Annotated in this window: 92 protein-coding genes and 8 pseudogenes (2 of these 100 cut by a window edge); 14 read left to right on the top strand and 86 right to left on the bottom strand. The window is 43.4% G+C overall.

Features of this window, described 5'->3' with window-relative positions:
* The 5 genes from serC to tmk form a co-directional block, all read right to left on the bottom strand.
* Positions 1–702, bottom strand: the 5' portion of a protein-coding gene (serC, locus tag ACVC7T_RS01045) for a 3-phosphoserine/phosphohydroxythreonine transaminase (RefSeq protein ID WP_172062587.1). The gene continues 390 nt to the left of window position 1, outside the view; only the first 702 of its 1,092 coding nucleotides appear in the window; its start codon is at positions 700–702; the stop codon falls past the left edge of the window.
* Positions 703–886: 184 nt separating this feature from the next.
* Positions 887–1,750: a 16S rRNA (cytidine(1402)-2'-O)-methyltransferase gene (gene rsmI / locus ACVC7T_RS01040; RefSeq protein ID WP_447262309.1), complete on the bottom strand. Its 864-nt coding sequence runs from the start codon at positions 1,748–1,750 to the stop codon at positions 887–889.
* Position 1,751: 1 nt separating this feature from the next.
* Positions 1,752–2,069 carry a DNA replication initiation control protein YabA gene (yabA, locus tag ACVC7T_RS01035; protein WP_105111418.1) on the bottom strand — a complete coding sequence of 106 codons (318 nt, stop codon included), beginning with the start codon at positions 2,067–2,069 and terminating at the stop codon, positions 1,752–1,754.
* Positions 2,070–2,084: 15 nt separating this feature from the next.
* A complete protein-coding gene (locus ACVC7T_RS01030; RefSeq protein ID WP_105111417.1) occupies positions 2,085–2,969 on the bottom strand; it encodes a DNA polymerase III subunit delta' in 885 nt (294 codons plus the stop codon).
* Positions 2,959–3,603 carry a dTMP kinase gene (gene tmk / locus ACVC7T_RS01025; protein ID WP_447262330.1) on the bottom strand — a complete coding sequence of 215 codons (645 nt, stop codon included), beginning with the start codon at positions 3,601–3,603 and terminating at the stop codon, positions 2,959–2,961. The genes ACVC7T_RS01030 and tmk overlap by 11 nt, the downstream gene beginning before the upstream one ends.
* Positions 3,604–3,756: 153 nt before the next feature.
* Between tmk and ACVC7T_RS01020 the strand changes: the two genes are divergently transcribed.
* The gene (locus ACVC7T_RS01020; RefSeq protein ID WP_105122164.1) at positions 3,757–4,623 is read left to right on the top strand and encodes a YitT family protein; all 867 of its coding nucleotides are present in this window, start codon (positions 3,757–3,759) and stop codon (positions 4,621–4,623) included.
* 92 nt (positions 4,624–4,715) lie between these two features.
* Here the strand turns inward: ACVC7T_RS01020 and ACVC7T_RS01015 are convergent, their stop codons facing one another.
* The 3 genes from ACVC7T_RS01015 to ACVC7T_RS01005 form a co-directional block, all read right to left on the bottom strand.
* Positions 4,716–5,483, bottom strand: coding sequence for a ribonuclease HII (locus ACVC7T_RS01015; protein WP_447262308.1), 768 nt, complete (start codon positions 5,481–5,483; stop codon positions 4,716–4,718).
* Positions 5,470–6,321 carry a ribosome biogenesis GTPase YlqF gene (gene ylqF / locus ACVC7T_RS01010; protein ID WP_447262307.1) on the bottom strand — a complete coding sequence of 284 codons (852 nt, stop codon included), beginning with the start codon at positions 6,319–6,321 and terminating at the stop codon, positions 5,470–5,472. The genes ACVC7T_RS01015 and ylqF overlap by 14 nt, the downstream gene beginning before the upstream one ends.
* A gap of 142 nt (positions 6,322–6,463) precedes the next feature.
* The gene (locus ACVC7T_RS01005; protein ID WP_172067882.1) at positions 6,464–6,685 is read right to left on the bottom strand and encodes a DNA-binding protein; all 222 of its coding nucleotides are present in this window, start codon (positions 6,683–6,685) and stop codon (positions 6,464–6,466) included.
* A 739-nt stretch (positions 6,686–7,424) separates the two neighbouring features.
* Between ACVC7T_RS01005 and ACVC7T_RS01000 the strand changes: the two are divergent.
* Positions 7,425–7,589: pseudogene (locus ACVC7T_RS01000) on the top strand (ISL3 family transposase); the annotation flags it as partial.
* A 174-nt stretch (positions 7,590–7,763) separates the two neighbouring features.
* Here the strand turns inward: ACVC7T_RS01000 and ACVC7T_RS00995 are convergent.
* The 10 genes and pseudogenes from ACVC7T_RS00995 to ACVC7T_RS00950 all read right to left on the bottom strand — a co-directional run.
* Positions 7,764–7,931: a hypothetical protein gene (locus ACVC7T_RS00995; protein ID WP_172095958.1), complete on the bottom strand. Its 168-nt coding sequence runs from the start codon at positions 7,929–7,931 to the stop codon at positions 7,764–7,766.
* Positions 7,932–9,257, bottom strand: a complete 1,326-nt coding sequence (gtfB, locus tag ACVC7T_RS00990) for an accessory Sec system glycosylation chaperone GtfB (RefSeq protein WP_447262306.1) — start codon at positions 9,255–9,257, stop codon at positions 7,932–7,934.
* Position 9,258: 1 nt separating this feature from the next.
* Positions 9,259–10,758, bottom strand: a complete 1,500-nt coding sequence (gene gtfA / locus ACVC7T_RS00985; protein WP_394732035.1) for an accessory Sec system glycosyltransferase GtfA — start codon at positions 10,756–10,758, stop codon at positions 9,259–9,261.
* 15 nt (positions 10,759–10,773) lie between these two features.
* Positions 10,774–13,152 (bottom strand): accessory Sec system translocase SecA2, encoded by a 2,379-nt coding sequence (secA2, locus tag ACVC7T_RS00980; protein WP_394732033.1) that lies wholly within the window; start codon positions 13,150–13,152, stop codon positions 10,774–10,776.
* A 13-nt stretch (positions 13,153–13,165) separates the two neighbouring features.
* Positions 13,166–13,708 carry an accessory Sec system protein Asp3 gene (gene asp3 / locus ACVC7T_RS00975; RefSeq protein ID WP_447262305.1) on the bottom strand — a complete coding sequence of 181 codons (543 nt, stop codon included), beginning with the start codon at positions 13,706–13,708 and terminating at the stop codon, positions 13,166–13,168.
* Positions 13,708–15,282, bottom strand: coding sequence for an accessory Sec system protein Asp2 (gene asp2 / locus ACVC7T_RS00970; RefSeq protein WP_447262304.1), 1,575 nt, complete (start codon positions 15,280–15,282; stop codon positions 13,708–13,710). Before asp2 ends, asp3 begins: the two co-directional genes overlap by 1 nt.
* 4 nt (positions 15,283–15,286) lie before the next feature.
* Complete coding sequence (gene asp1, locus ACVC7T_RS00965; protein WP_172067874.1) at positions 15,287–16,858, bottom strand: accessory Sec system protein Asp1; 1,572 nt, start codon at positions 16,856–16,858, stop codon at positions 15,287–15,289.
* A gap of 10 nt (positions 16,859–16,868) precedes the next feature.
* A complete protein-coding gene (gene secY2, locus ACVC7T_RS00960; RefSeq protein WP_447262303.1) occupies positions 16,869–18,122 on the bottom strand; it encodes an accessory Sec system protein translocase subunit SecY2 in 1,254 nt (417 codons plus the stop codon).
* Positions 18,123–18,685: 563 nt separating this feature from the next.
* Positions 18,686–18,991: an LPXTG cell wall anchor domain-containing protein gene (locus ACVC7T_RS00955; RefSeq protein ID WP_447262329.1), complete on the bottom strand. Its 306-nt coding sequence runs from the start codon at positions 18,989–18,991 to the stop codon at positions 18,686–18,688.
* Positions 18,992–19,642: 651 nt separating this feature from the next.
* Positions 19,643–22,801: pseudogene (locus ACVC7T_RS00950) on the bottom strand (DUF445 family protein); the annotation flags it as partial.
* A gap of 748 nt (positions 22,802–23,549) precedes the next feature.
* Between ACVC7T_RS00950 and ACVC7T_RS00945 the strand changes: the two are divergent.
* Positions 23,550–24,053, top strand: coding sequence for a hypothetical protein (locus ACVC7T_RS00945; protein ID WP_447262302.1), 504 nt, complete (start codon positions 23,550–23,552; stop codon positions 24,051–24,053).
* A gap of 41 nt (positions 24,054–24,094) precedes the next feature.
* Here ACVC7T_RS00945 and ACVC7T_RS00940 read toward each other — a convergent pair.
* Positions 24,095–24,223, bottom strand: a pseudogene (locus ACVC7T_RS00940) (KxYKxGKxW signal peptide domain-containing protein); the annotation flags it as partial.
* Positions 24,224–24,658: 435 nt separating this feature from the next.
* On the bottom strand, positions 24,659–27,205 hold the full coding sequence (locus ACVC7T_RS00935) for a DUF445 family protein (RefSeq protein WP_447262328.1): 2,547 nt from the start codon (positions 27,203–27,205) through the stop codon (positions 24,659–24,661).
* 4,387 nt (positions 27,206–31,592) lie between these two features.
* On the opposite strand from ACVC7T_RS00935, the gene ACVC7T_RS00930 reads away from it, so the two are divergent.
* Positions 31,593–31,820, top strand: coding sequence for a hypothetical protein (locus ACVC7T_RS00930; protein ID WP_447262332.1), 228 nt, complete (start codon positions 31,593–31,595; stop codon positions 31,818–31,820).
* A gap of 740 nt (positions 31,821–32,560) precedes the next feature.
* On the opposite strand, the pseudogene ACVC7T_RS00925 reads toward ACVC7T_RS00930, so the two are convergent.
* The 13 genes and pseudogenes from ACVC7T_RS00925 to parE all read right to left on the bottom strand — a co-directional run.
* Positions 32,561–32,689: pseudogene (locus ACVC7T_RS00925) on the bottom strand (KxYKxGKxW signal peptide domain-containing protein); the annotation flags it as partial.
* A 469-nt stretch (positions 32,690–33,158) separates the two neighbouring features.
* Positions 33,159–34,037 (bottom strand): glycosyltransferase family 2 protein, encoded by an 879-nt coding sequence (locus ACVC7T_RS00920; RefSeq protein ID WP_447262301.1) that lies wholly within the window; start codon positions 34,035–34,037, stop codon positions 33,159–33,161.
* A gap of 1 nt (position 34,038) precedes the next feature.
* Positions 34,039–35,796 carry an SP_1767 family glycosyltransferase gene (locus ACVC7T_RS00915; protein ID WP_447262300.1) on the bottom strand — a complete coding sequence of 586 codons (1,758 nt, stop codon included), beginning with the start codon at positions 35,794–35,796 and terminating at the stop codon, positions 34,039–34,041.
* Positions 35,793–36,797 carry a sugar transferase gene (locus tag ACVC7T_RS00910; RefSeq protein WP_172023025.1) on the bottom strand — a complete coding sequence of 335 codons (1,005 nt, stop codon included), beginning with the start codon at positions 36,795–36,797 and terminating at the stop codon, positions 35,793–35,795. Before ACVC7T_RS00910 ends, ACVC7T_RS00915 begins: the two co-directional genes overlap by 4 nt.
* Positions 36,798–37,667, bottom strand: a complete 870-nt coding sequence (locus tag ACVC7T_RS00905; protein WP_447262299.1) for a glycosyltransferase family 2 protein — start codon at positions 37,665–37,667, stop codon at positions 36,798–36,800. It lies immediately after the preceding gene.
* 121 nt (positions 37,668–37,788) lie between these two features.
* Positions 37,789–38,748 (bottom strand): polysaccharide pyruvyl transferase family protein, encoded by a 960-nt coding sequence (locus ACVC7T_RS00900; protein ID WP_447262298.1) that lies wholly within the window; start codon positions 38,746–38,748, stop codon positions 37,789–37,791.
* 66 nt (positions 38,749–38,814) lie between these two features.
* Complete coding sequence (locus ACVC7T_RS00895) at positions 38,815–39,264, bottom strand: pyridoxamine 5'-phosphate oxidase family protein (protein ID WP_105122846.1); 450 nt, start codon at positions 39,262–39,264, stop codon at positions 38,815–38,817.
* 146 nt (positions 39,265–39,410) lie between these two features.
* A complete protein-coding gene (locus tag ACVC7T_RS00890; RefSeq protein WP_447262297.1) occupies positions 39,411–40,088 on the bottom strand; it encodes a LexA family transcriptional regulator in 678 nt (225 codons plus the stop codon).
* A 392-nt stretch (positions 40,089–40,480) separates the two neighbouring features.
* Positions 40,481–42,934, bottom strand: a complete 2,454-nt coding sequence (gene parC, locus ACVC7T_RS00885; RefSeq protein ID WP_447262296.1) for a DNA topoisomerase IV subunit A — start codon at positions 42,932–42,934, stop codon at positions 40,481–40,483.
* A gap of 175 nt (positions 42,935–43,109) precedes the next feature.
* Entirely contained in the window at positions 43,110–43,670 is a 561-nt protein-coding gene (locus ACVC7T_RS00880; RefSeq protein WP_447262295.1) for a GTP pyrophosphokinase, read from the bottom strand.
* A gap of 26 nt (positions 43,671–43,696) precedes the next feature.
* Positions 43,697–44,200 carry a YkvA family protein gene (locus tag ACVC7T_RS00875; protein WP_447262294.1) on the bottom strand — a complete coding sequence of 168 codons (504 nt, stop codon included), beginning with the start codon at positions 44,198–44,200 and terminating at the stop codon, positions 43,697–43,699.
* Between the two features lie 32 nt (positions 44,201–44,232).
* Positions 44,233–44,835 carry a protein adenylyltransferase Fic gene (gene fic / locus ACVC7T_RS00870; RefSeq protein ID WP_248054257.1) on the bottom strand — a complete coding sequence of 201 codons (603 nt, stop codon included), beginning with the start codon at positions 44,833–44,835 and terminating at the stop codon, positions 44,233–44,235.
* Between the two features lie 23 nt (positions 44,836–44,858).
* The gene (parE, locus tag ACVC7T_RS00865; protein ID WP_447262293.1) at positions 44,859–46,808 is read right to left on the bottom strand and encodes a DNA topoisomerase IV subunit B; all 1,950 of its coding nucleotides are present in this window, start codon (positions 46,806–46,808) and stop codon (positions 44,859–44,861) included.
* A gap of 139 nt (positions 46,809–46,947) precedes the next feature.
* Between parE and plsY the strand changes: the two genes are divergently transcribed.
* Positions 46,948–47,589 carry a glycerol-3-phosphate 1-O-acyltransferase PlsY gene (plsY, locus tag ACVC7T_RS00860; RefSeq protein WP_105122842.1) on the top strand — a complete coding sequence of 214 codons (642 nt, stop codon included), beginning with the start codon at positions 46,948–46,950 and terminating at the stop codon, positions 47,587–47,589.
* Between the two features lie 137 nt (positions 47,590–47,726).
* On the opposite strand, the gene ACVC7T_RS00855 is transcribed toward plsY, so the two are convergent.
* The 17 genes from ACVC7T_RS00855 to ACVC7T_RS00775 form a co-directional block, all read right to left on the bottom strand.
* Positions 47,727–48,995 carry a dihydroorotase gene (locus ACVC7T_RS00855; protein WP_447262292.1) on the bottom strand — a complete coding sequence of 423 codons (1,269 nt, stop codon included), beginning with the start codon at positions 48,993–48,995 and terminating at the stop codon, positions 47,727–47,729.
* 18 nt (positions 48,996–49,013) lie between these two features.
* Positions 49,014–49,676 (bottom strand): hypothetical protein, encoded by a 663-nt coding sequence (locus tag ACVC7T_RS00850; RefSeq protein ID WP_447262291.1) that lies wholly within the window; start codon positions 49,674–49,676, stop codon positions 49,014–49,016.
* A complete protein-coding gene (locus tag ACVC7T_RS00845) occupies positions 49,673–50,326 on the bottom strand; it encodes a uracil-DNA glycosylase (RefSeq protein ID WP_105122839.1) in 654 nt (217 codons plus the stop codon). The genes ACVC7T_RS00850 and ACVC7T_RS00845 overlap by 4 nt, the downstream gene beginning before the upstream one ends.
* 12 nt (positions 50,327–50,338) lie before the next feature.
* A complete protein-coding gene (locus tag ACVC7T_RS00840; protein ID WP_105160240.1) occupies positions 50,339–51,259 on the bottom strand; it encodes a glycosyltransferase family 2 protein in 921 nt (306 codons plus the stop codon).
* A gap of 90 nt (positions 51,260–51,349) precedes the next feature.
* Complete coding sequence (gene pyrE / locus ACVC7T_RS00835; RefSeq protein ID WP_447262290.1) at positions 51,350–51,982, bottom strand: orotate phosphoribosyltransferase; 633 nt, start codon at positions 51,980–51,982, stop codon at positions 51,350–51,352.
* A 34-nt stretch (positions 51,983–52,016) separates the two neighbouring features.
* Positions 52,017–52,709, bottom strand: a complete 693-nt coding sequence (pyrF, locus tag ACVC7T_RS00830) for an orotidine-5'-phosphate decarboxylase (RefSeq protein WP_172062625.1) — start codon at positions 52,707–52,709, stop codon at positions 52,017–52,019.
* 485 nt (positions 52,710–53,194) lie between these two features.
* Positions 53,195–53,905: an ABC transporter ATP-binding protein gene (locus ACVC7T_RS00825; protein ID WP_105122835.1), complete on the bottom strand. Its 711-nt coding sequence runs from the start codon at positions 53,903–53,905 to the stop codon at positions 53,195–53,197.
* On the bottom strand, positions 53,905–54,669 hold the full coding sequence (locus ACVC7T_RS00820; protein ID WP_170238788.1) for an ATP-binding cassette domain-containing protein: 765 nt from the start codon (positions 54,667–54,669) through the stop codon (positions 53,905–53,907). The genes ACVC7T_RS00825 and ACVC7T_RS00820 overlap by 1 nt, the downstream gene beginning before the upstream one ends.
* Positions 54,650–55,621, bottom strand: coding sequence for a branched-chain amino acid ABC transporter permease (locus ACVC7T_RS00815; RefSeq protein ID WP_447262289.1), 972 nt, complete (start codon positions 55,619–55,621; stop codon positions 54,650–54,652). Before ACVC7T_RS00815 ends, ACVC7T_RS00820 begins: the two co-directional genes overlap by 20 nt.
* 4 nt (positions 55,622–55,625) lie before the next feature.
* Positions 55,626–56,495: an ABC transporter permease subunit gene (locus ACVC7T_RS00810; RefSeq protein WP_105137216.1), complete on the bottom strand. Its 870-nt coding sequence runs from the start codon at positions 56,493–56,495 to the stop codon at positions 55,626–55,628.
* 73 nt (positions 56,496–56,568) lie between these two features.
* Positions 56,569–57,744: an ABC transporter substrate-binding protein gene (locus ACVC7T_RS00805; protein WP_447262288.1), complete on the bottom strand. Its 1,176-nt coding sequence runs from the start codon at positions 57,742–57,744 to the stop codon at positions 56,569–56,571.
* Positions 57,745–57,896: 152 nt separating this feature from the next.
* Positions 57,897–58,169, bottom strand: a complete 273-nt coding sequence (locus tag ACVC7T_RS00800) for a DUF2129 domain-containing protein (RefSeq protein WP_105110523.1) — start codon at positions 58,167–58,169, stop codon at positions 57,897–57,899.
* Between the two features lie 84 nt (positions 58,170–58,253).
* On the bottom strand, positions 58,254–58,844 hold the full coding sequence (locus ACVC7T_RS00795) for an ATP-dependent Clp protease proteolytic subunit (protein ID WP_105110524.1): 591 nt from the start codon (positions 58,842–58,844) through the stop codon (positions 58,254–58,256).
* A gap of 110 nt (positions 58,845–58,954) precedes the next feature.
* Positions 58,955–59,584 (bottom strand): uracil phosphoribosyltransferase, encoded by a 630-nt coding sequence (gene upp, locus ACVC7T_RS00790; RefSeq protein WP_394732611.1) that lies wholly within the window; start codon positions 59,582–59,584, stop codon positions 58,955–58,957.
* A gap of 165 nt (positions 59,585–59,749) precedes the next feature.
* On the bottom strand, positions 59,750–60,283 hold the full coding sequence (locus tag ACVC7T_RS00785) for a sugar O-acetyltransferase (protein WP_447262327.1): 534 nt from the start codon (positions 60,281–60,283) through the stop codon (positions 59,750–59,752).
* A gap of 35 nt (positions 60,284–60,318) precedes the next feature.
* A complete protein-coding gene (locus tag ACVC7T_RS00780; protein WP_447262287.1) occupies positions 60,319–61,497 on the bottom strand; it encodes a MalY/PatB family protein in 1,179 nt (392 codons plus the stop codon).
* Positions 61,490–62,590 carry a cystathionine gamma-synthase gene (locus ACVC7T_RS00775; protein ID WP_172058921.1) on the bottom strand — a complete coding sequence of 367 codons (1,101 nt, stop codon included), beginning with the start codon at positions 62,588–62,590 and terminating at the stop codon, positions 61,490–61,492. Before ACVC7T_RS00775 ends, ACVC7T_RS00780 begins: the two co-directional genes overlap by 8 nt.
* A gap of 206 nt (positions 62,591–62,796) precedes the next feature.
* Here ACVC7T_RS00775 and ACVC7T_RS00770 point away from each other — a divergent pair, with 206 nt between their 5' ends.
* From ACVC7T_RS00770 to ACVC7T_RS00760, 3 genes are all read left to right on the top strand, one after another.
* Positions 62,797–63,060: a hypothetical protein gene (locus ACVC7T_RS00770; RefSeq protein WP_105122821.1), complete on the top strand. Its 264-nt coding sequence runs from the start codon at positions 62,797–62,799 to the stop codon at positions 63,058–63,060.
* Position 63,061: 1 nt separating this feature from the next.
* Complete coding sequence (locus ACVC7T_RS00765; RefSeq protein WP_105122820.1) at positions 63,062–63,313, top strand: hypothetical protein; 252 nt, start codon at positions 63,062–63,064, stop codon at positions 63,311–63,313.
* Between the two features lie 81 nt (positions 63,314–63,394).
* Complete coding sequence (locus ACVC7T_RS00760; RefSeq protein WP_447262286.1) at positions 63,395–64,840, top strand: UDP-N-acetylmuramoyl-L-alanyl-D-glutamate--L-lysine ligase; 1,446 nt, start codon at positions 63,395–63,397, stop codon at positions 64,838–64,840.
* A 22-nt stretch (positions 64,841–64,862) separates the two neighbouring features.
* Here ACVC7T_RS00760 and ACVC7T_RS00755 read toward each other — a convergent pair whose 3' ends face one another.
* Both ACVC7T_RS00755 and ACVC7T_RS00750 read right to left on the bottom strand, forming a co-directional pair.
* Positions 64,863–65,348, bottom strand: a complete 486-nt coding sequence (locus tag ACVC7T_RS00755) for a glutathione peroxidase (RefSeq protein WP_447262285.1) — start codon at positions 65,346–65,348, stop codon at positions 64,863–64,865.
* A 10-nt stretch (positions 65,349–65,358) separates the two neighbouring features.
* Complete coding sequence (locus ACVC7T_RS00750; protein ID WP_447262284.1) at positions 65,359–66,075, bottom strand: pseudouridine synthase; 717 nt, start codon at positions 66,073–66,075, stop codon at positions 65,359–65,361.
* A 538-nt stretch (positions 66,076–66,613) separates the two neighbouring features.
* Here ACVC7T_RS00750 and ACVC7T_RS00745 point away from each other — a divergent pair.
* Positions 66,614–67,570 (top strand): glutathione S-transferase family protein, encoded by a 957-nt coding sequence (locus tag ACVC7T_RS00745; RefSeq protein WP_447262283.1) that lies wholly within the window; start codon positions 66,614–66,616, stop codon positions 67,568–67,570.
* A gap of 43 nt (positions 67,571–67,613) precedes the next feature.
* Here ACVC7T_RS00745 and argF (ACVC7T_RS00740) read toward each other — a convergent pair whose 3' ends face one another.
* From argF (ACVC7T_RS00740) to ACVC7T_RS00715, 6 genes are all read right to left on the bottom strand, one after another.
* Positions 67,614–68,627, bottom strand: a complete 1,014-nt coding sequence (argF, locus tag ACVC7T_RS00740; protein WP_447262282.1) for an ornithine carbamoyltransferase — start codon at positions 68,625–68,627, stop codon at positions 67,614–67,616.
* A 17-nt stretch (positions 68,628–68,644) separates the two neighbouring features.
* Entirely contained in the window at positions 68,645–69,781 is a 1,137-nt protein-coding gene (locus ACVC7T_RS00735; RefSeq protein ID WP_447262281.1) for an acetylornithine transaminase, read from the bottom strand.
* Positions 69,782–69,792: 11 nt separating this feature from the next.
* Complete coding sequence (gene argB, locus ACVC7T_RS00730) at positions 69,793–70,527, bottom strand: acetylglutamate kinase (protein WP_447262280.1); 735 nt, start codon at positions 70,525–70,527, stop codon at positions 69,793–69,795.
* A 9-nt stretch (positions 70,528–70,536) separates the two neighbouring features.
* Entirely contained in the window at positions 70,537–71,730 is a 1,194-nt protein-coding gene (gene argJ / locus ACVC7T_RS00725) for a bifunctional glutamate N-acetyltransferase/amino-acid acetyltransferase ArgJ (protein ID WP_447262279.1), read from the bottom strand.
* Between the two features lie 12 nt (positions 71,731–71,742).
* Positions 71,743–72,765 carry an N-acetyl-gamma-glutamyl-phosphate reductase gene (gene argC / locus ACVC7T_RS00720; RefSeq protein ID WP_447262278.1) on the bottom strand — a complete coding sequence of 341 codons (1,023 nt, stop codon included), beginning with the start codon at positions 72,763–72,765 and terminating at the stop codon, positions 71,743–71,745.
* A 196-nt stretch (positions 72,766–72,961) separates the two neighbouring features.
* A complete protein-coding gene (locus tag ACVC7T_RS00715) occupies positions 72,962–73,666 on the bottom strand; it encodes a glucosamine-6-phosphate deaminase (RefSeq protein ID WP_447262277.1) in 705 nt (234 codons plus the stop codon).
* A 131-nt stretch (positions 73,667–73,797) separates the two neighbouring features.
* Between ACVC7T_RS00715 and ACVC7T_RS00710 the strand changes: the two genes are divergently transcribed.
* The 3 genes and pseudogenes from ACVC7T_RS00710 to ACVC7T_RS00700 all read left to right on the top strand — a co-directional run bounded on the left by ACVC7T_RS00710 (position 73,798) and on the right by ACVC7T_RS00700 (position 75,504).
* Positions 73,798–73,968: a hypothetical protein gene (locus ACVC7T_RS00710; RefSeq protein WP_162840655.1), complete on the top strand. Its 171-nt coding sequence runs from the start codon at positions 73,798–73,800 to the stop codon at positions 73,966–73,968.
* Positions 73,969–73,977: 9 nt separating this feature from the next.
* Positions 73,978–75,006: a tRNA preQ1(34) S-adenosylmethionine ribosyltransferase-isomerase QueA gene (gene queA / locus ACVC7T_RS00705; protein WP_105110544.1), complete on the top strand. Its 1,029-nt coding sequence runs from the start codon at positions 73,978–73,980 to the stop codon at positions 75,004–75,006.
* Positions 75,007–75,033: 27 nt separating this feature from the next.
* A pseudogene (locus ACVC7T_RS00700) lies at positions 75,034–75,504 on the top strand (arginine repressor).
* A gap of 79 nt (positions 75,505–75,583) precedes the next feature.
* Here the strand turns inward: ACVC7T_RS00700 and ACVC7T_RS00695 are convergent.
* From ACVC7T_RS00695 to sodA, 13 genes and pseudogenes are all read right to left on the bottom strand, one after another.
* On the bottom strand, positions 75,584–77,200 hold the full coding sequence (locus ACVC7T_RS00695) for a C69 family dipeptidase (protein WP_447262276.1): 1,617 nt from the start codon (positions 77,198–77,200) through the stop codon (positions 75,584–75,586).
* A gap of 134 nt (positions 77,201–77,334) precedes the next feature.
* Complete coding sequence (locus ACVC7T_RS00690) at positions 77,335–78,681, bottom strand: dipeptidase (protein WP_447262275.1); 1,347 nt, start codon at positions 78,679–78,681, stop codon at positions 77,335–77,337.
* A gap of 65 nt (positions 78,682–78,746) precedes the next feature.
* Complete coding sequence (locus ACVC7T_RS00685; protein ID WP_447262274.1) at positions 78,747–80,249, bottom strand: YfcC family protein; 1,503 nt, start codon at positions 80,247–80,249, stop codon at positions 78,747–78,749.
* 315 nt (positions 80,250–80,564) lie between these two features.
* Positions 80,565–81,686 carry an aminotransferase gene (locus ACVC7T_RS00680; RefSeq protein WP_105160446.1) on the bottom strand — a complete coding sequence of 374 codons (1,122 nt, stop codon included), beginning with the start codon at positions 81,684–81,686 and terminating at the stop codon, positions 80,565–80,567.
* 139 nt (positions 81,687–81,825) lie between these two features.
* On the bottom strand, positions 81,826–82,773 hold the full coding sequence (gene arcC, locus ACVC7T_RS00675) for a carbamate kinase (RefSeq protein WP_447262273.1): 948 nt from the start codon (positions 82,771–82,773) through the stop codon (positions 81,826–81,828).
* A 171-nt stretch (positions 82,774–82,944) separates the two neighbouring features.
* The gene (argF, locus tag ACVC7T_RS00670) at positions 82,945–83,958 is read right to left on the bottom strand and encodes an ornithine carbamoyltransferase (protein WP_105137029.1); all 1,014 of its coding nucleotides are present in this window, start codon (positions 83,956–83,958) and stop codon (positions 82,945–82,947) included.
* 125 nt (positions 83,959–84,083) lie between these two features.
* A pseudogene (locus ACVC7T_RS00665) lies at positions 84,084–84,531 on the bottom strand (GNAT family N-acetyltransferase).
* Between the two features lies 1 nt (position 84,532).
* Positions 84,533–85,762, bottom strand: coding sequence for an arginine deiminase (gene arcA, locus ACVC7T_RS00660; RefSeq protein WP_105110553.1), 1,230 nt, complete (start codon positions 85,760–85,762; stop codon positions 84,533–84,535).
* Between the two features lie 427 nt (positions 85,763–86,189).
* Positions 86,190–86,624 carry an LPXTG cell wall anchor domain-containing protein gene (locus tag ACVC7T_RS00655; RefSeq protein WP_105110601.1) on the bottom strand — a complete coding sequence of 145 codons (435 nt, stop codon included), beginning with the start codon at positions 86,622–86,624 and terminating at the stop codon, positions 86,190–86,192.
* 3 nt (positions 86,625–86,627) lie between these two features.
* A pseudogene (locus ACVC7T_RS00650) lies at positions 86,628–86,918 on the bottom strand (helix-turn-helix domain-containing protein); the annotation flags it as partial.
* 155 nt (positions 86,919–87,073) lie between these two features.
* A pseudogene (locus ACVC7T_RS00645) lies at positions 87,074–87,760 on the bottom strand (Crp/Fnr family transcriptional regulator).
* Between the two features lie 177 nt (positions 87,761–87,937).
* Positions 87,938–90,007 (bottom strand): surface-anchored 5'-nucleotidase, encoded by a 2,070-nt coding sequence (locus tag ACVC7T_RS00640; RefSeq protein ID WP_447262326.1) that lies wholly within the window; start codon positions 90,005–90,007, stop codon positions 87,938–87,940.
* Between the two features lie 247 nt (positions 90,008–90,254).
* Positions 90,255–90,860 (bottom strand): superoxide dismutase SodA, encoded by a 606-nt coding sequence (gene sodA / locus ACVC7T_RS00635; protein WP_105160439.1) that lies wholly within the window; start codon positions 90,858–90,860, stop codon positions 90,255–90,257.
* Between the two features lie 273 nt (positions 90,861–91,133).
* Between sodA and ACVC7T_RS00630 the strand changes: the two genes are divergently transcribed.
* Positions 91,134–91,241 carry a putative holin-like toxin gene (locus ACVC7T_RS00630; protein WP_209306925.1) on the top strand — a complete coding sequence of 36 codons (108 nt, stop codon included), beginning with the start codon at positions 91,134–91,136 and terminating at the stop codon, positions 91,239–91,241.
* A gap of 108 nt (positions 91,242–91,349) precedes the next feature.
* Here the strand turns inward: ACVC7T_RS00630 and holA are convergent, their stop codons facing one another.
* The 12 genes from holA to ACVC7T_RS00570 form a co-directional block, all read right to left on the bottom strand.
* Positions 91,350–92,381, bottom strand: coding sequence for a DNA polymerase III subunit delta (holA, locus tag ACVC7T_RS00625; protein WP_105160438.1), 1,032 nt, complete (start codon positions 92,379–92,381; stop codon positions 91,350–91,352).
* A gap of 62 nt (positions 92,382–92,443) precedes the next feature.
* Positions 92,444–93,757 (bottom strand): serine hydrolase, encoded by a 1,314-nt coding sequence (locus ACVC7T_RS00620; protein WP_447262272.1) that lies wholly within the window; start codon positions 93,755–93,757, stop codon positions 92,444–92,446.
* A 124-nt stretch (positions 93,758–93,881) separates the two neighbouring features.
* Positions 93,882–96,662 carry an LD-carboxypeptidase LdcB/DacB gene (gene ldcB / locus ACVC7T_RS00615; protein ID WP_447262271.1) on the bottom strand — a complete coding sequence of 927 codons (2,781 nt, stop codon included), beginning with the start codon at positions 96,660–96,662 and terminating at the stop codon, positions 93,882–93,884.
* A 240-nt stretch (positions 96,663–96,902) separates the two neighbouring features.
* Positions 96,903–97,286: a PH domain-containing protein gene (locus ACVC7T_RS00610; protein ID WP_024397275.1), complete on the bottom strand. Its 384-nt coding sequence runs from the start codon at positions 97,284–97,286 to the stop codon at positions 96,903–96,905.
* Between the two features lie 121 nt (positions 97,287–97,407).
* Positions 97,408–97,677 carry a nucleoside-diphosphate kinase gene (locus ACVC7T_RS00605; RefSeq protein WP_447262270.1) on the bottom strand — a complete coding sequence of 90 codons (270 nt, stop codon included), beginning with the start codon at positions 97,675–97,677 and terminating at the stop codon, positions 97,408–97,410.
* A gap of 23 nt (positions 97,678–97,700) precedes the next feature.
* Entirely contained in the window at positions 97,701–101,312 is a 3,612-nt protein-coding gene (gene addA, locus ACVC7T_RS00600) for a helicase-exonuclease AddAB subunit AddA (RefSeq protein ID WP_447262269.1), read from the bottom strand.
* Positions 101,309–104,581: an ATP-dependent nuclease subunit B gene (rexB, locus tag ACVC7T_RS00595; RefSeq protein WP_447262268.1), complete on the bottom strand. Its 3,273-nt coding sequence runs from the start codon at positions 104,579–104,581 to the stop codon at positions 101,309–101,311. Before rexB ends, addA begins: the two co-directional genes overlap by 4 nt.
* Positions 104,582–105,149: 568 nt before the next feature.
* Positions 105,150–105,437 (bottom strand): DUF1905 domain-containing protein, encoded by a 288-nt coding sequence (locus ACVC7T_RS00590; protein ID WP_105160431.1) that lies wholly within the window; start codon positions 105,435–105,437, stop codon positions 105,150–105,152.
* 8 nt (positions 105,438–105,445) lie between these two features.
* A complete protein-coding gene (locus tag ACVC7T_RS00585) occupies positions 105,446–106,099 on the bottom strand; it encodes a DNA alkylation repair protein (protein WP_447262267.1) in 654 nt (217 codons plus the stop codon).
* Positions 106,089–106,598 (bottom strand): N-acetyltransferase family protein, encoded by a 510-nt coding sequence (locus ACVC7T_RS00580; protein WP_447262266.1) that lies wholly within the window; start codon positions 106,596–106,598, stop codon positions 106,089–106,091. Before ACVC7T_RS00580 ends, ACVC7T_RS00585 begins: the two co-directional genes overlap by 11 nt.
* Positions 106,599–107,216 (bottom strand): DUF5052 family protein, encoded by a 618-nt coding sequence (locus ACVC7T_RS00575; RefSeq protein WP_172022739.1) that lies wholly within the window; start codon positions 107,214–107,216, stop codon positions 106,599–106,601.
* Between the two features lie 57 nt (positions 107,217–107,273).
* Positions 107,274–108,305: a Fic family protein gene (locus ACVC7T_RS00570; protein ID WP_447262265.1), complete on the bottom strand. Its 1,032-nt coding sequence runs from the start codon at positions 108,303–108,305 to the stop codon at positions 107,274–107,276.
* Positions 108,306–108,711: 406 nt separating this feature from the next.
* On the opposite strand from ACVC7T_RS00570, the gene ACVC7T_RS00565 reads away from it, so the two are divergent.
* The gene (locus ACVC7T_RS00565; RefSeq protein WP_447262264.1) at positions 108,712–109,488 is read left to right on the top strand and encodes a DUF6261 family protein; all 777 of its coding nucleotides are present in this window, start codon (positions 108,712–108,714) and stop codon (positions 109,486–109,488) included.
* Positions 109,489–109,555: 67 nt separating this feature from the next.
* Here ACVC7T_RS00565 and ACVC7T_RS00560 read toward each other — a convergent pair whose 3' ends face one another.
* The 3 genes in view from ACVC7T_RS00560 to ACVC7T_RS00550 are tightly spaced (at most 4 nt apart) and all read right to left on the bottom strand, a layout consistent with a single transcriptional unit that may run on beyond the window.
* Positions 109,556–110,746 carry a restriction endonuclease subunit S gene (locus ACVC7T_RS00560; RefSeq protein WP_105137537.1) on the bottom strand — a complete coding sequence of 397 codons (1,191 nt, stop codon included), beginning with the start codon at positions 110,744–110,746 and terminating at the stop codon, positions 109,556–109,558.
* Positions 110,739–112,352, bottom strand: a complete 1,614-nt coding sequence (locus ACVC7T_RS00555) for an N-6 DNA methylase (RefSeq protein ID WP_447262263.1) — start codon at positions 112,350–112,352, stop codon at positions 110,739–110,741. The genes ACVC7T_RS00560 and ACVC7T_RS00555 overlap by 8 nt, the downstream gene beginning before the upstream one ends.
* A gap of 4 nt (positions 112,353–112,356) precedes the next feature.
* Positions 112,357–115,343 carry the 3' portion of a type I restriction endonuclease gene (locus ACVC7T_RS00550; protein ID WP_447262262.1) on the bottom strand. The gene runs 61 nt beyond the window's last position, so the window shows 2,987 of its 3,048 coding nt (coding positions 62–3,048); its start codon lies beyond the right edge, outside the window; the stop codon is at positions 112,357–112,359.

The following is a 115,343-nucleotide window of genomic DNA, read 5'->3' as shown; positions in this document are numbered from 1 at the left end:
ATTGTCTGCTTGGATACGGTAGTCCAGCATGCTTGAAAGTACTGGCTCGTCGTTGAGGAAATCTTCACGGACGATAACCACTGTCACACCTGCAGGGCCTATATTTTTCTGAGCACCTGCATAAATCATGGCAAAATCTTCCACATTATAGCGAGCTGCCAAGATGTTTGACGACATGTCACCAATCACAGGCACACCGTTGGTATCTGGAATATCATAAACTGCTGTTCCTTCAATTGTATTGTTGGTCGTCAAATGCACATAGGCTGCATTTGGGTCGATGTCATTTTTGTTAAATGTAGGCAATTCTGCATAGGTAATTTCCTCAGAAGAACCCAGCAAAATTGGCTCAAAGTCAATAGTTTTAGACAGCTTGACAGCCTCAGTATAGGCTTTTTTCCCCCATGAACCACCAGCCAAATAGTAGGCTTTCTTGCCCTTGGCAAAATTGAGCGGAATCATGGTAAATTCAAGGGATGCACCACCCTGCAAGAAAATAACCTTATAGTTATCTGGAATAGCCATCAGCTCGCGCAGGGTCGCCTCAGCACCTTTAATAATATCGTCGAAATCCTTGGAGCGATGGGACATCTCCAACACACTCATTCCCGAACCATTGTAATCCAAAAATTCAGCTTGTGCCTTTTCCAGCACTGGTTTTGGCAAGACTGCAGGACCTGCAGAAAAGTTGTAGATTGTCATAAAAACCCTCCAAATTAAGATGAGCCTATTATACCACATGAAAATGAAATTTCACCATTATTTTCCATTTTTAGTGACTAAATATTCGGTTTATCATCAAATTTTTCCGAAAAATTTCATATATTATTCTGAAATAAACTTGTTTTTATACATTTTTCTAAAATTATATTATAAAAAGACCAGCCTAAGCCAGTCCATGATAGAGGTCATATACTTCTTGTTTTTTTAGTTGATAGCGTTTGGCAACTTCTTTAATAGCTTGATTTGGTTTGCGACCTACTGCGATTTCTGCCTCAACTTCCGCTACCAAATCGACCTGGTCTACGGAAGGAATGTCCTCATCACTAGCTCCAGCTACAATAATCAAGCATTCGCCTTTGAGGGGATTATCTGCTAGAAAATCCAATAATTCTGAAATGGTCCCACGTTGGTATTCTTCGTAAAGCTTGGTCAATTCACGAACGACCGTCACCTGACGATCTCCGTAGACAGCGAGCATATTTTCCAAGGTATCAGCCACACGATAGGGAGATTCGTAGAAAATCTGTGTTTCTGGATACTGTAGCTTTTGCTGGAAAAATTCCTTTTGCTGACCTGATTTTCGCGGTAAGAAGCCATAAAAAATATGAGGCTGTGGAGCTATTCCTGATCCAATTAAAGCTGTGATCCCAGCCGAGGCACCAGGCAGGGCAATGACTGGAATATCCTCTGCAATGGCAGCCTTAACCAAATCATGACCCGGGTCTGAAATAGACGGTAGGCCTGCATCCGAAACCTGGGCCAAGGATTGACCTGATTTAAGCAAGTTTATCAGCCCAGGAATTTTTTCATAGGCATTATACTCGTGAAAGGACGTCTGCTTGGTTTCAATTTCGAACTGCTTTAGGAGAAGTCCTGTATTGCGCGTGTCCTCAGCTGCAATCAGATCAACATTTTTCAGCGTGTCAATAGCCCGCAAGGTCATATCTTGCAGGTTACCAATCGGTGTCGGTACCAGGTAAAGACTGCCGTAAGCTGTTTGTCCCTTAAATGATTTTTGTAGTTTCATCTTACTCTCGATTCAATATGACATCACAGAACATACATGGTTCATCATTGTCCCGACGTTGACCGTAGAAGTCATTGCAAATATGGAAACCATCCAAATATATAGCCTCCAGATTGCCTAGACTTGAATGCGTCGCCCTATTTTCAGTAGCAATCTCTTTCTTCAAACGTTCACGAATCTTGGCATTTTCCAATCGCAAAGCTGTATTTTCATCAATCACAGCCTGGAGATTTTTCTTAATTGATTCTACCTCAGCAAGAGTCTCAAATAAATTCTGCGAGAACCCATCCAAGGCATGAAAAATATCTTTTTTATCCATCTTATACTTTCTATTCTAACTAAGAGTGAGGTATTCTAGGCAATTTTGCAGACTAACATTAGACTGCCACATTTTCTTCACCGTCAGCAATGTATCCAGCCTATCACGCGCATCCGCTTTGTCCAGATTCTCCGCCAAAAGGATAGTCAGTAAATCCAGCAATTGACCCTGCTCCACTTTTTCAGGCACAAGCCCCACCAGGGTTCCCGCCTGTAAATAAGCCAGATTGGGCTGCTCCTGCAGGAGGTCAATAAACTTTCTCGCCTGGACCAAGGCCTCCAAAAAGGACTTGTTTTTAGCTAGCTTTTGAGCTTCATCTTGACTGGAAACCAGCTGAGCCAATAAACTAGCCTGGGTCTTTAGCAAACCAGATTCTTCTAAGCTGCGTTCCAAAAGCGCCAGATTCTTGGGAAATTGGACAATCTGTGTCCGACTTTTGATGGTTGGCAACACTGCTTCCAATTGATTGGTCAACAGAAAAATGTAGATTTCTGACTGGGGTTCTTCTATGACCTTCAAGAGCGAATTGGCTGCATTGACGTGCATCTTCTCCGCATCCTTGATAATAAAGACCTGTTTCGATGATTCAAAACCAGATTGAGAAAAATTCTTCACGATTTCGCGGACCGCATCCGTCTTTATGGTATTGCCCTGGGGTGATAATATGGTCACGTCCGAAAATTCCTGGCTCTCAATCAAACGGCAGGTCCGACACATTTCGCAGGGAAGGGAGTCTGTCTTTTCCGTACAGAAAATAGCCTTGGCTAAAAACAGGGCCATTTCAAAATTCCCAAAATCACCAGAAAACAGATAGGCGTGTGCCAGATGGCTCCCTTGTAGAATATGAACGAAATCTTCAATCAGTTTCGGCTGCAAGTTGCTTAAATTCTTATAATTCATTTGCTTTCAATAGTCGCTCTTGGATGATACCGAGCGCGTCCTGGACAACAGCCTCTAGGGGCTGGCTGGCATCAATTTTGACAAACCGCTCTGGTTCTTTTTCTAAAATGGCCAAATAGCCTTGTCGGACCCGTCTGTGCATGTCCGCTTTTTCCATATCCAACCGGTCCACATCGCGTTCAGCATTGCGGGCGATTCTTGCCAGCCCTTCTTCGGCATCTATGTCAAAATAGAGGGTCAAATCGGGCTTGAGCCCATCCGTCGCATAGTGATTGAGCCAGTCAATATCGGCAATATCTAGACCACGACCATGTCCCTGATAGGCCACTGAAGAGTCAATAAAGCGGTCAATAATGACCATCTTCCCTTCTTGGAGTGGTGGCAAGACTTTCTCAATCAAATGCTGTCTCCTAGCAGCAATGAACAGCAGGAGTTCCGTTTTATGATCCATGGCTGTATTGGCCGGATCAAGAATGATTTTCCGGATGTCTTCTGCGATGGCAACTCCACCCGGTTCTCTAGTAGTAATCACTTCCAGACCAAGTACCTGTAATTTAGGCAAGAGCTCTTGCAAGACCGTTGTCTTTCCAGCCCCATCTGGTCCCTCAAATGTAATAAAATGACCTTTTTCCATGATTACCACCTTTTTCATTGTTCTCATTATTGTAACAAATTTCAGCAGAAAAAGCACTTACAAATTGACTTGTATTTCAATAATAAATGACGTACAATATTAGTATATATAAACTCACATAGCTGAAAATCTTGTCGTGCCTAAGGAGAGACTATGCTACGTATTCGAAATATTTTGACCATCATGATTGGCAGTGCCTTGTTTGCCTTTTCTTTGAACTATCTGGTCATGCCCAATCACCTATTTGAAGGCGGAGTGACTGGACTGACACTCATTCTCTACTACTTGTTCAACATCCAGCCCTGGTTGATGAACATTCTCGTTAATATTCCACTATTCGTCATCGGCTGGAAATTGCTAGGCAAAAAAGTTCTTTATTTAAGTATTCTGGGAACCTTTAGCGTTACGCTTTGGCTGGCAATTTTTGAAAAATTCCCCTTGGCTATCAATCTGGAACATGACTTATTTTTGGTCAGCACCTTTAGCGGAATTTTGATGGGAATTGGACTGGGTTTGATTTTTAAAGCTGGGGGAACTACTGGCGGTAGTGATATTATCGCCCGTATCGGTCATAAGTATCTGCCCTATTCAATCGGTCAAATCATTTTAGCTGTCGATATCATCATCCTGACCTTTATCGTCCTTGTTTTTAAAGACTTGAGACTGGTCCTCTATACCCTGATGATGGTGGCCATTGCTACTCGTGTCATTGATTTCATTTCAGATGGTGGCTATGGCAGCAAGGGCCTGATGATTATTTCCCAGAAATCGCAGGAAATTGCTACTGCTATTGATGCGGAGATAGAGCGCGGTGTTACCTTTATCAAGGCCGAAGGATTTTACAGTAAAACGCCAGTAAATATGGTTTATTCGGTCATTTATAAGAGCCAACTCCAGGAAACCAAGGAACTGATTCACCGCATCGACCCTCATGCCTTCATCACCATTACCGACGCCCACGAGGTCTTAGGGGAAGGTTTTACACTGGACAAAAATAAACAACCGCTTGAAAAACATTGAACCCTGGCCTCCTATACTCGGTCCATATAAAAAGTCCTTGTTGAAACTTGTAAGGACTTTTTTATCTTTTTTATCTTGTTTTCCAAGCTATTCTACTTCAATATCATAGACTTGATAGGCTCAAATGTCCGACGGTGAATGGGTGTCACGCCATGTTTTGCTAGGCCTTGTAAATGCTCTACAGTACCATAACCAACATTTTTGGCAAAGCCATAACCCGGAAATTGACGGTCGTAGTCTGCCATCATCTGGTCCCGCGTCACCTTGGCAACAATAGAAGCTGCTGCGATGGACAAACTGTTGGCATCACCCTTGATGACGGAAGTCTGCGGGATGGGAGTGTCTAATGTCATGGCGTCAATCAAAAGGTGCTGCGGTTGCTGGTCCAGCTTTCCCAAGGCCTCCAACATGGCTAATTTAGTCGCCTCGTAGATATTGACTCGGTCGATGATGTGATTATCCATCACACCAATTCTCACAGCTACTGCCCGCTCCATAACCTCCTCATATATGGCCTGGTGCTTGGCTTTGGGGATTTTCTTGGAATCGTTGAGGTGACGAATTTTGCAGCCCTTGGGCAAGATAACAGCTGCTGCCACCACGGGACCTGCTAGAGGGCCACGCCCGACCTCGTCAATCCCAGCCACAAATTCAAGTCCAATCTCATACAGAGCCTTCTCGTAGACCAGCATGGTCTCCAAGCGTTCATCTTCTTGGATTTCTTTAAGAATGGCAGAGCGACGCTGCTTGATAGCAGTCTGGACACCCGCTCGCTCATCCGCCTCAAATTCTGCCCAGCGAGGATCTGTCAAATCGGTAAATTGGGCCAACTGCGCCTTGATGTCTTTAATCGTTGCCATCGAAATCACTCACCTTGTCCAATGTGTAGACGCCCAACTTGCCATCACGCACTTCCTTGACAAAGAGATTGTAGAAGCGGTCATAGTCGTCGCGGAAACCGAGTTTGCGGGTCCAGTCTATGATGAGGTCAGCCGTTTCCTGCTCCAAATCCATGCCCTTGAACCGCTCTTGTAGACGTTCTGGGTAGTTGGCTTTGAAGTAGTCCAAACCAAAAATAGTCACCTCATCCATGGGCAAGAGCTGATCCTTAATGGCACCAGTCAGAGCCAACTTGAGACCGACTTCCTGGTCTTCAAACTTAGGCCAGAGAATACCTGGTGTATCTAGGATTTCAAGGTCCTTGTTGGACTTGAGCCACTGTTGGCCTTTGGTCACACCTGGTTTGTTACCGACAACGGCGATTTTCTTCCCTGCCAGACGGTTCATGAGGGTAGATTTTCCTGCATTTGGAATACCGATAATCATGGTCCGCAAGGTTTCTTTTTGAATACCTCTCTCGCGGAGGCGTTCAATCTTCTCTTTCATCAAGCTTTTGGCTGCGTCGGTCACCTTTTTCACCGTCGCTTGCTCTTTTGAGTTGATGGCAAGGGCACGAATTCCCTGACCTTCAAAGTAGCTCTGCCATTCTTTTGTACGGACAGGGTCTGCCAAATCAACCTTGTTGAGAATCATGAGCTTGGGCTTGTCTCCGACAATCTTGGTCAGCATGGGGTTTTGGCTGGATAGGGGCAAGCGGGCATCGACCAAAATGGTCACGAAATCCACGTGCTTAATATTTTCCTGAACCTGACGGCGCGCCTTGGACATGTGCCCCGGAAACCATTGAATAATTGCCATGGGATTAAAACTCCTTTACTTTGGGCTTTTGTGAGCCTAACTTGATATTATTTATAAGAAATGGGCAGTTATTGGGCAAAATCAAGCTTTTTAATATAGATAGCTAACTCATCTATTCTACCATTTTTTTTTATTTTCGTCTTCATTGTTTTATTTTCTTTTTGTCCTTATATCTCAGAAATTCTTCAAATCGGTCAATTTGAACAAAAAATGTTTTATGTGATGGATTAATAACTGCATCTCGAAATTTTTTACTCTTCTTCATTTCACGTAGCCATCTGTCCAAAGTGTGTATAGACAACCCAGACCAAATTTTTAAAATGGTTTTCTTATTACCCCAGCCACTTTCGATACCAAAATTCATATCCGATACTTACTATTTTTTGAATTCATAAATTGATCCACTTTCTTAACTCAAAAATAGTATGCCACAATTGCAGTGAAATTTAGACAAAAAATAACAGTAAGTCTTTTTCTGATGAAAAAAAGTTACATAGAAGTGATTAAATAAAGATTGTTCAACGAAGAATAAGTTGATAACAACAATAGGCGAGGGTACTTCTCATGATTCGTTGTTACTACATCTTATTGACGACCATGAGACCTCACGGGATAAGTCGTACATTTTTCCTCGTTTACACAAGATATGAGGACCTTAGTCCGAGTTCAATTACACTCGTGAATTACGCATTTAGGTTACGACTACCTTTTTGTATTTTAGTTTTCTGAGCCACCTTGTACGCTATATACGCCTTCGTATCACGTTTCTGTTGGTAGTTCCACAATTTCGCTATCCCTTCCTCTGACGATCTTGGTTTCTAGCGTCAGAATTAAAACGGTCTCTCCCCTGACCGTTTTAATCCGCTACCTCACGATAGTCAGGCTTGGGAGTCGCTATTGGGTTCACCTGTAGCGGGTGCCAACGGAGGACTTCCACCTCAGATGTACGACATGCCCGTCGTACACAGAAAAAGACAAACAGGCTCTATGAGACTGTAGTGGGTAAATCCACTGTAGAGATTATCGAGCCTTTTAGAGTGTAGAAAAAAGCCCCATATGACCTATAATGAAAAGCGAAAAAACTATCATTTAGAGAGACTCATATGGAACAATTCAATTTTATCACACAACTACTCGGAATTAAAGACCCTAATATCATTATTTTGGAGATTGTGGATGCCAGGAGCCGCAAAGTGGTCATAGCTAAGCTGGATTGCCCTGCTCCCATACGCCAACATTACCAAGGGCAGATGGCCAAGTACGACTTCTAAAAACCATCCAAAATACCCTAAAACCGGGACCAATTGGTCAGCAAGAGCAGCCGCTCGGTCATTCAAGAGTATATCATCTCGCATGGCTCTTCCCCCACATTCTTATTTGACATATTTTCTCACATTTTCATGCAATTTTCAAGATTTCAATTGGCTTGTAGGCAAGAATTTCTATAAGTAACGAAGGAGGGAGAAAATAACTGCCAAGGTCACAAGGAAAATGATGGTCAGGTAAAAATAATTCCGTCTCTGCTTGTTTTTCTTAGGCTCAACATAGCGAGCTTCCTTGATTTGTTTCTCAATCGCTTCATCCAATAAAGGATTGCGTTTCTCTGTCATTTAGCGCTCCTCCTTCCCAAGTAACTGTTGGTATCCAGTAACAGATTCATTGCTTGTTTCTTCACGCTGCAAGGCCACCATCTGTGGATAAGATGATGCAAAGCCTGCCAAGGCCATCACCATGTCAGTTGGCTGGCTGGCATCAAAGCGGTGGGAAGCTGGAATCAGATCACGGTTATGAATGGTTTGCTCAAAGGCCAAAATCACCATATTTTGCTCAAAGGCCTTGCGAACCGCATCCATTACTTCTCCACTATGATTGATATCGAGGTAGATATCGCATTCTTGGAACAACTGTTGCAGTTGTTTCTGTGAAATATTTGGATAGAGGGTAATATTTGACTTCGCTTCAAAAGCCATCAATCGTTGAGACATTTCTGTCAATGCGCCGATATGGAAGTGGAAGTCTGGTAGTGCTTGAGTTAGCTCCTCTAATTTCTCAATCTGATCCGAGTTGGTTAGGATAAGGATTTCCTTTCGTCCAGCATTCTCACGCAAGCTTGGATAGATATAACCTAGGTAAGCAATCTTGGCCTTTTGTTCTTCCGGCAAGATATCCATCATCTTCTGATAAACCTGACGCTGCTGTACCAATACACGTTGTGTACGAACGTGGGAAGAATTCAACATGACCTTCATGTTTCCTGGGATGTCCTCCTGGATACCTTCCTGCCAAAATAGGACATCTTGACCTGCTTCTGGACTGTTGTAGGAGAGGAAAAAAGGAGTCGATAAAGAGTTGTACCAAATCTCTGACAATTCCCAGCCCATTTCCGCAAAATAATGGCGGAACAATTCCACACGATTGTCAAAGAAATACACTTTTCCCTGCCAGTTTAACTGAATGTCACCCGTCATGAAATTCTCAACCAAGACCTCTTGTTTTGCCTGATTGAAATAAATACGGCTAGTCACCTTCTGCTCGGCATTAAAATAGGTTCGTGCAAACAACCAACCAAAGCGATTGTAGTGGTCTGTAAAACGTACCTTTTCATTTGGTCCAAACCAGTCAACATTTTTGATGCGACGGAGGTGCTTGGGTTCGGCATAAAAAATCTTTGCCTTCCGTTGGCTGTAATCCCAGACTTCCCCTTCACCATTGGTCCCTGTAATTTCCCAAAAAGGAGGGACTTGGAGTTGGTTGAAATAAAGCGAGCACCCCTGACCTGTCTCCATTTGGCAATAGTATGAATAGGCAGAGGTCACACCTTTTGGTAGAAAACCATCATCATTAATGACAACGACAGGACCTTGGAAACCTGCCTGAGTCAGTGAATAATACAGATCCTTACTAGCCTGATGGAAGCTATCATATAATTGAATCATTTTAAACCTCCTCAATAAAGCGCAACCACGCTTTTTCCAATTCGACCGTCAGAAATTCCTTGGCACGGTCATAGGATGCCGCCTGCCAGTCTTCCAGCTGACCTGATTGGAATAGGTCCAGCAGTTTTTCGGCAAAGAGTCGGCCATAGACAGTCGGATCATCAATGTCCAAACGACTGATCAAGCTACCATTTTGCCCATCCCGCACAAAGGTTTGGTTGCCATAAGGAACATCCAAGCCAATAATCGGCAGCCCAGAACCAATGGCTTCCATCAAGGTCAAACCAAAACCTTCTGAGGTCGAACCTGCCAAGTAGGCTTGGTAGTGTTTATAAACCTCTGTTAAATCATGGTGCCCCATCAAGCGAATAAAAGAGGACGCATCGTGTTCTTTGATCATAGCTTCCAAGCGGCTACGTTGCCCACCCTCACCATAAATATCAAACTGAAGATCTGGCAAGTGTTTTTGGGCCTGAATCACCGCATCCACCAACCAATCAATGTGTTTTTCACTAGCCAGTCGCGAACAGGTCACCAAAGAGAAAGGACGACGATCCCCTTCGGGCTGGCGCAATTCATCCAAACTACCAACTGGTAAAGTAAAAATTTTCGGGCGGAAAGGCGTATAGGTCTCAAATTGGGCCGCCAGCGTTTCCGCTTGCGCCTTGGTTGAGGTAATAAAGGCATCAATCTTATCCGCATTCGAAAACTGATATTCGTAATAGTTATTCCAAAGAATGGTTTCTTCCGTCACAGAATTCATATTGTAATGCTCTGCATGAATCACGACCGCCACACGGGCCTCCCCTCGGTGGCGCAGAATCGCCTGACCTGTCCCAGTAGCACGATCAATCAAGATAATGTCCTCTTTTGTCAGAGCCAATCGGTCCAACATGCGACCAATCAACTCCTCTTTTGTACAAAGGATAGCATCAGGAAAACGGAAGATACTCTGGTCACCAGAACAGTTTTCTTCATAGGCGATAGAACCATCTTCGTTGAAAAATACCCGCACATTTAAAACAGGTGCATTATCCACTGGAGCATAGTATTCCGAAAACATCTTGGTATAGCTATAGTAGTCCTTGCGAATCAGCTTCCCTTTGGAAAGAAACTCTACCTTTTGCACATAGTCTGGATGATTTTTCCGTGTAAACACCAAGATGACCAAGTCCTTGTCTTTATGCTGGTATTTGACAGATTCGGGGCTCTGTGAAACCTTGACAAAATCAGAATCTAGACTGGCTTCAAACTCCATCAAAGGATAGGTTGTCGCTGCAATCTTGACATCGGTAAAAAAGCCATAGAGCCAGATAATTTCCTGGTCTTCAAAGCCAATATTGGCTGTAAAATGAGCCAGGTTTTCTCCTTGAAACATATCTGTAAAAATAAATTTACTATCTTGGCCAATCTTTCTAAAAATGCTGGCCCGATAGGCTTGGGCATACTCTACTCCGCTGCTGGCCCAACCAATTCCACGGTTGACATTATAAATGGTCATCTTCTGTTCCTTTTCTTATACAAAATAAATAGAATGTTTTCCATCTTTCGATTGCTCTATGGTACTGAGCATAACATTTCGAGCGATTTTCTGTTTGACAAAATCAGACATCTGTTTGTAGGAACGCAGGGATTCTTGGTAGTATTCGGACATCCCATCCCTCTGGGCTGTAGATCGTGTTGTGACAACCCCCTTCAATTGTTGGAGACTGTCAACTTCTTCGACCCAGCACTCATCAATTGCCTTCAAAACAGACAGACGATAGAACTCTGACAAAGCTTCTTCTGACTGCAAAAGCATCCCTTTTTTAGCCACTTCTTCTTCCACCAATTTTAACAAATAGTTCTTAACGTCCTGGTCATCGTCCAAGTCTAAAGCTCTTGGGAAATACCTGAAAGCATAGCTATAGTTGTCCAAGATATAGCGGCGTAGCTGATGGCGTGTTCGCTCCTTGTTCTCGGTCAAATAAGAATCGATCACTTCTTCCATGATCTGGCGGACATTTTCCGCCAAGTTCGCATCATCGAGAATCAAGCGGTCCCGCAAGCCATAAATCTTCTGGCGCTGGACTCGCAAGCTTTCATCAAAGCGAATAGTTGATTGACGAGCACTGACAGCATTATCCTCACTCTTTTCTTGAGCTTGATGAATAGCCGCATGGAAGCGACGACCTGTCAAAGCTCGACCATAATTTCTACGATCTTCACGATTATGCTTTTTAAAGTATTTTTTGACCCATTCCGGACCATAGTTGGTCAACAATTCATCTTCCAAGGAGACAAAGAACTGAGACATGCCTGGTTCACCTTGACGGCCTGCTCGACCGCGCAACTGCCAGTCCATCCGACTATTGGCCATCCTCTCGGTTCCAACAACTGCCAAACCACCCAATTGTTCCACACCTGGTCCCAACTTAATATCAGTCCCACGGCCGGCCATAATAGTCGCACAAGTCACCGTCCCCAACTGACCAGCCTCTTTGATAATCAAGGCTTCTTTTGCCACATTATTAGCTGTCAATGTTGAATGGGCAATGCCTTCTTGCAAGAGCAGTTGCGAATAAATTTGGGTGATTTCCACAGTTCCAGAAATCAACAGCACAGGTTGTCCCTTGGCATGCAGCTCCTTAACTAGCTCCATCGTTGCATACAATTTTTCTGGAAGAGTGGTATAAATTTTATCTGGATAATCGATTCGTTGAATCGGCACATTGGTCGGAATGGAGATAACTGGAACCTTATAAGTCGAAATCAACTCATCCTCTGCCTGGTGTCCTGTACCTGTCATTCCTGCAAGTTTAGGGAACATGTTGAAGAGGCTTTGATAGGTAACTGAGCCCATGGCACGACTTTCTTTGGTTTTCTTCACATTTTCCTTGGTTTCCAAGGCTTGGTGAATACCAGATTGTAGACGGGTGCCTTCTAACACGCGTCCTGTTCGATTGTCCAAGAGTTTGACCTCATCATCCTGTACCACATAATCATAATTTTTCTTGTAGAGATAGTGGGCCCGTAAGGCTAGGTTGATATGGCGATTGAGCTCCCAGTTGTCTGCATTGTAAATGCTCTCTTCTGCGAAATAGTGTTCCGCATAGTCATTTCCCTTGTTCGTCAAATAGACTTCTTTTTTATCTGGGTCAAAGTAAAACTCCTCTTCTCCCAAAGTTAGTACAAACTGATCGCAGATATCGTACATATTGGATTGAACTCGAGGGGTCCCTGAGATGATGAGAGGAGTTTGGGCGCTATCTAGCAAGACCGCATCCGCCTCATCAACAATAACATAGTTAAAGTCACGTAGGAACTTCTCGCTCTTTGAAGAAGCAAGGTTATCAGACAGGTAATCAAAACCCAGACCAGCACCTGTTACATAGGTGATATCGGCTCCATAGACCATTCGTTTAGTCTCTGCATCTCCTTCTTGGTCATCATCATAGACACCAAGACCAACAGTTAGGCCGAGAAACTCATAGACCTGCCCCATTTCCAGAGCATCCCGCTTGGCCAGATACTCATTGGTGGTGACCAAAATCGCGCCTTTTCCTGATAAGGCATTGAGGTATAGGGGCATTGTCGCCGTCAGGGTTTTTCCCTCACCAGTCTTCATCTCCGCAATGGTCCCTTGATGGAGGGCAATTCCCCCCATCACCTGTACATCATATGGAAATTGACCTAGGACACGGTAACAGGCTTCCCTACAAACCGCAAACGCTTCTACCAGTATATCGTCTAGGTCCTCTCCTGCTTCCAAGCGCGCCTTAAAGAGACTTGTTTGATTCGCCAAGTCTTGATCGGTCATCCCTTCATAGGTATCGGACAGAGCATTAATCTGTCTGGTTAATTTTTTAATCTTTCTCAACCGAATCTGATTCAGCAAAGAAGTCTTGTATTGCATGGTTGCTATTCCTTTATCCTTTTTGGTGAATCAAGCGGCTCACCAATCTTAGTTCCTCAGGTTCCTGATCTGATGTGTAGCTACTGACCTGATTTCTTTCTATCAAAGGTTTGGCGCTATTTTCAGGTCCATAAATCGCAATATGGAAGAATTCCACCTGCTGACAACCTGCACTCATAAGGGAAATCTGATAAGTGAAGGCCTCTTTGGGCAAGGTAAATTCTTCCTGACCATTTCTGAGAATATCCCGTTGGATTTCTTCATTCTGGCGATTGAAATATTGAATTTGAAAATAGGCGGTCTGTTCAGGCACAATGGTGAGCTTTTGCTCTAGGCGATAGGTAACTCCTGGATAGAGCAACGGGAGTTCCGGACAGGAACGATTGACCTGATAATTGGTCCGAGACCGCCAAGTTTTGATGGCTTTACCTGGTGAAAAATGAAGGTTCTCAAAGAAAATCGAGTCTTCCTGTATCTGGATCATTGAACCGTACAGGTAGTTCACACCTGGGGCTACTCCTGTCCAGAGTAATTTTTGCACTAACACTTCTGCCATTACACGTCCCTTCCAAAATCATTTTGTAGAATCTTATGGTATTGAGCCTTAAACCAACGGTTGATGGCACGACTATTGTCATTGTGACGCCCTTCATACCCCTTACAGAAGATATGGACGTCTTTATCTGCCAAATAATCAATCAAGCGTTCCATGGCATAGCCATCATAGTCATCCTGCTCCATATAGGCAATCGCAAATTGAGTCGTATGAAAATCCGATTCGCCAAATTTATCCCAGAATCGTTGGTTAAAGGCTTCAACTGAGGCAGGGTCAGCTCCACCGACAACATTACGAATCATGTCACCACTGGTTTCAAACTCACCTGGACGCTTCAACTTCAAATTAGAAACAGTCTCACCTAAGTTTGTAAATGGTTTACCGACAATAACCGCGTGGGGATTAAAATGAGATGCATAATACAGGCTACCAAATGCTCCCATTGATAGACCAGAAAGAATAAGCTGGTTCGAATCAAATCCCAAGTAATCCAAAGCCTCTTGGATTGCAGACTGCAAGTGCCCTTCTAATTCATCTGTTCCAGAATAAAAGCATCCACCCTCCAAACGCGGATCGGCTACGAGTAGAAAGGGAGCTCCCAAGCGTTTCATCATGAAGAAACCTTCAAATCCTTCCGCTCCCCGAAAACCAGAGAAATAAACATTCAAAGGAGGTTTCATATCACCTGGGTTAAAGTAATGAAAAATTTCTTGGCGTTTGGCATCCGAATGGCGCTTCCCTCCTAAGACAAAACGACCAAGTCCAGAACGCGAATAACGCCAATGGAGTACACCTGTCTTGATAGATCCTGTCCCTCTGGCAGAAACAGACACACTATAGAAACCAACCTCTGGATGTCGTGCTAGAACATAAGGTTCTTTCATTTCTTCTTCACTCAAAATCTGTTTCTCAAATACATCCGCTAAAGAACCCTTACGGATCAGATCCAACTCCAGACGAAGTTCACAGTCACCATTTTTTATGTATTCCAACCAGATTTCAAGAGACATTGGAAAAGTACTCAGATTGTAGCGAAAGGTCAGCAAGGGTTGGAAATCCTCCCCGAAATCACCTGTAAACGTAACACCGACATTGCCCTCATAATCAACTTGACCCGTAAAGTTGGGATTGACATCAATCTCAGGGATCTTTAACTTAGCCCCATATTGTCCTGAAAAAAGGTTCATATGGAGAAAAGCGATCAACTCTTCCTGGTTTCCCTGTATAGGTAGGTAAGACATCACCTTTCTGCGGTAAAAACCAGTCGGAGCTATATCAAAGACCTCCACATTTTCTGTCATAAAGACAGCGTAAGCTTCGATGTTATTCATCAAAGGTTCAAGTTGCTTTTCCGACAAAGAGTCAGTCACTAGGATTCCTGTAAAGTAAAGTGGTACCTTGGGATTTTCTCCCATTTCTGCTAATTTTTCAGCAGGAATTTTTGCCAAAGCTGCATCGTTTAACTCTTGGAGAAGGTCTGTAATGCCTTCTGCACTCGTATAAAGCCATTCCAGGTCTTCTGGAAGCTCCTTTCCTTTCGACCAATCTTGGCTTCCTATCTGTAAAATTTTCATTCTGTTAGCCTTTATTTTCTAATAATTCTTTCCATTGATCAATAATGCGACCGCTAGTGTAATCCCCCATTTTTTGAACAGTTGAAACAAGGGACCTATTCCAGTTTGTCAGACCATCAAAGTAATAAGCGACTGCTTCTGTCAGGTCTTTAATTCCCGTCACAATCCAACCATTTTCCCCATGCGTTACATACTCTGAAGCTTGGCGATTGACTTGTGGGATTCCGGCGCTAATACTAGCAATCTGAGTATAAAGATGCGGAACCTGTCCCAAATCCAATACCAATCGAGTCGTATCTAATTGGCGAATAATCTGATTTTCATTGGTAAAGGTATGGAAGCGAATGCTGGACAAGGTCATCTCTTGATCCTCTTCCAATTGGTTTTCACCAGCCTCTTCCGATACTTTCATGAACCGAGCAAGTGTGTATTTTTCCTGCAGAAGAGCAATCAATTCACTTTCCAAAGCCTTCATATTGCGTGCACGTTCATAGCTGACAATATCCAATTCAATCAAGGGATTTTCTTCCATTAACTGCAATAAAACATGCAGGGTTTGTAAATAGTCTTCACGGCTTGCGCCGTCCATCTGCCAGTAAATAATCAATTCCTTGACCGTCTGACTGCGTCCTAAACGCAAACGTGTATCAAACGGCGTCACCTTGCTGACATGGTGAGCAGGGGTTCCCAGCTGGGCCAAACTGTACTCAAGGGCCAGCTTGTTTTTCTCCGAATCCACTACCAGGACATCACCTTCTTGAGCAAGACGCTTTAAGTCACTGCCCTCTTGGAGACTGTAGCGGTCACCACTAAAGGACAACACTTTTTTCTGTTGTTCAAAAGCATCTAACAAGAGGCGATTGTGTTGCTCATGGACTGCAATAACCAAGTAGTCTTGTTCTGTCATACGCAGACGTTTGAAGAAGAATAACTTCTCTAAAATCAAATCATCCCAGCTCTCATAAGCCAGCTGGAAGAATTCCTGATCTGCACGTGGGTTGATGGTAATGAGATTGGAAGCTTTTGTCAAGTGCTCACGAACCTGCCAGACTCCTTTTTCATTCAGATAATCCTGATGGCTAGGCTTCCCATCTGAAAAATAAAGGATACTCGATAAAAATCCACGATCGTCGAACAGGTAGTGGTAGGTGACTTCATTCTCCTTAAAGTATTCCACTTTCAAGAGATTGCCGCTTTCAGCAAAATGTACTTCCGCAATCCGTTCATCCCCAATTTTGACCAACAAGGCAAAGGGAGTATAGACAAAACGTGCCCCCTGTGGCCAAGTCAAATCAGTTACCTGGAGCACCTTGGTATTTTTACTTTGGATATTTTGAATCTCGTCAAAGAAGGACCAGTAAGGGGTTGAAAGAATATCTTGACGGTGCAAAAAATAGCGCAAATGAGGTTGGTACCCCAACAAGAGCATCATCGTTTCTTCGCCCGCAGCCTGGAAGGTCTTCAATTGATTCACTGCATCGTCAAAGGTCATATTTTCAATGGCACGAAACCATAATGGGGCTTCCATATACCACTTACGATTTCCTTGATACCAGGATGGGACAAAATAAAACATAGTAACTCCTTTAAATAATCTCGTCGTATTCTCTCCATGAACGAAGAATACGAACCTGTTCCACTATGCCCAACAAAAGGGTAGTGACAATATAAATATTGTTGATCAACAGTGCGATACTGATTTGCCCTTGCTGGCTCCACACCAGGATCAAGGGCACACCTCCCATCAAGCAGGTATAGATCGCACCAACCAAGGTTAAACGATTTAGATAGAAGGAAATGTACTTCCGAGTTGCCTCTCCTGGACGAACATTCTCGATATAGTCCCCACTTTTCTGCATATTTTCCGCGACTTCAGTCGGGTCTATATTGAAGTAGGCAAAACCAATTGCTAAGATGAAGAGCAAGAAGATATACACCAGAATCCCGAGTAATTCTGAAATACTCACCTTCCCAACCAGCTCCTTCAATATAGGATTTTCTGGAAAAATCTGCAACATAGCTGAAATCAGAATTGGTGGCAAGGACATCAGCGTCATCGCATACATGAAAGGCATCCCTCCTGCCGGCGTCACCCGAATTGGGATATAGGTGGATTCGGCAAATGCACTGATAATCATTATCCGTCGAATCGGAATCCGATACTCTGCTCGATAGATGACAACTGTAATCCAAATCAAGGCAGAAGCGATTAATGCAATCACCGCAATCGTCAACAAAAATTCGAGGCCTCCCAATCGTTTTTCTGAAAAATACCGGATGATATTAATGATAAAAGTTAAAATCATGTTGGAGACAATAATAACCGATGGGCCTCCTAAGCCCTTACGGCCATTCACATTTGCCAACCACATGAGGACAAAACTACCGGCAATCATCACTACCATTGTAATTCCCCTTACGATTGGGAGTGAATAGTCACCAAACTGACTAAACTGATAGTACTCTGATAGGGAACTAATCCCAATGGACTGGATCAAGGCTACAATAAACATCAGTAACATGCGGTAGCGATGGCTTTGTTGGGCAGTTAAACCTTTAATTGTCTTAAAGAGCGTCAAAAAACGCCACAAGATCATCCCTGTCATCCAAGGACTCAGCCCGAGAGAAAATAGATTCAGGGTCGAAAACTGACCACCTGTTACCATGGCCAAGTTCTCCAAGGCACTATCTAATTTATATGCACCCGCTTCAATGCCTGCAACAGGAAGGGTTGCGATTGGGATATATTTCCCCAACATATAGACAAATACGATGCCAATCATCCAGGTCAGACGGTTAGCTAGATTAGAAGAACGATAGTTTCTCCATATATTTTTCATAATATAAACTTCCTATTCCTTATCATATCTAGGGATAAGACCTTATTTATCCCCACATATGATAAATCGAAGTCGCCCTCGTTAAAGGGCAGCTTCGATTCAACTAGTATGACTTGTTCATTCTTATTCGCTGTTTCAAGAAAAGTGTTAAAAAATCATTTTTTTAACTGCGTTTTTTGCTCATGTCTTACTAGTTTTAAATATGTCCAAAAGAGTCTCCCAATTTTAGCACTATTGCTAGGCTAAGTCAATAAAAAGACTGTGAAAACACTAAGTTTTTTTAATGAATACATTTTCAATTTTCCTACGGAAAATATAGCTAGTTGGCACATATTTTTCCTTTTTTGAGGCTACTATTTTTAGGTTAAATGAATCTAAAAAATCTTATGCGCCAGCTTTTTCCATAAAAACTGCTAACAGTTCCCTTACTTATCTATTAGTGTACTGTTTCTTTGTCTATTATTCAACTGATTATCAGTTTTTTCCATATTTAAATCAGAACTTGATACAAAGAAAGTAGCTGACATTTGCTAGCTACTTTTCTTTTTGCCTTCTAGCTTTGATTACCTTGCTTCTTCTTCGTCTTTTTTTCGACGTTTGTACAAACCACCAAACAAGAGGCCTGCTCCAAGCAATCCTGCCCAAGATGACGACTCCTCACCTGTACTTGGCAATACTGCAGACTTACGAGGAAGTTGTGAATCCTGTGAAGGAGTTGATTCTGATACAGACTCAGAAATGGACTCAGAGATTGATTCGCTCACTGATTCTGAAACAGATTCTGAAATCGATTCAGACACTGATTCTGAAATGGACTCAGAGATTGATAGTGACTGGCTAACAGATTCAGAAATCGATTCAATATTCATTGGTGGAAGCGGTGGGTTAACCAATCCAGGACCGTGTGAATGAATCTCTACACTAGATTCTGATACTGACTCAGAGATGGACTCAGAAATTGACTCGGAAATTGACTCGGAAACTGATTCAGAAATTGATTCTGATACTGACTCGGAGACGGATTCTGAAATCGATTCGCTGACTGACTCTGATACTGATTCAGAAACTGATTCTGAAAGGGACTCTGAAATCGATTCGCTGACTGACTCAGAGATTGACTCTGATACCGATTCAGAAATTGATTCTGAGATGGACTCAGACACTGATTCTGATACTGACTCAGAGACTGACTCAGAGACTGATTCTGAGATGGACTCAGACACTGATTCTGAGATTGACTCACTTACAGACTCTGAGATGGATTCTGATACTGATTCAGAGACTGATTCTGATACGAATTCGCTTACTGACTCTGAGATGGACTCTGATACCGATTCAGAAATTGATTCTGAGATGGACTCAGACACTGATTCAGAAATTGACTCAGACACTGATTCAGAAATTGACTCAGACACTGATTCGCTTACTGATTCAGAGATTGATTCTGATACTGACTCAGACACTGATTCTGAGATTGATTCTGATACTGACTCAGACACTGATTCGCTTACTGATTCTGATACTGACTCAGACACTGATTCGCTTACTGATTCTGATACTGACTCAGACACTGATTCGCTTACTGATTCTGATACTGACTCAGACACTGATTCTGAGATGGACTCACTTACAGACTCAGAGATGGATTCTGATACTGATTCAGAGACTGATTCTGATACGGATTCGCTTACTGACTCTGAGATGGACTCTGATACCGATTCAGAAATTGATTCTGAGATGGACTCAGAAACTGATTCTGATACTGACTCTGAAATTGACTCAGAGACGGATTCGCTTACTGATTCTGAGATTGATTCTGAAATTGACTCAGACACTGATTCTGAGATGGACTCGGAGACGGATTCTGAAATTGACTCTGATACGGATTCAGAGACGGATTCTGATACTGACTCTGATACTGACTCTGATACTGATTCGCTTACTGATTCAGAGATTGATTCTGATACTGATTCTGAAATTGACTCAGATACTGACTCAGAAATTGATTCTGATACTGATTCAGAGATTGACTCAGACACTGATTCTGAAATTGATTCTGATACGGATTCAGAAATTGACTCTGATACTGATTCGCTTACTGATTCAGAGATTGATTCTGATACTGATTCTGAAATTGACTCAGATACTGACTCAGAAATTGACTCTGATACTGATTCGCTTACTGACTCTGATACTGATTCGCTTACTGACTCTGATACTGATTCGCTTACTGACTCAGAGACTGATTCAGAGATTGATTCTGAGACTGACTCAGAGACTGATTCTGAAACTGACTCTGATACTGATTCTGAAGTTGATTCGCTTACTGACTCAGAAATTGACTCCGATACCGATTCTGAAATTGACTCTGATACTGATTCTGATACTGATTCAGAGATTGATTCTGAGACTGACTCACTTACAGACTCAGAGATGGATTCTGATACTGATTCTGAGATAGACTCGCTTACTGATTCTGAGATTGACTCAGATACGGATTCTGATACTGATTCAGAAATTGACTCAGATACGGATTCAGAGATTGATTCTGATACTGACTCTGATACTGATTCGCTTACTGACTCAGAGACTGATTCAGAGATTGATTCTGAGACTGACTCAGAGACTGATTCTGATACTGATTCTGAGACTGACTCAGAGACTGATTCTGATACTGATTCTGAAGTTGATTCGCTTACTGACTCAGAAATTGACTCCGATACCGATTCTGAAATTGACTCTGATACTGATTCTGATACTGATTCAGAGATTGATTCTGAGACTGACTCACTTACAGACTCAGAGATGGATTCTGATACTGATTCTGAGATTGATTCTGATACTGACTCAGACACTGATTCAGAGATAGACTCGCTTACTGATTCTGATACTGATTCAGAGACTGATTCTGAAATTGACTCACTTACAGACTCTGAAATTGATTCTGAGATTGACTCAGACACTGATTCTGATACTGACTCAGAGACTGACTCAGACACTGATTCTGAGATGGACTCGGAGACGGATTCTGAAATTGACTCAGATACTGATTCTGAGATTGACTCAGAGACTGATTCGCTTACTGATTCAGATACTGATTCGCTTACTGACTCTGAGATTGACTCAGAGACGGATTCTGAGATTGACTCACTTACAGACTCAGAGATGGATTCTGAGACTGATTCAGAGACTGATTCTGATACAGATTCGCTTACTGACTCAGAGATTGACTCTGATACCGATTCAGAAATTGATTCTGAGATGGACTCAGACACTGATTCTGAGATTGACTCACTTACTGACTCAGAGATGGATTCTGATACTGATTCAGAGACTGATTCTGATACGGATTCGCTTACTGACTCAGAGATTGACTCTGATACCGATTCAGAAATTGATTCTGAGATGGACTCAGACACTGATTCTGAGATGGACTCTGAAACTGATTCAGAAACAGATTCAGAGATTGACTCAGAAACTGATTCTGAAATTGACTCAGAGACTGATTCAGAGATTGATTCTGAGATTGACTCAGAGACTGATTCTGAAACTGACTCTGAAACTGACTCTGATACTGATTCTGAAGTTGATTCGCTTACTGACTCAGAAATTGACTCCGATACCGATTCTGAAATAGATTCTGATACTGATTCAGAGACGGATTCTGAGACGGATTCGCTTACTGACTCAGAGATTGACTCTGATACCGATTCAGAAATTGATTCTGAGATGGACTCACTTACAGACTCTGAAATGGATTCTGATACTGACTCTGAGATGGACTCTGATACCGATTCAGAAATTGATTCTGATACTGACTCTGATACTGATTCTGAAGTTGATTCGCTTACTGACTCAGAAATTGACTCCGATACCGATTCTGAAATAGATTCTGATACTGATTCAGAGATTGACTCGCTGACTGACTCAGAGACGGATTCTGAGATGGACTCGGAGACGGATTCAGACACTGACTCTGAGATTGACTCAGACACTGATTCAGAAACTGACTCTGATACCGATTCTGAGATTGATTCAGAAACTGACTCTGAGACAGATTCTTTGATTGATTCGGAGACGGATTCTGAAACGGACTCTTTAACTGATTCGGAGATGGACTCGGAAACGGACTCTTTAACTGATTCGGAGATGGACTCGGAAACGGACTCTTTAACTGATTCGGAGACGGACTCAGATACTGATTCTTTAATTGATTCGCTTACTGACTCAGAAATTGATTCTTTAATTGATTCTGAGACTGAATTTGAAACTGATTCTGAATTTGAAATAGACTCAGAGTTAGATACTGATTCTGAATTTGAAATAGACTCAGAATTAGATACTGATTCTGATTTTGAAATAGACTCAGAGTTAGATACTGATTCTGATTTTGAAGTCGATTCTGATTCAGACAAAGATAAAGAATTTGAAACTGATTCTGAAGCTGACTCTGAGTAAGAATTTGATTGGGAAATTGACGTAGACTCTGAAATTGATGGGATATTAGGATCTAAACTGTCAATATCAATCCCCTTAAGCGGTGACTCATCATATCGCTGCGCATATAAGGTACGTCCGTCACCTTTTAAAATCCCTTCCAACGTAGATTGAACAATAGCTGTCGCTGTACGTACATAAAAGGTCTTAGAATCCCCTTCTGTGACAAACGTCCAAGTCATATTGTTGGCAACACCACCACCAATTGTACGCCACTCAGTAATGTTAATCGCGTAGTTATTATAAACCAAATTATCAAAAGATGATTTCGCTATATACGGTGTGTAATCGCTATTACGAATTAGGTTTCCATCTGAGTAGTAACTCATCTCACGAGAGATAATACTATCATTTGTTGCGATAACAATACCAAACTGGTTATTCGTTGCAAATGCAGGTGATAGATTCACTTTCCAAGTAGTACGGTTGGTCCCAGTATCGTACGAATAACTAATACTGTCTATAATGGTATTGTTAGCATTTTCTGAAGCATCACCACCAGTTAAAATTCCTGTATAAATGTATTGGGTAACCCCGTTACTATCAATATATGCAGATGGAGTTCCTGTTGTTACATCATGAGCAACTGCTAAATATTTTTCAGACTGTCCTTTAACTAGCTCTGCTCCCAAAGCAAGTGAACTTGATTGAATTGAGGACACTGCAACTTCGATCTCTTCTATCGAAACAGCTGAATCACCTAACAATTGTTTTGCAGCCGCTACCTCTGCTCTAGATGTTGCTAAGACTGCTGCTAACTCACTGTCAGATGACTTTTCCAATTGCGATTCAGCCAATTTAATTAGAATTTCACCCTCAGAGACAACTTGCTCCAACGCCTGTCGTCCAGATTCTGAACCAAGCGTTTCAGAACCAGTAATTGATTCTGAGGTTGAAGTCACTGTCTCACTTGCTGATGTCGATGAACTCGTGCTTGTCTGTGATTCAGTTGTTGATGTAGTTTCGCTTGAAGAAGCAGATTCACTTGTAGAAGTAGACTCGCTAACTGACACCGATTCGCTTGATGAGATTGACTCACTTTCAGAAACTGATTCGCTTTCAGATGTAGACTCACTTTCAGAAACTGATTCGCTTTCAGATGTAGACTCACTTTCTGAAGTTGACTCACTTGTAGATGTAGACACACTTGCTGAGTCTGAAAGGCTTGACGAATCTGACAAGCTATCTGAATCTGAAATACTTGTCGAATCCGATAGACTTGTCGATGTCAAATCACTAGTTGATTGCGATGAAGTGTCGGACTCAGTGCCTGCATTGCTCATGCTAACTGTATCCTCAGTAGCAAGGACAGTGGTTGTTGTCTCAAATGTCGTTACAGTGTCTTCTGCAAGTACTTGGTCAACTGTGATTCCACCACCGACTACCGCACTTGCTGCAATCAAACCACGCAACATTGCTGTAGCTGAAGATTGAACGGTATTCGTATTTACTGTCACTTTACCAGTTGATGGCTTGCTACCACCTAAGCGCATCAAACCGATTTGAGACATTACCGTACGAACCCAGTGCTTACCGGATTTGTGCATCTTGACACGACTTTTACGCGAGACTTCGGTAATATTCTCTTTGTTTTTTCCAGTCATTTCTAACTCCCTAAAAATTTTTTTCACATTTGAAAAATAACTTTATAACAACATACGCCACTCACTATATTGTTATTGCTTCATTATCTATCCAAAGATGATAGTAATATCTCAATTATACACTTATTTATTTTTCTTTGTCAACAATAAATATGCAATATCAAAAATATTTTTTCACATTGTTTCTGATGACGTTTTCAGGAAATGATGCTATTTAAAGCATTTTTCAAAACTCTGATTACTTTTTTTTTGCACTTTGCTTTAGGCTTTTTAGTGTTTATTCACATAAATAATCTAAAATATTTTTAGTAATTTTATTTGTTTTTTGAATATATGAAGATGGTGCCGTTTCTCAAAAATATTTTTCATTCCCAAGCAAAAAAAGTAGCTAGCTGACTAACTACTTTTTCTCTTTATGATCCAGTCAGAAGGAAATTATTTTACTTCTTCCTCATCTTCTTTCTTGCGGCGTTTGTACAACCCACCAAGGAGAAGACCTGCACCTAAGATACCTGCCCAAGCTGATGATTCCTCACCAGTATTTGGCAATGCACCTTGTTTACGTGATGTTTGAGAATGACGTGGAACTACCGATTCTGAGACTGATTCAGAAACTGACTCTGAGATAGATAGTGACTGGCTAACAGATTCAGAAATCGATTCAATATTCATTGGTGGAAGCGGTGGGTTAACCAATCCAGGACCATGTGAATGAATCTCTACACCAGATTCTGATACTGACTCTGACACTGATTCTGAAATTGACTCGCTTACTGACTCAGAAATTGACTCAGACACTGATTCTGATACTGATTCAGAAATTGACTCAGACACTGATTCTGAGATTGATTCGCTTACTGACTCTGATACTGATTCAGAGATTGACTCAGATACTGATTCAGACACTGACTCAGACACTGACTCAGACACTGATTCTGAGATTGATTCTGATACTGATTCAGAGATTGACTCAGACACTGACTCAGAGATTGACTCAGATACTGATTCAGAAATTGACTCAGAGACTGATTCAGAGATTGACTCAGATACTGATTCAGAGATTGACTCAGATACTGATTCAGAAATTGACTCAGACACTGATTCACTTACTGATTCTGAGATTGATTCTGATACTGATTCTGAAAGGGACTCAGACACTGATTCTGATACTGACTCTGAGATTGATTCAGATACTGATTCAGAAATTGACTCAGACACTGATTCTGAAATTGACTCAGACACTGATTCAGAAATTGACTCAGACACTGATTCTGAAATTGACTCAGACACTGATTCTGAGACTGACTCAGACACTGATTCTGAGATTGATTCGCTTACTGATTCTGAGATTGACTCAGACACTGATTCTGATACTGATTCAGAAATTGACTCTGACACTGATTCCGATACTGACTCAGACACTGATTCTGAGATTGACTCAGATACTGATTCAGAAATTGACTCTGACACTGATTCTGATACTGACTCTGAGATTGACTCGCTTACTGACTCAGAAACTGATTCGCTAACTGATTCTGAAATTGACTCTGATACTGATTCAGAGATTGACTCAGAGACTGATTCTGAGACTGACTCAGACACTGATTCAGAAATTGACTCTGACACTGATTCTGAGACTGACTCAGACACTGATTCAGAGATTGACTCAGACACTGATTCTGATACTGATTCGCTTACTGACTCTGATACTGATTCAGAAATTGACTCTGACACTGATTCCGATACTGACTCAGACACTGATTCTGAGATTGACTCTGATACTGATTCGCTTACTGATTCAGAGATTGATTCTGATACTGATTCTGAAATTGACTCAGATACTGACTCAGAAATTGACTCTGATACTGACTCAGAAATTGACTCTGATACTGATTCTGAGATTGACTCAGAGATTGATTCTGATACTGATTCGCTTACTGATTCAGATATTGACTCAGAGATTGATTCTGATACTGATTCAGAAATTGACTCTGATACGGATTCTGATACTGATTCGCTTACTGATTCTGATACTGACTCAGACACTGATTCGCTTACTGATTCTGATACTGACTCAGACACTGATTCTGAAATTGACTCTGATACTGATTCAGAAATTGACTCAGACACTGATTCTGATACTGACTCTGATACCGACTCAGAAATTGACTCGCTTACAGACTCAGACACTGATTCGCTTACTGATTCTGATACTGACTCAGATACTGATTCAGAGATTGATTCTGATACTGATTCAGAGATTGACTCAGACACTGATTCTGAAATTGACTCTGATACTGATTCAGAGATTGACTCAGAGACTGATTCTGAGACTGACTCAGACACTGATTCAGAAATTGACTCTGACACTGATTCTGAGACTGACTCAGACACTGATTCAGAGATTGACTCAGACACTGATTCTGAGATTGATTCGGAGACTGACTCAGAAACTGATTCTGATACTGACTCTGAGATTGATTCTGATACTGACTCAGACACTGATTCTGAGATTGACTCAGATACTGATTCAGAAATTGACTCAGAAACTGATTCTGAGATTGATTCTGATACTGATTCTGAAATTGACTCTGACACTGATTCAGAGATTGATTCTGATACTGACTCAGAAACTGATTCTGAAATTGACTCAGACACTGATTCGCTTACTGATTCTGAGATTGATTCTGATACTGACTCAGACACTGATTCTGAGATTGACTCAGAGACTGATTCTGAAATTGACTCGGAGACTGATTCTGAAATTGACTCTGATACTGATTCAGAGATGGACTCAGAGATAGATTCTGAAATTGACTCAGAGACTGATTCTGAGATTGATTCTGATACTGACTCAGAAACTGATTCTGAGATTGATTCTGATACTGACTCAGAAACTGATTCAGAGATAGACTCGCTTACTGATTCTGATACTGACTCAGAGATTGATTCTGATACTGATTCAGAAATTGACTCAGACACTGATTCTGATACTGACTCAGAGATAGATTCTGAAATTGACTCAGAGACTGATTCTGAGATTGATTCTGATACTGACTCAGAAACTGATTCTGAGATTGATTCTGATACTGACTCAGAAACTGATTCTGATACTGATTCTGATACTGACTCAGACACTGATTCGGATACTGACTCAGAAACTGATTCGCTTACTGACTCAGAAACTGATTCTGAGATTGACTCAGAGACTGATTCTGAGATAGATTCGGATACTGACTCAGAAACTGATTCGCTTACTGACTCAGAAACTGATTCTGAGATTGACTCGCTTACTGACTCAGAAACTGATTCTGAGATTGACTCAGACACTGATTCTGAGATAGATTCGGATACTGACTCAGAAACTGATTCGGATACTGACTCACTTACAGACTCAGAGATGGATTCTGATACTGACTCAGACACTGATTCAGAGATAGACTCGCTTACTGATTCTGATACTGACTCAGAGACTGATTCTGAAATTGACTCTGATACTGATTCAGAGATGGATTCAGAGATGGACTCAGAGACTGATTCTGATACTGATTCACTTACTGACTCAGAGACTGACTCAGAGACTGATTCGCTTACTGATTCTGAGATTGACTCAGACACTGATTCGCTGACTGATTCAGAAATTGACTCTGATACTGACTCAGAGACTGATTCTGAGATAGATTCGGATACTGACTCTGATACTGACTCTGATACTGACTCAGAAACTGATTCTGAAATTGACTCAGAGACTGACTCAGAAATTGACTCGCTTACTGATTCTGAGATTGACTCAGACACTGATTCTGAGATTGACTCACTTACAGACTCAGAGATGGATTCTGATACTGATTCAGAGACTGATTCTGAGATGGACTCACTTACAGACTCTGAAATGGATTCTGATACTGACTCTGAGATGGACTCAGATACGGATTCTGATACTGACTCAGAGACTGATTCGCTTACTGATTCTGAGATTGATTCAGAGACTGATTCTGAGATTGACTCAGATACGGATTCAGAGATTGACTCAGAGACTGATTCTGATACTGATTCTGAAATTGACTCAGAGACTGATTCGCTTACTGATTCGCTTACTGACTCGGATATTGATTCTGATACTGACTCAGAGATTGACTCTGATACCGATTCAGAAATTGATTCTGATACTGACTCAGACACTGATTCTGAGATTGATTCTGAGACTGACTCTGAGACTGATTCAGAGATTGATTCTGATACTGACTCAGACACTGATTCTGAGATTGATTCTGAGACTGACTCAGACACTGATTCTGAGATTGACTCAGACACTGATTCTGAGATTGACTCAGAGACTGATTCTGAGATTGACTCAGACACTGACTCAGACACTGATTCTGAGATTGACTCAGACACTGACTCAGACACTGATTCAGAAATTGACTCAGACACTGATTCAGAAATTGACTCAGACACTGATTCAGAAATTGACTCAGAGACTGACTCAGAGATTGATTCTGATACTGATTCTGAGATTGATTCAGAAACTGACTCAGAGATTGATTCTGAAACGGATTCAGATACTGACTCGGATACTGATTCAGAAATGGATTCTGAGACTGACTCAGATACTGATTCTGAGATTGATTCTGATACTGACTCGGAAACGGATTCAGAGACTGACTCAGAGATTGATTCTGAGACTGATTCAGAGACTGACTCGCTTACTGATTCAGAAATTGATTCTGAGACTGACTCTGATACTGACTCAGAGATTGATTCTGAAACGGATTCTGATAATGACTCAGAAACTGATTCAGAAATTGATTCTGAGACTGACTCAGAAACTGATTCAGAAATTGATTCTGAGATGGACTCACTTACAGACTCTGAAATGGATTCTGATACTGACTCTGAGATGGACTCTGAGATTGACTCAGAGATTGATTCTGAGACTGATTCAGAAATTGACTCGGATACGGATTCTGAGATTGATTCTGAGACTGACTCTGAGACTGATTCAGAAATTGACTCTGATACTGATTCTGAGATTGATTCTGAGATGGACTCAGAAACTGATTCTGAGACTGATTCTGAGATTGACTCAGAGATTGACTCTGATACTGATTCTGAGATTGATTCTGAGACGGACTCTGAGACTGACTCAGATACGGATTCTGAGACTGACTCTGAGACTGATTCTGAGACTGACTCGGAAACGGATTCTGATACTGATTCTGATACTGATTCTGAGATGGATTCTGATACTGATTCAGAGACTGACTCTGAGATGGATTCTGATACTGATTCTGAGATGGATTCTGATACTGACTCTGATACTGATTCTGAAATCGACTCAGAGATGGATTCAGACACTGACTCGGAAATTGACTCAGAAACTGACTCGGATACTGATTCTGAGATAGATTCTGAGACGGATTCTGAAATGGACTCAGATAGTGATTCGCTTACTGATTCGGATACTGATTCAGAAATTGACTCTGATAATGATTCTGAGATGGACTCAGAAACTGATTCTGAGATGGACTCAGAGATGGATTCTGATAATGACTCAGAGACTGATTCTGAAATGGACTCAGATACTGATTCGCTTACTGATTCTGAGATTGATTCTGAGATGGACTCTGAGACTGATTCTGATACTGACTCAGAAATTGACTCAGAGACTGATTCTGAGACTGATTCAGAGATTGATTCTGAGACTGACTCAGAAATTGACTCTGATACTGACTCAGAAACTGATTCTGAGATTGATTCTGATACTGATTCGCTTACTGACTCTGAAATTGACTCTGAGACTGATTCGCTTACTGATTCTGAGATTGACTCTGAGACTGATTCAGAAATTGACTCTGAGACTGATTCAGAGATTGACTCTGATACTGATTCAGAAATTGACTCGGATACTGACTCAGAGATTGATTCTGAGACTGACTCAGAGATGGACTCTGAGACTGATTCTGATAATGACTCAGAAATTGACTCTGAGACTGATTCGCTTACTGATTCAGAGATGGACTCTGAAACTGATTCGGAGACTGACTCTGAAAGTGACTCTGATACAGATTCTGAGACTGATTCACTGACAGAGTTCGATAACGATTCTGACGTCGAAATAGACTCTGAGATGGATTCCGACACTGACTCTGAGACGGATTCTCTAACAGATTCAGAAATCGAATTTGAAAGTGATTCTGAATTTGATGTTGATTCAGAGTTTGAAACTGATTCTGAATTCGACGTTGATTCAGAGTTTGATGTTGATTCAGAGTTTGATGTTGATTCTGATTCAGACAAGGACAATGAGTTTGAGTTTGAAAGTGATTCCGACTCAGAAGTGTCAACTGTGTACCAGTGAGTAGTTGCGTTAAAGGTAGCTGTACTAAAACCGTTACCAAGAGCAATCGTAGTCCCCTTTGAATTACTAGCTCCTGGAGTTGGGTTATACTCTGGATGTGCCGATTTCAAAATTGGTTGAGGAAGTATTGCAGATGCATAATTAGTCTCAGCTGAACCGCTAAATGCAATTCGAATTAAAATTGCATCATCTTCATATACTACAACAAAGGCATCATTTCCTGTAAGACCTGCTTCTGCATTGGCTTTTATTTGAGCAGCCTCTGTTTCATCAATGAGGAAGCTAGTTGGAACAATCAAACTAGTATTATCCGCTCCTGGAGCCATAACCTCGGTCTCCATTATTTTGATAAATCCTGTAGTATCTGCTGAGTTATAATCAACAGTACCCGTATAGGTTGGATCTTTAATCCACACAGATTTTATTACGTCACCATTTTCACTAACAATTTCTGCTAAACGTTTTATATAGTTACCTGGTATCGCACCATTGTTATAAACAGTTCCAGGTGTATAAAGCCTTGTTGCAGTACTGCTTCCTGTTGTACTTGAGTAGTCGTAACCGACAAAGTCACGCTTAGCTGATGGTGTTGCCATTTGTCCACCAATACCTTTGATGGTGTAAGTGGCAATTGTTTTTCCATCAGTTGTCTTATAGTAAGTTGTATATTCTTGGTAAGTTGGTACCAAGGTATTTGTTAGTGTACCACCGTTGTATTGTAATTGAAGCTCACCAGAAGTTGTACTTGATGAAGTACTATCACCGTAAGTAATTGTTAACGGCAAGTTGTTAGCACCTTCATAACTTTGGAAGTAAGTGAATGTTGCAGTCTCACCCTTATCCAAAGTGTGGCTTTCAACCACAGTATTTGTTGTCTTATTAACTAACTCAATATAAGTTGTTGTGGTTGTTGTATCGTAGTCTAAAGAATAACGGAAATAGTAGTTATCTTTGACAGTTTGATCTGTCAGCTGATCACCGAACCAGTTGAATTTTGAATAGTTAAAGGTGAAACGTTCCGCATCTGAAGACGGTGTAAAGATTGTGTTATTTGTTGGATCCGAAATTGCAGCACCGTTAGCATTATCCATTGATGGTGATGCTGTTGAAAGCGTATCAACTAAGATACCATATCCTTCACCAACTTTGGTCACGGTTGCTGTCGTTGAAGTATTAAGAGCAAAAGTAATGATGCCATCTTCATCATTTTCCAACAACAAAAGACCAATTGCTTGATTGCTTGTTTGCAAACTGCTGATAATGGTAGCAAGGTCAGCCGCAGTCGCATCCGCATCTCCTAAGATGGTTTGAGCCAACAGCAGCTGATCACGACTGGTTCCAATTGCAGTTAGCAAGGCTTGGCTTGGTGCAGTTTGGTTACTTGCGATTTGTACTAAAACCTCTGCTTCCGAAACAACTTGCTCTAAAGTTTGCTTTTCTTCTTCTACAGTTGTAGCGTCAGTTTCACTCGCACTGGTTTCTGAACCTGTATCACTTGCTGCTGATTCGCTTGTGCTGGTTTCAGAGCTTGTCGAACTTGATAGCGTAGTCGATGCTGATTCAGATTCCGAATGTGAAACAGAAGTTGATTCTGAAACAGAGAGCGACTCTGAAGCCGACTGACTTTCTGAGTTCGATACGGACTCTGATGAACTGAGTGATTCGGATTCAGAAATCGAAGTCGATTCCGATGCTGAGGTTGACTCAGATTGACTCGCTGATTCGGAAATCGATGTTGATTCCGAGGAGCTTACTGAAATTGAATCTGAATCGACAACTGTCGTCAACACGACAGTATCTGCTTCTGCCAAGGTTGATGTACTTGTCTCTGATGTCGCGACAACTTCAGAAGCCATAACGGTTTCAACCGCGACATTCCCCCCCACAACAGCTCCCGCTGCTGCTAAACCGCGCAACAATTGGCTTGCGGTCATTGAACGTTTTACAGTGGCAAGATTGACCTCGGCTGGACTTGCCGAAGACTTGCATCCAATACGCATCAAACCGATTTGCGACATGACTGTTCTCACCCAGTGCTTACCGGATTTATGCATTTTTACACGACTTTTTCGAGATACTTCGGTAAAGTCATCTTTTCTTTGCATTTTCATTCAAAGAAATCCTCCTGATGTTGCTTTATTATTTAGCGCCCTAAAAATGTACCAATCAGCAATAGTCCGCTAAATAATCAATCCATTTTACCAATAAGTGATACTAATGTCAATAATTTTACTTAAATGAAAACGCATTTTTTTTATTATTTTCGAGCTTAATATATTGTTAAAAAATAGTTTTCAAAATAGATTTCTTTCGTATATTTTCCTTATTTTTCACTTTTATATCAATAAAATAATGAACCCAGTTGATTACAACTGGGTTCATGATTATTCTTGCTCTTCTTTTTGTTTTTTCTTTTTGAGTAGTCCAAATAACAGCATTCCTCCGAGCAAGGAGAGGGATTGCTGGATAGAGTTGGATAGTGACTCGGAGACGGACTCAAAGACAGATTCCTATACGGAGAGACTCAAACTCTCTGTCATAGGCTGGTAATGAAAAGAAAAGATAAGATTACTCTCACCTTTTCCATTTTTCTAAAATTGAAATCTTTTGCATACATTTTTGATAGTCTTGCATCTGACCAGTTTTCAAATAATAATCCTTGTGTAGATTCAATCGCCATCTATACGCCATTAATTCCGGCGCAATATCAAAACCAATTAATGACAAAACTGTAATTCGTTCTTCAATACTTTTTAGAGGAAAGACAGAAGAGATTTCGACCGTTTTAGTAACACTTGTTTGTCTTTTTCGATGGTAATATAAACTCATATTTGAAAAGACAATGCGATCAGCATTCAGATAAATTTTCCAGGTTGTATAGTCGTCCTCAACTTTTTCATCTTCTGGATAAACAATGCCTTCCAATAGGGAGGATTTATAGAGTTTGCACCACGGAACTGTAAAGCATTGACTAATCGCAAATCGGCCTTCATACTCTTTTTTAAACCATTCTTGCGGACTATAAACCTGTCTAAAGTAATCTTGAGCTTGTAAATGGAAAGCAAATGAACTCGTCTCTTCCATAAATTGTGTAAAGTTAACCACAGCAATATCTGCATCCGTCTCGTTCAACGACTGATAGAGATATTCAATGTGATTCGGTTCCAACCAATCATCATTATCAACAAAGAGAATATAGTGTCCACTCACCAATTGTAAGGCTGTGTTTCTGGCTGCACCTACTCCGCCCCCACCCAGAGGCTTATTCACCAGTTTAACTCGACTATCTTTTTGTCGGTACTGCTCACAAACGCTAGCACTTCCATCCGTTGAACCATCATTCACCAATACTATTTCAAGATTTTGATAGGTTTGATTTATAATACTATCCAAACACTGTTTCAAATAAATACCCGCATTAAACACAGGAACGATAACCGATACTTTTTCCATCCTACTTAAACTTTCTAAATTGATCGTATAATTCTAACTTCACCCTTATCGTTCGATACAATTCTATCTGTCCTGCATAGAGGGCATCGGCTTTACATTTTTCTAAGCGAGCAACATACGAAGCGATCTGAGCTTTTGGATTGTACCCCATCGTCACTAGCAGAGCAATACGCTCCTCGGCATTACTAATCATGGTCATAATATCCTGCAACATAGCAGATCGAGATAGTCCTTCCGGCCGTTGAGAATAGTAATAAGGACCTTCATTGGTGAAATGAATCTGGTTAGCTTTCAAATACAACTTATAAATCGTTGCATCATCTTCTCTAAGACGCCCTACCGGATAGCGAATATCCCCAAACAAGGACCTTTTAAATAGTTTCAAAGGAGAGAAGGTGAAAGCTAGATGCATATTGTTCTTCATATCTCCTTCTAGATCCAACCACTCCTGGACAGAATAGACTGTTTGGAAGTAATTTCCTTCGTTATGGTAAAAAAGGAAAGACTGCCGTTCCTCGTTGAAAGAGGTGAAATTTGTGGCAGCAATATCCGATCCTGACTCTATCGCTCCATCATACAGATGTTTTAGATAGAAATCTTCCACAAAATCATCCGAGTCAACAAAGGTAATATATTCCCCATTTGCATTATCGATTCCCTTGTTTCGAGCAGCAGATACTCCTGCGTTTTCCTGATGAATAACTCGGATCCGCTCATCTTTTTTGGCATATTCTTCCAAAACGAAGGCACTTCCGTCTGTCGAACCATCATTAATTAAAATCAATTCAAAATGAGGATAGGTTTGTTTCAATAAGGAATCAATACAACGTTTTAAGTATGGCTTCACATTATAAACAGGGACAATAATACTAATCAAAGTAAATTCTGATTGCATTTTATGCTCTTCTTTCACCGAAACCTCCTGTAGAGTTTGCGGCGCAACACCCACCCAAGCCTTTACGGAAAGAAGGTAGTCCGCATCATCTGTAAACTGAATATCTGTATCAAAATTATGCTCAGCAGTGTGCTTGTGGTCAAGTTTCACCTTGGAAGTCGCTTTCATTTGGAACCATTCATACTCAGAATCGATGTGTCCCAAGTCAATAGCCTGATAACCCCTCTGCATCAAATCAACTCCCAAGACCTTGGCTGTTGGCCCCAACATCAGAAGGACCAGCTTATCATCTGCATGCTCTAGAATCGCTTCTAAAATGTCATCGTATTTAGCAAAAGCATTCTTTGATGGACAAACGATTCGAGAAACAGATTCTGCTCCAGCAAACAGATCATTACCAACTCCTGATCGACTGGTCTCACCTTCGACAATCAAAATATCTCGACCCCGCCATAAGTCCTTAATGGCTGCAAAATAGGCTGCCGCAGGTTCCTTATCCACCAAGTCAATATAGGGACGTGAAATGAAGGTTGAACCGTACCAATCAGATTGACACTCGTGGGCATAAAATTGACCATAGCGCTCAAAATGACTCTTCCAAAATTGTTGAGCATTTGAATTATACCGTTCCAATCCTTGAAAGACATCTGGCAAACACACCACTAATTCCGGAGAACTTGGAATGGTCAAAATAGCTTTTAAGGCTGCCGCTAATTCTGAATCATATGGCTGATAGGGGATACTAGACCCCTGAATCACATCAATTTCTCCATCTCCAAATCTCACAACAGAGGATTGGTGTTCTTTGATATAAGCAAGGCTATCTAAAATCGGCAAAACACGAATTTCTTCTAATTTTCTCATCCTTCTCCCCCATCACATATGGCACTAAAGACAGCATCGATCAATAATTTTTTCGTAAAATAGCCTTGTCGAACCAAGGGATTAAAGGCCCTTACTCTAGCCACAAATCCCTGATAGTCAGCTGGTGTCATAGCTTGAATTTTTTCAGCCGCTTCATCCAGACTGTCTACAACCAAACCAAGTCCATTCGCCTCGATGATTTCCTGATTGGCAATTCCTCTCTGAACAATCACAGGGATTCCTGCTGCTACAAAAGCACCTAATTTATACGGACAATAGAGGGTTTGATACCCCTTGTCATGATCATCCATCCAGACCAAGCCAAATCCGCCCTGCGACATTTCTAACAAGAGCTGTTCATCTGGGCGATAAGGCAGGCGTTTCACCATGGTTGGCAACTCCACCTCTTGGCGACAATAAAGATGAACCTGAACAGGATAGTTCCAGCTTTTCATGAAACTAAAACGCTCTGGTGAGCCCGGAAAGTGAATTAAGGGCTTGTAATAAGCTGGTAATTGCGGAGCATTGGTCGGATGATCCCACATCCCCTGAACTAGTGTCTTTTTCACAGTCAAACCATGTTCACGCAAGACATCAATCATCTTTTGACTCGGAGCCACAATGACATCTGCTAGATTATAATAGGCAATGGTCCGGTCCATCAAGTAGTAATTCCCCGCAAACATTAAAGGAACAACATCGTGGATAAAAATCACAATTTTGATTTGATAGGCCTTCAACTTTGCCATCAAGCGCTCATCAAAATTCGTTGTATTCCAAGTCGGCGTTTGGAAGATGACAACATCTCCATGCCGCAAGCCAGCCACAATCCCATCCAAGCGTTTACTGAGTTCAGACGGACTATCTGCCTCCATATTATAAGCATAAACCCCCAGTTCACGATAGCCAAGCCCAATCGCAATATCTGTCACCATATTTTGTCCAAGCTGCGCCGTTGAAGATGCTGCTTGACCGTTTAAATTTGTAATATAGACTCTCATTTAGTTGTTTCCGTATTTATCTATCATCCGCTTGCGGAATTCCAGGTTCTTATAAGCTACTACATCCCCATTACGCAGTTTGCTATCCCGATTTATCTGCGAACGCCATTTGTAGGCGGCAATTTCCCGTGACAAATCAAAACCAAGCAAACCCAGCACCTCAAGGCGTTCTGCCACTGGCTCCGTTGAAAATATTGTCGCCTGATCGGCTGTCTGGGTCATCGACCCCGCATTGACACGATAAATCAGACTAGAGCGATGCATATAGGCGATTCGATTCGCTGCCAAATATGTTTTCCAAGTTGTCCGATCGTCCTCCCCAAAACCATCTGTCGGATAGAGGATGTATTCAAACAGAGACTTTTTATACATTTTGCACCAAGGTACTGTGAAACAGAGGGAAATATTGTGGCCAACACCATATTGGAAAGCAAACCACTCTTCTGGGCTATAAACAGCCTCGTAATAATCATCTGTCCCAATGTGTAAATTGAACTGCCCAGTCTCCTCGTAATACTGAGTAAAGTTGGAAATGGCTATATCACTTCCTGTACGAGTAAGTAGTTCATGCAAATCAGAAATATGATTGGGATCTATCCAATCATCTGCATCTACAAAGACGATATACTCTCCTGTCGCCACTTCAAGCGATGTATTACGTGCAGCACCTAGGCCCTCATTCTTCCTCTTGTGAACCACTCGAACCCGTGAATCTTGCTTACGCAACTGCTCGCACAAGAGAGCTGACCCATCTGTCGAACCATCATTGATCAATAAGATCTCTAGATTTTTATAATCCTGTGCAATAATACTTTCGACACACTGACGAAGATGTTTTTCCCCATTGTAAACAGGTACAATTACACTCACTTTTTCCACTTATATGCCTCATTCCCTCTTTATATATTACCATTATCATAGCATGCCTAGACTAGAAATGCAAAAATAGTCTGTTATTTTTCTATAAACAAAAAGGGGATTTTCCCCTTTTTTAACGATAGATTCCATAATACTGGTGAGCTGACCATAGCCCCGTCACCATAGCTTGAACCAACTCTGGATCCATCAAAAAATCTGTAACTGCCTGCCCATTGAGGTATCCAGCTTCGCTCTTAAAACCTGTGAAGGCTTGGCAGCGTTCCTCTAGTTCCTTCCGAATGTCCAGATACTTTTGTGGATTGAGCAACGGCTGGTTCACATTACAAGCTCCTGCCAAAAACTCCTCAACCGTCATATGGTTGGCCAACTCACGCAAACCAGCAAAACGCCCTTCTTCAAACCCTTGTTCCTGAATATTCAAAACGGGAGTTCCAAGTGCCAAACATGGCAAGGTTCCATGCAAACGAGTGGTGACGACAAAACGTGCTGATTGATAAAGATAGAGGTAGTACTGAGCCACTTTCATCCGTTGAGAAGGTCTCATGTACTGGTGGTTGATATCCGCACTCATCCGAATAACAGGATAGATGGAATCCCTTGCCAACTTATCATAAACAGCATTGGGCAAATCAATGGCAAGCACAATATCTTGCTTTTTCACCTCTGGTTCTGGTTGAATGGTTAATGTCAAGCAACCAGACCAGTACGAGTCTACACCGATCGATTCAAGGAAGTCTTTGGTCGCTCCACTCCTAGCACCAACTGGACCATATTTTTTGAAAAATGCTCTATTTTCTTCTGTAGAAAATTGCTCTTGCACCGGTTCATCGATAAACATCGATATCAATAAAGGATCGATTTTTTCATTTTTTAATGGAAAATGTTCCGGTCGATGGGAATACCAGCCATTCATGATAAGCTTGATTGATTCCTCACCATCATACTGGAACTCATTTAAATAATCCCTGTTCACATAGTAATCTATCTGTGGTAAAAAACGACTCGTCGCTACCGACTGAATCTCATCTCCAATATTACCAGTGGTATACGAAAAAAGGGCATATTTGGTCATGACATCTCCTACTTTCTTATTTGGTTCTAGTATAGCACAATATAGCAGGAATGCGAAGCTCGTAGCTTAGATTGTTCGAGCTTGACCTACCCCATTATTGATTTTAAAGACATACTTATGCCCCTGAGTCAGACTATGATAAAAACCATCTCCCTCATAGACTTGGAAAATCTGCATGGTCTTGCGACTTTCCTCATCCTTGTAAACATGTTGGACATAGGGATTATCCGCAAAAACCTTCTCCAAGAGTTCTTGACTAGCCGGATGTGCCTTCCCTTCTATACGAATGACCTGAATCAAGTAGTCTTCTTCTGACAGGGCGGTTAGCGCCACACGCTCATCCCCCATCAGTTGCTGATAGAAATGCGTTTCCGAACCTGTCATAAAGAAAATACCATCTTCATTGGCAGCTGTGATATGGATAGGCCGCGCATGAGGATTGCCATCTGCATCGACCGTCGCAAAAATCCCTAGCTTCATGCCTTCCAAAATTTCCATGACATCTTTGACTTCCATAAGTAGCCTCCTAGACTTACATTCTACCTAAATTATAGCAAATTCCATGGGGAAAGTTAAGGTTAACATACAAAAAACCTTCCGAATATTTCCCATCCCTCTAGCCCTGACGCCCTCTCTTTAGCTGAGTTGTCTTTACATAGTCCCTAAACTGCCAAAGGCATAAAATGACCAACAACCTTTCCTACTATCTTAGGCTTGTCTTCATAGAAAGCAAACTTATCCGGATGGTCTGGATTGATGGACACGAGACGAAAACCTTCCTCCTCCCGATACACACGCTTGATATAGGTATGACCAAACCAGACAATGGCATAGATACCGCCGTCATAATCAAAACCAGTCTCCTTGATAAGCGCCACCTCGCCTGATTGGAACATGGGCTCCATGGAATTACCCTTAATCCAAGTCGCCACGTCATGGTCCATCTCACTATCAAAATAGACTGTTTCCGTCTCAAACTCATCCTCTAGGACCTCTCCAGGACCCGCAGACAGCAAAATATTGGTCCGAACCTGATAGGCCACAAACTGTAGAGACTGGTGCTGCTCCTCCAACAAACGCTGTGAGTAACGCTTCACCTTACCTTGATGACCACTAGTCAACTGATAGTAGACAGACAAGAGCTCAAAATCTGCATCAAAATATCCCATTTCCACCAAAAATGTTTCTTCCAATGCTCGCAAATGTTTGGTATTGGGAACTGTCGTCTCCGATTCCCACTTAGAAATCGTCACCTTCCCAACACCAACCAGCTTCCCTAGATTTTCCTGCGTCATCTCATTGACCAAACGAATCGCTCGCAAACGCTCCCCTGAAAACATCCTTCACCTCCGCGAGTTTCTTTATAAAGTAACTATATTGTACAAAATATTCTGTTTTCTGACAAGTTTTTTTCTATTTCTTTCCACTATTTATAAATAGAATCTCTAGTTCAAACTTATTCATTAAATAAAAACCATATACAAAGCATGATTTACCAAGTTTTCTCTTTAATATATAAAAAAGAGAAGACCAAAATGGTCTTCCCAGTGGCACGTTTTCATTTGTTCATTACAGTTTTTGGTGATTCACATTTTCACAGAATTTAGTACCAACCAATCAGCTGGTGAAGCCATTCCTCAAAAGCAGGAAAGAGATTCATGGCGAGCAATGTCAAAAACATGATGACTATCAGAATCAGGAGTACAAGGTATTTCTTCTTCACTGGCTTCTCCTATTTCAACCAGGCAGATTGAACTTCCTCATCAGAAATGGTTTCCGAGATAAAGCTGCCGTTGCTGGTGCGTTCAGACAGGCTGAGCTGGGTCACATCAACCTCATAGAGTTTGCCCGTTTTGGACTGCACATGAAGCACTTGACTAGTTGTTTCATCTTCATTTGCTGTGCTAAAGAGGTCAAAATCACCCTGATCCGTCAAAACAGGCCCTGCCGCAAAGACACGATGAGGCTTAGCCTTGAGCTCTCGCAGAACCTGCAAACCACGCTTGGCACGACTGGTCACAGGGATTTCCTCCGTCGCCATCCGCTTCAAACTACCACGCTGAGTCAGAAGATAGACGGAGCTGGTGTTGCTGATAAAGGCCGCAGCCACCACATCCTCATCCTTGAGGTTGACCGCCCTGACACCGGCTGCCTTGGCACCGATGATCGGCACTTCTTCGATGTTAAATCGCAGAGCGTAGCCCTTTTCTGTGATGAGCATAATGTCGTCCAAGACCACAGGTGATACGGTAATGACCACATCTACTGCATCTTTTAGTTTGGCATACTTGGTTGACTTGGACTTGTAAGTCCGCCATGGTGCGAACTCCTTCCGCTCCACACGCTTGATTTGACCGTATTTGGTCACCGCGAAATAAGTTCCCTCATCAAAATTCTCCACCAATTCAGCAAAGATAATCTCTTCATTAGTGTCAAAATTCATGAGAGTCTGGCTCAGATGTTCACCAATATCCTTCCAACGAATATCTGTCAACTCATGGACAGGTCGGTAGATGACATTTCCAAGGTTGGTAAAGAGCAAGAGGTTCTGGGTTGTCTTGGCACTCTGCAAGAAAATCAGCTGATCGTCATCCCGCTTGCCGACTTCTTCCACCGTTGAAGCACCGAAAGAACGCGGACTTGTCCGTTTGATGTAACCTGCCTTGGTTACGCTGACAAAGGTTTCTTCCTCGACAATCAAGCTGGCGGTATCAATTTCAATCGCTTCTGCCTGATCTTGTAACTCACTCAAACGAGGATTGCCGAACTGCTTCTTGACCTCACGCAGTTCTTTCTTCATGAGATTGAACATGGTCCGCTCATCGCCGATAATGGCTGCCAAGGTCTGAATCTGCTCGCGTAGGGCTGCCTCTTCGTTTTCCATGGTCACAATATCGGTATTGGTCAAGCGGTAGAGTTGCAAGGTTACGATAGCCTCAGCCTGTTCCTCACTAAAATCATAGCTAATTTTCAAGTTTTCCTTGGCGTCAGCCTTGTTTTCAGAAGCACGGATAAGGGCAATAACCTCGTCCAAGATGGAAATGACACGAATCAAACCTTCTACGATATGGAGGCGTTTTTCTGCCTTTTCCTTGTCAAACTTAGACCGGGCAATGATAATCTCACGACGGTGGGCGATGTAGCTGGACAAAATCTTCTGCAAGCCGACCTGACGCGGTGTGAAATTGTCAATGGCCACCATGTTGAAGTTGTAATTGATTTGCAGGTCTGTGTATTTGTAAAGGTAGTTGAGAATGGTTTGCTCATCGCTGTCTTTTTTCAGCTCAATGGCAATCCGCAGACCTGTACGGTCTGACTCATCACGTACCTCGGCAATACCTGGCACCTTGTTATTAACACGGACATCATCAATCTTCTTAACCAGAACAGCCTTGTTGACCTCATAAGGAATTTCAGTGATGACAATCTGTTTCTTACCAGCCTTGAGTTGTTCAATTTCACAACGGCTACGGACAACGACACGACCCTTACCAGTTTCATAGGCTTTCTTGATTTCATCCTTACCCTGAATAATAGCTCCCGTTGGAAAATCTGGCCCAGGTAAGAATTCCATGAGTTTTTCCACCTTGGCGGAGGGATGGTCAATCATGTAAACCACAGCATCAATAACTTCAGCTAAATTATGCGGCGGAATATCCGTTGCGTAACCAGCAGAAATCCCAGTCGCCCCATTGACCAAAAGGTTTGGAAAGGCAGCTGGCAAGACGGTCGGCTCTTTTTCCGTGTCATCAAAGTTCCAAGCCCAGGGCACGGTATTCTTATCAATGTCTTGGAGCAAATAACCAGCTATCTCTGATAACCTTGCCTCAGTATAACGCATGGCAGCGGCTGGATCACCGTCCATGGAACCGTTGTTCCCGTGCATTTCAATCAGGGTCTCGCGGTTCTTCCAATCCTGAGACATGCGGACCATGGCGTCGTAGATGGAGATGTCGCCGTGAGGGTGAAAGTTACCCATGACGTTACCGACAGATTTTGCAGACTTCCGGAAGCCCTTTTCAAAGGTATTGCCATCCTTATTCATAGAATAAAGAATCCGACGTTGCACAGGCTTTAGACCGTCACGAATGTCCGGCAGAGCCCGCTCCTGAATAATGTATTTGGAGTAGCGACCAAAACGCTCTCCCATGATGTCCTCAAGGGACATGTTTTGAATGTTAGACATAAATTAAGATACAAAGCCCGTAAAAGACAAAGTCAAAATAGGAAATCGGCAGAAAATCCTGATTTTCTAGACGATTTATCTTTTTGACACAGTCTTTAGGGCATGTTCAGTTGTTTCTAACAACCGAACCTTCCTTTCTTCACTTTGTTTGCATAAGAGAAAAATATAATTTGACTTACTCCACAAACTTCCTTTTATACTTGATATGACTGGCAATATTGCCTTCTACATCCTTTTCATCCCACAGTTGCAGTTCCCATGGGTAATAGAAATTGCTCTTATTTTTGAAATAGATATGAATGCCAATATAGCCGTCCTTATCTCGCAGGTACCAGTTTTTCAGACCATATTTTTCCTGCCAGTCATCCAGATGCTCCATAATCTCCGCGATTTCCTCAGAAGTCAAAATCATACGAGCACCGAAAATATCATTGAGAATGGAGTTAACAGGATAGCCCTCATTTCTCTCCTTAAAACGCTCAATCTTATCCAAAATGGATTCCGATGTTTTGACACGATAAAAATAGGTAATGTCCTTCACATCAGCACGCATCAAATAGTCATTGATAGCCTCGTGTAAGTTGAGCCGATAGGTCAGAATAGGCTGGGTAGGCACCTTGGCAAATGTATGCTTGAGATTGATTTTCTCAACTTTTCCTGTTTCAAAATAATCTTTGGAAAACTCTCTGTCAATTCTATTGATTTCAGCAATAAATCGCTCAACTTTTTCTAACAATTTCTGCTCCTTTTGTCATAGCAGAGCTACTCTTCCATCTTCCGCTGACTTGCCTGCCAGTTTCTGAAATCATCCACATCTGACTTAACTAATTTGAGGCAGGCATTAAGGACAAAGGCATCATCCAACAAACCTGGTCCGAATAGGAAATCAGGCAGAGCATCGAGTGGGCTGAAAAAGTAAATTAAGGCACCAATTGTAGCCAAAATAGCTCCTTTTGGTAAGGTTGTATATTCTCGCTTAACATAGCTTCTAACCATGGAAATCATTCCTGGAATGGCTGAAAACTTGTCCCCACCAAATGGTAGTCGCGCCAATTTCTTCTCGATATCTTGTAGAAAATGTTCCAATTTCCCTTGATCAGACAACAAGGCCTCTGCCCGTTCTCTAGTCTTGGACGATTTCCAAGTTTCAAGCGCCTGGTCAAACTTTTCCTCTAATTCCTGTTTGTTTTTAAATGGCTTACGCTTTCGAGCCCATTCAGTCAGCTGTTTTTGAAAACGGTCAGTTAATTTTACTCTTAGTGGCATAAAACACCTCACATAGTTTGCTTGTGCTAGACTTACAAATCCTCTGTCCGATAGAGGTTGTATCCTTCATAGTAATAGGAATGGTCGATACCTTTAAAATAGGTTGCTTGCCCAAGATCGTCAGTCAAAGCGTGTAACAACAAATATTTGAGTTCGCCTGTTGACACATGGCTTCTAACCATGGCATTGAAATACTCATCTTTATCAATGCTATTCCAATCAACTACCTTGCCCAACCTATCCCGTAGCATACAATCCAACCAGATACGCATACTGCGACCATTTCCTTCACGGAATGGGTGTGCAATGTTCATATCTGCATACTTGTCAATAATCTCATCAAAGGTTTCATGTGGTAGCTTGTCAATATAAGCCAATGACTGCTCCAGAAAAATACGAGGGGCAAATTGAAAGTTATCCTTGGCAATGTTTACATCACGAATTTTACCTGCAAAGTCGTAAATATCCTCAAATAAAGCCTGATGAATTTGTGCCAAACCTGCAAAGGTTCCAACTTCTATCTGGAACAATTGCCCAGTTTCGAACAGTTGAGCTGCTTTTTTCTTGCTGATTTGTTCTTCAAGACGGGCTAATTCAGCCGAATTTTCAATCCCCAATTTATTTTCTAAAACCATACTGCACCTCAACTTCCCTGAGATTATTTAGTAAAAGCTGTCGCCTCTTCCAATGTAAACTTAACATTGTCCTCAATCCACTTGCGGCGTGGCTCGACCTTGTCGCCCATAAGGACAGATACACGGCGTTCAGCACGGGCTAAATCTTCAATGGTGACACGGATAAGGGTACGAGTTTCAGGGTTCATAGTCGTTTCCCAGAGCTGATCGGCATTCATCTCACCAAGACCCTTGTAGCGTTGGAGGATAAAGCCCTTGCCAAAATCCTTGCGGAGATCTTCTAATTCTCCGTCAGACCAGGCGTAGGCAATCTTTTCTGTCTTGCCCTTACCTTTTGACATCTTATAAAGTGGCGGAAGGGCGATGTAAACCCGACCTGCTTCTACCAATGGTCGCATATAGCGATAGAAGAAAGTCAGCAAGAGGGTCTGAATGTGAGCACCGTCCGTATCCGCATCGGTCATGATAATAATCTTGTCATAGTTGACATCTTCAATAGTAAAATCTGAGCCAACACCTGCACCAATGGTGTAAATCATGGTGTTGATTTCTTCATTTTTGAGGATGTCCGCCATTTTAGCCTTAGCTGTGTTGATCACCTTACCACGCAAAGGTAGAATGGCTTGGAACTTGCGGTCACGGCCCTGTTTGGCAGAGCCTCCGGCTGAATCTCCCTCGACCAGATAAAGTTCGTTTTTGGCTGGATTTTTGGACTGGGCTGGGGTTAATTTTCCTGATAGGAGGCCCTTGTCCTTCTTATTTTTCTTGCCATTTCGGCTTTCATCACGGGCTTTACGGGCGGCCTCGCGCGCATCGCGGGCCTTAATAGCCTTGCGAACCAAATTTGAAGCCAGTTCACCATTTTCCAAGAGGAAATACGTCAACTTTTCTGAGACAATTCCGTCTACAACTGGACGAGCCAGCGGGCTCCCCAGCTTATCCTTTGTCTGACCTTCAAACTGCAAGTGTTCTTCTGGAACAAGGATAGAAAGGACTGCAGACAAACCTTCACGGTAGTCAGAGCCTTCCAAGTTCTTGTCCTTTTCCTTGAGCAAGTTGGTCTTACGAGCATAGTCGTTCATGGCCTTGGTAATGGCTAGTTTGAGACCTGTTTCGTGGGTACCGCCATCCTTAGTCCGAACGTTGTTAACGAAGGAGAGGATGTTGTCTGAATAGCCGTCGTTGTACTGCATGGCCACTTGGACTTGGAAACCAGCATCTTCTCCTTCAAAATAGAGGACAGGTGTCAGAGTTTCCTTGTCTTCGTTGAGGTAGGATACAAAGTCCTGCACGCCATTTTCATAGTGATACTCTTCCTGCTCACCCGTCCGCTCATCTGTCAAGGTCATAGTGACTTGTTTGAGCAAGAAGGCTGATTCTTTCAGGCGTTCGGCAATGGTGTTGAACTTGAAATCAGTCGTTGAGAAGATGGTATCATCAGGCATAAAGGTTACTTTTGTACCTGTTTTTGATTTTGGAGCGGTACCAAACTTCTCTAGGGTCGTAACTGGCTTGCCACCCTGCTCAAACCGTTGCTTGTAAACAGCACCATCACGGGTAATCTCAACTTCCAACCAGCTGGACAGGGCATTGACCACCGAAGAACCAACCCCGTGGAGACCACCTGAAGTCTTGTAGCCACCTTGACCGAACTTACCACCTGCGTGGAGAACGGTGAAGATGACTTCGACGGTTGGCTTGCCTGTAGCGTGCATACCGACTGGCATCCCACGTCCACGGTCAGACACAGACAAGCTGCCGTCCTTGTTAATGGTCACGTCAATCCGATCACCGAAACCTGAAAGAGCCTCATCGACAGCATTATCGACAATCTCCCAGACCATGTGGTGCAAGCCGTTTCCGTCTGTAGAGCCGATATACATCCCCGGACGTTTGCGAACCGCATCCAACCCTTCCAGCACCTGAATGGCATCGTCGTTATAATTATTTATGTTTATCTCTTTCTTAGCCAAATCTGACCTCCATACATATCGTCTTTACTATCTTACAAGTTTTTAAGCATTTTTGCAAAAAATTTCTGCTATTTCGGCTGGAACAGGGCAAACTTGACTATTTGATGAAAAAGCCGGACAACTATGCTATAATCTAAGTATGTTACAGACAATTTTACTTCTAATATTAGCTTATTTACTGGGCTCGATTCCGTCAGGTCTCTGGATTGGACAAGCCTTTTTCAACATCAACATCCGAGAACATGGTTCGGGCAATACTGGGACGACCAATACCTTCCGTATCCTGGGTAAGAAAGCTGGAATGGCGGTCTTTGCCATCGACTTTCTCAAAGGTACCCTAGCGGCCCTCCTGCCTGTTTTCTTTCATGTAAATAGCCCTTCACCTATCCTATTTGGCTTGATAGCTGTTCTGGGACATACCTTCCCGATTTTTGCCAATTTCAAGGGAGGTAAGGCTGTGGCCACATCGGCTGGCATGTTGCTGGGTGTTGCGCCCCTCTTCTGCCTCTATCTGGTCTTTATTTTCGCGACCTCTCTCTACCTGACCTCCATGGTTTCCTTTTCAAGTGTCTTGGCAGCAGCCCTGGCCATGCTTGGAGCTCTGATTTTCCCAGCCCTTGGTTTCTTGGTCAATAGCTATGACTGGTTGTTCACCGTGATTATCCTATTTCTGGGTAGCTTTGTCATTATCCGACACAAGGACAATATCCAACGCATTTTGAAACAGGAAGAAAATCTCGTTCCCTTTGGATTAAATATAACAAAGCAAAAGAAGAAATAATTTCAAGCGCCGAGAGGCGTTTTTTATATCATGAAAGAGAAAGAAAGCAGCTTTTTTGTAAAATTCAAAACCTTAAAACTGCTAACTTTGATAAAAAATATGCAAAAAGAAGGAGCCAACCAGCTCCTTCAAAACACTTATTTTTCAAATACAACCTGTCCATCCGCAATGGTATAACGAACTTGGCCCTTGAGCCAATCACCGACAAAGGGAGAATTGGCGGATTTAGAGGCAAAGGTTGCTGATACTTGACGATTGACTGTAGGATCAAAAATCACTAGGTCGGCCGGTCCATTTTCAGCCAGATAACCTGCATCCAAGCCATAAAGTTTAGCAGGATTGATGGTCATTTTCTCCAATAATTCTTGGAGTGTCAGATACCCTTCTTCCACCAAATGCGTCAAACCAAGTGATAAAGAGGTCTCCAGTCCAGTCATGCCAGACGGCGCCTGCGTCAAGTCCTCTACATTTTTTTCATCCGCATGATGAGGTGCATGATCGGTCGCAATAACTGAAATGACGCCTGATTTTAGCCCTTCTATGACTGCCAAACGGTCGCGTTCCAAACGAAGAGGTGGGTTCATCTTGGCATTTGCCCCCTTGGTCAACAACAAATCTTCTGTCCGAGAAAAATGCTGGGGAGCTACTTCTGCGGTCACACGCGCACCCATACCTTGTGCAAATTCGACCACCTTGACAGACTCAGCTTTGGACAGATGCTGGATATGAACACGGGCACCCGTTTCATAGGCAATCATGACGTCACGAGCAATCATGCTGTATTCAGCCACACCAGTTGCGCCACAGACGTGAAAATACTTGGCAGCGACTTGCTCGTTCAAACCTAGAATACCATTCAAATCTGGATCTTCTTCGTGGAGGCTTAGCAGGCAATCCAATTTCTTAGCCTCCTGCATAGCTTTTCGCACCACACCAGCATTTGTCAATGGAATGCCGTCATCAGAAAGAGCTACAGCACCCGCAGCTAGGAGCCCGTCAAAATCCGTCAAATCTTGGCCATTAAATTGATTGGTAATGGTTCCCACACTGTAAATATGGATGTTTTCCTTGCTGGCCGATTGCAGAACCTCATTCAAGGTGTCCACTGTCGAAATGGTCGGATTGGTATTAGCCATCATGACAACCGAGGTAAAACCACCCGCTGCTGCCGCCAGAGCCCCTGTATGAATATCTTCCTTGTGGGTCTGACCAGGCTCACGGAAATGAACATGGACATCCACCAGGCCAGGCGCAACAACCAAGCCACTAGCATCAAGCACCTGCTCCGCATCTACCTCAATCTGCTCAGCAATCTTGATGATTTTCTTGTTTTCTATCAAAATATCAGCGACTGCGTCCAGTCCAGACCCCGGGTCTATGACACGACCATTCTTAATTAACAGCATGATAACTCCTTTTAAATGCTACTGTTTAGCCACAGCTTCAACCAATTGCTCCACTTCTTGAGCACTGATCTGGTCATCTACTTCTAAGTAAAGTTCCTTAGCTCGTTCAAAATAGCTGCGCTCTTTGGTGATTTCTCCCAAGACACGATTGGCACTAGCTTCTATATAGGGAAACTCAATACAAGTAGCCTCCTGGAGAACTTTTCGCATCTCTTGCTCTGCCAACTCCATATCTCCCATTAGAAAATGCAAATAGGCTTGCTCATAAGTATTACCAACAAGTTGAGACTCATTGTCTTCAAATAGTAAAGATGCTTCCTCTTCAAGAAACTCCAAAGCTTGCTGATAATTGCCTGCTTCTCGCTCTACATCTGCCACCTGGCGCAAGGCCACTGGCTGCAATTCTCTCAGAAAAAATTCCTCAGCCTGGCTATGTTCTCGCGCCAAAACAAGATTAGCCTGAGCCAACTCTTTTGCCAAGTCCATTTCCTTCTCGGCAATCGCCAAATAAATCCGTTGATTTCGTAACCAAAAATGGCCTGAAATATGGGCATCATCCAGCCTTGCAACTCCTTCTTCATAAAGCTGGTGAGCTAAGCTAAAGTTCTTTTCATCCAAAGCCTCAAAGAATGATATATCTCTTTCAAAATCGGTCATTTTCATTCCTTCAATTAACTTCATCTTCGCCAATCAATCTCTTCCTTCCCATTCTGTTTCAAAAAGGCATTAGCCTGTGAAAAAGGCTTACTCCCAAAGAAACCTCGGTAGGCTGAAAGCGGACTTGGATGGGCCGACTCGATAATCAAATGTTTGGGATTGTTTATAAGAACCTTCTTCTTCCGGGCATAGACTCCCCAAAGAATGTAGACAACTGGTTGGTCCAGACTATTGACCACCTTGATTACCGCATCCGTAAAGGGCTCCCAAATTTGTCCAGCATGTCCATTGGCCTGACCGGCCGGCACCGTCAAACAAGCATTGAGTAAGAGAACGCCCTGTTCAGCCCAGCTGGTTAAATCATGACCTTGTTTGACACCGACATCTTCAGCCAACTCTTTTAGGATATTTTGGAGAGATGGCGGAGCTGGAATGCTATCTGGGACTGAAAAGGATAGCCCTTGTGCTTGTCCAGGTCCGTGATAGGGATCCTGACCCAAAATGACCACTTTTACATTTTCTAAAGCCGTCTTTTCCAAGGCTGCAAATACCTTTTCCCTGGGTGGGTAAACAGTTCCGGAAGAATAGACCTGGTCCAAAAACTGATTGATGTTGCCAAAATAATGCTCCGGCAACAAGGCCTTTATCCGATCATGCCAAGCAGAATGCTCCATGCTGACTACCTCTTACTTCTTCTCTTTGATGATATAAACCGGTCGATGTTTGGTTTCCAAGAAAACCTTGGCCAAATACTTACCTAAAATACCAATGGTCATCAACTGCAAGCCACCTAGAAAGAGGATGATACAGATAGTTGACGGCCAACCGATTGTCGGATCCCCGAAGACCAGAGTCTTAAAGACAACGACAACCATCAAAACCAAGGACAGGAGGAAGGTGAAGAAACCAGTATAGGATGCAATATTCAGCGGCGTATCTGAAAAATTGATTATCCCTTCAATCGAGTAGGAAAGCAACTTCCAGAAGGACCAGCTGGTTTCACCAGCCACCCGCTCAACATTTTCATAAGGCAGGTATTCTGTCTCAAAACCAACCCAGGCAAAAATTCCTTTTGAAAAACGATTGTACTCTGAAACAGACAGGATAGCATCTACCATGTGTCGGCGCATGAGACGGAAATCGCGGGCCCCGTCCACCACTTCTACCTGGCTAATCTTGTTCATCAGCTTGTAGAAAAGCTTTGCAAAGAAGCTCCGAATAGGCGGCTCACCATTACGGCTGATACGACGGGTGCCAACACAGTCCAGTTCTGGATTAGCATCCAAGATGGCCTTCATCTGGGTGAGCATTTCTGGTGGATCCTGCAAATCCACATCCATGACGGTCACCAATTCACCCTGCGCAGCCTGCAGGCCGGCATAAAGAGCGGCCTCCTTGCCAAAATTTCGGGAAAAGGAAATGTAGCGGACACCATTGCCCTCAGCAGCCAACTGCCGAAGAACCTTGAGCGTCCCATCCTTGGACCCATCATTGACAAAAATATACTCAAATTGCTCCCTCATCTTCCGACGGACCACTTCCATGGCGTCGTAAAAATAGGGAATCGCCTCTTCCTCATTGAAACAAGGAACGATTACTGAAATCATACACTTCTCCTCATACGGTCAATTGTTTTCTCAACATTATACCATTTTCGGGGCCATGTTCCCAGAAATCAGGCGATTTTGCTGTGAAAACTAGTCCTCCAACCAAGTTTCAGGATTCTGGCGGAATTTTTTCAAGAGAGTCAAGCCATCCGCATTGATGTAGCCCTGCACTTTTGCGACTTTTATAAGTTCAGAATAATTGCTGAGCGTCACCAGTTTGACACCAGTGTTGTCAAAATTCCGGTCTGCCACAGGCAATTGGTAGGTGAAAATGGCTGCCACACCAAGTACCTCTGCTCCTTCACGTTGAGCCGCTGCAACTGCATCCAAGACAGAACCACCTGTCGAAATCAGATCCTCGATGATAACCATTTTCTGCCCCTTGACAATGCGACCTTCCAGTTGATTACCAGCCCCGTGCTCTTTTGGTTTGCTACGGATGTAAGCAAATGGCAGATTCATGCGGTCTGCAATAATTGCTCCGTGCGGAATGCCAGCCGTCGCCGTACCTGCAATCACTTCTACTTCTGGAAACTCCTCTTCAATTCGTTGAACAAAACCATCCTCAATCAGGTTGCGGGTATCCGGATAAGAAAGCGTGATACGATTATCCGTATAAATAGGTGACTTGATGCCAGACGCCCAAGTAAAAGGCTTTTCTGGTCGCAAATGAACCGCCTTGATGTCCAACAAATGTGATGCAATTTCTGTTGCTAGTGCCATGATAATTCTCCTTTAGATTAGTAATATTGTTTATTTAGATATTCCATTCTTCTTTGATAGCCAGGTATGCTTCATAAGGATTGGCCGCCTGCGTGATGGGACGCCCGACCACGATATAGTCACTGCCAATGCTGGCCGCCTGTGCTGGAGTAACAACCCGTTTTTGATCACCCACTTCGCTACCAGCTGGTCGAATTCCTGGTGTCAGACAGGCAAAGGCCGCACCAGTGGCCTGCTTGATCAAATCGACCTCCTGAGCCGAGCAAACGACACCGTCCAGTTCTGCTTCCTGAGCCTTTTTGGCGTAGTGGACCACTGCATCCACCAGGCTAGTCTGGATATTCTGATCCGCCTGCATCTGCTCTTCCGAAGTCGAGGTCAGCTGGGTCACAGCGATCAAGATTGGTCCAGGTCCCAGTCCCTTTCTAGCCGATTGCATCATCTCTACTCCCCCGGCTGCATGAACATTGGTCATATCAACTCCCAGCTTTGCCAACACCGACATAGCCGATTGGACCGTATTGGGAATATCATGAAGTTTCAGGTCTAGGAAAATGCTGTGCCCGCGGTCTTTCAGGTCTTTGATAATAGCCGGACCTTCCGCATAGTAGAGCTCCATTCCAACCTTGAGATAGAGTTTTTCCTGACTTGGGAAATGAGTCAAAAAATCAACGACTTCTTGACTACTTGCGAAATCCAAGGCAATAATGGGGCGTTTTTCTTTCATAGTATCCTTTCTGTACACAGAAAAACCCTGCCTACTCTGGACAGGGTTCACGAAATGAGCTTAGAAATTCGACTTCTAAGATGCTTACCATGATACCTTTCCAGCCTCTCTGGACTCAGTTAAAGGTTCTATTTGACTCTATACTACTATTTTATTTGATTTCTGTCAATAGTTTTGAGAATTTCTGCTACAAATAAGGGCAAAAGATGAACTTAAGGATAGGAAGCGAGCTTGTTTTGGAGAGCGAAATTTGATTGTGAGGCACAAACTGGATCACAAAAATGAAAACACTCATGAAACAATCACAAGTCAACAATAGACTACCATATTTTTGATTTACAGCTTGAAAGCAAGAAAAGCAACCAGATTTACTGATTGCTCGCAAAGTATTAAATTAGAGTGCTACGCTCATTTCGTATTGGATTTCAGAAGTAGCAACTCCGTGATACAACTGAATGAAAGCCTTGTAGCATTATTATAGCATGTCAGCCACCCAGATACGCTTTTCTGACTTCATCTGATGCAAGGAGTTCTTTTCCAGTTCCAGAGAGGACAACTTTTCCTGTTTCTAGGACGTAGCCGCGATCTGCGATTGCGAGGGCCTTGTTGGCATTTTGTTCAATCAAGAGGACTGTTGTCCCTTGTTTTTGAATATCTTGGATAATATCAAAGATTTCTTGGATAAAGATTGGCGCCAATCCCATTGAAGGTTCGTCAAGAAGCAAGAGTTTTGGCTGGCTCATGAGGGCACGCCCCATTGCCAACATCTGCTGCTCACCACCTGAAAGAGTGGCTGCATCTTGGTTCTTACGTTCTTCTAAGCGTGGGAAACGGTCAAAAATCTTTTTCAGATTTGCCTGATTTTCCTCACGGTTGTTACGAAGGAAGGCACCCATTTCTAAGTTTTCCATAACCGTCAAGCCTGCAAAAACGTGACGACCTTCTGGTACTTGAGACAAACCATCTGCCACGATTTTACGAGCTGGAACTTTTTGGATCTCATTTCCGAGGAAAGAAATGCTTCCGGCAGACGGACGAACCAAGCCTGAGATGGTGCGGAGGATAGAGGTCTTGCCTGCACCATTGGCGCCTATAAGGGTCACAACTTCGCCCTCATTTACTTCAAAGCTCACATCCTTGACGGCTTCAATCGCACCGTAGTTGACAGAAAGATTTTTTACTTCTAACATGGCCATTATGCTTCACCTCCAAGGTATGCTTCAATTACACGTTTGTTGGTCCGGATTTCTTCAGGCGTTCCATGGGCAATCAAACGGCCGTACTCCAGAACATAAATCCTCTCAGTCACTTTCATAACCAGGCTCATATCGTGCTCAATCAGGATAATGGTAATGCCAAATTCCTTTTGAATACGGCGGATGAGTTCGGTCAATTCTGCCGTTTCCTGTGGGTTCATACCAGCCGCTGGCTCATCCAAGAACAAAATTTTCGGTTCTGTCGCAAGGGCACGAACGATTTCCAGACGACGTTGCTGACCATAAGGCAAGTTTTTCGCCAGCGAGTCTGCATCCTTGTCTAAATCGAAAATTGCCAAGAGTTCCATAGCCTTAGCCTTCAAATCCGCCTCGCTCTGGTAATACTTAGGCAAGCGCAGGAAGGAAGCCAAGAGATGCGGTTTGTGATGATTGGCAAATCCAACCAATACATTTTCCAAAACCGTCATATCCTTGAACAGACGAATATTTTGGAAGGTACGTGAGAGACCAAGAGATGCAATCTTGTAAGGTGCCTTACCATTAAGCAAGTGACCGCCAAGCGTCACAGTTCCCTCGCTCGGCTCGTAAACACCGGTCAAAAGGTTGAAGAGGGTTGTCTTACCAGCACCGTTAGGACCAATCAAGCCGACCAACTCACCTTCATTGAGCTCCATGGTAACGTCGCCAACAGCAGTCAAACCACCGAAGTGCTTGGTCAAATTTTTAATTTCCAGAAGCGCCATCTTTGCCCTCCTTCGCTTTTTTCTTAAAGAATGATGAGAAGGTTAATTCCCATGTACCGAGCAGACCACCTGGACGGAAAACCATGACCAAAATAAGAGCCAATGAGTAAATAATCATCCGAAGGTCTGAGAAATTTTGCAGGAACATATTGAGGAAACCAAGAACAAGGGCCGCCAAAATTGTACCTGTCATAGAACCCAAGCCACCAAGCACCGCGATAATCAAGTAATCAATCGAACGCATGATAGTAAAGTCTTTAGGTACAACCGTACCGATATAACCAACGTAGAGAGAACCTGCGATACTTGATAGGATAGCCGCGATAACAAAGACTGTTACCTTGACTTTGGTTGTATTAACACCCATGGATTCCGCAGCGATTTCATTTTCACGCACAGCGATAACCTGACGGCCAAATGAGCTCCGTAAGAAGTTGAGAATCAGAACCGTCAACACTACTACAAATAGAAAGACAACTGTCCAAGTTGTATACGGCAAGATGCCTGTCAAACCAGCAGCACCGTTGGTCAAGTCACCACCATTGATAATGGCAATACGGATAATCTCAGCCACACCAAGGGTTGCAATAGCTAAGTAGTCACCCTTTAGACGAAGAGTTGGGATACCGACCACCAGGGCTACCAGGGCAGCTACAAGACAGCCCACAAGAATAGACAGATAAAAGCCTGCATAGGTAGGATTAGCCTTGGTCAAAATAGCTGTCGCATAGGCACCAATTGCCATAAAACCAGCCTGACCCAGCGAAAACTGACCTGAAAAACCGAGAACAAGGTTGGTTCCCAAAGCCATGATGATAGAAATTCCAATCCCCATCAAAATCTGTATATAGTAAAGCCCCAGGGCACCAGAGCCAATCAAGGCAGAAAGAACTGCAAAGATAACAAGGACAAGAGCAAGCCAGGTTAAAATTGGTTTGATATTTTGTTTCATAAACTTACACCTTCTCCTTCACATTTTTACCTAAAATACCTGCTGGACGCACCAAGAGGATGACAATCAAGATACCATATACAACTGCATCACGGTAGCTGGAAAGACCGACAGTTACCGCCAGGGTTTCCAAGAGACCGATGATAAAGCCACCGAGAGCCGCACCTGGAATAATACCAATACCACCGAGAACGGCCGCTACAAAGGCCTTAAGACCTGGCGCCATCCCCATCAGAGGTTCCACAGAGTTATAGTAAAGACCAATCAAGACCCCTGCCGCACCTGCAAGAGCAGACCCAAGAGCAAAGGTAAAACTAATGGTCGAGTTGACGTTAATTCCCATGAGCTGAGCCGCGTCACTGTCTACAGAAACCGCACGCATGGCCTTACCCATTTTGGTTTTTTGGACGATAAATTGCAGAGCCAACATGAGGAAAACAGAGACACCCAAAATCGTCAACTGAACATTGGTCACAGTAATCGGACCAAGGTTGAATTTAACCGTCTCAAGAGCTTGAGGGAAGGCACGTGTATTGGCACCAAAGAGATAAACCATACCGTATTCAAGGAAGAAGGACACACCGATAGCCGTAATCAAGGCCGCAATCTTAGTTGAGTTGCGCAATGGACGGTAGGCCAAGAATTCAATCAGCACACCCAAGGCTGCTGTTAAAACCATGGTCAAAACAAGCGCAACAAAGAAATTTAGCTGGAAGGCATTAATCAGATAATAACCAATAAAGGCCCCCATCATATAAAGGTCACCGTGGGCAAAGTTAATCAACTTGATAATGCCGTAAACCATGGTATAACCCAAGGCAATCAAGGCATAGACACTTCCCAAGATAAGACCATTCACCAATTGCTGGAGCATATAGTCACCAAACTTTCTATAACATAAATAATATCTGGAGAGGTCCAAGCCTCCCCAGATTGCATTTTTTAGCTTATTCAGCGCTTACTGCTTCTGCTGAAGCTTCTGCACCGTTTTCCAATTTAACCATGATAGCAGATTTGATAGGGTTGTGGTTTTCATCGATTGAGATTGGACCAGTTACACCTTCAAAGTCTTTCAAGCCAGCAAGGTTTGTTGCTACATCTTTTGAAGTTTTTGCACCTTCTGCTGCATCAGCTGCCATGTATACTGCATCGTAAGCAAGGGCTGCAAACATATTTGGCTCTTCACCGAACTTTTTCTTATAAGCATCAACGAAGTTTGTTGCCTTGTCAGAAAGTGCTACTTTAGTAGAGTAACCAGATACGTAGTAAACATTTGTCGCATTCTTGCTGCCAGCACCTTCGATGAATTTAGCATCCGCAAATCCGTCAGGACCAAGGATTGGCTTGTCGATACCCATTTCACGCGCTTGTTTTGTAATCAAACCAGCTTCAGTGTAGTAACCTGGGATGATGATTGCATCAAAATCTTGATCTTTCAATTTTGTCAAAGCAGCCTGGAAGTCCTTATCGCCTGATTGGTAAGTTTCTTCAACAACGATTTCACCCTTGTAAGCTTCTTTGAAGGCTTTAGCGATACCTTTTGCGTAGTCACTTGAGTTGTCTGAGTAAAGAACAACTTTCTTAGCATCAAGTGTCTTTGTCGCAAATGTAGCCAAGACTTGACCCTGGAAGCTATCTTGGAAAGTTGAACGGAAGACATATTCTTCAACCTTACCATCTTTAGCTGTCAAATCGTCCTGTGTACCAGAAGGTGTAATCAATGGAACGCCTGCTTGTGTCGCACCTGGAGTTGCCGCAGCTACAGCACCTGATGTTGCAGGACCAATCATCGCAAGAACTTTTTCTTCTGTTGCAAGGTTGGTTGTAACAGTCGCTGCTTCAGCGTTGTCAGATTTGTTGTCTTTTGAAACAACTTCGATTTGTTTACCGTCGACACCGCCAGCTGCATTGATTTCCTCAACAGCAAGGTCAGCACCGTTTTTCTCAGCTTGTCCGTATGCTGCTACAGCACCTGATAATTCCAAGTTGTAACCCAATTTAATCGTGTCACCAGCTTCGTTACCAGCTGCTGATGAAGTGCTTGTTGGAGCTGCGCCACAGGCAGCAAGGAGAGCCGCTGAAGTAAATGTAGCGATTGCTACTGCAAATTTTCTTTTTTTCATGAAAATACCTTAAAACTTTCTTAAATTTTTACGATGTATCTAATATACAGAATTATCAGAAAATTGTCAACAAAAATGATAAAAATTTTTTAAAATTTTTACAGCTCCAACAAAAAGAAAAGCAGGCTCATTTAAACCTACTCCTTCTCTAATTACAAAGTAACGGGATTTTGCTCATCCCGCCATAGATTGCCAACAAAATTCTGATCCAGTTCCTTGATGTAGGAAGGAACTACTTTTTTGACAAACTTCTCTTTTTTGAGCTTGCTCATGACTTCCTCAGCTTTTTCTGCATTAACATATAATATAACATAACGCAGGCGCTTTGAATGGTAAATCATGTCACCGTAGTGGTTGAGTTTTCTGGAATCCCGATTATAATGCAAATAAACAGTTAGGCTGGTGCGTTCTTTTTTCTCAAACATGGACTTCTCCTCAGACATTTCTATCTATAATTATACCCTTTTCCAGGGAAAATGAAAAGGACCAAATCCAGCCCTTTCCTTATTTTATTTAGTTTTGCTGTTATCCATGATTTGGTCAATGAAGCCGTATGCCAAGGTTTCTTCAGCGGTCATCCAGTAATCACGCTCCGCATCCTTGTGGATTTGCTTGACTGTTTTACCTGAATTGTCAGCCAAGATTTTTTCTAATTTATTACGGGTTTTAAGCAAGTGTTCTGCAGCAATTGCCATGTCGGTTTGTTGTGTACCGCCGCCAGTTCCACCCATTGGTTGGTGGATCATGTACTCGGCATTTGGCAACATGAAACGTTTGCCCTTGGCACCACTAGATGCAATGATGGTTCCCATAGATGCTGCTGTTCCCATAACAATTGTCTGGACGTCTGCCTTGATAAAGTTCATGGTATCCACGATAGCAAGACCTGCTGACACAGATCCACCTGGGGTATTGACATAGAGATAAATGTCTTTAGTCGGATCTTGCGCATCAAGGAAGAGCAATTGGGCAATGATAGAATTAGCCATATTGTCCTCCACCGGTCCTGTCAACATGACGATACGGTCCTTGAGCAAACGGGAATAAATATCATAAGAACGCTCACCACGACTGGTTTGTTCAATAACTACTGGAATCATAAGAATACTCCTTTTCGAGATAGATATGTGCCTATTATATACCAATAGTCAAAATTGGTCAAATATTTAACACAGAAAAAGAAACCAGCCGAGCTGATTTCTTTATCTACTTATTTTGTACCGAAGAGGCGGTCACCTGCATCTCCCAGACCAGGGACGATATAGCCTTTTTCGTTGAGTTTTTCATCCAGGGCAGCTGTGTAGATGTCGATATCTGCATGAGCTTCTTGAAGAGCCTTTACACCTTCTGGAGCTGATACGAGGGCCACAAATTTGATATTGGATGCACCACGTTTTTTCAACGAATCAACAGCAAGAATAGCTGAACCACCTGTTGCAAGCATTGGGTCCACAACAAGGATGTGGCGTTGGTCGATATCCTCTGGTAATTTCACCAAATATTCAACGGGTTGGAGGGTCTCTTCATCACGGTACATACCGATGTGACCAACTTTGGCTGCTGGTACTAGGCTGAGCAAGCCGTCCACCATACCAATACCGGCACGCAGGATTGGAACGATTGCCAATTTTTTACCTGCAATCTGCTTTTGAACCGTCTTTGTAATCGGTGTTTCGATTTCTACATCTTCCAATGGCAAGTCACGCAAGACTTCGTAGCCCATTAGCATGGCAATTTCATTAACCAGCTCACGGAAATCTTTTGTAGAAGTTGTCGTCCGACGAAGGATAGACAATTTGTGCTGGATAAGTGGGTGTGAAATAACTTGGAATTTCCCCATGATGATAAAACCTCTCTTTGATGTTTATTGCGGACATTAGAGACTGTGAAGTTTCATGTCACTATATTCTACCAAAATTTCAGGAAAAATGCTTGCCAAAACCAGATAGAAATCATTTTTTCATTTTAGAAGATGGTCATCACTGTAGTTGAAAATACTTTTTATCTAGTCAATGGTCTTAATAACACGGGCCGGATTGCCAGCCAGTACGACATTGTCTCCGAAAGATTTGGTCACGACAGAACCCGCTCCGACCACGACGTTGTCACCCAAGGTCACGCCAGCCAGGATAATAGCACCCCCACCAATCCAGACATTATCGCCAATCTCAATCGGCGCTCCATATTCAGGTCCAGCAATGCGTTCCTCTGCCTTGAGCGGATGAAGGGCTGTGTAAAACTGAACATTTGGTCCCAACATAGCATTCTTTCCGATGGTCACAGGGCAAGTATCCAAAACAGTCCAGTTGAAATTGGCATAAAAATCTTCTCCGACGTGGATATTGCAACCATAGTCCAAGGTCAGGGGTGATTCGATGTAAATCCGCTCCCCCGTTGTTCCCAGCCACTGCTTGGCAATTTCTGTTCGTTTGGAGCTGTCCAACTCTGCAGCATTAAAGGCCTGGCGGTAAACTCTGGCCTGCTCCCGCAAGGCTACCAATTCACTATCTGCTGCATTGTACATCTGCCCCGCCAGCATCTTTTCTTTTTCTGTCTTTTCTTCTCTTTTATCGTTCAAGCTAGACTAGCCTCCTTCCCAAAGACCCTTGCAATCCGCTCACTGGCTTCTTTAATGGTATCAAAAGGTGCTGCAACATTTAATCGTGCATGCTGCTTACCGTCGCTGCCGAAGACCAGACCGTCATTGAGGAGGACTTTAGCCTCTTTTTCTAATTTTTCTATAAGGTCAGCCTGACTCAGGCCGTAAGCTGAAAAATCTAGCCAGATTAAATAAGTCCCCTGTGGTTTCATGACCTGAATCCTGGTATGGGTTTCCAGATAATCCACTGTAAAATCAACATTTGTTTCGATGACTTTTTTCAATTCTGCCAACCAATCGGCTCCATAACGGAAGGCTGTTTCGGTGGTAATCAAGCCGATAGCAGGAATTTCATGCTGATTATTGGCCAATTGACGTTTGGTAAAAATCTTCCGCAGTTCTGGATTTTCAATAATGGCAAAGCTATTTTTGGTGCCTGCAATATTGAAAGTCTTAGTCGCAGACGATAGGACAATCGAAAATTCCTTGAATCGGTCATCAACTGTATTGAAGGACTGGTGCTGATTGCCAAAGAGGGCTAAATCCTGGTGGATTTCATCTGAAACCAGAAGGACGCCATGTTTCTGGCAGAGCTGGCCAACAGCAGCCACTTCTTCCTTGGTCCACACACGGCCACCGGGGTTGTGTGGATTACAAAAAATATAAATCTTGACCTCATTTTCGAGGATGTCTTTTTCTAATTTTTCCAAGTCAATGGTAAAAATTCCGTCTGACTTGACAAGAGAATTAGTCACCAAGCGGCGGTTGTTGAGCTTGATAGTCCGCGCAAAGGGAGGATAGGCAGGTGTGTTGATGAGGACTGCATCTCCTTCCTTGGTAAAGGCCTGAATGGCAATGGTCAAAGCTGGTACAACTCCTTCGACCAAGAGAATGCTATCGCGCTCAATCTCGTAGCCATGCTGGTTTCTTTCCCAATCAATAATGGACTGATAAAGCCCCTCGCTGACATAGGGATAGCCAAAAATGTGCTGGACAGCATAGTCACGGATAGCTTGGCGGATTTCTGGTAAAGGCTCAAAATCCATGTCTGCAATCCACAGTGGCAAGAGGTCTGAATCCTCTTCCACCTTACGCCATTTTTCTGCATGTTGGCCCAATCGGTTGGGCCGGCTGGTAAAATCATAGCTAGTCATCTGATCCCTCCAAGGCTTGTTTCAAATCAGCAATCAAATCATCCGCATCCTCAATTCCAATAGATAGACGGAGTAAATCGTCTGTCAGACCATAGGAATGACGGGTTTCTGCTGGAATATCAGCATGGGTCTGGGTCGCTGGATAGGTAATCAAACTTTCCACCCCACCCAAACTTTCCGCAAAGGTAAAAATCTCAAGGCTGTTGAGAATGCGGGGAATGGTCGCCTCATCTGCAACCTTAACAGAAATCATGCCACCCTTGCCGGTATAGTAAACCTGCTTAACTGCTGGGCTATTCTCCAAATAAGCCACAATCTTCTGAGCATTCTGAGTCGCACGTTCCATGCGGATCGACAGGGTTTTGAGACCACGCATGAGCAGGTAGGCATCCAGCGGCGACAGGGTTGGACCAGTCGTATTTTGGTCATAGAAGAGCTTGTCGTAAATAGCCTGGTCATTGGTCATGAGAACTCCAGCCAAGACATCATTGTGACCAGACAGATACTTGGTCGCAGAATGCAGGACCACGTCAGCACCCAGCGTCAGAGGATTTTGATAAATCGGACTGTAAAAGGTATTATCGACAATGACCTTGGCACCTTTGGCATGGGCGACAGCCGAAACCTTAGCAATGTCAAACTCCACCATGAGCGGGTTGGTCGGTGTCTCAAGGAAAACGTAGTCGGTCTGGTCGTCAATGGCCTCTAGTAGATCCTCCTCGCTATTGGCATAGGTAAAGCTGAAACGCCCCAGGCTCTCCTGCTCGTTAAACCAGCGGAAAGAACCGCCGTAGAGATCACGCGCTGCCACAATTCGACTGCCGACTGGAAAGCCGTTGAAAAGCAAGACCAGAGCCGCCATTCCTGAGCTGGTCACCAGGGCATAGTCCGCCTTCTCAATCGCTGCCAGAGTTTTTTCCAAACTAGCACGGGTCGGATTTTTGGTGCGGGTATAATCAAAACCTGTGGACTGGCCGAACTCCGGATGCTGGTAGGTAGTCGAAAGGTGGATAGGCGATATGAGGGCTCCCGACTTCTCGTCACTATTTATGCCCGTCCGGGCCAAAATCGTATCTATTTTTAATTCTGTCATCTTCTCTACCTCGTTTCTATATCTACTAGTCTAGCAGAAATTGGCTTATTTTTGAGAAAGAAACCGAAGATTTCCTATAGGAAAAACTAGAGCTTTCTTATAGTTTTTAGCTATAACACCCTGTGAACATTTACATAAAAATCCTGGACAACATCCTTAAGAATTGATATACTATACTTGTGAAAGAGCTTTCAAAGGAGGTTCCTATGACATTCCAAAAAGATTTTTATCGCTATTCGGAGTTTTATTGGTTGATTTTCTGGATGATTCAGATTGGACATATCTGGCTTAGTTACCCGGAAAGTCAGTACCTGCCTTTAAATCTGTTTTTATCTCTGACTCTGCTCATTCATGCTTATCGGGCCTTTTTCAAGCCCAAGCATCGCTTTTCGAAAACCAGAACCATTTGGCTTGTCATTGCCTTGCTACTTCTGTGGCTTGGTGCTATCGTGATATATAGGGGCTACTAGGATGTTCAAACAGTTTAACAAACAGTTTTACCGCAGCCTGGATTTTTACATGGCCATTTGCTTGATACTATATAGTTTGGGAGCTATTTTGGACAATGAATATAACTGGTGGATATACTTACAACCGATTTTGATTCCTTTCACTCTCTACCAATCCTTCTTTTCCAAGAAGGGCAATCTGAAAAAGGATTGGTTGATTTATCTTTGTGTCGGAATCGTCTTCTTGGGATTCTGGTTAGAATTCATTGCCTAGTTACTTGCCCTCTCGTGCATTTCCCAGAGGGTTTTCTTGTCCTGACTTGTCAAATGTCCCTGATAGGTTTACAATAGAAACATGATAAAAATTGAACGTGTAGTAGACATCTTAAAAGCGGATGACAACTTCCGCCAGATCAAACAAAATAATCAGATTGATAGCACTTGGACGGATGTCCAGTTTGACTCTCTCAGCTATGACAGCCGGACTGTTAGCCCAACGACCCTCTTTTTTGCCAAGGGTTTGGCCTTTAAGAAGGAATTTCTGGAAAAGGCTATCGAGGCTGGACTTGCTTTTTACGTGTCTGAAATCGACTACGAAGTCGACATTCCTGCCATCATCGTCCAGGACATCAAGCAGGCTATGAGCCTGATTGCTATGGAATTTCATGGTCATCCCCAGAAAAATCTCAAACTCCTGGCCTTCACCGGCACCAAGGGTAAGACAACGGCGGCTTATTTTGCTTTTAACATTCTTAAAATCAACCACAAGCCTGCCATGCTTTCGACCATGAACACCACGCTAGACGGTAAAACCTTCTTCAAATCTGCCCTGACCACACCTGAAAGCCTGGACCTCTTTGCCATGATGGCGGAGGCGGTCAAGAACGGCATGACCCACTTGATTATGGAGGTGTCCAGCCAGGCCTATCTGGTCAAGCGGGTTTACGGGCTGACCTTTGATGTCGGCGTTTTTCTCAACATCAGCCCTGACCACATCGGCCCCATTGAGCACCCGACCTTTGAGGACTATTTCTACCACAAGCGGCTTTTGATGGACAATAGCAGAGCGGTTATTGTCAATGCTGGAATGGACCATTTTGAAGTCGTGAAAGAGCAAGTCAGCTCCAAAGATCATGACTTTTATGGACCGACTTCTGAAAACCAGATTAGCCAGTCAGCAGGTTTTGACTTCACAGCGACTGGCAAATTAGCTGGCCACTACGACATCCAGCTGATCGGTGGTTTCAACCAAGAAAATGCCATCGCAGCAGGACTGGCCTGTCTCCGTTTGGGTGTGAGCCTGGAGGACATTCACACAGGAATTGCCCAAACCAATGTCCCTGGCCGTATGGAAGTCCTGACCCAGCAAAACGGTGCCAAGGTCTTCGTGGACTACGCCCACAACGGCGACAGCGTGAAAAAGCTGATCGATGTCGTATTGGAACACCAGACAGGCAAAGTTATCCTAATCCTTGGGGCTCCTGGCAACAAGGGAGAAAGTCGCCGCAAGGACTTCGGTCTTCTGCTCAATGACTATCCACAGGTTGAGGTCATTCTAACAGCTGATGATCCCAACCGTGAAGATCCCGCAGCAATTGCCCAGCAAATCCGTTCCCATATGACTCGCCCAAGTGACTTTATCTTGGACCGAGAAGAAGCTATCCGTACCGCTTTGAGCCAAACTAGTTCATCTCGGGACGCAGTCATCATCGCAGGCAAGGGAGCTGATGCCTACCAGATTGTCAATGACGAAAAAGCCGCCTACGACGGCGACTTGGAAGTTGCACGGAAATATCTATAAATAATAAGAGCCCGGGAAAGACCTAGGCTCTTATTTTCAGCAATTTTTCGATGTCCTTTTTCAACTTGCTAGGTGGAGTTGTCGGCAGATAGCGCTTAACAACCCGCCCCTGTCTGTCAATCAAAAATTTGGTAAAATTCCATTCAATGCTCCTGCCCAAAAGGCTGGATTTTTCTTTTTTCAGCCATTGATAGAACGGATCTGCCTCGGGACCATTAACCTTGATTTTTGAGAAACGAGGGAAGGTCGTACCAAAATTTATACTACAAGCTTGGTGAATTTCTCGGTCCGTTCCACTAGCTTGATTGGCAAACTGATTGCAGGGAAAATCTAGAACCACAAATCCTTCATCTTGGTAGCTTTCGTACAATTCCTGCAATTCCTTATACTGGGGTGCCAGACCACATCCCGGTGCCGTATTGACTACCAGCAAGACTTGACCAGCAAAATCAGACAGGTCTTGCTGGCTGCCGTCCATTTTCTTCACTGAAAAATCGTATAGATTCATACTTTTCTCCTCAATCAAAATAGGTTAGCAAATGTTGGATTTCTGTTTGGGTTAAGGTTCTGTATTGACCCAGAGGTAAATCTCCTAATGCGAAGCCGCCAAAACTGATCCGTCGCAGATAAGTCACCTTGACACCATAGGCTAAAAACATTTTCTTGACCTGATGAAACTTGCCTTCTGCCAGCTTGATGGTCGCTCTGCTATGTTCCAAAGAAGAAAAATCAACCGTCAGCTGACAGGGCTGGCAGCGTGTGCCGTCCAAAAAGGTTACGCCTGAGGCAAAGAAAGTGGGCGCATCCTGGCTAAGCGGGCCATTGACCTCTACATAATAGGTCTTGTCCACATGGTGCTTGGGATGGAGCATCCGAAAGCCTAGAGGTCCATTGTTGGTGATGAGGACCAGGCCTTCCGTGTCCCTATCCAAACGCCCCACTGGATATAGCCCAGTCGCCCGATCCTCTGGCTGAATGCAGTCGATGACCGTCTGATGCTGGCTATCCGTCACAGCTGATACTACTCCGGCCGGCTTGTGAAGAAGAAAATAGCTAGCGCCTGCCAATGCTATCTGTTTTCCTTGGACAACAATTTCCTGCAGAGCTGGGTCCACAATTTGGCTTAGGCTGGTTGCGACCTGTCCGTCAATGCAAATCCGCTGGGCTTTGAAAAGTTTTTTTACCTGCTTGCGGGAGCCAATCTGAGCCGCCTCCATACATTTGTCTAAACGCATAAAACTATTTTAACACAGTTTGGACAGCAGACCAACTATAAAAAAACAGTTCTTTTTAGCTCTTTTATTATTGTATGATAGCAAAGACACTAACGATGCCGCCTTAGAAAGGATGGTAACGATTATGAGTCAAATCCTCGAAATAGTACTTGTTGCAGCCATTGAAGCATTTATTAGCTGGCTGGGGGTGTGATGGTTAGACAACCGCTTCGACAAGTAACATACACAGTTAGTGTCTTCTAACCCAGAAAAAATCCCCTTGGTCTGGCAGGACCTAGGGGATTTCTGTTAGCACATATGCGCCAAATCCTTAATTCCCTTGCATTATCCTATAAATTTCCAATCAACTCAAGTTTGACTGTTTTTTATCGTGTTTTCTTAGATTTCTTGAATTTGTGCGGTGTCGATTTTCCACAAAACATTTTTCTTGACAGGTTAATGCTTGTTGATTATACTAATAATTAGTGATATATTTTTTACACCGGAAATCTGAGTCCTTCTTGGATTTCCTTTTTTCAAACAGGAGGCTACTAAACTTATGGGACTTTTACATGATGGAAAATGGGTAGACCAATGGTATGACACCAAGTCTACCGGTGGCAATTTTATCCGCACTGTGACGCAATTCCGTAACTGGATTACAGCTGACGGAGAGGCTGGACCAACTGGAACTGGTGGTTTTAAGGCTGAAAGCGGCCGCTACCACCTCTACATTTCTCTAGCCTGTCCGTGGGCCAGTCGGACCTTAATCATGCGAAAATTGAAAGGTCTAGAAGACCATATTTCTCTGTCTGTCGTCCATCCCCTCATGCTGGAAAATGGTTGGACCCTCGAGGAAGGACCTGGGGTCATTGGCGATAGTATTTTGGGTAGCAAATATCTCTATCAAGTCTACCTCAAGGCGGATCCAAACTACACTGGTCGTGTGACTGTTCCTGTCCTATGGGATAAGAAAACCAATACTATCGTCAATAATGAATCTGCGGAAATCATGCGCATGTTTAACTCAGCATTTAACGAGCTGACAGGCAACTATGATGATTATTATCCAGCAGACTTGCAGGCGGACATCGATAGTATGAACGACTTTGTCTATCCAAACATCAACAACGGAGTTTATAAGGCAGGCTTTGCCACAGATCAGGCAGTCTATGAGAGGGAAGTCCAGGCGCTCTTTGCTGCGCTTGATAAGCTGGAGGAGTTATTGAGTAAACAGACTTATCTGGTCAGGGATGTATTCACGGAGGCGGATATCCGGCTCTTTACGACCTTGGTGCGATTTGACTCGGTTTACTACGGTCACTTCAAGTGTAACATCAAGGCGATAGCCGATTTTCCAAACCTTTGGGCCTATACTAAGCGCATCTACAATCTGCCTGGAATTGCGGAAACGGTGGACTTTGACCACATCAAGCGCCACTACTATGGTAGCCACAAGACCATCAATCCGACGGGAATTGTGCCGGTGGGGCCAGAGCTTGATTGGAATTTATAAGAAAAAAGAGCATTCTGCTATGACAGAGTTGCTCTTTTTTATGCTATACACGGGGTACGAATGGATCGCCCAGGGTTACGGCCATGACAGCCTTGATAGTGTGCATCCGGTTTTCAGCCTGTTCGAAATGGCGAGCATACTTGCTCCTAAAGACTTCATCCGTAACCTCCATTTCCTTGATGCCAAATTTTTCCGCTACATCCTTGCCATAGACCGTATGGGTATCATGGAAGGCTGGCAGACAATGGAGGAAAATCAGCTTGTCGTTATCAGCTTTTTTAATCAATTCCATATTGACCTGGTAATTTTTTAGGAGGGAAATGCGCTCTTGAAATTTATCTTCCTCACCCATAGACACCCAAACATCTGTATAGAGGACATCTGCTCCTTTAACTGCCTGGTCAGCATCTTCTGTCAAGAGAATGTTAGCTCCTGAAGCTGCCGCAAAGGATTGTGCCAAATCCAAAACCGACTGCTCTGGAAAGAGTTCCTTTGGCGAGAAAATATGGACATTAACCCCCAAGAGTGCCCCTGTAACCAGCAAGGAATTGGCGACATTATTACGGCCATCTCCACAATAAACCAGGGTCAAGCCAGCCAGACTACCGAATTCTTCCTTGATGGTCAGGAAATCCGCCAACATCTGAGTTGGATGCCAGGCATCTGTCAAACCATTCCAAACAGGCACTCCAGAAAATGTAGCCAAATCTTCCACCATGTCCTGGCTAAAACCGCGAAATTCAATCCCATCAAACATACGCCCCAAGACCTTGGCGGTGTCCTCAGTGGATTCCTTCTTACCTAGTTGAATGTCATTAGCACCTAGATATTCTGGATGAGCTCCTAAATCAACAGCAGCAACGGTAAAGGCTGCCCGGGTCCTTGTTGATGTTTTTTCAAATAGTAAGGCAATGTTCTTCCCTTCCAGATAACGATGGGGAATATTGCGTTTTTTTAAGTCCTTCAAATGGGCCGAAAAATCAATCAGCCATTCAAATTCTGCCGCAGAAAAATCCTTTTCTGCCAGAAAACTTCTCCCCTTAAATATATTTGTCATTTTTTTAATCTCCTTTCCTAATGCTGTCCTGCCATAACCTTCTCTAAAACAGCAACCGCCTGGTCAATTTCTACTCTCGTGATAGTCAAAGGTGGCAGGAGGCGGATGACATTGCTACCAGCAGTCAGGACAATCAAGCCATTTTGCCGCGCAGCTACCACAATCTGCTCTAAATCCGCATCCGTTTCAATGCCGACCATCATGCCCGGCCCTCGAATGTCCAGAACAGCTGGCAAATACCCTAGTTTTTCTTTTAGTTGCTCTTGAAGATAATCAGCCTTGTCTTGAACTTGCTGGAGAAAATCTGGGGTCATGATTTCCAAGACTTGTTTGCTGCTAGACAGGGCTAGCTTGTTGCCACCGAAGGTTGTTCCATGACTCCCGAAGGAAAAAGCTGAACCGAGACTAGATTTGCCCAACATGGCTCCAACTGGCAGACCATTGGCCAAGCCCTTGGCGAGAGTGATGATATCCGGCTCAATCTCATACTGTTCAAAGGCAAAGAGACTGCCCGTCCGACCAATCCCAGTTTGGACCTCATCCACAATCAATAAAATACCAGCTGTCTGACATAAGGCTGCTAGTTGTCCAATAAAATCTTTGTCTGCTGGTGTCACACCGCCCTCTCCCTGAACTAGTTCCAACATGATAGCGGCCGTTTGCGGACCTACTAAATCCTTGACCGATTCTAAATCATTATAATCTGCATAGGAGAACCCAGGAACTAATGGCGCAAAGCCTATTTGAATTTTTTCCTGACCGGTGGCGGACATGGCGGCATAGGTACGTCCATGGAAAGACTGTTTAAAGCAGATAATATCTGATTTGCCAGTGGCTTTTCTAGCCAATTTGATGGCGGCTTCATTGCTCTCAGCGCCAGAATTACAGAAAAAAGCCAGATAGTCTCTGTGTCCAATGAGGAGCTCTGCCACTTCTTCCTGCAGGCTGTTTTGATAGAGATTTGGGGTATGCCAGATTTCTTCCAACTGGTTTTTGACAGCATTTTTAATAGCAGGATGAAAACCGAGATTGGTCACACCGATGCCTGATGAAAAATCCAGATAGGCATTGCCAGCCTGGTCAAACAAGTAATTGCCATCTGCTTTGACAAATTCAATAGCATCCCGCTTATAATTTTGGAATAAGTTACTCATACATCACCTTCTTAAGCTAGACTAATCAGGGTCCCTTTGACCAGGTTGTCACTGATGAGAACCGTCTGGACACCCGCTTCTACGGTTTGACTGGCTCCCTTGATTTTAGGGACCATGCCACCAGTGATAACACCTGAGCTGATTTTTTCCTGGGCTTGCTTGGTGCTCAGCTGGGCTAGAATTTGCCCAGCTTCCTTGACACCTGGAACGTCTGTCATCAGAATCAACCGTTTCGCCTTGAGTGCGATAGCAAGGGCTGTTGCTACATAGTCAGCATTGATATTGAGCAGTTGGTCACCTTTCCCACCCATGGATGCAATTACAGGGGTCAAGCCTTCTTGTAAAATAGCTTCTAAATAGACTGTGTTGATGGCCTTTACCCTGCCCACATAACCGTATTTTTCCTGGTCTAAAAAGTCAGCTTGGATGACCTTGCCAAGATTGGCGTTGAGCTGCAAGCAATCACAGCCGGCCGCATTGAGACTAGCGACCATGTCTTTTCCTACCTGCTCAAGGAGTCCATAGGCCACCAACTCCATGGCTTCCAAACTAGTCACACGCAGACCATCCACCTTTTCAACAGGCAGCTGGCGTTCCTCCATCAACTTATTGATTGCAAAGCCACCACCATGAACGATAATGACCTGTTTACCTGCCTGCTTCCATTTTTTAATTTGTTTCATAAAGCCTTGTGACAACTGTTTGCTAGCCACTCCACCAATTTTAATGACAATGAGATTTTCCATACCTGACTCCTAAGTTCTATACAAAGCGTTAATTTTCACATAATCATAGGATAAATCACAGCCCCAAGCTCGACCACTTGCTGCCCCCATATTGAGGTTGACTGAGATAGTGAGATTATCCTGTTGCATGACCTCGTCCATTTCTTCCTGGTCAAAAGCGACTGGACTAGACTGGCTCATAACTGGAATCTCCTCCAGGGCAATGTCAATGTGGTCCACGTCGATGTCCACACCCGCATAACCAATGGCTGCAATAATCCGGCCCCAATTGGCATCCTCACCAAAGATAGCAGTCTTCACCAGACTGGATCCGACAATACTTTTAGCTACCATACGTGCCGATAGGTCGTCAGAAGCACCGGTCACATCCACCTGAATCAGCTTGGTAGCTCCCTCACCGTCTCTGGCAATCTTCTTGGCAAGGTCTGTCATGACAAGTTCCAACATGGCCACAAACTTAGCATAGTCTTCTGTCCCTTCCTGGATTTCCTGATTGAGGCTGCAACCGTTGGACATGACGATCACCATATCATTTGTCGAGGTATCACCATCTACCGTAATCTGATTGAAACTAGTTTCGACCAGTGTACTGAGCGCCTTTTGCAGGGTTTGGCTAGAAATGACCGCATCACAGGTGATAAAGGCCAGCATGGTCGCCATATTGGGATGAATCATGCCTGAATCCTTGGCTACACCAGACATAGTGACCACATCTTTGCCAAAATTCTCTTGAACGGTTATAGTCTTGGTAGTCGTATCAGTGGTCAAGATAGCCTTGGCGAAATCATCCGCATTTCCATTGACCACAATCTTGGACAGGCCATTTTCCAATTTATCAATAGGCAAAAATTCACCGATAACACCTGTTGAGGCAATACCCACCAACTGCTTGTCAATGCCCAATTTTTGGGCCGTCAGAGCCTGCATGGTCTTGGCATCTTCCATTCCTTTCTGACCTGTACAGGAATTGGCCAAACCTGAATTGACCACCATAGCCTGCATCTTGCCGGTTTTAGCAATGGCTTCCTGGGTCACCAAGAGTGGCGCTGCAATTACCTTGTTGGTCGTATAAACACCTGCCACACTGGCAGGAAGCTCTGAGACAATCCAACCAAAATCCATTTTTTTCTTCTTAAATCCTGCATACAAACCATCGGCCGAAAAAACAAGTGGGCTAGCAATATTTCCTGGAATAATCTTCATTCTCTTCTCCTTTTAGATAAATGCTGGCGCTGATAAGAGGCCCGCTGTCTCTTCAAAACCATACATGAGGTTCATATTTTGCACTGCCTGACCAGCCGCCCCCTTGACCAGATTGTCCAAGAACGCTACGACTGTCAATACCTTAGTGACCGGATTGTAATCAAATCCGATATCTGTGAAATTGGACCCAATCACATGGCTGAGGCTAGGAATATGTGACTTGACCCGAACGAAAGGTTTATGGTCGTAAGCATCTTGGTAAATCGCCTCTATGTCCTGATTGGTCAAGTCCTCTGTCAATTTGAGGTAGCAAGTGGCAACAATGCCACGATTGACCGGCAGCAAGGAGATTGAAAACTGGATATGGTTAAGGTTAGCATCATAGTTCTGCAAGGTTTGCACAATCTCTGGAATATGCTGGTGGTGATTGAGCTTATAGGTCACATAATTGGCATTGACGTGAACAAAGTGACTGCTGGCATTTGGATTTTTCCCAGCTCCACTGAGACCGCTTTTGGCATCGATGATGATAGAGTCAAGATCAACTATGTTTGCTGCTAAGAGAGGAATGAGAGCCAACTCGGTCGCCGTTGCATAGCAGCCTGGATTAGCAATAAAGGATTTTCCCTTCAAATCTGCAAATTCTGACAAGCCATAAGTAAAGGCCTCAATCACCTCATCCTTGGCTGGCGTTTTCTGGTACCATTTCTGATAAAGACTGCTCGGAAGGCGGTGGTCACCTGATAAATCAATCAAAGGAAAACCGGCCTTGATAAACACCTCTGCATAATCCTTGGCAATGCCACTAGGTGTCGCAAAGAAAACCAAATCTGACTCCTCCATGATTTTTTCTGCATCAAAGGCAGCTACCTGCAAATCACTGATATCCTCTAGATGTGGATAAATATTCGAAATATCTTGACCAACTTCCTTGGTTGCATAAATAGAAACCAGTTCGGCATAGGGATGACTTCTTAAGATTTTCACCAACTCTAAACCACTATAACCTGTAACTCCTACAATCGAAATTTTCATTTTTATACACTCCATAGGTATGTTTATGCAGTAAAATTTACTGTAATAACTAGAAAATGTCAAGAAAGTTTTGCATTTTTTTCAAAATTTCGGAGATATTATTCATTTTTCCGAACATTTATTTTTAGGAATAGAAAAAAAGCACCCTTCCAGCCAGAATCGTCATCCAACTTGAAGAGTGGTTTCTTGATTATTGTTAGCTTAATTTGCTCGCAGCTGCCTGGTCCACGATGAGGACTACATCCTCGTGGTTCTGAAGGACGCTGGCAGGGACATCTGTGGTCACTGGCCCTTCCACTGTTGCCTTGATGGCGTCGGCTTTTTCAGGTCCATAGGCCATGAGGACAATGGTTTTTGCCGCCATGATGTTAGCAATCCCCATGGAAATAGCCTGTTTTGGCACTTCCTCAATGGTCTCAAAGAAGCGACTGTTGGCCTCGATGGTCGAAGGAGCCAAATCAACCAAGTGAGTCTGACCGTCAAAGGGCGCCCCTGGTTCATTGAAGCCGATGTGGCCGTTGCGACCGATACCCAGGATTTGAAAATCGATGGGTTTGTCTGCCAAAATTTGATTGTAGCGGGCTGTTTCAGCTGCCGCATCCTCAGCCAATCCATTTGGCAGGTAGGACTGCTTGAAGGGTTTGCTATTGAAGAGTTGTTCCTTCATAAAATAGATATAGGACTGATTACTTTCCTCGCCTAGCCCGACATATTCGTCCAGATTGACCGAGATTAGGTCAGAAAAGTCCAGGTCGCTCTCGCGGATGAGTTTGTAAAATTCCAGAGGACTGGAACCTGTTGCCAAACCGAGGACCTTGGCACCGCCGGCTAATTTTTCTTTTAATAAATTGAAGGCCAAAGCTGCGCCTTCTGCTTGATTTTGGACTACATGAACTTTCATGGTAACCTCCTTTTTGGTATAGACCGTTTTCCTAATTTTATTATATGGTATATACCAATTTTTGTCAAGTCATCTTGCTTACAATTCCCATCCTGCTAGCCTATTCCCCCTAAAAATGCTATAATGAAGGTATGTTAAAAGATTTACTCATTCTATTTTTTCTGGGAAATATCCTCTGTCTGATTGGGTATTTTGTGAAAAATCAAGTCCTGCTCAAGCGTATTCTCTATGGGATTGGTGGACTATTGATTGCATCACCATTTTTAGTTCTAGCCTACTTTTTATACGCTATTTTTTTGTAAGGAGTTGATATGAAAACAACAGATTTTGATTTTGAATTGCCCGAAGAGCTGATTGCTCAAGTCCCTCTTGAAAAACGGGACAGCTCCCGCCTGCTCGTCCTGGATAGGGAAAAACAGACCATGGTGGACAGCCATTTTGACCACATCATCGACCAGCTCAATCCAGGCGATGCCCTGGTTATGAACAATACCCGTGTCCTACCGGCCCGTCTCCACGGCTTTAAGTCTGAGACTGGTGGTCATGTGGAATTTTTGCTCCTGAAAAATACCCAGGGGGACCAGTGGGAAGTTCTTGCTAAGCCAGCTAAGCGGCTCAAGGTCGGCGCCACTGTTGCCTTTGGAGACGGCAGACTGACCGCCACAGTGACCCAGGAATTGGAACACGGTGGTCGCATCGTCGAATTTGCCTACGAGGGCATTTTCCTAGAAGTCTTAGAAAGCCTGGGAGAAATGCCACTTCCGCCCTATATCCATGAGACCCTAGAAGACCGCGACCGCTACCAGACCGTCTATGCCAAGGAAAATGGCTCCGCGGCGGCACCGACAGCTGGTCTCCATTTCACAGAAGAATTGCTCCAAAAAATCGAGGCCAAGGGTGTCAAGCTAGTCTATCTGACCCTCCATGTGGGATTGGGAACCTTTAGACCAGTATCAGCTGATAATCTGGATGAGCATGAGATGCACTCAGAATTCTATACCTTGACGGCCGAGGCTGCAACAATACTCAACCAGGTCAAGGCTGCTGGCGGACGCATTGTCGCTGTCGGCACCACCTCGATTCGCACCCTTGAAACCATCGGCAATAAATTTGACGGCCGACTGGAAGCTGACTCTGGCTGGACCAATATTTTCATTAAGCCCGGCTACCAGTTCCGCATTGTCGATGCCTTTTCTACCAACTTCCACCTACCCAAATCAACCCTGGTCATGCTGGTATCTGCCTTTGCCGGCCGGGAATTTGTCTTGGAAGCTTATAAACACGCCGTAGACCACCAATACCGCTTCTTCAGTTTTGGCGATGCCATGTTTATCCAATAAGGATTGCACTGTATAAAGGAGTTTGCAATGAATAAGATTGAAAGTCGGCACCAACTCATCCTCTCCCTGGTCCTGGAAAAGAAAATCCACACCTAGCAGGAGTTACAAGATTTGCTAGAGACCAACGGTGTGACGGTCACCCAGTCCACCCTGTCGCGCGATATCAAACAGCTCAATCTTGTTAAGGTCAATGAAGCAAACTCCGCCCACTATATCATCAATCCGATAGCGCCATCTCGGTGGGAAAAGCGGCTCCGCCTCTATATGGAGGACGCCCTGGTAGTTTTGAAACCCGTCCAACACCAGGTGGTTTTGAAGACCCTACCTGGTCTGGCCGGAACCTTTGGCTCTATCCTAGATGCCATGGAAATTCCTGAAATCATTGCAACCGTCTGCGGAGACGATGTTTGCCTGATTATCTGTCAGGACGAGGAAGCGGCGCTGACCTGCTTTGAAGAGCTCAAGCACTACACACCCCCCTTCTTCTTTTCCAAGTAAGTGACAAAAACTCCTAGTTCCAAAGTGAGCTAGGAGTTTTTTTTATTAAGATACCTATTTCAGACTAGTTCAAAATAGATTATTTTGTATTTTTCTTTTTGAACAAATAAACTGCGCTGGCAACTGCAGCAAGGCCCAGTAGGGCGTAAGGAAGGACATTCATGGAAGATGATTTTTCCTCACTGGTCTCTTCTTTTTTCTCAGGCGCTGCTTCTGCTTCTAGAGTAGCGACACGCGCCTCCAAGTCCTTCTCAATCTCTTTCAGACGGGCAAAGGTTGTTTCCGCCCGCTTGATACTGGTTTCAGTGGCGTGCTTGCTTGCCTCTTCAGGATTTTCAGCTACTAGGGAAATGATTTCCTGGTTCAATACATACTGTTCCTTGATCCAGTCCGCTTCCAGACTCTTGACTTGGTCAATGACTTCCGTACCAAATTCATCTGGATATTGAGCTACCATATCGTTGATATGAGAAATAACCCAGTACCAAGAATCCGCACTGTATTCTGTGCTGGTGTCCTGATAGGCCTTATAGGTGTCTGTGATATTACCAAAATACGGTAGATAAGGTGCATTGCGCGGACTTCCCATGGCTAACCACATCACTCCGCCACCGACTTCTACAGGCAATTCATCCTTGAGCTGGAAGATATGGGCCTCCATGACATTTTCATTAGAAATCGGATAGGCATAGCCATCGATAGCATTCTTATTCTCAGGCTTGCCCTTACCGTCCAATTCCATTTGGTCCAGAGGTTTCAAATCCAAGCCTTCAAAACGGTTTCGCTGCAGGGCCATGGCATCTTCCAAGCCCAATTTTTTATCCGTCGTGTGCAATAATTCATAGTAATCATCTTCGTAGGTCACCTTGGAATCCGGGTCCAATGACTTGATGCCTGAAAATGACCGCGAACGGTTGGCGTCTGATAGCGGTGGATTGTAGGATTGGGCAATATGAAACTGACCGTCCACTTCCTTGTAGGTACCCGCTTCTTCCGCCAAACCTTTGACATTGTCAGAAGTAATCACGCCCTCCTTATCCGAAAAATCAATATGACCTAGATAGAAGGTATTTGGAAAGACAGCAAACTTATCTGCTGGGAATTTGATAGCTACATACTGGTGACCAGACAAGATTTCCATATACCAGATGCCTTCCTTGTCCGCAAAGAGGACAATATTCCCTTCTGCTGAGCCCTTTTCAGTCACAATTTTTGCGACCAGGTCTACAGCTTCACGGGCCGTTTTAGCATATTGGAGAACAATACTGGTCATGGAAGATTCTGCCAATCCATCTTCTACATAGGGATCCAATTTTAGAATGTCATCATTTGCCGTTGCAGAAACGGTCGCTGAAATTGACAGGCCATGTTCATTAAAACCAGCCTCGTCGTAGACACCATACTCCGGAGTAACATCGGGTACCGCTGTGTATTTGTGAGATACTGCTGGCAAAGGATAGGTAAAACCATTAGACTGGTCTTCCCACTTGGCCCCTTGCTCATTTTCCGTCCGTGGATACACGCGGAAGGTCTTATTGTGATTTGGTTCCAGGTCTTCTGTCCGTCCATAAAGCCAGGAACCATCTGTAGTCAGGTCCTTACCGATGACAAAACCCGTGCAGGCTGACACGATTGGCTGACCAATCCATAGACTACTGCACAAAAGCAACAGTATAGCTGATAACTTTTTCTTCATGATTTCCTCCATTCTGAAATCAGTGCAAAAAATAACCTGTATCCACATAGAGCCAGCAGACACAGGTTTTGATAAGAACACAATTTGGAAGTGGAATTCCAATCAGCTACTAGAAGCTGATACCTTTCCAACTTCTATTGATCAGAACCTGCTAGGCGATAGACCGCCTCAGCATAGATGTCCATGGTCTTATACAAGTCTCCCAGGGGCATTCGTTCATTTTCTTGATGCTCAGTTTGTGGCGTTGATGGGAAGCAAGCCCCAAAGGCCACACAATTTGGCATGGTCCGAGCGAAGGTTGCTCCTCCAGATGAGATGGGCTGACTGTCTAAATCACCTGTTTTTTCCTGATAAACAGCCATCAGCGTAGTCACTAGCTGGCTGTCCAGAGGGACATAAAGGGATGGGAGATAGTCAAATTCCTCATAGGTCAAACCCAAAGCTGCTGCCTTAACAGACAGAGTCTCCACCAGCTGGTCCTTATCTGCCAGGACTGGAATGCGAATATCCAGACGAATTTCAGACCGGTGGGAATCGATGGTCAGACCCGCAATATTGAAACTCAGAGCACCAGACGGCTCATCACTTACATCTCCAAATAAGCCCTGAGCCGTCGCGTCCTCTCCAATCGTATTGGCAATGAAGTCCAAAGCTGGGTGCTGCTCAAACTTATCCAGAGCCTTGGCCAAGCGCACAATGGCATTGACACCCTGGGCCGCATCCTTGGCGTGTTTGGACAGACCGAGTACGACAACCCTGTCGTCATCCATTTCATAATCAAAGCCCAATTGCTTCAACTCAGCAATAACGCTGGCCAGGAGATGGCCAGAATAGCAAGCCTTAGCCGGTACGACATTGTAGGCCGTCCCAGCCTCCAGGTGCAAATCTCCCTGACCTGGACCATGGAGTTTGGCCTGCAAGAGCCCCTTTTCAGCATAGGTTAGCGGGAAGGATGAATCCGGTGCAAAGCCCATTGTAGCCTCTTCTTCCAGCTGATTGTAGCGATGGAGACAACGCCAGAGCGTTTCCTCATCCGTTCCGAAGATAAAACGCACACGTTTGGTAAAGGTCACACCAGCATCCATCAGGGCCTTGACCGCAAAGAGCGCAGCCATGGATGGTCCCTTGTCATCCTGCACCCCCCGCCCAATCATGAGACCGTCCTTTATCACAGCCTCAAAAGGGGGCGTCTTCCACTTGGTCAGGTCACCAGCCGGCACCACATCCAAATGACAGAGAATGGCTAAAAGTTCCTGACCCTGCCCCACCTCAGCATAGCCGTAATAACCTGCCGGGTCCAGATAGGTTGAAAAGCCTAGCTGACGACAGAAGTCCAGGGTAAATTCTAAGGCATCCTGAATCGGTTGACCAAATGGTGTCTTGGTTTGATGTTCTTGTAAAATAGAGGGGAAGGCGACCAAATCTTGAATGGCCGCTAGACAAGCCTGCTTGTCTTCCTCTCTGATAAAATTCCTTGTCACCTCAATACCTCCATTCTATCCGATAGTCGGAAAACATTCATGGGTAGTTGGCTATATTGCCTAGTCTAAAAGAAGGTTGCTACTGCCAGAATGAGGATGGAAGCCACAATGATAGCGGCAATCAATTTACCAACGTATTTGTACCAGATACCAATTTCGATACGTCCTAGAGCCAGGGCACCCATTACAATACCAGATGTCGGTGCTACCAGGTTAAGGACACCAGACGCTGCCTGGAAGGCTGTGATAATCAAGCTAGCAGGCACATTGACAAATTCGCCCAAAGGAGCCATGATACCCATAGAAGCTCCTGCCAAACCTGAAGTTGATGGAATCAAGAAGGACATTGGCAGATAGAAGAGATAGGTCAGGATGATAAAGACTTGAGGAGATAGGCCTTGCAGACCAACTTCACCCCAGTTGAGGATGGTAGCTGTAATCATACCATCGTTCATAATGACCTGGATACCACGCGCCACCGCACAAATCAAGGCAACGCTGAGCAGGTCGGCTGCACCATTCAAGAAGGATTTGACCAGGCGTTCTTCTTCCATTCCGTAGACAACACCAATCATAACACCGGCTACACCAAAGAGCATAGCACCTTCTGGGAAGTACCACCATCCAAATGGATAGGTCGTAATCCCCACAATTTGACCAAGAACTGGAATGGAAATCAGCCATTCTTTGATATCTGTAAAGAAATTCACGCCCAAGTCTTCCCAAGGAATGAAACTCAAAATCATGAAGGCAAAGGTTAGGAAGAAGAGGACCAGCACACGTTTTTGGGCAGGTGTCAAGGTATCATTGACCTCACGGTCGGCATTAACATTGAAATGCTCCATGTCTGCTTCACGCTGGTTGTAGACCAGTGATTTGGTAGGATCCTTTTTCACTTTTTCCGCATAAGATGCCACAAAGAACATGCCTAAACCGAGGATAACGATGAAAAATACAATCCGCCAGATCATACCATCTGCGATGGAAACCCCTGCTGCCGCTGATGCCACACCAGTCGCAAATGGGTTGACCGTTGAAGCCAAACAGCCAATCTGTGAACCCAAGAGGATAATGGCAACACCAGTTAGACTATCATAGCCAACCGCCATCATAACCGGAATTAACAGAGGGAAGAAGGCCATGGTTTCCTCGCCCATACCATAGGTCGAACCACCCAGGGCAAAGAGGAACATAAGGATGTAAATCAACCATTTTTCACGGCCCTTGAAGCGCTTCACGATAGAGGCAATCCCTACGTCCAGCGCTCCAGTTTCATTCACAACTCCCAGGAAAGCCCCAACCATCAAGATGAAGAAGGAGACATCAATGGCAGCTGATGTTGCTCCGTGGCCCAGCATAGCCCGAACCGGAGCCATAAAGACATCCCAGATACCCTGCGGATTTGAGTCCACAGCTTCATAGGTGCCTGTGATAAAGTTTCCCGCATCATCAACCTGATATTGACCCGCAGGAATAATCCAGGTCATCACTGCCATCGCGGCAATAATGAGCATGAGTATAGTGTAAGATGAAGGCATTTTAAAGCCTTTTTTTACTTTTTCGCTCATGGCAAAAAACCTCCTAATATATTTTTACATGATTGTTTTTCACAGGAAAAACACTTAGAAGCTCTATACACAAGCAAGGAACATTTAGATCAGAAAGTTTTTCTTATCAAGATAATTTCTTCAAGCATACAAGATATTCTGGAAAAACTAGGATGATTGACAGAAAACCAGTCATAGCCAAATGCACTGCTCTGTGAATATAGATTCCTACATACAAATACATAGGCTGGAACAATCTTAGACTTAGAAAATAGATTTCTAAGCTAATCGCCAAGCCTTTTATCAAAAGAGGTTTGAGCAAGTAAATGAATAAAGTTAATCCAGGTCGTCAAACTGACGCAGGAAGGCAGACAGGCGCTTTAAGCCTTCTTGGAGAATCGACCGATAGGTGCAATAGCCCAGTCGCGCATAGCCCGGCATATCAAAGCGATTGCCCGGTACCAGCAAGACCCCCTCTTCCTGCAAGAGACGAAGGCAGAAACTCTCCGTATCTTCTGGAATATCCAATCGAATAAAAGAAGTTGATACCTGTTTTGGGAAGACCAGTTGCACATGGGGTTCATGTTCTACCCAATCCTGGAGAATCCGCAGATTGCCTTCTACCAGACGGCGATTGCGCTCCAGGATGGTTGCCTTATTTTTCAATACATGAGTCGCCAAGGCATCATCAATCACACCAGCACAAATCATGGTGTAATCTCGATATTTGCGGAACAAATCCGACAATTCCTTGTTGGCTGCCACCCAACCAACCCGAATCCCAGGAATGGAATAGGTCTTAGACAGGCTATTGGTCGAAATGCCCTTTTCGTACAAATCAACGATGGCAGGCACATCCATCCCTTCTTCCAAGGGTTGATAGACCTCATCTGACAAGATATAGGCACCCACACTCCGAGCCAGTTCAACCACTTTCTCCAAAAAATCCCTGGTCATAACAGACCCCGTCGGATTGTTGGCATTATTGATACAAATCATCTTGGTATTTGGCCGAAGGAGGGACTTCAAGTCCTCCAAGTCAGGCAACCAATCACGCTTCTCATCAATCCGCCACAAGTCTACCTCCGCCCCAAAAGAACGAGGAATATCATACAACTGTTGGTAGGACGGATAGAGAGAAATCACATGATCTCCTGGCTGGATCAAGGCATAGATGGCCAAGTGGTTGGCCCCTGTAGCACCATTGGTCTGAAGAATCGAGTCGACACTGACTGTCTCGTATAACTTGGCAACTTCTTCCTTAAAGGCAGGTGAACCTTCTATCCAGCCGTAGTTCATCTTGGCTTGCAATAAATCCCCCATTACCGCCTGGCCATCTCCCAAAGCCAAGACCTCTTCCAAGGTCATTGAAGCAATCGAACTACCTGCAATATCATATTTGGCTTGAGTTTCCCACTCATTGAGCCATTCTTCTACACCAAAGGCTTGAATGTCCATCTTTCTTCCCCTCTTCTCTATCCAGAAGCTCGGACAAGCAGGTCCGATTTCCAGAATCAATCCTTGTTATTATAACATAGTCCGAAATCAAGTCCTCACAATTACCCTTGGCTAGGCCCTCTTCCTTTTCATTTACTGCTTAACTTTTGACAATGATGGTGCCACTTTCTGATTCAATCAAGGCACCAAGATTTTCAAGAGAGGTGATAACTGCCTGGGAGCTTGGCTTATGATTGACAAAGGCAATCGTCGCCTCTACCTTAGGCAGCATAGAACCTGGTGCAAATTGGCCTTGTTTGATGTATTCTTCCAATTCTGCCACCGTCACGCGCTCCAACTTCTCTTGATTTGGTTTGTTAAAGTTAACATAGACATAGTCCACACCTGTCAGAACGATAAAGAGATCTGCATCGACCAGTTCAGCCAGACATTGAGAGGCAAAATCCTTATCAATAACAGCCTCTACCCCTGTCAAGGTGCCATCAGCCTCCTCAATAACCGGAATACCACCACCACCTGCGGCAATAATCACTTCCCCTGCATCCAAGAGGGTACGAATGGTGCCGATTTCCTTGATACCAATTGGTTTTGGTGAGGCAACGACCTTGCGCCAACCACGACCAGCATCTTCCTTAAAGGTTGCTCCTGTTTTTTCCGCTTCAGCCATGGCTTCCTCTTCTGTATAGAAGGGACCGATTGGCTTGGTCAGATTCTCAAAAGCAGGGTCTGCCTTGTCAACAATGACCTGGGTCACTACTGATGCGACATCCTTCTTAATGCCTTCCTTGGCCAACTCATTTTCCAGGGCATTTTGCAACCAAAAGCCGATAGAGCCTTCGGTCATGGCCACCAGGCTATCCAGTGGAAAGGCAGGGTTTTTCTCAGAATCAGCCGCCAAATTTTGCAACAGCAGATTGCCTACCTGCGGACCATTTCCGTGTGTGATGATTAAGTCATCACCATTTTTTATCAACTTAACCAGGTACTTGGCTGTGTCAACCAAGGCCTGCTTCTGGGCTTGGGCTGATGGATCGGATGATAGAATGGCATTTCCGCCCAAAGCCACGACAATTTTACGATTTGCCATAGAGCAAAATCACTCCTCTCTTTTATTCAGGAAACCGTTTTCACGATTCTCTTGAAGGGAGGACTGACTCGTCAAAAGCCAGCCCACCCACTGCTACTGTCATTTCATCGACCTACTTCTCAACCTCCAATATCTCGGAGATTGGCAAGCAAGTAATTTTATACTTCTATATTACACTCTTGGCACAAATGGATCACCCAAGGTCGCAGCCATTACTGCTTTGATTGTGTGCATGCGGTTTTCAGCCTGGTCAAAATGACGAGCGTATTTGCTGCGAAAGACTTCGTCTGTCACTTCCATTTCTTCTACTCCAAATTTCTCAGCCACATCCTTGCCATAAACGGTATTGGTATCGTGGAAGGCAGGCAAGCAATGCAAGAAGATGAGATTTTCGTTGCCAGCTTTTTTCACCAAATCCATGTTAACTTGGTAAGGTTTGAGCATTTTCACCCGTTCTTCAAACTTAGCTTCTTCACCCATAGACACCCAAACGTCTGTATAAAGGACATCTGCGCCCTTAACTGCTTCGTCCGCATCATCCGTAATCAGGATACGCGCGCCACTTTCCTTGGCAAATCCTTGCGCCAATTCCACGACTGTTTCATCTGGGAAGAGTTCTTTTGGTGAGAAAATATGCACATTAACACCCAGAATAGCACCAGTCACCAAGAGAGAATTAGCAACGTTATTGCGGCCATCGCCACAGTAAACCAAAGTCACGCCTTCCAACTTGCCGAAGTTTTCCTTGACGGTTAAATAATCGGCCAACATCTGTGTTGGATGCCAAGCATCGGTCAAGCCATTCCAGACAGGTACGCCAGAGAATTCTGCCAATTCTTCGACCATTTTTTGGCTAAAGCCACGGAATTCAATCCCGTCAAACATCCGGCCCAAAACTTTTGCGGTGTCCTCAGTTGACTCTTTCTTGCCCAATTGAATGTCGTTGGCACCCAGATATTCTGGATGAGCACCCAGATCAATGGAAGCTACTGTAAAGGCCGCACGGGTACGAGTGGACGTTTTTTCAAACAAGAGAGCAATATTTTTCCCTTCCAAATAACGATGCGGAATATTGCGCTGTTTCAAATCCTTCAAGTGTGCCGCAAAATCAATCAACCATTCCAATTCTGCGCGTGTAAAATCTTTTTCTGCTAGGAAATGTCTTCCTTTGAAAATATTTGTCATTTGTCTTTCCTCTTCTAAAAAGCTGTATTCACAAGTGAGGTAAATGTAGATAAGAGATAGTTTTTTGCTGGAATACTGACTGTATTTCGTAAAAAACTAGCCTTACCGAGCCGTGAATATAGATTCTAATCATTGTCTAATCGTTTTGACAGGGTCTGGCACCATTCCCCCATCTTCCTGGTAAAGCTCTGAACTGGCCACATATCCCAAAGACTCATAAAAGGTCTTAGCCGTCAGCTCCGAATGGATATCCAAGTGGTGAATACCTACCTCTCTGGCATAGTCTTCCAGGGCCATGATGATACTTCTAGCATAGCCCTTACCCCGATGACTGGCCAAGGTAGCAATCCGTGTCAACCGCGCTCTCCCTGAACCTATTGGAAGAAAGCGACCAGTTGAGACAGGTTTTTCACCAATCAAGAGATTCACATAGACACGTCCTTCTTGATCATGGCTATCAAATTCATCTTCGAGATGAATCGAGCGCTCCAGGACAAAAACTTGGAATCGCACATAGATGGAGCATGCCCGTTCCCAGGCCTGCGAGCCGACCACAAGTTTTTCATTCTTCATCTTAAATATCTTCCCGCTCAAACGGCATTGACATACAACGTGGACCACCACGACCACGAACCAATTCACTACCGCTGACCTTGATCAAGCGAAGTCCCTTGGATTCCAAAATCGCATTGGTGATGGTATTACGCTTGTAAACAACAACCACACCAGGTGCCACAGTCAAGGTATTGGAACCATCATTCCATTGCTCACGACCAGCAGCAACCAAGTCACCGCCACCGCAACGAATCAAATCAACCTTTTCAAGACCCAGATTGCTTGCCAATACTTCCGCTAAATCACCATGCTCTTCCTCGATGTGCAGAGTTTCATTTTCATAAGTCACAGAGAAGACACGCAGGGTTCCTTCAATCTCAGGGTGGATGGTAAATTTATCATAGTCTACCATGGTGAAGACCGTATCCAGGTGCATGAACTTACGACTATTGGCAAATTCAAAGGCAATCACTTTCTTGAAGCCAACGCCACGTTCAAAGATATTGATGAGCAGTTTTTCAATCGAAGCCGCATCTGTCCGCTGAGAAATACCAACCGCCAACAAGTCTTTAGACAAGACAAGCTCGTCACCGCCCTCGATACGAGTGGTTTCATCACGATTGTAAACCAATGGCACCTTACCTGCATAGTCAGGATGGTAGGTGAAAATATATTTTCCATAAAGCGTTTCACGGTTACGAGTCTCCGCATACATGTGATTAAGAGACACCGCGTTACCAATAGTCGCAAATGGGTCACGAGTGAAATAAAGGTTTGGCATTGGATCAATGGCAAATGGATAGCTGGATTCTACCAAGTCTGTCAAACCAGTTTCTTCCTCAGGCATCGCTGGCAATTCACACTTCTGCACACCTGCCATGGTCTTTTCAATCAACTCACGATTGTCCTCAATCGCCAAGAGCAACTTGCGAATGGCTTTTTTGGTTGCACGTCCGCGGATATTTGCTTCATTCAGGTATTCATCAATGAATTGTTCCTTAACTTCTTGGCTAATCAAGGATTCCGCTGCCAATTGCTCCAGATAGAGAACCTCTACTCCTTCATCGCGCAGGGCTTGAGCAAAAGCATCGTGCTCCTTCTGAGCTTCTTCTAAGAATGGAATATCATCGAAGAGGAAGCGCTCCAAATAGTCCGGCATCAAGTTTTCAAGTTCCTTACCTGGCCGGTGCAACATAACTTTTTTCAGTTTACCAATCTCTGAAAAAACGTGAATGGGATGTGTAGACATCTCAGTACCTCCTATTATATATTTTTTTCTTTGTGGCAAGGTTGAGTAAGTATTTCCTCGCCTGTTCACCTATACTTTATCAAAGAAAGCGGATGCAATCATGAAGTTTTTAGCAATCAATATGAGAGGAATTTCTCATTTTCAGGAGACATGGTAGATTTTTATGCAAAAATGCGGCCAAATAATCAATATTTCTACCATTTTAGCAATGTAATCAATATTTATTTTTTTTGTTAAAAGTAACAAAAAAACTCTCCTATCAGTTTTGACAATAGAGTCTATCTCCTACAGATGCGATTGGTTAAGAGGGAGGACGTTTCCAATCACATCATAAGAAGCTTAATATAATCAAGAGGAGAGGGCCCTCAGCAGATAGGGCTGACTGCTCCTACTCAATGATCCCCATGCTAAGATGGGAAGTTGTTGCCTAGTCTTCGCGACGACGGCGTTTGCCTGCAAGGCCAAGGGATGCAACCAGCATTGCTGCTCCGAGAACACCTGCTACTGATGAAGATTCACCAGTGTTTGGCAATTGTCCAGCTGTAAATGGTTGTGCTGGAGTGTCGGAACCTGGGTTGTTACCGCCTGGGTTGTTATCGCCACCATTTGGTCCACCTGGCTTATCATCAGTACCTGGCTCTCCTGGTTGACCATCATCCTTAACTGGTACATAAGGAATAAGTGTATCTTCACCTGTGTTTCCTGGAACTGGTGGAATGTAGCCTTTAGATGGATCTTCTGGATTTACTGGTTTCAACGGCTCATTCGCACCTGGATTAACCGAAACATAACCTGGAACGTGTGGAATAACTGGGACATCGCCACCTTCACCTGGTAATGTTGAATCTGCAGGAACAGTCATCGCGGAGCAATCATTCAACTTGAGATAAGAACACTTTCGGCGATTGGTTTCATAGACACGTTGTCCACTATCAGCGAAATAGGTGCTGAAATAAGTTCGTTTCCCATTCTTATCCTGTACCTGATCTACTGAACCGCGTTTGATTTCTCGACAGATTGTAGACCGGTGACGACCCAGAAGTCGAGCGATTTCAATTGGTTTCTTTCCCATTTTAAGATAAGCAGCAATTTCACCACGTTCTGTGGCTGAGAGATGAGAATAGGATGTTTTTCTGGTAGAATGAGTGTTGGACATGTTCATCTGCTTTCTATGCTGAGTTGGGGAATTCTAGTATATCAGACGAACTTGTCTTTTTTCTTGCACTTCATTTTACAACTTGGGATTTTTATGTAATAGTTTACAATAACTAAAAGACAAGCCCAACGGACTTGTCTATGAAGGAGAATCAACTAATTTAAACTTTTGAGAAAGAAAGGAACATCCTTGTAGGTCAGGCGCTTGTGGCCGTAAGCGATTTTATCAGCTTCCTTTAATTCCTTGCAGACATGGCTAGCAGTTTCCCTAGTCGTAGCCTCCAGGCGGGCAATCTCTTGGATACTAATGTCAAACTGTAAATCCTCCAAGGACTCTCGCCGGCACATATCCCAGTAAAGTAAGGCTAGGACCTGAACCACTCGACTACTGGCCTTTGACACCATGGCATTGCGCAAACGCAGCTCCTGAAAACGCAGGATATTGGACAATTTTCTGTTGATATAGACCAATTGCCTCGGATTGCGCATGGAATACTTTTCATAAAGAGCCATAGGAATAATAAAGTACTCCAAGTCCGTGATGGCAATGGCCGTATAATGGTAGGTCTTGTCCTGAAACATATCTCCAAAAGGAAATGAACCGCCCTGCCGAATGTAATCTAGGTAGCTGTAAGTGTCCGTCTCATCATACTGCTAAATCCGAGCATAACCCTTGCCGATGACAAAGAGATAGTCACGCTTGTCTTCCGCATAGAAAATGACCTGACCCTTGGGAATCTTCCGAAACCGGATTTCCTTGGCCAGCTGATCAAAATGCTCCACGGACAGCTGATTAAAGCTTGGATGATTTTTCAGGTACATATACTGGTCAGTTGTAATCATGGCACTCCTCATCCTATTTCTCTACGGCTATTGAACATCCACGTGGTGACCCCGGTGTCATTTAGCTTAATTTTTAGCGACTCCTATATTCATTATATCAAAATATCTTTAATTTTGAAAAGGAATACACAAAAAGCAAGCAGGATTGAATCCCGCTTGCTATCAAGTGTAAGGAGCTTATTGAACTTCTTTGCGCTTAATTGAAACAGCTGTACCCAGTGATACCAATCCACCCAAGCTGATAAGGAGAGCTGTCAAGTCAGATTGACCAGTGTTTGGCAATGTTTTCTCTTCCTTGCTAGATAGAGTTGGCTTTGGTTCTGTGGTTGGGTCTAGGATTGGGTCGGTTGGTCGAGTTGGTTTTTGTTCTGTGGTTGGGTCTAGGATTGGGTCGGTTGGTCGAGTTGGTTTTTGTTCTGGTTTTGGATTAGTTGGGTCTTCTGGGGTTGGCTTCTCTGTTTCCCCTTGAGGAGTTTGGTCTGACGGTGAAGTTTCTTCCTCAATTGGAGCTGGCTCTTCTTTCTCTATAAATTTCTTACGGCCATCGATTTGAGCAGTGATTTTCTGACCAGCTTTTTCCAAGTCTGACAGGTATTCAACAAAGACTTCTGTATCTGGATTGATAGCGCCGACTAATTTGGCACCCTTGAAGCTTGCGAATCCATCACCACCACCAAAGAGGAAGTCGTTGATAACCAGGGTATAGGTCTTAGCTGGGTCCAATTCTTGCCCATCAGCTGTGTAGGCTTTGACAACCTTGTATGGATTTTCTTCCGTTGGATTGTCCGCTACTGTGTAAATGTAGTTAAGACCTGACACTTGAAGGAAGTATTTTTCACCTTCATCGTACTGCTGGTTAAGGGCAGTGATAATTTGCTCACCAGTCATTTCCACCACTTGCAAGATGTTACCAAATGGCTGAACAGCCTGTGCAGCACCCCACGTCACTGTACCATCTTCTTGAACAGCCAGGTCTGCACGGATACCACCGTTGTTTGTAAAGGCGAAATCAACATTGTAGCCAGATTTTCTAGCGATTTCCAGCTGGGCAGTTGTCACCAGATTTCCGACTGCACTTTCTTTGAATTTATTAACATCACGAGAAATGGCTGTTGTAGACGCCGCAGTCGCAATTTTCTTGTCTGTCACTTGTTTGACGATGGTATTTGCCTCATCGACAATGGCCTGGATGGTTGCGGACGGTGTTTTTTGGTCAGGTGCTACTGCCTTGATAGTCGCCGTTGGAATAGCCACAAAGTCTGCGATATCTGTCTCATAAATAGCACGAACATCCGCAAAGGCCTTACCTTGTGAAGTTGCTTGGACAATCAAGGTATTACCCGCTGTGCCATTTACTGCGACATGGTTATGACCCGCAAAGACAAGGTCCACTGAGTTTTCTGGGTAGAGGCTATTGAGTTTTTCCAGCATATCCGCTGCTGCACCAGCTGCCACACCTTCCTTACTTGTAGCGGGAACGTGGGCAAGAACAACAATCGCCTTGACACCTTGGTCGTTCAATTCCTTAGAATATTTGGCAATGGTTTCTGCCTCGTCAAGGAAGTCATATTGTTCGTAGTTTGCCTTCAAGACAAGGTTTGGAATTTCTGTTGTTACCACACCGATAAAGCCGATATTGGCAACTTTGTCATTAACAGGAATGGTCTTGATAGCATATGGTTTCCAGCCAAATGGAATTTCGCCTGTTGCCTTATCTACCACGTTTGCGATGACAATTTCCTGCGTAGAAGCCTGGCGGTCATAACTATCCACGATTGGGTTGAATTTTCCAGCTTCTGGGGCCTGACCAGTCACGATACGGTCGAATTCTGCCAAACCTTCGTCAAACTCGTGGTTACCCAAGGTTCCGTATTCAACGCCAATTTCATTGAAGACTTTGACAGTTGGCTCATCCTGCAAGAGGCCTGAGTTGGCTGGACTGGCACCAACCATATCACCAGCCTGAACACGGATAGATTCCGCTGGAATTGCTTTAGCTGTTGCTTCTGCTTCAAATTCTACTTGAGCATCATCCATGTAGGTATCTAGCAAGGCCGCTGTACCAGCGTTACGGACAGTTTCCCCCTCCAAACGAGCTGTACCAGTTGTATCCAATGCACCGTGGAAATCGTTGACTCCCATGATTTGCACAGCCAACTCATCTGCCAGGGTGGTTTGCGTAGCTGCCACACTAAAACCAGCTACCAAGGCCAAGATACTAGACTTCAAACGAATATTCTTCATCAGAATGACTCCTTGTTCTTATATTAATTTTATATAATTATCATAATCCTATTCTCAGCAAAAGGCAAGATAAAACAACGTTTTTTATAAAAATAACGATAAATGTTCGTTTTATGTGAAATTGTAGTGAAAAAATCAGAAATATTATGAAAATGGAGGTGAATTTCTTATTTCATTCGATATTTTGTTTCTAGGAGCATAAACTATCATACAACAAAAAACAAGCAGGTTTCCCCACTTGTTCTGTCTGTTATTTAGCCGCTTTATAAAGCTCGTTTACTTTGTCCCAGTTAATGACTTCAAAGAATGCTTTGATGTAGTTTGGACGAACGTTGCGGTAGTTGAGGTAGTAGGCATGTTCCCAAACATCCAAGGCCAAGATTGGCTTCAAACCTTGCATGATCGGTGTATCTTGGTTGGCTGTTGAAATAACTTCCAACTTGCCTTCTTTGTTAACAACCAAGAAAGCCCAACCTGAACCAAAACGAGTTGTTGCTGCAGTTGTGAAAGCTTCTTTGAAGTCATCAAATGAACCAAATGTTGCATCGATGTCCGCTGCCAATTCTGCTGAAATTTCTGTTTTTTCTGGCGAAAGCAATTCCCAGAAAAGCGCGTGGTTGAGGTGACCACCACCATTGTTGATCAAAGCTTGACGGATGTCCGCTGGAATAGACTCAACATCTGAAAGAAGAGCTTCCAAGTCTTCACCGATTTCAGGATGCTTCTCAAGCGCTGCATTGGCATTTGCCACATAAGTCGCATGGTGCTTGTCATGGTGAAGCGTCATTGTCTCTGCATCAATGTGTGGCTCCAAAGCGTCGTAAGCGTAAGGTAGGTCTGGTAAAATAATTGCCATAATCGAATTCTCCTATCAATTTGATAGTTTTATTTTACCGCTTTCTGGCAGCCTTTTCAATTTATTTGTCTGAAAATCACGACGTAGCGATTTTGAGCAGAATGAGACAGTATATTAGATAGTAAAACATCAATAACTATTTTCTACCCGTTATTACAATTGTGATGGCGGGAGATAGGGACTGCTTCTACAATCCCCTTTAATTATTTTTGAAAGTACGGTGATGCCTATGCACATAGCCAATAAAATCCTATTAGAAATGAGCAACAACTTTTGTCCACAGCAGAGGCTTTGCAAGTGATGCTAGAGTTTGGCGGTTTTACCATCAACCTATTAACACTTGTCATAGCGCTAAACCTGCTTACAGATAAAAAGAAATAACCGTCTTAAACGGATTTTCGCAGGAGTTAGTTGGAGCTAACTCCTTTTATATTTTTATTATAACTTATGACTTCTTTTTTCAAGTTTTATCATCTCCATTGCCTCAAATCAACTCGTAGCGATTTTAAGCAGGGCCAAGTCAAACAGGTAATCCTTGTCCATGACTCCAGTCTTTATTTGGTAATCCGTCTCAATCAGCAAGCGCACCACCTTCTTGAGAAAGCCTACCGACAGATGCCTTGAGTCACGCAGGGCAAACTTAATCTGATAAGGATTGACCTTGCGCCCCGAAATCTCAGACAATTCCGCCACCATCTGCTGCTCACTCCGCCCCTGCTCCTGCATGATTTGCACCTGCAGATAGGTTCGAAACTGGGTCAGCATAATCGCAATCAGTTTAATCTCATCCTCCCCTTGCAGGCGTAAGTCCCGCACCAGGCTCCTTGCCTCATCCATCTTAGACTGGAGGACCAGCTGGGTCAGGTCAAAAATATTATCCTGCAGGGTCTTAGGAATAGCCGCATCAATGTCCGCCTGTGAAATCTGCTCCTGCCCCTTATAGGATTGGAGAAAGGCTAGATTTTTACTGACTTCAGCAAATTCAAAATTGGATTTGACCAAGAGATAGTGATAGGTCTGGGCATCTAGATTGAGCCCCAGGCGACCAATTTCTTTCTGAAAATGAGCCTTCAAATCATTTTCCTTGAGAGGATTGGCCTCCAGAATCAGTCCATCTCGTTTGAGAATTTTCACCAAACGGCGCTTGCTATCTAGCTTACCAGGGGCTAGGATGACCAAACGCGTCGTCTCAACCGGATTTTCCAAATACCCCTCAAAAAGCTTGAGCTCATCATCCGTCAAATAGCGCTTTTTATCAGACGTAATATCCGCAAAATAATCCAAAATGACCACTTTCTCATCCGAGAAAAAGGGTAGGGACACCAAATCTAAATCCACCTGGCTGTAATCCGCCTCAGACATATCAAAATAAGCATAGGTCAAGTCCGCCGGATCAAACTCCAACTGTTGCAGCAGGCGGTCCTTGGCTATCTGGTATTGACCCACGTCCTCACCGCAGAGCACCGTCAGTAAGCCCAATTTATCTTTTTTTACTGTTTCAATCTGTTCAATAACTGTCATAGGAATATTATACCATGTAGATGAAAAAGGAGGCTTACTTAGCCCCCTCGATATCATATTTACTATCTAGACCCTCGTCGGCCACCAGCACGCACCCTCCGGCGTTTTTTCTTGATGCGTGAAATGATAAAAAGGAGCACCAACAGACCAAAGAAAATTCCCAGTCCCAAGAGGATATAAGGCATTAGAGGAGAGGAAATGAGGGAACTAGTCGTTTCAAGAACCGTATCTACCACAGGTTTTTCTTCGACAATGTCCACTCCCTTACTTGAATCAATAGAATTGGCAAGCATGACCTTATTGTTCTCAATCGTCAGACTTGGCTCTTCCCCCTCCTTAACCAAACCGGTCAAGGGCTGTTCAATACGGATTTCCTCACCATTTACAGTGTGTTTCCCAGGTTCAAGAACCGTTGCTTGTTTGTAGTCTTCGAAGCTTTTTTCCAAGAGGCCATTGACATAATAATGACGAACAAATTCACCCTCTGGATCGCCCCACTCGCTCGCTCCTAGAACTACCGTAATCAGGCGGGTATCACCCCGTTTAGCAGTGACAATCGAATTGTAACCAGCACTTGGGCTAGAGCCCGTTTTCAGACCGTCTACCCCTTCAATTCCCATAGGATCACCAGGCAGAGAGTGGTTATAGGCCTCAAACGATTCCTCATTCGGAGTACCTTCTTTGACTGTCACCTTGGTCGCATTTGTGAATTCCAGAACCTCTGGGTGGCGTTTAATCATATGATAGCCAAGAATAGCCAAATCCTTAGCGGTTGATTCATTGGCCAGGCTTTGATCAACTCCCTCCGGAGCATATAAACCTTCATAGGCCTCTGTAATAGCCCCCGTCGCGTTGTAAAATACCGTATTCTTCATTCCCAGAGCCTGGGCCGTATCATTCATCAATGTAAGGAATCCAGCGTCATCCCCTTCAAAAATCAAATGTGCCAACATCAGTGTCGCCACATTGGACGAGGGAACCAGGGTCATAGTCAGCAACTCTCTGACTTTGTAACTAACACCTGCAAGGATATTATTATTACTCAAGGCATAGATTTGGGCAATAGCCTGGTCTTGCTCTGTCGCAACCACTTCTGTGTCTAGGGTAATTTTTCCCTGACTAATGGCTTCTAGAGTCAAATACACCACCATTACCTTGCTCGTGCTTGCTGGATCGCGCACTAAATCTCCATTGTCGTCCCATAAAATCTGACCATTGTCTGCATTGATAACAATAGAGCTCTTTGGCGCAGTCTCTTCACTAGCTGGATAACCTGCCGCCTTGGCAATGTCTACAATTGACTCTGCAGCCAAAACAGAATGTAGGGGGGTGAAGCACCAACAAACCAACAATACTAAACTAATAACCTTTTTCATGATTCCTCCGTCTCGAATTTACCCTTACTAGTATAGCATAGAAAAGCCTCATTTGTAAAAAGAGATGAAAAAACTCACTTGAATTATGCTGAACAAGTGAGTTTTGGAAAAGGTTCTAGCTCATTTAAGCAATTTGAACATAGCGACGATTTCCACTATAGGCAATATAGGATAACCAGGTTTTACCGTCTTCTTTCACCACACGGTCGTAATTGATGCTTTCACCGGCTGCGAAGGTGTAAAGAGCTGGGCTCGTAGATTTTGCTGCGTTTCGGACAACTGCTCCCTTGGTAAAACGGTAGGTTCCTTTTGCTGGCAATGGCTGAGCAGCGACATTTGTAGCACCACTGTTAGCTTGATTAGCTTGGACAGTTTGTTTCTTCTGATAATCTCCCCCTGGAATACCGTAATATTCCTCAAGAGTCAGACCAGATTGGTAAATATCCTTGGCTTCCTTACCAACGTAACGGAGATGCCATGGCTCAGACATGTAGCCTGTCACTGCTTCTTTTCCTGGTAGGTAGCGAACAACGAAGCCGTACTTGTGGGCATTGTCCTTGAGCCACTGCTCTGCTCTGCTATTTGTCAATAAAGCGCCTGAAGCATCTGTCAGGTCAAAGGCTAAGCCAGTCTGGTGCTCACTGTGACCTGGGCGAGCTGAGTAACGATCCGCCGCAGCCTGCCCATCACGTTGAACATAGTTCAGATAGAGAGACTGCTGGGTCTCATAGCTACGGAAGCCACTGTAGGCCTTGCCAACGTTGAATCCTTGGCGAATCATGTCATTGCGTAAGTTCTGATAAGCGTTACGAGCAGTCGGATTCTCACCTGGGTTATAGGTGGAAGCCAGCCCATGCTGTTTATTGACAATGATAACTGGACCGTACTTGCCATCAACGCTGTAGTATTGACCGTTGAAGGTAAGCTTGGCTTGATTTGCCTGTGTCTCAGTCGAAAGATTTGAAACTGCTGGTTTGTCAGCCTTATCAGTCAGCTTAGCCACTGGGATATAAGAACGACCGCCGCTGAAGGAAATGTAGCTCAACCACTGATGATTATTGGCGGTGATAACCTTGTCATAGTTGACCTTCATGCCCTTGTTGTAAAAGGCAACATCTGGACTGGTCATTTTGGCTTCGCGTTTTACTCCAACACGCTCAGTAAAGGTGTAGGTGCCTTGCGGAGCTAGCTTGAGAGACGCTTCTGCGGTTTCAGTTTGGGTTGTTGCTGGGGTGACAGTTGGTTTGTCTGGTTTTGGACTTTCAACAGTTACAGGTGCAACCTTAGCCACTGGAATATAAGAACGACCGCCGCTGAAGGAAATGTAGCTTAGCCACTGATGATTATCGGCGGTGATAACTTTATCGTAGTTAACTTTCATACCCTTATCATAGAAGGCTACATCTGGGCTAGACAATTTGGCTTCACGTTTAACACCCACACGCTCGGTAAAGGTGTAGCTACCTTGTGCTGCCAATTTGAGAGACGCTTCTGAGGTTTCAGTTTGGGATGTTACTGGGGTGACAGTTGGTTTGTCTGGTTTTGGACTTTCAACAGGTTTGTGAACGGTTGGAGTGGTTACAGGTGCAACCTTAGCCACTGGAATATAAGAACGACCGCCGCTGAAGGAAATGTAGCTCAACCACTGATGATTATCGGCGGTGATAATCTTGTCATAATTGACCTTCATACCCTTATCATAAAAAGCTACATCTGGGCTAGACAATTTGGCTTCACGTTTAACACCCGCACGCTCGGTAAAGGTGTAACTACCTTGTGGAGCCAGTTTGAGAAACGCTTCTGCGGTTTCAGTTTGGGTTGTTGGTGGAGTTTGAACCACCGGAGTGACTGGTGTAGCGACTTTTGAAATGGCAATGTAACGACGAGTTCCATTGTAAGAAACATAAGAAATCCAATTATGGTCATCCGCTACCAGTGTTGAATCGTAATTGACTTTCTCACCTTTTTGATAAAAATATTCCGCTGGGCTACTCATTTTAGGCTGATTGCGGATAGGCATATCTTGAGTAAAACGATAAGTACCAGCTTTAGGGAGTTCTGATACAGGTGTGGCAGTTTCAACAGGTTTGTTAACGGTTGGAGTGCTTACAGGTGCAACTTTAGCCAGTGGAATATAAGAACGACCGCCGCTGAAGGAAATGTAACTCAACCACTGATGACTGTCAGCGGTGATGACCTTGTCATAGTTGACCTTCATACCCTTATCATAAAAAGCAACATCTGGACTGGTCATTTTGGCTTCGCGTTTGACACCTACACGCTCGGTAAAGGTGTAGCTACCTTGAGGAGCTAATTTGAGGGAAGTCTCTGCGGTTTGAGTTTGGTTGGTTGCCGGAGTTTCAACAGGCTTATCAGTAACTAATGTAGGCGTTGGTTCTGTTTTTGTTAGCTTATTGATAGGGGCGTAACGACGAGTACCACTGAAGGAAACATAGGAAATCCACTGATAATCATCCGCTGTCATAACCTTATCATAGATGACCTTTTGCCCCTTATCATAATAAAATTGATCCTGGCTAGCGATGGCAGGTTCATTTTTGATTCCAGTCTTTTCAGTAAATGTATAAGTCCCTTGCTTAGGAAGCACTGGTACTTGAACAGTCGGAACTTCAGTCACAGCAGCCTCCGTCTGTGTCCCTACGCTGCTTGTAGCCACGCTGGCACTTGTAGTCTCCGAAATAGTTTCAACTATCTCTCTAGTCACAATCGGAGGACTAACAAGAACTGGATTTTCTTCACTAGGCGGCGTTGACTGAATCTCATCAGCAGCTGCAATTTGGCTAGACATAAAAGAAAGGGTTGCAAGCAAGACAGAAGCTGCACCAACAGAATATTTGCGAATGGAGAAACGATTCTCTTGCTTAGTGTACCAACGTTTATTCATTTTTCTAATCCTCCTTTGTAATTATTTTCACTTACATATATTTTTATTATAACATAGGTTTTGTAAAAATAAAAACAAAAACGTAATATTTCGAAATATTTTTGTAACATTTGTCATAATCAGACCATTACCAAATATCCCTTCACCTATCAATTCGCAAAATTTCTCAAAAAATCTGGAAAATGTTAAATTTTTTATAAAAAAATAGAAAGTGACCCAAAAATCACTTTCTACATTTATCTATTTACCTAAAACAGCAGACGCCAAGGCCTTTTGAATAGCAATGACGGACTTGTCGCTCTTAAATTGCAGAGTCTCTGCTGGCTCTGCTGCTGAAGAAATCCATATTTTCAACTCCGCATCTAGGTCAAAATGACCGGAGGTTTCAACCGTAAATCGTGAAATCGAACGATAGGGAATGGACTTGTAGGAAACCTTCTTACCTGACATTCCTTGTTTGTCCACCAGAATCAAGCGATACTCGGTAAAGACAATTAGGTCGCGAACCAAACTAAAGGCCATTTCTACCTGTTCCGCATCCAAAAGGATATCTGCCAACTCTTGCTCTACCTTGTCATTATTCATCTGCGAGGCATTGCCCATCAAACCTGAAAACAAACCCATGTGTTTACTCCTTTTTTACTTTTCCTTATTTTACCGAAAAATGTGGAATAAAAAAAGCAAAAACCCCAGAAGAGTTTTTGCTGCTGTCAAACTTAATAAACATCACGACGATAGCCAACAGTCACCACAAGTACAACCAATTCATCATCAATAATATCACAAATAACCCGATACCAGCAATCAGCGGTCCACTGGTCATATAGTCCACCAATTGCGGGAAAAATGGTTTGTCCGTCAAATGGTCATAGTGGGCGGCAATCAAGTCTTCCTTCGCCGTCATCATTTTCAAATCAGAAATGGTAAAGCCACGGTGCTCGATGCGGGAAATCATCTGCCCCACCAGCCCATGCTGGACAGCGTCTGGTTTAATAATGAAAAATGTACGTTCCATAAATTACCTCCATTTTACAGGTGTCAGAGGGACAAAACCTCAATCTGATTTCCGCCCAAAAGAATTAAGTATGAGTCCACTCGGTCAATCGCATAGGCCTGTCTCAAGCTGGCAGCGTAGAGGGCCATTTGTTGCCGGTAACGTTCTCGTAATTGTTCCGGATGCTTGTATTTATCGGTCTTGTAATCAAACAGAACGATATGGTCCTCATAAAGGATGTAGCCGTCTATAATTCCACGCAGGACAAATTCCTCTTTAGAAGTTGCATCTTTTTGGATACTGGCAAAAGGTGCCTCTCGGTGTAGCTTGTCAGTATTGGACAAGATTTCCCGTCCCAAATCTGTATCAAAAAAGTCCAAAATCTTCTGAGTATCAATCCTGTCCTTGACAGCCTGATCAGCCTGCACACGGGCAAGAGCTTCTTTAACCGTATCCTCTGTCACCAGCCATGATAAATCAATAGCCTGCATGAGCTCATGGATGGCAGACCCCATATCAGCACCCGTCACCTGCTTGTGTTTAGTGAAATTCGGTAAGCTAAAGGAATGCTCTGTCTGTCTCGGTTCAATCACATCCAGGGCCTCTTCAGATAAGACCGGCTCATAGAGTTTTTTAATCTGACTTGGCGTTCGCAAGGTCGGCAAATCAATAGCTGGCTTGTAACGCTGATTGAGCTCTTCGACACCTTTTAGTTGCTTGATAGTATCTGAAATAGCTTTAGACTGTCGCTGGTCTTTGCCCCCAGGATTGGTCTGCTTGTCAGGCATTTCCAACTTATCCTCATCAGTAAATACCAAATCAGTGTCTTGGATAAAGCGCTTCTTGAAATGCAGGTCTTGGTCTGGAAAGGCCGCCTCAATGGCTAGCACCCAGTCTTGGAAAGAGGTCATGCTCTCTCTGCTGGCCCTTGCAAGAACGCCATCTTGACTCTTGCCATCGTAGCGAGTAGCTAATTTTTCCTGACTGCCCTTGCCCACTAGATAGAGCTTTTTCTCCGCACGGGTCATAGCTACATAGAGCAAGCGCATTTGCTCCGATAGGTTGGCAATTTTCAGCTCCTGGCCATTTATCTGATAGGGAAGGGTGTCCATTTGCACGCGCACATGCGGGAGCGGCGTATCAAACTGGTCTTTCATATCTGCGATAAACTGGATGCCCAGGCCATTTTCCCGACTGAGAATATAAGGCGCCCGACTTTCCATGGCATTGAACTTCTTGTCCATATTCATGAGAAAGACATACTGAAACTCCAAGCCCTTGGACTTATGGACCGTCATGAGCTGGACAGCATCCTTGGGAACAGCCACTTCTACCTCGGCCAGGTCATTGTCGCTGGCTAGGACCTTATCAATCATGCTGATGAAGCGTGACAAGCCCTTAAATCCTGTCTTTTCAAACTGATTGGCCCGCAAGCCCAGGGCATAAAGATTGGCCTGCCGCTTCTGACCATTGGGCAGAGCACCCACATAATCATAGTAAAAGCGATCATTGAAAATCTTCCAAATCAGGTCGTGAATGGAATGAAGCTTGGCAAATTTTCTCCAGTCTGACAAGACGGCATCAAACTTCTGAACTTTTTCCAGTAAATCCTGCTCAATCAAGTCTGCATTCTCCGATTGACCCGATAGAGCCAGCTGAATCTTGTCGTAGAAAAATCCAGTCTCTGACTGGAGAGCCAGACGAGCCAACTGGTCCTCATCAAAAGCGAACATAGGGGATTTGAGCAGGGCTACCAGGGCATAATCATTGAGTGGCTGGTTAATGGTCCGCAGGGTGTCCAGCATGACCATGACCTCCAGCGACTTGAGATAGGAAGCCATACCACCATCCGCTACCAAGGGGATACCATGCTTTTCAAAACTGGTCAAGATAGCATCGTTGCGGGTCCGACTTGGCACCAGTAGCGTAATCTTTGAAAAAGCTACTCCTTCCTGCTTATGCAGGCGAATGATTTCCTTGGCCACCAGCTCCACCTCGCCAGCTGTAAAAGATTGCTCCTCCTGCTCCTCGTCAGATATATCCGTATTGTAAATCAAATACTCCATCTCATTATTGGGCAGGATGAGTTCTAGTTTCCCTTGCTCCTCACTACCAGCAACCAGGCTATGGGTCTCATCATACTTGATTTGCCCCACTTCCTTGTCCATGAGGCGCGTGAAAATAGCATTGGTCGCATCGATGACCTCTACCCGGCTACGGAAATTTTCCTTGAGCAGGATCAGTTTGCCAGCCTCTGGATTGGCCTGGTAGAGCTCGAACTTATCTTGGAAAATCTGAGGATCCGCCTGACGGAAACGGTAGATGGACTGCTTGATATCTCCCACCATAAAGCGATTGTGCCCATTTGACAAGAGGTCCAGCATCCGCTCCTGGGTGTGGTTGTTATCCTGATACTCGTCCACCATGACCTCATGGTACTTTTCTTGGAAATGCTGGCGAATCTGCGCATTGCTTTCTAAAATACCGATGGCTAAATGGCTGATATCAGAAAACTCAAAAGCATTTTCCTGCATCTTGGCCTGCAAATATTGATAAGAGAAATCGCAAACAAATTCCTGCAAAATCCTCATAAGTGGCAAGACCTGGGGCTGGTAGGCAAAAATTGTCTCTAAAAACTGGAGATTCTGCAAGTGGGATTTGAGCTGCTTAAAGACAGGGTACTTGACCCCAGCCACTGTGACATCGCTGGACGAAGGGAGGATGTCCACTAATTTACCAGTCAATTCCGGCAGGCGGGCCGCATCCATATGCCTGTCAAATTCCTGGGCCCACTCGCGCAGACTTTGGAAAATCAATTGGTGCTTCTTGTAGGCCGCCGTATCCTCTCCCTTGGCTGTTTTTTGCTTGTAATCCGGCAAATCAGTCAAGTCCTGCAGGTCATCAGCGGCCTGAAACATGGCTGCCAGCAAACCTGTTAGGCTAGAGCTAGGTAGGCTCTCCCAGTCCTTATAAACTTGATAGCCCTTGAGCAAATTTTGCCGCAGCCACTTGTCTGGTGCGCTAGTTGCCTGGCTAAAGTCATAGATCTGGTAGACCAATTCCCGAAAATTCTTATTATCCTTGCGGTTGCCGGAGAAATTCCGAACCAATTGCTCAAACGACTTGCCATCTTTTCCAGACAGATAATCTGCAAAGAGATCACCGAACACTTCATTTTTCAGCAAATCCTGCTCATTCTTATCTGTCATGATACGAAAATTGGGCGCCACGCCCAGCTCATAGCCATAGGTCGTGACTAATTTCTGGGTAAAAGAGTCCATGGTTCCGATATCCGCATTACCCAATTCAGCCAATTGAGCCGTCAAATGCCTGCGAATGTCCTCATCCACCGTCTCTTTGATTTCCGTGTTGAGCCTTTTCTCAATCCGCTCCTTCAATTCACCGGCCGCCTTGACCGTGAAGGTGGATATAAAGAGCTGGTCGATATGGACACCCCGTTTGAGCTTGTCCAAAATCCGCTCGACCATGACAAAGGTTTTTCCTGAGCCCGCTGATGCGGACACCAAAATATTCTGCCCATGGCTGTAAATGGCCTCAATCTGCTCTGGAGTTCGCTTCTGGTCTTTTTCGGAAGCCAATTCCTGGGCCTGAATCTCATTGATTTCTTCTTCGGTTAAAAATGCTTGAAAGCTCACAATTGGCTCCCTCCTTTCATTCGCTCTAACCAGTCTTCTCGCCTACCACCCTTGACCAAGACACGAGCCTGGCTCAGATGCCGGTCTGCTTCAAATCCGGTAATGGCCTTGAGCTGGTCACCTGCAACGGAACGTCCATCTTCTGTATAGGGATTGATGGCAAATTCCCCCTCTAAAATGCGGCTGGCTGCCTGGCGGTACAATTTCTCATTATGGGCCATTAGAAGCCCTAATTTCTTGCGACTATACAGACTGGCCTTGGTCTTATGATAGAGCTGGTTGAGACGATTGCTCTCCTCTTCGATAAACAAGCCCTTATAAACCAAGGATTTGTATGCTTCAGCAAGTACCTGGTCCTGCCCCTTAGTATCGGCTAATTTGACAATGGGATCCAGCAAATGCAGATACATGGCCCCAAATACCTTATCTGTCTGCCCAGCAACCTTCATCTGACTAACGGCCGACAGATAGGTAATGAGCTGGGGACTAAGGCCATTGTAAAATCTGTCAATCTTAAAGCTATTGGCACTGGACTTGTAGTCAACCACACCCAAAGCCTGGTCTGATAGCAGCTGATCCAGGCGGTCAATCTTACCGATAATTTGTAGCTTACGACCACCTTCTAGTTCTAAATGGGCTTGCTCGTTCTGACCAAACACTGCTTCATTGGCCAAGACTCGCACAGGATTATCGCCTCTTAAAACGAGGGAACTTGCACGTGCTACGTCCAACAAAATTTGCTCCGAATAACGACTATCGGCATTCTCACCGTATAGGGCCTGGAAATCCTTTTCCTGACGGGTTGCTGCAATGGCCTGCTCCAACTTTTCATCGAAGAAGGCACTGCTGTGGTCCATGGTCACGCGCTCAAAAATCCGATGGAGGAAATTCCCATGGCTACGAGCATCCGGTCGAATAGAATCCTGCTCCTGCAAACGCAGGACATGCTTAATGAAAAAGAGGTATTCATTCTTGTAGAAGTCCGTCAAACTAGACACCGACAACCTCAAGGGCTGGTCAACTGGATAGAGGGTTGCCAGAGTTTTCTTGGCCAGCTTCTGACTGCGCAATTGGCTGGAAATTGTCGGAATGGTAACGCCCTTTTGCTTTAACTTCTTATCAAGATAACGGACAGCCGCCGACCAAAAGTTCTTGATATCAGTATCCTCTTCTGTAGCCAATTCCTCAGGATTGAGCTTAATTACTTGGGATAGGAGACCATTAAAATGCCCGACATCCGTTGGCAGAAGGGTCTTCCTCCGACCTTTTTCAATGGATTTCACACCCAAGCCCGTCAATAGCTTCAGATAAGGAGAGACTAATTCCTGACCTTCATTGTACAATTGCGGAGCTGATAAGACCAGATGCTCAGTCGCCGAATGCAGCAAGGACATAAAGGTAGCATGGTTTTTCTTGCCATTTTCCCGACTAGGAATGTGGAACTGGGCTAGGGAGTCCGAACGTTCATTCATCCTGGCCTTCTCCTCGTCGGTCAAAATACCTGTATTCTTGGCAACTTTTGGGAAATTCGACTGGCTCAACCCCAGGGCATAGACATACTTGGCCGTATGCGGTTCAATCAAATCATAGGACTTGACAGACACTACATCCACCGTAGCTGGCACGGTCCGGTAATGACTAGATTGCATACCCGCCTTGAGTAGGGAAAGGAAATCTTCGACCGACAGGGTTTCCTTGGCAAACAAGTGTTGAAAAACTTCCAGAATATGGCAGAAAGCCTTCCAAACCTCTTCCTCTTTTTCAATTTGCAGCTGGCTCAGACCTTCTGACAAGGCAGCCATATTTTCAGCCAAGTTGATGCGACGGGCAAACTCCATGAATTTTTCTAGGAGGGATTGGCCTGACTGCGGACGAGCCTTGAAAAACTGTGTCAGAGGTGCCATAATGTTCTCTCGTAGCTGGTTCAAAACCTCCAAATCATAATTCGCTCTGCTATTGACCGTAAAATCACGAGAAAACTTAGCCTGGCCCTTGAGATCCGCAAAGGTAATATAAGCGTGGAAGCGGTCCAGGTGCCCCTGCTCCAACTGGCCATAGAGACCAGATTTCAGCAAGTTAATCAGGTCCTCCGCCCGAAAATTATAGCGTTTTAGACGCTCCAGGGACTCCACAAAATGCACCAGCGGATGGTGGCTCATTTCCTCAGCTCTACCAAAATAGTAGGGGATTTCATATTTATCAAAAATCTTGCCAATCTGAAGTTGGTAGCTATCCACATCACCTAGCAGGACTAGGATATCCTTATAGCGAGTCCCCTCAAACAATCTTTTACGAATGGAACGAGCAACCGCTTCGACCTCCTCCTTTTGATTGGTAGCCTCCCAAATTTCAATAGCTGACAAATCCTCTTCAGTCAGCTCATAGGCAGGTTTGGAATAATCAAACTGGCTTTCAATATTTTTGGAGAGTTTTGCAAGGGATGGCCTCGGAACATCGCCATCATCCCTTGTCAACTTGCCTTGATCAACTCCGTCCATGAAAATGGGCTTGGTCTGGTAGCTAAAAGCCAAGTGACGGAGAAATTCAACACTAGCTTGAAAAACATTCCCCTCAAGATGAGTTTCCTGGTAGGCTTTTTTGCTGGCATAGCTGGCAATGTGTATTTCCGCTACACGCCCATGAAGGCTGGCAATTAGGGCTTCCTCTTCAGCTGAAAAACGCGTAAAACCGTCCACAATCAGGACCACCTGGCTGAGCTGGTCATCCAATTGACCTGACTCTACTTTCCGTCTGAATTGCGCCAACTTGGTCTCATTTTCATAATCCTCGTCCATGAGAACGTCCTGCAAGGCTGACAAAATCTTGATAATATCTGCCTTCTTGGCAGAAGTCTCCAGATTTTCCAAGGCAGAAAGGGGCATGTTGGAGGTTTGCAATTCCTTGTAAAGATTGACCACCTGCTCAATAAATACCGGGTCCTTCTTCAAGCGGCCATAGACCTGCAAATCACCATCTTCAAACTGTGCTAAAACTCGATAGACCATCATGGACAAGCCCAAATCATCCAACGCATTTTTGCTGTTCTCTTCATGGTAGATAAAATAACGGGCCATTTGCGCAAAGCGGGTCACCAGGATTGACAAACTAGCCTTTCTCGGCAGGTAGGATAGGACTTTTTTTTCCTTTTCAAAGGACAAGGAGTTGGGCGCAATGTAAAATACCCGTTGAACCCGATGGGACTCTTCCAGTGCTAAAGCGGTCAACTTCTTGGTAATATCATTGCTGATGTCTGAATAATATAACTTCATGGTTTCCTCACACAATTCTGGCGTCTATGAACTGTTCTTTATAATCTGGACTCACAAGTAAGGTACATTTAGGTAAAAGATAGTTTTTTGATAATTAGGACCGTTTTTTGAAGGAATACTGACTGTATTTCTAAAAAACTAACGATGAGTAGTAGAAAACTAGCCTTAGATAAAAGTGCCGAACTGTGAATACAGGTTCTTTTTCCATTATACCAAAAAAAGCCCACCTCAAGGGTGGGCAAGGGCATCGTTTCCGATGAGGTTAGAAGGTTCACAGCATCTAACCAAGGTCCGCTCCTGCGTCTCAAATAAGAACCTATATTCACAAGTAAGGTACATTTAGGTAAGAGATAGTTTTTTGATAAACAAGGCAGTTTTTTGAAGGAATACTGACTGTATTTCTAAAAAAGCTAACGATGAGTAGCAAGAAACTAGCCTTAGATACATGTGCCGAGCTGTGAATATAGGTTCTACATGAAGACCTCCCTAGCGTCGATTGTGACAAAGTCACTACTCGGCTCATCGCATGTAACTATTCTACCATAATCTCAAGGATTTGCAAGCCTGATTACTCCATTCGTTCTTGAATGCTTACTTGTACACTATCACCAGCCTGTTTTCCAATAGCCGCTCGAATAGCCTTTTGAACGCCAATAATGTAACAGATATTACCTGTTTCATCCTTGATTCCCATATTGACAATGGAGCCATCATAGGGATGACCATCAAATCTGGCATGTACCTTTACCCTCCCCTTGCCAAACTCTTCTCGTATATCATAGGGAAATATGACATAGGCTCCGCCCTTATCTGGAACAGGGTGGATAGTTGCTACAAATTCATATACTTTAGACAAGATTCCTCCTAAATGTACTTACTAGCTTCACGAATGGATAAGCCTGCCATTTGGGAACTGTACTTTTTTAGAAAAGCCCGTACCCAGTCAGGATTGGTCTTGGAATAATCTCGCAAACTCCAGCCAATCGCCTTGTTAATGAAAAATTCAATCTGATTGAGATTATTGATTAGGATTTGTTCCAACAACTCTGTATCTGTCTTTTCTTTCTGCAAGAGTTGGTGGTCAATGGCAATTCGCCTCAACCAGAAATCATCATCAAGGCTCCATTCCAAAATGGTCTGCTTGGCCTCTGGATTGTCCATTACAATCTTACCCACTAGCTTGTCCAGTCCGTCAATACTATCCCACCAAGACTTGGTCTGGGCTAATTTTTTCAAGCGGGATAAATCAGCTAGAACCAGGGCTTTTTTCTTGGTGACCAGGTAATCAATGGCAATGTATTGAAATTCACGGTAAGGTCTAGCCCAACAAGCCTCTACAAAATCCCAGTCAATTCCCTGTGCCTTGAAATCTTTGAAAAACTGCTTGGCAACTTTTCGGCGGTCAGGCGTTCGTACACCTAGGAATTCAAAGTTATTTTTCATGTAGGCTTTCATAGGTTGAGCTTGACTAGCATCTGCCACAGCCAACAAACGTTTTTCTAATTCGTCAATCTTCATTTTGCTTACCTACAAGAGATTTTTGAAGCCAGACAATATCATGCCAGGTATCAAATTTATAACCAACATTTTTGAAATGTGCTACCTGTTCATACCGTCTCTTCTCATGGAGAGCAAGCGAGGCTGGATTAGGAAGAGCAATACAGGCTAAAAAGTTCTTAAAGCCACGCGCTTTCAAATCTTCTTCTATGGCATCATATAAAAGACTTCCGATTCCTTTTCCACGTGCCTCATTACTGACATATACAGACATTTCAACTGTCCAATCATATGCAGCACGAGCATAGTAGGTCGATGCGTAAGCATACCCCACAACCCGCCCTTCTTCTTCTGCGACAAGATAGGGGAATTTCTCCAAGGTCTTTTTAATCCGACTAGCAAAGTCTGACACCGTAGGCACTTCTGTCTCAAAAGTAATGGCTGTATTTTCAACATAAGGAGCGTAGATAGCCACCAAATCTGCAGCATCCTCTATCTGAGCTGACCGAATGTTTATCATCTAGTTCTCCAACAATTCTCTGTCATAAATAGTATAGTCACAACGGTAGATAATCAAACGCTTACCATCAATCAAGAGCTCAGATGTTTTTGGCGCATCAGAAGCATAAAGTGATACCTTATCACCAACATAGGTCGCTAATGGTGTTCCATTTTGCGAACGAATTAAAACAACCTTAGCCTTACCAGTAAAATCATTTTTCAAGCTAGAAACCATCCGATTAACCAAGGGAATAGAACGATCATAGTTGGCAATATCTACAGTCGATTGATACTTGGCAAATAAATCCTCCAGGCCCTCTTCGGCAGCAATCAAAGAAGAACCAACATGGTCAATTTCATAATTACCTAGTGTCACCTTCAAAACAGACGAATCCGCATTGGAATAGCCTTCGGCATCCACTGAATCGAATTCTTCATTCCGCGAAATCGATAGGGACTTACCAGACATCTCATCGATTAACTGAGAATTCTCATCAAATGTCCGAACTGTCATTTCCAAACCAATCCATTCTTCCTTGGTATTTTTCCACCAATTTGAAATCGACTGACAGGCTGACAAAGTAAACAAGCTTGCGACTAAGACGGCACTAAGTGCTAGTTTTTTATTCCATTTCATATAAAACCTCCAATGGTTGATACCTTATTGTACCATGAAAAATGTTTATGAGACCGTCTATGACAGCGAATAATACTTCTTCCTGGTACTGCCCGAGGATCGAAGAAATCCATATTCCTCGAATCGAGACAAGTATCGACGAGCTGTAGCTGGACTGAATCCCATTAACTCTTGTAAATCTTTGCTAGAGATAGTCGAATGTTGACGTAAAAAAAGAGCAACCTTTTCAAATACAGCCTGCTCTTTTTCGCTCATAATCTGCTCACTCAAAATGAGCGAATTAGTGAGCGAATTAGTGAGCGAATTAGTGAGCGAATTAGTGAGCGAATTAGTGAGCGAATTAGTGAGCGAATATTCTTCTAATGTTTCAAAAATTGCATCAAGCATGAACTCGATAAAAACAGTTGCATCAACTGATGTATTACTGATTGTTAAACTATCATAGTAATCCTGTTGGTATTTATAGATTACTGTTTCAATTGGAATCCACTCAAAAATTGACTCCCATTGGTAAAGTAACAAACTTTGCCACAATCTCCCCATGCGTCCATTTCCATCTTCAAAAGGATGAATAATTTCCAATTCATAATGGACAATACAGCTTTTAATCAAGGCGTGTAAATCACTCCGTCTTGCCCAAGCAAATAAGTCTTCAACAAGAAGTTTAATGAATTGAGGTCGGGCACCAACATGGACTACATTTCCCTCACCATCATAGACTCCTACATCCGTTGTACGGAATTTCCCTGATTGTTTTACTAATCCTTGAGTTAATGCAGCATGAGCACGCAAGAAATCATTGATTTCATAAGGATCTAAGCCAAAAGCAAATTCATAAGCTTCATAGGCATTTTGAACTTCATGAATTTCTTTCGGCCTTCCTAAGACACGTTTTCCTTCAATGATAGCTGTTACTTGTTCAATAGTTAAACTATTATTTTCTATCGCCAATGATGACTGAATAGAGCGAATACGGTTTTCCTTTCGTAAATGCAGATCACGCTTTTCTAAAACAAGGCGAGTCGTCAAAGAAGAAATCTCTGCTACTCGGCTAATCATTTTTTCAGTTAAAGTATAGTTTGGTTGCATGATGACCTTTCTATATTAAGGTTGTTAAAATTCAATATTAAATTTCTATTCTATAATTGAACTTAAAAGCCCATACCTTATTGTACCATGGAATTGCCTAAACAAAGAAAAATGTGTGCAAGGTATTCAATAAACAAACTGAAATCATATCATTTCAATTTGAAAACATATCAAAACAATAATTTCATTGTAAAAACGATTTTTAAATAAGCAAAACAAACTGAATTGTTACTTTTAAGCATTTATATCTTTGTGTTTCAATGCAATTTCTTAAAAATAAAATTTTATTATAGGTAACTGTGCTGTTTTGAGAAGTTTTAAAAACTTTTTTTGAAATAATTCTATTTTTTTCTACTTATTTACGAATAGATAAGATGACCAGAAAAAAAGATAGTGAGGTACACAAATGAAAATCCGAATTCCATTATATGCACAACATCTGAATCAAGCAGAATTTACACAACTCATCACCACTAGTGTTGATACCTTGAAACAATATAGTGCAGCCACCAATGACCCCATGGTAACGGACTTAGTCAAACAGCTTGAAGAATCCTTGCCCTTACTGAAAAAAAGTCTCAAACAAAAACGTGGCTCAGACATGACGAGTGACTTAAACAAGGCTCTAAAAAATCGAAAGGCTGACTACTCTGCCTTTGTCAGCGGACTCAAACTCTTTAAAAATACTCGGACACCAGAGAGATTGCAAGCCTATCACCGCCTACAAGAGCTCATCAAACTATACAAAAATACAAGGTCTACCAATATGCAAGAATCATCTGCTTTGATTGATTCTTTGCTAGCCCGACTGGCGAAGCCACCCTACTCAGAAGATATTAGCCTACTTATGTTAGATGAAGCTGTTGCCAATCTCCGTGAAAGCCATGAAAGCACTTATCGTCTCTATCTGAAAAGAAGTCAGGACACCAGCACTCGCGAAAAGATTAACAGCTTGGAAGTCCGTAAAACAGCCTTCAATCTGTACACCCTACTTTATAGTCACTTGGTTAATAAAATAAGCTATGACCCAACGGCACCAGAGAAAATTATCCTGCAAGTCTTAAATGACATTCGTCAAGATTTTTCAGAAAGAACGCGACAGAAAAATCAAACAGGAACAAATACTGCTTCCATAAACATCGTGACAAGTCTACCACAAGGAAAAGAGTTGGAGACAAGATAGAAAAAATTCCCCCTAGTCCTTTGATTAGGGGGAGTTTTTCTATGTTAGCAAGTCACTTGAATACTGACTACTCAACTTTAACCTGCCCATTCATCAGCATTGGCAAGAGCCAATCACGCAGTTGGGTCAGTTCTTGGTTTTGTTGAAAATTTTTAATCCTTAAACTAAACATAGAATTAATTCTATCTGCATACTCACTCAATATTGTTTCATCTGCTTGTAATAACAATAACGGTGATAGATTAGTTCTTGTAATTTGCGGTTGTGCAGAACCAGAAATTGTTTTATAAATGTTTCCATTTAACAATGAGTATTTCAGATAATCAATACAAATATATTCAAATTTTGGCTTCACAACCATTGCATTTCCTGTTATCCAAGAAAAAGGTTGAGTAATATTAATGGCTCCACATGAATTTCCACGACAAGCAATTGCTAACATTGGAGTTTCGTGATTGTATTTATTATATTTTCCAATTATTCCATTAGCACCATAAACAAAATACCTACCATTACTAATTAAATCTTTTTCAGAAAGTGTTTGGGGTTGATACAAATCCGCCAACTCCCCCAACTGCTTCACTCCCCACCCTTCTGGTATTTCTCGTTTGAGTTGGTCATTATAAACCATTTTACCACCAGAGGACTTGTAGGGCTTACCATTTTCATCAGGGAAATCAAACTGCACAAACCAATAGTCATAAAGCGTCTTGGCCATAGCCTCCAACTCTTCGTTGATTTGGTTATTAATAGCGATTTTTTGGTCTAGTAAATCTAGACAATTAGCAATATCAACCTGTTGTGAATAAGTTACAAGATTAATTTGTAAATCTTGTAATGATGATATGTTTAGGTTACTCACTATTGAGCCTGTTAAATTTACTCTTTCAATCTGTTTTTGAACAAAATTAGACATCAAAGAATATAATAAAAATTTCGGGTAACATTTCTCTTTATCAACTTTTAATAGTACCAATCTCTGACCCAAACAACACTTAAATTTTTCAGGCACAATACCAACAACACCCATTGGTGCTTCTCTAGAAATTATTATATCCTCGTACTCAGGAATTGCTCTTTTTGTACGTAATAAAAACTCTTCCTCAGTTACATATGATAGATTAGTCTTATCTATTCGACCAGAAACTAAATTATAATTTCTTATAACTGGTATTCCACTTACTTTCCAATTCGGAGTACTATGTGGACAATCAATAATTCCAGAACATAATGATTCTAAACTAACAACCTCACTCATACCTCACCCTCCTCATCTGCTCCGCTATTTCCTTTTCCAATTCATGTGTTTGGGCAAAGAGATTGGCTAGGCGGTCTTGGTAGCCTTGCATTTTTTCTTCAAATTCTTCTGGGCTAATATCAACGTAGTCAATCTTGATGTCAAAGTACTGACCTGCACTGAGGGAGTAGTTTTTGTCCTTAATCTCCTCATAGCTGACCTTGACAGAAAAGTCTTCGACAACTTCTTTGTTAATAAAGGTCTCAATGATTTGGCTTTCTTCATCAGTGCTAAGGACAGTCTTTTGGTTCTTGCCTTCCTTGACCTTGGTTCCCAGATTAGAAGCATCAATCAAGACCACATCGTCCTTATTCTTCTTATCAATAAAGAGGATAGAGACATTGGTTCCTGTGGTCGCAAAGATATTGGACGGCATGGACACAACTCCTGCTAGCATCTTCTCATCGACCAGGTGCTGACGGATTTTCTTGTCAATACCTGACTGGGCAGTGATAAAGCCCGTCGGCAAGACAATAGCTGCCTGCCCATCTTCTTTAAGACTATAGATAATATGCTGGATAAAGAGTTGGTAAATAGCCATACTCTCTTTCTTCTTGTTGGGAATCTTCGGCACACCGGCAAAAAATCGCTCACTGCTATTTGGTAGGCTTTCTACCTGGTCCCGCCATTCCGAAAAGTCCAGTTTGAAAGGAGGATTGGACACGATATAGTCCATCTTCTCCACATGACGATTGTTGAGGATAGTATTTCCCTGTACAATATTGTGAATGGAATGCTGCAAGCCATTGAGAATCAAGTTGAGACGCAAGAGATTGGAGGATTTTTGAGAAATATCCTGACTGTAAACGCTGGTACGGTCCGTACCAATCTGGCTGGCCAAGTTCATCAAAAGGGTACCTGAACCTGCAGAAGGATCGTAGATTTTGACGTTACTTGGTTGGTCATTTCCCACCAAAATGGCCGCGATGATTTTGGCAACAGAGTGAGGTGTGTAGTATTCCGCATACTTTCCACTATCCTTGTTGTAGTCCTTAATTATGTACTCAAACAAGGTAGAGAAGAAGTCAAAGCCCTGTGAAAAGATCTGCTGGTCAAATTTAACACGCGCCAAGAGATTGATAATAGAAGCCGCCACTTCATTTCGCTTGCTGGCATCAGAAATGGTATCCGTAATCAAGCGTTGATCAAAGAGGCGAATATCTGTTCCACCATCCGTATGAACTGAGAAAATAGCATTGTTGTCAATGGCAATCTGATTGAGCGTTTGTTCAAAAATCTCAGAAAAATCTGCTTGGTTCTGTTGACGGTGTAAGCTTTCAATCAATTGTTCAGGTTTTAGATGAGCAGTTTTAGTCCCAATATCGTCTAAAAACCAGTCATAATCCTCTTCAGAAAGGTCCAAAAGACCTTGATAATCATAGTTATTGTCAACGACTAAGGCTTCGTAGAGAAACTTATCATTTAAAAACTTATATAGGAAGGACTGGGTCAAGAGTTTATACCCTCCTGCTTCACCCCATAATCCTGCATTGGTTAATACTGCATTGAGTTCATCTACCAAGCCTTTTACTTGGCTTTGTACCTGTACGATATAATTGTCTTCCATTTGGTTAGTATTCTCCTTCATAGACTTCCATCAGGGAACGAATCAACTTATCATAATCGACTCGTTTGAGTTGCTTCCCTACTTCTGTTTTCTTCATTTCTTCACGGGCTAGGCGCTTGATCTCCCCTTCCAAATAGGCTTCGTTGTCAAGGATTCCTTGGTTGAGTCCGATTTGATAGTCAATCAAAGGCTTGGCACCTTTTAATATTTGATAAATTGCTGGATAATCACTCACTACTGTGGATTGGGTAACTCGTTTAAAAGTACGGGCTGACATGCTATCTCCGCCAAAGTTCATAGCCAAACGATTCATCCGTGATTTGTAATCCTCTACAGAATCGAACAAGCTTTGGTAGGCCTGTTTGGTCTCCTTGATACGTTCCAAGCTATATCCTTCAACTTCCTGTGTCATGTGTTTGTTTAGAACTCGTTGGAACTCTTCAAATAGGCTAACCCACTCTGGATCTTTCTCGTCCCTACGTAGATTGATACCACTGGCCACACGACGACGGATGTCATCAAGATCATTGGCCGCAAGGCGCAACTCCTCTTCTTTGATCTTTGTAAAGCTAAAGCTAGTTTCAGACATGGCAAGATTTAAGAGTTGTTGGCTAGAAAAACTATCTGGTTTGTCAATCAAACTCAGGGTCAATAGTCGGCGAGATAACATATTTAATAGGCTGGCTATTTCTCCCATATTGACCTGCTCGATGACTTCGTGATAGCCATGGAGGCGCGCCATGTTGTAGTACTGCCGAATGGTCTCAAGCGACTTCCTCAGTTGGATTAATTCCTTCCTATCCTTCACTTGGTCAATTGCTTTTTCAAAATATTCCAAGTTATCTGTTGGATAGTTCATCAAAACCCCTTGCGATTTTTCTAACTGGTCTTTGACTTCTTCTGGTGTGACAAATATAGCTCCAAACGGATTTTCCCCATCCTCATCAGTTAAAGCTGATTGGTATTCGCGATTGAGTTCTTCCAAGTAGGCTTTATTGGTCTTGTCGAATTCTTTAGAAATATCCGCAAAATCGATGACATAGCCAAATGTATAGTCCTTGTATGGACGGTTGACACGGGTCAGGGTCTGCAAGAGGTTATGAGCCTTGATTTTCCGTCCAAGATAGAGTCGTTTCAAACGTGGCGCATCAAAACCTGTCAAGAGCATAGAGTAGACGATAACAAAGTCAGTTTGACCTTTCTTAAACTTTTCTACTTCTTCTTTCTTATAATCCTTATCTCCTGCATCATGCAAAATCAAGGTAGAGGTGAAACTCGTATGACCTGCTAGTCGCCGTTCTTCTAATTGCTTGTGCAATTCCCGAGCTTGTTCGGAAGAATCACAAACAATCATTCCTCCAATGGATTGATCATCAAACAGTATATTTCGAGCTCTTGTAAAATCTTCTAAAATGAAATCCAACATAGGACTGACATAACGAGGATGAGCAAAAATTTCTTTTTTATCAATCGAACCTTTTTGAATCTCTTCATGTATGGCTTTCAGGTTCTCTTTATAGGATGTTTCGATATCCTCACGTATTAGTCTCAGCGTAAAACCATCCGCAATGGATTGATTATAGTAGTATTTATGGATATAGTCTCCAAAAATATCACGAGTGGTTATAGCCGTTTCCTTGGATTTACCATCTGCTTTCGGAGCAATCAATGGAGTACCTGTCAGCGCAATCTTGATAGCTTGCTTATCAGCATTATACAGATTTGGTAGATAGGACCCTTTTTCATTGTAGGAACGATGGGCTTCATCGATAAAATAGATATTCTGCCGATTTAAGTTATAACCAGAATGGTCCGTCAAGTCGGATGTATCCTTAAATTTTTGAATATTAACCACCGAAACATGACACTTGGCTGGTACTTGATTTAACTCACTGGGCTTGTTTATTCGATTAACTGTTAGGCCACGCTTGCTAAATTCTTTAAAGGCCTGATCAGCCAAATCCAACCTATCTACCACAAAATAAAAACTTGGTACCATACCCTTATCAGCATAATAGTCACGCAAATAGCGGATATTGAAGAAAGCAAGAGCTGTTTTACCGGAGCCTTGTGTATGCCAAATGACACCTTTCTTCAAACCATTTTTCAAGCCTCTTTCAATTGCCTTGGTCGCAAAATATTGAGGATAACGCATGGCGTGTTTTTGTAGTTGAATCTGGTCATGCTCATCTCGTTCTTCCACATAGACTAGACCATATCGGAGCATGAAAAAGAGCCGTTCTTTCTGATAAAGGGAAGATAAAAAGGAATTGCAAGGACTTGCAGGATCCAAGTTGGTTCGGAATTCAACTTGCGACTTGAGGGCAAAACGATTAACATCTGTAAGAACTAAATCAATCATTTTTTCTTCCAATGGAGATAGAACTAATTGCTCTGGTTCTTCTTCCTTGAATGAGTTAAATTTGGTACCAGATGAAGCATTGGTGCAGTAATAAGAACCTTGCAACTGTTGTCCTTGGCTATCATCATAGGGAAGATTGTCTGAAAAAGCAATCAACTGTGTGATGTTATTAAACCGTCTGAACTTTTTATTTTCAAATCGAAACTTGGTCCGATCCTTTTCAGACTGAATACCTGTCTTCCCATCTCGAATGGCATTTGGTTGTTTGACTTCTATATAACTAAGTGGCAAACCATTTATAAATATCGTAATATCTGGTCGGAACTCGTCCTCACCATTTTGACAAGTGACTTCCAAAGCTATATGAAATGTATTTGCCTCAAGATTCTTCCAATTGATATAGGTATAGCCAGAATCAGCATGAATACGTTTGAAGAAACTTCGTCCTAAATCATCTTGTTCTAATTCCAGGCGAATATTTTCAAATTCTTGTTCAAAATCAGCTTCACTTGCATAATTGTTCAATTTAAGGAACTGTTGTTTAAAAATGGATAGTAAGATATTTGTATCCGGATCTCGTTCTTTAATTTCTTTACTAGTAGCCGAAAGATAGTCATAACCGAGTCTGG

The sequence above is a fragment of the Streptococcus sp. P25B114 genome (assembly GCF_053010325.1).
This window is presented reverse-complemented; position numbering and strand designations above follow the sequence as displayed.

What these genes read in the sequence shown, in the direction of transcription:
- rsmI (WP_447262309.1), bottom strand. Translation starts at nt 1,750, where the DNA reads ATGAAACTACAAAAATCATTTAAGGGACAAACAGCTTACGGCAGTCTT.
- yabA (WP_105111418.1), bottom strand. Translation starts at nt 2,069, where the DNA reads ATGGATAAAAAAGATATTTTTCATGCCTTGGATGGGTTCTCGCAGAAT.
- ACVC7T_RS01030 (WP_105111417.1), bottom strand. Translation starts at nt 2,969, where the DNA reads ATGAATTATAAGAATTTAAGCAACTTGCAGCCGAAACTGATTGAAGAT.
- tmk (WP_447262330.1), bottom strand. Translation starts at nt 3,603, where the DNA reads ATGGAAAAAGGTCATTTTATTACATTTGAGGGACCAGATGGGGCTGGA.
- ACVC7T_RS01020 (WP_105122164.1), top strand. Translation starts at nt 3,757, where the DNA reads ATGCTACGTATTCGAAATATTTTGACCATCATGATTGGCAGTGCCTTG.
- ACVC7T_RS01015 (WP_447262308.1), bottom strand. Translation starts at nt 5,483, where the DNA reads ATGGCAACGATTAAAGACATCAAGGCGCAGTTGGCCCAATTTACCGAT.
- ylqF (WP_447262307.1), bottom strand. Translation starts at nt 6,321, where the DNA reads ATGGCAATTATTCAATGGTTTCCGGGGCACATGTCCAAGGCGCGCCGT.
- ACVC7T_RS01005 (WP_172067882.1), bottom strand. Translation starts at nt 6,685, where the DNA reads ATGAATTTTGGTATCGAAAGTGGCTGGGGTAATAAGAAAACCATTTTA.
- ACVC7T_RS00995 (WP_172095958.1), bottom strand. Translation starts at nt 7,931, where the DNA reads ATGACAGAGAAACGCAATCCTTTATTGGATGAAGCGATTGAGAAACAA.
- gtfB (WP_447262306.1), bottom strand. Translation starts at nt 9,257, where the DNA reads ATGATTCAATTATATGATAGCTTCCATCAGGCTAGTAAGGATCTGTAT.
- gtfA (WP_394732035.1), bottom strand. Translation starts at nt 10,758, where the DNA reads ATGACCATTTATAATGTCAACCGTGGAATTGGTTGGGCCAGCAGCGGA.
- secA2 (WP_394732033.1), bottom strand. Translation starts at nt 13,152, where the DNA reads ATGCAATACAAGACTTCTTTGCTGAATCAGATTCGGTTGAGAAAGATT.
- asp3 (WP_447262305.1), bottom strand. Translation starts at nt 13,708, where the DNA reads ATGGCAGAAGTGTTAGTGCAAAAATTACTCTGGACAGGAGTAGCCCCA.
- asp2 (WP_447262304.1), bottom strand. Translation starts at nt 15,282, where the DNA reads ATGAAAATTTTACAGATAGGAAGCCAAGATTGGTCGAAAGGAAAGGAG.
- asp1 (WP_172067874.1), bottom strand. Translation starts at nt 16,858, where the DNA reads ATGTTTTATTTTGTCCCATCCTGGTATCAAGGAAATCGTAAGTGGTAT.
- secY2 (WP_447262303.1), bottom strand. Translation starts at nt 18,122, where the DNA reads ATGAAAAATATATGGAGAAACTATCGTTCTTCTAATCTAGCTAACCGT.
- ACVC7T_RS00955 (WP_447262329.1), bottom strand. Translation starts at nt 18,991, where the DNA reads ATGAATATTGAATCGATTTCTGAATCTGTTAGCCAGTCACTATCAATC.
- ACVC7T_RS00920 (WP_447262301.1), bottom strand. Translation starts at nt 34,037, where the DNA reads ATGGAAAAAGTATCGGTTATCGTTCCTGTGTTTAATGCGGGTATTTAT.
- ACVC7T_RS00915 (WP_447262300.1), bottom strand. Translation starts at nt 35,796, where the DNA reads ATGAGAAAATTAGAAGAAATTCGTGTTTTGCCGATTTTAGATAGCCTT.
- ACVC7T_RS00910 (WP_172023025.1), bottom strand. Translation starts at nt 36,797, where the DNA reads ATGAGAGTCTATATTACAAATTTAAACGGTCAAGCAGCATCTTCAACG.
- ACVC7T_RS00900 (WP_447262298.1), bottom strand. Translation starts at nt 38,748, where the DNA reads ATGACCAAATATGCCCTTTTTTCGTATACCACTGGTAATATTGGAGAT.
- ACVC7T_RS00895 (WP_105122846.1), bottom strand. Translation starts at nt 39,264, where the DNA reads ATGGAAGTCAAAGATGTCATGGAAATTTTGGAAGGCATGAAGCTAGGG.
- ACVC7T_RS00890 (WP_447262297.1), bottom strand. Translation starts at nt 40,088, where the DNA reads ATGTTTTCAGGGGAGCGTTTGCGAGCGATTCGTTTGGTCAATGAGATG.
- parC (WP_447262296.1), bottom strand. Translation starts at nt 42,934, where the DNA reads ATGTCTAACATTCAAAACATGTCCCTTGAGGACATCATGGGAGAGCGT.
- ACVC7T_RS00875 (WP_447262294.1), bottom strand. Translation starts at nt 44,200, where the DNA reads ATGCCACTAAGAGTAAAATTAACTGACCGTTTTCAAAAACAGCTGACT.
- fic (WP_248054257.1), bottom strand. Translation starts at nt 44,835, where the DNA reads ATGGTTTTAGAAAATAAATTGGGGATTGAAAATTCGGCTGAATTAGCC.
- plsY (WP_105122842.1), top strand. Translation starts at nt 46,948, where the DNA reads ATGTTACAGACAATTTTACTTCTAATATTAGCTTATTTACTGGGCTCG.
- ACVC7T_RS00855 (WP_447262292.1), bottom strand. Translation starts at nt 48,995, where the DNA reads ATGCTGTTAATTAAGAATGGTCGTGTCATAGACCCGGGGTCTGGACTG.
- ACVC7T_RS00850 (WP_447262291.1), bottom strand. Translation starts at nt 49,676, where the DNA reads ATGAAGTTAATTGAAGGAATGAAAATGACCGATTTTGAAAGAGATATA.
- ACVC7T_RS00845 (WP_105122839.1), bottom strand. Translation starts at nt 50,326, where the DNA reads ATGGAGCATTCTGCTTGGCATGATCGGATAAAGGCCTTGTTGCCGGAG.
- ACVC7T_RS00840 (WP_105160240.1), bottom strand. Translation starts at nt 51,259, where the DNA reads ATGATTTCAGTAATCGTTCCTTGTTTCAATGAGGAAGAGGCGATTCCC.
- pyrE (WP_447262290.1), bottom strand. Translation starts at nt 51,982, where the DNA reads ATGGCACTAGCAACAGAAATTGCATCACATTTGTTGGACATCAAGGCG.
- pyrF (WP_172062625.1), bottom strand. Translation starts at nt 52,709, where the DNA reads ATGAAAGAAAAACGCCCCATTATTGCCTTGGATTTCGCAAGTAGTCAA.
- ACVC7T_RS00825 (WP_105122835.1), bottom strand. Translation starts at nt 53,905, where the DNA reads ATGGCCATGTTAGAAGTAAAAAATCTTTCTGTCAACTACGGTGCGATT.
- ACVC7T_RS00820 (WP_170238788.1), bottom strand. Translation starts at nt 54,669, where the DNA reads ATGGCGCTTCTGGAAATTAAAAATTTGACCAAGCACTTCGGTGGTTTG.
- ACVC7T_RS00815 (WP_447262289.1), bottom strand. Translation starts at nt 55,621, where the DNA reads ATGAAACAAAATATCAAACCAATTTTAACCTGGCTTGCTCTTGTCCTT.
- ACVC7T_RS00810 (WP_105137216.1), bottom strand. Translation starts at nt 56,495, where the DNA reads ATGCTCCAGCAATTGGTGAATGGTCTTATCTTGGGAAGTGTCTATGCC.
- ACVC7T_RS00805 (WP_447262288.1), bottom strand. Translation starts at nt 57,744, where the DNA reads ATGAAAAAAAGAAAATTTGCAGTAGCAATCGCTACATTTACTTCAGCG.
- ACVC7T_RS00800 (WP_105110523.1), bottom strand. Translation starts at nt 58,169, where the DNA reads ATGTTTGAGAAAAAAGAACGCACCAGCCTAACTGTTTATTTGCATTAT.
- ACVC7T_RS00795 (WP_105110524.1), bottom strand. Translation starts at nt 58,844, where the DNA reads ATGATTCCAGTAGTTATTGAACAAACCAGTCGTGGTGAGCGTTCTTAT.
- upp (WP_394732611.1), bottom strand. Translation starts at nt 59,584, where the DNA reads ATGGGGAAATTCCAAGTTATTTCACACCCACTTATCCAGCACAAATTG.
- ACVC7T_RS00785 (WP_447262327.1), bottom strand. Translation starts at nt 60,283, where the DNA reads ATGCTGGCGGGGCAGATGTACAATGCAGCAGATAGTGAATTGGTAGCC.
- ACVC7T_RS00780 (WP_447262287.1), bottom strand. Translation starts at nt 61,497, where the DNA reads ATGACTAGCTATGATTTTACCAGCCGGCCCAACCGATTGGGCCAACAT.
- ACVC7T_RS00775 (WP_172058921.1), bottom strand. Translation starts at nt 62,590, where the DNA reads ATGACAGAATTAAAAATAGATACGATTTTGGCCCGGACGGGCATAAAT.
- ACVC7T_RS00770 (WP_105122821.1), top strand. Translation starts at nt 62,797, where the DNA reads ATGACATTCCAAAAAGATTTTTATCGCTATTCGGAGTTTTATTGGTTG.
- ACVC7T_RS00765 (WP_105122820.1), top strand. Translation starts at nt 63,062, where the DNA reads ATGTTCAAACAGTTTAACAAACAGTTTTACCGCAGCCTGGATTTTTAC.
- ACVC7T_RS00760 (WP_447262286.1), top strand. Translation starts at nt 63,395, where the DNA reads ATGATAAAAATTGAACGTGTAGTAGACATCTTAAAAGCGGATGACAAC.
- ACVC7T_RS00755 (WP_447262285.1), bottom strand. Translation starts at nt 65,348, where the DNA reads ATGAATCTATACGATTTTTCAGTGAAGAAAATGGACGGCAGCCAGCAA.
- ACVC7T_RS00750 (WP_447262284.1), bottom strand. Translation starts at nt 66,075, where the DNA reads ATGCGTTTAGACAAATGTATGGAGGCGGCTCAGATTGGCTCCCGCAAG.
- ACVC7T_RS00745 (WP_447262283.1), top strand. Translation starts at nt 66,614, where the DNA reads ATGGGACTTTTACATGATGGAAAATGGGTAGACCAATGGTATGACACC.
- argF (WP_447262282.1), bottom strand. Translation starts at nt 68,627, where the DNA reads ATGACAAATATATTTAAGGGGAGAAGTTTTCTGGCAGAAAAGGATTTT.
- ACVC7T_RS00735 (WP_447262281.1), bottom strand. Translation starts at nt 69,781, where the DNA reads ATGAGTAACTTATTCCAAAATTATAAGCGGGATGCTATTGAATTTGTC.
- argB (WP_447262280.1), bottom strand. Translation starts at nt 70,527, where the DNA reads ATGGAAAATCTCATTGTCATTAAAATTGGTGGAGTGGCTAGCAAACAG.
- argJ (WP_447262279.1), bottom strand. Translation starts at nt 71,730, where the DNA reads ATGAAGATTATTCCAGGAAATATTGCTAGCCCACTTGTTTTTTCGGCC.
- argC (WP_447262278.1), bottom strand. Translation starts at nt 72,765, where the DNA reads ATGAAAATTTCGATTGTAGGAGTTACAGGTTATAGTGGTTTAGAGTTG.
- ACVC7T_RS00715 (WP_447262277.1), bottom strand. Translation starts at nt 73,666, where the DNA reads ATGAAAGTTCATGTAGTCCAAAATCAAGCAGAAGGCGCAGCTTTGGCC.
- ACVC7T_RS00710 (WP_162840655.1), top strand. Translation starts at nt 73,798, where the DNA reads ATGTTAAAAGATTTACTCATTCTATTTTTTCTGGGAAATATCCTCTGT.
- queA (WP_105110544.1), top strand. Translation starts at nt 73,978, where the DNA reads ATGAAAACAACAGATTTTGATTTTGAATTGCCCGAAGAGCTGATTGCT.
- ACVC7T_RS00695 (WP_447262276.1), bottom strand. Translation starts at nt 77,200, where the DNA reads ATGAAGAAAAAGTTATCAGCTATACTGTTGCTTTTGTGCAGTAGTCTA.
- ACVC7T_RS00685 (WP_447262274.1), bottom strand. Translation starts at nt 80,249, where the DNA reads ATGAGCGAAAAAGTAAAAAAAGGCTTTAAAATGCCTTCATCTTACACT.
- ACVC7T_RS00680 (WP_105160446.1), bottom strand. Translation starts at nt 81,686, where the DNA reads ATGGACATTCAAGCCTTTGGTGTAGAAGAATGGCTCAATGAGTGGGAA.
- arcC (WP_447262273.1), bottom strand. Translation starts at nt 82,773, where the DNA reads ATGGCAAATCGTAAAATTGTCGTGGCTTTGGGCGGAAATGCCATTCTA.
- argF (WP_105137029.1), bottom strand. Translation starts at nt 83,958, where the DNA reads ATGACAAATATTTTCAAAGGAAGACATTTCCTAGCAGAAAAAGATTTT.
- arcA (WP_105110553.1), bottom strand. Translation starts at nt 85,762, where the DNA reads ATGTCTACACATCCCATTCACGTTTTTTCAGAGATTGGTAAACTGAAA.
- ACVC7T_RS00655 (WP_105110601.1), bottom strand. Translation starts at nt 86,624, where the DNA reads ATGACTGTTCCTGCAGATTCAACATTACCAGGTGAAGGTGGCGATGTC.
- sodA (WP_105160439.1), bottom strand. Translation starts at nt 90,860, where the DNA reads ATGGCAATTATTTTACCAGACCTACCTTACGCTTACGACGCTTTGGAG.
- holA (WP_105160438.1), bottom strand. Translation starts at nt 92,381, where the DNA reads ATGACAGTTATTGAACAGATTGAAACAGTAAAAAAAGATAAATTGGGC.
- ACVC7T_RS00620 (WP_447262272.1), bottom strand. Translation starts at nt 93,757, where the DNA reads ATGAAAAAGGTTATTAGTTTAGTATTGTTGGTTTGTTGGTGCTTCACC.
- ldcB (WP_447262271.1), bottom strand. Translation starts at nt 96,662, where the DNA reads ATGAATAAACGTTGGTACACTAAGCAAGAGAATCGTTTCTCCATTCGC.
- ACVC7T_RS00610 (WP_024397275.1), bottom strand. Translation starts at nt 97,286, where the DNA reads ATGGGTTTGTTTTCAGGTTTGATGGGCAATGCCTCGCAGATGAATAAT.
- ACVC7T_RS00605 (WP_447262270.1), bottom strand. Translation starts at nt 97,677, where the DNA reads ATGGAACGTACATTTTTCATTATTAAACCAGACGCTGTCCAGCATGGG.
- rexB (WP_447262268.1), bottom strand. Translation starts at nt 104,581, where the DNA reads ATGAAGTTATATTATTCAGACATCAGCAATGATATTACCAAGAAGTTG.
- ACVC7T_RS00585 (WP_447262267.1), bottom strand. Translation starts at nt 106,099, where the DNA reads ATGAAGATTGACGAATTAGAAAAACGTTTGTTGGCTGTGGCAGATGCT.
- ACVC7T_RS00580 (WP_447262266.1), bottom strand. Translation starts at nt 106,598, where the DNA reads ATGATAAACATTCGGTCAGCTCAGATAGAGGATGCTGCAGATTTGGTG.
- ACVC7T_RS00575 (WP_172022739.1), bottom strand. Translation starts at nt 107,216, where the DNA reads ATGAAATGGAATAAAAAACTAGCACTTAGTGCCGTCTTAGTCGCAAGC.
- ACVC7T_RS00570 (WP_447262265.1), bottom strand. Translation starts at nt 108,305, where the DNA reads ATGCAACCAAACTATACTTTAACTGAAAAAATGATTAGCCGAGTAGCA.
- ACVC7T_RS00565 (WP_447262264.1), top strand. Translation starts at nt 108,712, where the DNA reads ATGAAAATCCGAATTCCATTATATGCACAACATCTGAATCAAGCAGAA.
- ACVC7T_RS00560 (WP_105137537.1), bottom strand. Translation starts at nt 110,746, where the DNA reads ATGAGTGAGGTTGTTAGTTTAGAATCATTATGTTCTGGAATTATTGAT.
- ACVC7T_RS00555 (WP_447262263.1), bottom strand. Translation starts at nt 112,352, where the DNA reads ATGGAAGACAATTATATCGTACAGGTACAAAGCCAAGTAAAAGGCTTG.